Raw genomic sequence first — 115343 nt, forward strand, 5'->3', positions numbered from 1 at the left:
ATAGAATCAAGATTGTTATAAGCTACAATATCTTCAATAAGGATGACTAATAAACTTTTATCATTTGCAATTTTGTAATAATTTGGAACTCCATACCCTTGCCTCGAAGTAGTCATACCTCTTTGTCCTATGGGTGCGAATTTACCACCAGCAACCACATTTTCTGCTTCTTCCTTTGTGTTGACGTGAGGAACAACTATACCTTGGGCTCCTAGATCTAAAGTTCTATATATTTGGCCTTGTGAATTTTCATTTATTCTTACTACTGATGTGAGTCCCCAAATATCACATGCTCTTGTTAGATCACCAATATTATTTGGACCTACTAAGCCATGTTCTCCTTCTAACCATATACCATCTATACCTGCTTCAATTGCAGCATTGCCAAAAGCGTCAATATCACTTGCATGAGCATTTCCTGCAGCTACATATGCTCTTTCACCATTTTGTAGTTTTTCCTTAACTCTATTTGTTCTCATTTCCATTTCTCACCTTAAATTTACTAGTTTTCATTATCAAATGCATGCTTGCTATTTGTATATCCTGGGCCTTTTCCTTTTTGCCAAGCATGATTTCTTAATACCTTTGTATCAATATTAACACCCCAACCTGGTCCTTCAGGTATATCTACAACTCCATTTTTTATATTTAATGGACCACCTATCATTTCATCCTTCCATGGAACATCATCAATATCTATTTCCATTATTCTTACATTAGGAATATTTGCACATAGATTTAGAGATATCATTGTTGATAAATGCGAGTAATAGTTATGAGGCGCAACATTAATTTGATGGCTTGCAGCTAAAGCTGCTACCTCTTTAGAATTTATGAAACCTTGCCATGGAATATCTATCATAGCAACATCCATTGATCTTTTTTCAAAATATGGTCTGTAATCAGTTATTCCAAGAAGATTTTCCCCTGATGTTATTGGTACATCAGTAGAGTCAGTTATTTCTCTTAGTCCATCTGGATCATACATATCAATTTCAACCCACATCATATTATATTTTTCTAGAACTTTACAAATCTTTTTTACAGCTTGTGGCTTAAAGTTAAAATTCAAGTCTAACCCAATAGTAACTTTTCCTTCAGAGCCTTCTTGGAGAGCGCTAATATGATCTTCAATAACATCAAGAAGTTCATAATTTATAAATGTTTGTCCTTCGGAGGTATATTCTAATCCTTGATCAGTTGTACCAAAACCACCACCAAAACCACCAAAAAAAACATATGTACTTTCAGGGGTATTACTCAATGGAGAATCAGGCCTAACTATTATGTTTGTTTTTAGTGATGTATATCCTTTATTCATCACTTCTTTGCCTAAGTTTATAATATCTTTTCTCGAATTTAGAGGAGCTACGCCTAATTGTTCAAAACTTCTCGCTCTTGATGTTCCACAATGAGACCAATAAATTTTTTGTTTATTCCTTACCTTTCCTCCAAATAAATCATATACTGGAACACCATGATGTTTACCTTTTATATCCCAAAGTGCTAGCTCAATTCCAGCAATTGCTTTTAATGCAATTCCTCCCTTAGATTGAATTGCCATTCTTTGTAAATCCCAATAAATTGCCTGTATATTTAGCGGATCTCTTCCAATTAATAATGGCTTAAAATCTTCAACCGTTCCAACTATTCCCCATGGATTTCTTCCATCAGACATCTCTCCATAACCAGTTATGCCTGAATCCGTTATAATTTCGGTAAATTGCCAAGGTCGCCAACCAGCATCTACAACGTATGTGTTTATAGATTCAATTTTCATGTCTTTACTCCCTCTTAGTGATATATGTAATATAGACATAAATCAATTTAAAGTAAATAACAAAAAAGAAATAAATAACATGTCAGAAAAAAATTGCTGTTCGCCTAAAAGCGAGAGGCAAGAATTAATAAATATTAATGAATCTCTTGTCAAAAAAAATAATATAACGGATTTTTATAATATGAGATTTATTGAATCTGGTAAATTCTTGATGGGAACCAATTATGATTTAGGGTTTATATCTGATGGAGAAGGACCAATTAGAGAAATTGAACTAGATGAATTTTATATGGATAAATTTCCAGTAACAAATTTAGAGTTCGAAAAATTTTGCTCAACTACAAATTATAAAACTGAGGCTGAAAGCTATGGTTGGTCTTTTGTTTTTTATCAATTAGTTTCTGAAAAAATAAAAAAAGAAGTTAGAGAATCTGTATCTAATGCACCGTGGTGGTGGAAAATAGACGGTGCAAATTGGCGAAATCCTTATGGAAAAGATTCGAGTTTAGATGGGTTGGAAAATCATCCAGTTGTGCATGTTTCATGGAATGATGCAAATGCATATTCAAATTGGGTAGGTAAAGATTTGCCTACTGAAGCAGAATGGGAATACGCTGCAAGAGGAGGGTTGGAGCAAAAATTATATTCATGGGGTGATGATGCTTCAGAAATTTACAATAAATGTAATATTTGGGATGGTAATTTCCCTAATCAAAATACATTAGATGATGGATGGCTAGGCACTTCTCCTGTAGACTTTTTTAAACCAAATAATTTTGATATTTATGACACATCAGGTAATGTTTGGGAGTGGTGTAGTGATTGGTTTTCTTCTTCTTATCACTCTAATGATAGAAAAGAAACTAGGCTAAATCCTTCAGGACCAAAATTTGGAACGAGTAAGGTTATGAAAGGTGGATCATATTTGTGTAATGATTCATACTGTAATAGATATAGAGTTGCGGCTAGAACCGAAAATTCACCTGATTCCTCGACAGGTAATTTAGGATTTAGATTGATTTACAGGAAATAGTATAAAAGGAGAGAATAAGATGTTAGATAGATTTAAGGTTCCAGATGAAGATAAGATTTATGTTCCAGTTGAAAAAATAACTGAAGTTACTCAAAATATATTAAAAGCTTCTGGTGTTAGTGATGAAGGAGCTAAAAACTCTACTTCGGTTCTTATAGGTAATGACCTTAGAGGAGTTGAAACTCATGGAGTATCAAACGGGTTAAGGCTATATGTTGAAAATTATGCTTCTGGAAACTATAACTCAAAACCAAATATAAAAATTGTCAGAGAATCTGCAACTACTGCAAATATAGATGGAGATGGAGGATTAGGAGCTGAAATAGGTCCGATTGCTATGGAAATGGCAATAGAAAAAGCGGAAAAATATGGAATGGGAGCAGTTGTGGTTAGTAATACTGGTCATTTAGCTGGATGTGGATACTATCCACTTCAAGCTGTTGAAAAAGATATGATTGGGCAAGCGATGACCTCAGGCGGAGCAGGATTAACTGTACCTACATGGGGATCTGAACCAATATTAGGAACGAATCCTGTAGCATGGGCAGCTCCAACAAAAGAAATGCCTCCTTTTTTATTTGATATTGCAACAACTCAAATAGCATCAAATAAAATTGGCTTAGCAAGAAGAACTGGTGCCAAGCTTCTTCCTGGATGGATAACAGATAAAAATGGTGATCCAATTTTAGATGAAGTCGAAGCTCCTGAAAGACATGGAAGACACGGAGAATCAAATTACCATTTACTTCCATTTGGTGGTACTAGAGAAAATGGTTCTCACAAAGGTTTTGGCCTTGGAATGGTAGTTGAAATTATGACTAATGAACTATCTGGAATGGGACCAGCTCCTTTATTAAAACATGAAGGATCAGATTTTTTTGCAGCCTATTCAATCGATGCTTTTACTGATACCAATAAATTTAAAGAGGATATGGACGAACTCCTAAAAAGAATTATAGAATCCAAACCTGCTTCTGGTTATGAAAGAGTTGTTTATGCAGGATTTTTAGAAAATGAAGAATATCTAAAGAGATCTGAAGAGGGAATACCTTATCATAAGGAAGTAATAGAATGGTTTGAAAATCATTGTAATGAAATTGGTATTGATTGTGAGTTAAGATAATGCTAGAAAGATTCAAGGTTCCTGATAAAGATAAAATTTTTATTTCTGAATCTAAAATATATGATCTGACAAAAAGAGTCTTATTGGCTTCTGGAGTTTCAGAAAAGGGAGCAAATAATACAGCTTCAGTTCTTATAGGGAATGATATGAGAGGTATTGAAAGTCATGGCATTTCAAACGGGCTTAGACTTTACCTAAATAGATATAATTCAGGAGAAAATAATCCAACCCCTAAAATTAAAATTGTCAAAGAATCGCCCACTACTGCAAAAATTGATGGGGATGGAGCATTAGGTACAGAAATAGGACCTATGGCTATGGATATGGCAATAGAAAAGGCAAAAAAATATGGCATGGGATCTGTTTCTGTTATAAATACAGGTCACTTAGCTGGTTGTGGATATTATCCATTACAAGCTGTTAATGAAGATATGATTGGGCACTGTTTTACTGGTAGTCCTCCCAAACAAACTCTACCAACTTGGGGCTCCGAACCAATCTTAGGAACAAATCCTGTAGCTTGGGCTGCTCCTGCCAAAGAAATGCCTCCTTTTCTTTTTGATATTGCAACTTCTCAAGTTGCTGGGAATAAGATAGAACTTACTAGAAGAACAGGTGCAAAATTATTACCTTCATGGATTGCTGATCAAAATGGAGTGCCTATTATGGAAGAAATTGAAACCCCAGATAGGGGCCGATACCATTTGCTACCCTTCGGAGGAACAAGAGAAAATGGTTCACATAAAGGATTTGGATTAGGATTTGTAGGAGAAATGATGACTAATATATTATCCGGTGCAGGGCCAGGTATATTTAACGATCATCAAGGCTCTGATTTTTTTGTTGCATACTCTATTGATGCCTTTACTGATGTAGCAAAGTTTAAGGCTGATATGGATTCACTTTTAAAAAGGATTATTGAATCTAAACCAGCTACTGGATATGAAAGAGTTGTTTATGCTGGATATTTAGAAAATGAAGAATACGATAAAAGATCAAAAGATGGAATTCCATACCATTTTGAAGTTATAGAATGGTTTGAAAATTACTGTTTAAAAAATAAGATTGAATGTGATTTAAGGTAGACTTAAATTTCCATTTTTCTATTAGTGTAATTTCTACCAATTTTTGCTGCTTCTTCACTTTGACCAGCTATGACTCGTGCGCCTGAATCAATAACATCTTTTATATTTTCTGGAGTCCCCTCGCTTAGGAATTTTATATTATTTTTTTTACAGGCTTCTTTAACTCTTTCAGATGCATCAATAATTCTTTGATCGGGATTAGATCCTTTTACTCTATTTATTTTCATAGACATAGACATATCTCCAGGTCCCATTTCTGCAAAACCTATACCAGGTACGCTTAGTATTTGCTCACAATTATTTAATCCTTCCAATGTTTCAATCTTTAGGCCTAATAATAGCTCCCCATTAGGATTTAGTGGCCAAGGGTCAGCTTTTTCCATATATTCGTTATTATCTTCTAATCCCCACTTTAATTTAGCCATAAATTCTGATCCTACACCTCTTGTTCCATCCTTTAGTCCGAATCCTACGCCTCGATCATTTAGTTTATATCTACACGATTCTACAAAAGCTGATACTGCTTCAGGAGATGAAGCTTCACATAATAAAATACCATGAACTCCTCTAGCTAAAATTTGTCTAATTTGCCAAGCATTGTATCTGATAATTTCACCACTTTCACCCTGAACAGGTAATTCTATAATTACTGCTGGAGTAACATGACCGGAAGGAGTTGGCCCACCATCAACTAGACCTTGCATGTAGGATTCTAAACCTCCCATATCAAAAGGTCCATGCTCCATTCCAATATTTATATAATCTGCCCAAATTTTTGCATCTTTTTTCCCTTGTTCGTAAGTCAAGAAGTCTTTGGAAAATGAATGAAGACCGGTGTAGTATATGGGCTGATCATTTTCAAGCAATTCTATAGCTCTGTTAATTCTATTAGGCATAATTAAACTCCTCTGAAAAAGTTTTCGTTTTTTTGATATTTATGAAAATATAATACTATCTTTTAAAATAAAATAGTAAGTATGAACAAATATATTAATTTTTTCCTCTTGATAAGTCTTTTGACATTTATTAGTTGTCATATTCCTCCTTCACGTGAAATTCAAAATAAAGATTTTATAGAAATATCTTCTTTAATTGAATCTTCAGATAGAATATTAAATCTTTCTTTTGAAGGTGAAAAAATAGAATATCAAATTCAAGATGAAATGTATGTAAGTCTAGAGTTTATTGTTCAAGAAAAATTTATTGGATCTTCAAAAAAAGGTGAAAAAATATTTGTCACATTACATAAAAATTACTACGATAATCTTGTAAATAATAATGAAGATAAATTTGAATTCGAAATTAAGAATAATTATTTATTTTTTTTATTTGGAAGAGCAAAAAAGAATATTTTTCCAAAAGAATTAGGAGGAAGCCTTTGGTTTAATAATGGTAATCCTTCAATTTACGAAATAAAAGATGACAGAATAAAAATTATAAGTAAGAAAGAAGTGCTAAGTAGTCTTTCTGATGAATTTCAGGAAGTTGAATTAAATAGTTATTTTCTATTTAGAGATATGATTATAGAAGCTATAAACAAATGAAAAATATTTTTATATTACATGGTTCTGTAGGATATTTTGATGAGATTTTTTTTGGAATTTTGATTTTACTATTTTCTTTATTCATTGCTTATTCATATCTTAAAGCTAACAGAAGAAAAAAATTATTTTCAAAAAATAATAAAAAAACTAGGAAATAGCTCCTTTTTTTCTGAATTTTTCTATATCTTCTTTTGAGAAACCATTTTCAATCAATATTTTTTCTGTATGTTCTCCTAAAACAGGTGAAGGTGTTCTTAATGAACTTGGATTTTCAAGGAATTTAGCTACAAATCCAATGTTGTTATATTTACCTATTTTTGGATGTTCTAGTTCTACTTTCATATCTCTAAATTTAATTTGTTCATCGTTCCACACTTCTTTGATATTATAAATTGGTCCGCATGGAACACCTGCAACATCTAATATTTTGATCCATTCTTCTCTAGTTTTTAAAATAAATGTTTTTTCAAGCTCCTTTTCTAATTCCATCCTATTTTTTACTCTAGATACATTATCTACAAAAACTTCTTTACTCTTTATGTCTTGTCTTTGTATTGCATCACATAATCTCTCCCAATTACTTTGGTTTGGTGCAGCAACATTAAGGTATCCATCTTTTGTTTTTAGAGCTTGATAAGGGGCAGAAACTCTATGAGAGGATCCTAATGGTTCAGGTATCTCACCATCATAAAAGAAACCTGTAGATTCCCAAACTGTATATGCTAATGCTGATTCTAGCAGAGATACTTCTATATATTGCCCCTCCCCATTTTTTAATAAATTTATATATGCTGCTTGAATTGCAGACAAAGCAAACATTCCTGTATTTAGGTCTGCAATGGGTACACCTACTTTAGCAGGTGGATTATTAGGATGACCTGTTATGCCCATTAGCCCGCCCATTCCCTGTGCTACTAAATCAAATCCTGCTTTTTTTGAATATGGACCTGTTCTACCGAATCCAGATATTGAACAATAAATAATTTTTTTATTTATTTTTTTTAGCTCTTCATAACCAAGGCCTAATTTCTCCATCGTGCCAGTTCTATAGTTTTCTAAAACAACATCAGAATTTTCAACTAGTCTTTTCATTATTTTTATACCTTCTGGATTCTTAAAATCTATTACTATGGATTCTTTATTCCTGTTCAAATTCATAAATCCTACTGATTCTCCATTTATGAAAGGACCCCAAGTTCTTATATCGTCACCACCATTAGGTTTTTCTATCTTGATTACTTTAGCTCCCATATCACCCAGGATCATTGAGCAAAAAGGTCCAGCTAAAATTTGACTACAGTCTAAAACTTTTAATCCATCTAGTATTCCAGCATGATTTTTCATTTATTTTAACTTTCTATTTTTATTTTTTGTGGCGTTTTGAACAAATTGTATCTATTTATTATGATTTTGCATAATTAAGTTATAATGGTAAAAGAATTTTAAAAACTATAAAGAAATAAAAATTAGAATAACTGGAGGTCATTATGAATATGATCCTAACGGTTATCATTAGTATTTTAGTATCAGGTTTAATTTTTGGGATTTTAGGTTACTTTGTTAGATTTTTCACCGTAAGTGGTGAATTAAGAAGAACCAAAGATGTTGTTGAGGGACAATTAAGAAGAGCCGAGTCTCGAAGTAGAGAGATATTAGTTGAAGCAAAAGAAAATGCTTTACAAATAAAGAGCTCTGCTCAAGGAGAGATTAATAACAATAGAAGAGATCTGCAAAAATTAGAAACACAATTAGAAGCTAGAGAAGAAAATTTAAAAAAACAAAATGCTGAACTTAGAAGAAAAACAGATAATGTTGAAAAAAAAGATAAATCTCTTGATTTAGAACGAGAAAAGATTCAGAAAATCGAATCTGAACAACAAATCGAACTAGAAAAAATTTCTAATTACTCTGCTGATCAAGCAAGAGAAGTACTAATTGATAAAACCAATAAGAACATAGAATTTGAATTAGCAAAACTTTACAAAGATGCTGAAAATGAAATGCTTTCTACAGCAGATGAAAAAGCTAAAGAAATTTTAGCTGCTTCCATGCAAAGATTTGCATCTGAAGTAGTGGCTGAATCCTCTGTTTCTTCAATTGAACTCCCAAATGAAGAAATGAAAGGAAGAATTATAGGAAGAGAAGGGAGGAATATTAGAGCTCTAGAGAATTTTACAGGTGTAGATTTGATAGTAGATGAAGAGCCTAAGTCCATATCTGTTTCATGTTTTGATCCTATTAGAAAACAGACAGCAGTTTTAGCAATTAATTCCTTAATCAAAGATGGAAGAATACATCCTGCAAGAATTGAAGAATTAGTAGAAAAATCCAAAAATGAGGTTAATATAGAAGTAAGAAACGCAGGCCAAAAAGCAATTTTTGAAACTAATGTAAAAGGCTTGAATAATGAAATTGTAGAGCTTATGGGAAGGTTGAAGTATAGGTATTCATACGGAGAAAATGTTCTTCAACACTCTATTGAAGTTGGTAGATTTGCTGGAATACTTGCTGCTCAAATAGGTCTAGATGTTGAAATATGTAAGACTGCAGGTTTTTTGCATGATCTTGGTAAAGCATTAACTCATGAAATTGAGGGTCCTCATGCTGAAATTGGGGCTGATATAGCAGAAAGAAATAATCTTTCTCCGAAAATTGTGACAGCAATTAGAGAACACCACGATAGAGAAATGTCTTCTGCAGAAAGTTATGTAGTTGCAGCGGCAGATGCAATTAGTGCTGCTAGACCAGGTGCTAGAAACGACTCTTTGGAAAGATATATTGAAAGGCTTACTGCCCTAGAAGAAATTGCTCTAAGCTTTGATGGGGTAGAAAAATGTTTTGCCATTCAAGCTGGAAGAGAAATAAGAGTTATGGTTAACCCTGAATCTATTGATGATTCTAGAGCATCCACCTTAGCTAGAGATATTTCTAATGAAGTAAAGGAAAAATTAAATTTCCCTGGTCAAATAAAAATAATTGTAATAAGAGAAACTAGGGCTATAGAAACTACTGGAGATTATAGTTAGGAGAAAATTTGAAAACCTTAATGATTGGCGATATCGTTGGGAAAGGTGGTAGAAAAACTCTTAAGATTGTTTTACCTGAAATTATAAAAAAAGAAAAAATAGATTTTGTTATAGCACAAGGTGAGAATTCTGCAGGTGGGTTCGGTCTAACAAAAAAAATATCAAATGAATTCTTTGATTCAGGAGTTAATGTTATTACTTCGGGTAATCATATTTGGGATAAACCAGATATTTACGATGAACTAGACAAAATAAACTCTAGAGTCTTAAGACCTCATAATTATCCTTCGGATAAACCAGGGACAGGGATATATTTCAATAATAACTTGGCAGTTATAAATTTATTAGGGTCAGTTTGGATGGGAAAAGTTGATTCTCCTTTTAACTTAATTGGGTCTTTATTAGATGATTTACCAAATGTTCCTATTTTTTTAGATTTTCATGCTGAAGCTACTTCAGAGAAAGCCGCTATGGCATGGTATTTAGACGGTAAAATTTCTGCATTAGTAGGCACTCATACTCATGTAGCTACTAGTGATAATAAAATTTTACCATCAGGAACAGCATTTGTTTCAGACTTAGGTATGGTAGGTGCAAAAAATAGCATATTAGGTATGGATAAAGATGCTTCTATATCAAGATTTTTTAATGGTAAAAGAAATAGAATGACCCCTATAGAAAAAGGTGAAATGATATTTAATTCTGTGCTAATAGAAATTGATAATCTATCTAAAAAAGCAGTATCTATATCAAGATTAGATAAAGAAATAAGTATTTGATGTTTGCAGATTTACATATTCATACGGATTATTCTGATGGAATATATTCTCCTGAGTCTATAATAAAAAAATCTTTGAAAGCCAAATTAACTAAAATATCCATTACCGATCATGATATTTTTTTAGGGAACTTGGAAGCTAGAGAAATAGCAAAAAAAAAAAGATATAAACTAGAAATTATTCCTGGAGTAGAATTCTCAGCATTTACTCAGAATAAAGAAATTCATATTATTGGTCTTTTTATAGATTTTGAAAATTATAAAATTATAAATCTTGTTAATGATCTTCAAATAAGAAGAAAAAAAACAGTGCAAAATATAATTAATTACCTCAATCAAAAGGCAGTAAATATATCTTATGAAGAGGTCTTAAGTTTGGCAAAAGGGTCAATAGGTCGCCCTCATATAGCTCATGAATTGATAAATAAAGGATACGCCTTAAGTGTAAATGATGCTTTTGATAGATATTTATCAAATAATATACTTGGTGATGTTAGAGAACCTAGTTTATCTATTAAGAATGCTATTAAGGTAATTAAAGATGCAGGTGGTATTTCAGTTTATGCTCATCCTAATTTAACTGATAAAAACTTTTTTAATGATTTGAGAGAAATGAAAGAAATAGGACTAGATGGTATAGAGGTATCCTCCCCAAGATATGGATTATCAAGACAAAAAGAATTAATGGAAATTTGCAATAAGTTAAATCTTATAAAGTCTGGGGGTAGTGACTTTCATGGATTCCATAAAGGCATAGATATAGAACCTAAAAATGGAATAAATGAGATAGAGTTTAAAAATTTGATAAGATCTATAGAATAAAAATGCTTACAGATTTTTTATTAATAATTATTTTATACTTAATTGGATCATTTCCTACATCATATTTTTATGGAAATTTTTTTCTTAATAAAAATATACTATTAGAAGGAAGTAGCCATTCGGGTCTTTCTAATATTTACAGATACCTAAGCTTTTATAAAATATTAATGATTCTCTTTTTTGATGTAGTTATAAAAGGTGCTTTACCTTCATATATATTATCTTCGTATTTATCAGATTTAACTAATTATCTTATTGCTTTAGTTGTTGGGCATAATTTCTCAATATTTTTGAAATTCAAAGGAGGCAGGGGCTTGGCAATATCCCTAGGAATATTATTAGGAGCTAAAATAGAATTATTTTTTACTGTTCTTATAATATTTTTAATATTATGGGCAATTGTAAAGTTTAAGGATAGTTCATGGCCTTGGTTGGTTAGTCTAATAATAACTACTATCACTTATTTATATGATTATCATTTAGGAAATTTTTTCTTTGATAGTGAATATAAAAATATTAAGCTTCTCTTATTTTCAATCTTATTATTATTAATTTTTACCAGAATCTTAGGAAAAAGAAATTATAGTAGGATTAACTATAAGACTATAATTTATAGAATATTTTTCGATAGAGATAATTTCTAAATGCAATGTTATAATCATAAAAATATTGAGACACTTTTGAATTGCTCAAGATGTAATAAGCCTATATGTAATAGATGCACTACTGATTCCTATGTTGGTATTAAATGCAAAGACTGTGGATCTATAGGGAGGCCAGATATTTTAAATGTTTCTTTTATCGATTTTCTAAGAGTATTTTCTCTTTCCTTTTTATTTTCTGTAATAATTGGTTTTTTGTATTCTATGATTTTGATAACTTTACTTAATATCGATTTACTTGGGAATATTCAATCTACTGCACTTATGTTTATAAGAATTATAACCTTAATTTTTCTTGTTTTTTTTGGTGTTGTTAATGGCGAGTTAGTGAAAAAATTATCTAATAAAAAAATAAATAAAATATTTCCTATAATTGCTGCCTTAAGCACATTATTATTATGGTTAGTTATTTATTTCATCTTTTCATCACTTTTTAGTTCATACATTAATTGGTGGTATCAGTTTTTTTATCAACCTGTGTCTATGCTTGGCTTAGGAATAGGAATATACTTATCATACGCAAGATTAAAATGAGGATAAATGAAAAAAACTAAGATAGAAAAATTAGAAACTATACTTTGGGACAGGTGGCTACTACTCAAAATTTATTGTGAGGATGGTACAGTTGGAATTGGTGAAGCTGGAGTTCATGGATGGCAGAGACCAACTAAATCTATGATCGAAACTATGGAGCCTTATCTTATAGGAAAAGACCCTTCACTTATTGAGCATCATTATCAATGGTTATATCGGTCAAGTCATTTTATGGGATCTATTGTACAAGGAGCCTTATCAGCGATTGATATAGCTTTATGGGACATAAAAGCTAAAAGGCACGATGTGCCAATTTATGAATTGCTTTCAGGTAAAACTAGAGAAAAAGTTAGATGTTATATGCATGTTGGAATGTATAACTCTGAATTAAAATCTAAAAAAGGTACCACTGATGCATTAGTAGAGGATGCTAAAAAAGCAGTTGAAAGAGGTTTTACAGCAATAAGATTTTCTCCATATAATGAAAAATTTTATTTACATAAATCATTTAGCGAATGGGCAAATGAATCTGTAATTAATGTAGGGGCAGTAAAAGAGGCTGTTGGAGATTCTGTAGATATTTGTGTAGAAATTCATAGACAAATGAGTCCTGCAGAAGGTATCAGTCTAGGTAAATTATTAGAACAGTTTACCCCCTTTTTTTATGAAGATCCTATGTTACCAGATTCACCAAATCTAATGGCAGACATTCAAAATAATTGTAATATTCCAATAGCTACTGGAGAGAGATTTACTAGTATTTTCGAATTTCAACAACTACTTGAAGCTAAGGCTACTAGTTATATTAGACCTGATTTATGTTTGGCAGGTGGTATTACTGGATGTAAAAAAATTTCAGCAATGGCAGAATCTCATCACGTAAAAGTAATTCCTCATAATCCTCTTTCTCCTGTTTCTACAGCTGCCTGTGTACAATTAGATGCTTCAATACCTAATTTTGCCTTACAAGAATTTACTGGCGAAGATAAGCCTCCTAAAAGTGACCTTATTATTAATCCAATTAAGCTAGAAAATGGATATCTTATAGTCCCTGATAGCCCAGGATTAGGAATTACCTTAAATGAAAAAAGTTTAAGTTTAGGAGAGAATCCTAAGATTCTTGATACACCAATAGGATTTGATGGTTCAGTTCAGGACAGATAATCTATATATGCTATCTTTCCATATCTTTAATATCCTTAGGAATATTAGCTGATAAATTTTTTGGGCCACTAGCATCTATTAGTATATTATCTTCAATTCTTATTCCTATATTTGAATATTTTTTTGTTATTTTTTGAGCCATATCTCCAAAATATAATCCAGGCTCTATTGTCAAAATCATTCCTTCTTCAAATTTTGTATAATTTTCTTCAACATCTCTATAGCTACCTGCATCATGTACATCAAGTCCCAGCCAATGAGATGTTGAGTGCATATAAAAAGGGAAATATAATCTTTTTTCTATTATTTCATCTAAAGATTCTTTTAGTATACCCAAATGCTTCAAGCCTTGAATCAGAGTTTTCAATGCTTTTTTATGAGGATCATTTATTGAATTCCCTAATTTACATTCACTGATAGCATCTATATTTGCCTGAAGAACTATTTCATATATATCTTTTTGTTCAGAAGTAAATGTACCATTTACAGGCCAAGTTCTAGTAATATCTGCAGAATAATAATCCCACTCAGATCCTGCATCAATTAGTATTAGGTCGTTATCTTCTAGCTGCTTGTTATTACTAACGTAATGTAAAATGCATGCATTTCTACCAGAAGCAACAATGGAAGGATAACCATTTCTTTTTGCACCTGACATTCTAAATTCTTTTTCTAATATTTCTTGTACTTCATACTCAAAGAGACCTATAGATGTTTTTTTAATAGCTTCCCTAAACCCATTTGAAGTAATATCAATTGCTTTTTGAAGAACATTTATTTCTTCATTAGATTTTTTCAATCTCATGAGATCAATCAATACTGAAGGATCTATTATCATTGGATTCGGTATCCCAATCCTTGATTTGATTTTCTTAAATTGTTCTAAGCCTTCAATTATTAATTTATCAATCTTCTCAGATGATCCTAGGTTATAATAAATTTTTTCACATGAAAGTAAAATTTCAATAAATCTTTCTGTTTCATCATTTTTATATGAATCATTGGCTAAGTAAAATGATTTAGCTTTTTCATTACCAATTTTATAACCTGTCCAAACTTCCTCTTCAATCTTTTTTTCTTGAAGAAAAAGTATATATTTTTCTGAATCTTTTTTTAGCATCATCATTAATGCATCTGCTTCTTCTATTCCAGTTAAATACCAAAATATAGAATCTTGTCTAAAATCAAAATTAACATCATTGTTCCTAACTTTCTCAGTTTCTCCTCCGACTAACAAAACTGAATTTTCCTCCATATTTTGGAAAAGTATATTTCTTCTATTTTGATATTGTTTTTGATCTAAAATTTTCATTCTATAAAATATCTATTTTTATACCATTTAAGCTCTTCAATACTTTCTCTTATATCATCTAAGGCTAAATGAGCATTTTTTTTCCTTGGCTCAACTTTTGAAGGTTTATACCATCGCTTTATGACTTCCTTAAGAGAAGATACATCTACCATTCTATAATTTAAGTATGAATCTAAAAGAGGCATTTCTTTATGAATAAACCTTCTATCTATATGAATTGAATTTCCACAAAGTATACCCTTATTTTTATTTACCCATTTTGATATAAAATCTACATTTTTTTTGTCTGCATCTTCAATTGTTATTTCAGATACCTTAACAGCTTCTAATAAACCTGATTTTGTATGAATCTTAAGTGGCCAATCTTCTATGATCTCTAGTTCTTTCTCAGATCTGTTGATAACTAAGTTTGGTCCTTCTTCAAGTATTTCTAAATTTTTATCAGTAATTATGCATGCTGTTTCTATAATCACTTGATCATCAGATAATCCAGTAAATTCTAGATCCATCCAAATTAGATTATTATCATTGATCATATAGGTAATAATGTATTATTATTTATTAGTACTAATATTATCAAATGAAGAAAATCTACACTATTCCAATTAATGAGAAAAAGATATTTCAATTATATAAATTATGGTTAAATAATGGTTATGAGACAGAAAAAGATATAGATATCAAAAAAAATCATTTGTTAGGATCTGAAAAAGAAATAACAAATATCAAACTTTTTACTTATGAATTAGATGATCAAATTAAGAGTTCTTGCATAACTTTATATGACAAGAAACTAAGAACTTTGGCCGGATTAGGAGAAGTTTGTACAGAAAAAAAATCTAGAGGTAATGGTTATGCAAAAGACCTTTGTAATGATGCAAAAGAAGATTTTTTTTCAAATAAAGAATCAGAAGGAATTTTTTTAGGTACAGTTAATCCTGTAGCTCAAAAAATTTATGAAAATTTAGGATGGATACAGATACGTAATTCAAAAGTTATGTTTAATTCCAGACAAAATATAGATTTTGATGAATTCATTTATGATTTTTATAATAATAATCAGTCATTAACACTATCAAAAGGTTCTTCTGAACATAGGATTCCGATTATTGCATATTTTTTATCAGAGATTAATGAATTCAAGGTAGACTTAAATGCTGGTATTATTGGGAATAATTTTTCATCAATGTGCCTAAGTGCCTATAATAAGTTTGAAAGTATAAGAAATAATTTTGGAGATTGGTTTGTGATATCTGACAACAGAAATAAAATTTTTGCTATATCTACTATTAAGAACATAGATGAAAATAACATAAGAATCGATGGCAATTACAAAAAAAATTATAAAAACGAGTTTATAAACTTGATTAAGTCAAATATAGATAGCGTTAATAATCTAAACTTGAATTCACTTTATGTAAATATTCTAGAAAAAGATTTAGAAAAAAAAGAAATATTCAATCAATTAGGATTTATTGAAAAAAAAGAAAAAATATTAATAGAAGGAAAAATTTTTTCAACTTTAATTTTGAACTAGGATTTATCCATTTTTTGATTAAACTTTTCCTCTAAAATTGTTTTATAGAAAAATTTATTAGCACCTTCAGAGTCATTATATGATTTTAATAATTCCTCTTTCTCTTTATTGAGTGTTCTAGCAATACCTTCTCTATGATCTATTGCAATTTCTAGAATTTTAGGGTCAATCTTTGTTTTAGAATAAATAACAGGATATCTATTATTATGCATTTTAAATTCAATGCCAACTGAAATTAAATTTTTTATTATTTCTTTATACTTATCTTTTTTCATAAATTTCAATATCATATTACTCATAAATTATTCAAAATCTATATTAATTTTTATGAAAGATGAAAAAATATCTATAGACCTTCATGGTATGCGTGCTTCGGAAGCTATTATTGCTATTGAAGAACATATTTATAACTGTATTAATCTAAATTATTCACAAGTTAGAATAGTCCATGGACACGGAACAGGAGTCTTGAAAAGAATTACAGAAGAAGTTTTAGAAAAGTCTGAATTTATTAAGGATTTTTATGCTGATCATAATTACAGTTCTACTATAGGCAACTTAATTTACTAGAAATTTCTAATAATTACTGCAATTAATGCTCCTATCACAAACCATAATGTCCATCTAAACCACCATAATTTATATAATTCCTTAAATTTATCCATTATTTTTCCCTACTTTATGATTTAGTTTTTTAATTGCCTCTAACATTTCATATTCTAAATTTGAAACTACTTCTTCTACAGAGGTAATATCATCTATTCTGCCTATACCCTGTCCTGAACCCCAGATATCCTTCCAGGTTTTTGGTTTCTTTGTTGATTCGAAATTCATTTGACTTTTGTCTCCATCGGGAAGATTATTAGGATCCAATCCTGCATTACTTATTGATCCTTTTAAGTAGTTTCCTGGTATGCCTGAAAAATATGAAGTATAGAGTATATCTTCAGCAGTACTATCAAGAATCATTTTTTTATAAATTTCATTGGCATTAGATTCGTAAGTTGGAATAAATCTAGATCCAACATATGCTAAATCTGCCCCCAAAGTTAGTGCTGATGCAATCGAATATCCGTCACCTATAGAACCAGATAATAATATTGTTCCATCAAACCACTCTTTTACTTCTCTTAGTAAAGCAAAAGGTGATAAATTCCCCCCATGACCACCAGCTCCTGAACAAACTAAAATTAAACCATCTACTCCTAAACCAGCAGCTTTTTTTGCATGACGAATACTTATAACATCATGAAATACAATTCCTCCATAACTATGAGCAGCTTCAATAATTTCATCAGGTGGTCTCAAGCTAGTTATAATTATTGGGACTTTATGATCAACACATGTTTCCATATCAGAAATTAATCTTTTATTTGATTTATGACAAATTTGATTTACAGCAAAAGGAGCAGCTTTTTTTTCAGGATTCTTTATTTCGAACTCATTTATTCCATCTTTTATTTGATTTATCCATCCATTTAAAGTTTCAGGTTTTCTAGCATTTAATGCTGGGAATGAACCTACAACTCCTGAAATACATTGACTGATAACTAAATTAGGGTTTGAAATTGTAAACATAGGTGCCGCAACCACAGGGATTCTTAAATTAAAACTATTTATTTTATACATACTATTTTTTATTATGTTTATGATATTTTACTATCAAATTTCCATTACCTAATCTTAACAAAATTACGATAAAATTAGTATATATGTGATTTTAGGAGTTGATATTGCAAAATTCTAACGATATTGATCAGTTGATTAACCAAAATCAAAGGAAATTTGGTAAAAAGACAATTATTTATTTAGTACTTTTTATAATTATTTCACTTGCTCTCATATCATGGTATCTGATTAATGATTCTACAGAAAATTCTGTTACCATTTCTTATGAAGAATATTTGGTAAAAAAAGGAACAATAGCTGATTTGATGATTGCTTCTGGAAGTACTAATATTGAAAACAAAATTAATCTATCATTTAATACAAATGGAACAATAACTTCGATAGTAGTGAATGAGGGAGAAAATGTTTCAAAAGGTAATATTCTTGCTGAGCTAGATTCTAAAGATTTACTTAATAATTTAGAGAGACAAAAATTACAAATTAAGTCCGCTGAATATGCTGTAAGTCAGGCACAAAAAAATCTTGATGATTTATTAAATTATCCTTCTGATGAACAATTAAAATCCGCACAAGAATTAGTCAGTCAAGCCAAAGCAAATTTTATAACCGCCCAAGAAAATTATGATAATCTTTTGAACCCATTAGATTCTGAATTTGATTCAGTATCAAAACTTATTGAGCAGGCTAAATATAATACGGAAAATACTAAATTACTAATTTCTAATGCAGAAAATACTTTATCTTCAAATAAAATTTTACTTATAGAATCTGTAAATAATTACTGTGATGAAGTATGGGATGGTTTAGGGCTTCCAAATATAAATGATGCCTGTTCTGGTGAACAAAATCTCCCTCTTTCAAAGCAAATTACAGATAATATTTTGAAAGAAGTTTTTAAGTGTTGTGATGCAAATACAACTAAAATGAATTTATCTAAGTCTTTAATAAATACTAATTCAAACTATCAATCATCAATTAAACAAATAGAAGTTCTAAATGTCCAATTGGATAGTGCAAATGCAAGCTTGAAAGAAGCTCAAAATACTCTAGATAGCTTAAGGAATCCTACTCAAAATGATATTAACAGGCTAAAATATCTTGAGGAGCAAGCTGAAACAAACCTTCAAAAGACTATAAATACATTAGAGGAAATTTTGGGTGGCGCAAAGATTGAAGACATAGCTCTTGCTGAAGAAAATCTTGCCCAAGCAGAATCCAATTTATATATCCAAGAGCTTTTAGTTGATCAGGCAGAAGAAAATTTATCAAAAACAAAATTATATGCATCCTTTGATGGTCAAATATCATCAGTGAATTTTAAAGAAGGAGAATTTATAGCTTCAGGTCAAAATATTATGACTCTTACAGATGCAAAAACAACAGAAATGACGATTATTGCTTCAGAAGCAGAATTTGTTGAGATGGAAGAAGGAATGTATGGTATTGTGGCTCTTGATTCAAAACCCGAATCTCCTCTTATAATACAAGTAGTTTCGATATCTGATGTACCCAATGTTCAGCAAGGTGTAGTCACTTACCCAGTTAGGGCAAGGTTTATTAGAGGTTTTGAGGTTATTACAGTGATTGATAAATTTAGACCCCTCATACAATCATTAATAGGAACTATAGATCCAAGTTCTCTAACTAATATTCCCGGAGGTGGATTTCCTGGAAGTATTGGTCAAAGCCAAAACTCAAATAATGAATTTGACTTAAATAACTTAGATGTAAATAGCCCTTTATTAGATTTTTTATCTGGTGAATTACCTGCAGAGGGCATGAATGGAACGGTTACTCTGTTGCAAGAATCTGTTGAGAATGTGATCACTATACCATCTGAAGCAATAATTGTTGATAGGAATATCAAGAAAGTAATTTCATCATATAATCAAGATGATATTATCTATACACAAATAGAGACTGGATTAACAGATGGAAATATGACTGAAATAACTAAAGGTTTGAATGAAGGCAACAAAATATACATCAGAAGAGAATCAACTAATGGATCAAGTGAATCAACATCAAGGTCTTTTGAAGATGTTACAAATAATAGACCTGCCCCTATGGGTCCTCCTGGGCCAAGAGGAGATGGAATAGGAAGATGATTCGCTTAGAAAATGTAAGTAAGGTTTTTGATACAGGTTATAATCAAGTTAGAGCTTTAACAGATGTAAATATTAGTGTTAATCAAGGGGAATTTATATCTATAAAAGGACCATCAGGTTCGGGTAAAAGTACAATGATGAACATAATAGGATTGCTTGATAGACCAACAAATGGGAAATATATTCTAGCAAATAATGATGTTTCAAAATTAAATGATAATACTAGATCACATATAAGAGGAAGTATATTTGGATTTGTTTTTCAATCCTATAATTTGATACCTAGACTTGCAGCTGTAAATCAGGTAGAAATGCCATTAATCTACAGAAAAGAAAAAAATAGAAGGAAAAAATCTGTTTTAGCTCTAAATAGAATGGGGCTTTTAGAGAGAATAAATCATTCTCCAGTTGAACTATCAGGTGGAGAGCAGCAAAGAGTTTCTATAGCTAGGGCTTTAGTTGGGGAACCAAAAATAATACTTGCAGATGAACCGACTGGTGCATTAGATACAAAAACAGGAGATGAGATTATAGAAATTTTCAAAGAACTTTCAGAAAGTGGAATAACAGTAATCATAATAACCCATGATAATGCAGTTGCAAAAAAAACTTCTCGTATCATAGAAATGAAAGATGGTATGGTTCAGTGAATATTTTTGATGCAGTAAAATTTGCTTTTAGGTCGATAATTTCTACACCTTTGAGAAGTGGACTTACAGCATTAGGAGTAATTGTCGGAGTGACATCTGTAATAGTCTTAGTATCCTTAGGACAAGGAATAAGAAAGCAAGTTGAAGATGAGATTACAGCTTTGGGTACTAATTTGTTATTCATAACAGCCAGATCAGAAGATTCTTCTACCGGGGTTTCTGGAGGAAGAAACTCTGGGATAACATTAACTCTAAGTGATGCTGAAAAACTCTCATCTAGAAATATTAATGGGATAAGAAGCCTTGCACCTCAAATAGATTTTCCTGCACAACTAATCGCCGGAGATTATAATGTAGAGGCGAATGTATTTGGAACTACTCCAGAATATATGGATGTTATTTCTACTCAAACTAGCCTCGGCGAATTTATAACTCAAAAAGATGTTGATACCAAAGCTCTAAGGATGGTATTAGGATCAGAAATTAAGGAATCTCTTTTTCCTGATATCGATCCGGTTGGAAAAATTGTTAGATTAAGTCTATTTAACAGATTTGATTTTAGATTCTTAGTAACAGGAGTTATGAAAGCAAAAGGTGGTGATGGCGATGAAGATTTTTCTGTATATATTCCTGTTTCTACCATGCAAAATAGAATTGGTTTTCTAAGAAATCCTACTGGAGATGTGAATGTATTTTCTATAATTGTTAGATCTACCGAAGATGCAGATAAAACTGTTGTTTCAGACACAATTACTAAGGAGTTGCAAAATATCCATGAAGTTGATGAACCTGATTTTGAAATAACTAGTATGGACCAACTCCTAGAAGCAGCCAATCAAGTTACTCAAGCTCTTACTCTATTCTTAGGATCAATAGCAGGCATTTCGTTGTTAGTTGGAGCAATTGGAGTAGGAAATATTATGTTAGTAAGTGTGACTGAAAGAACTCGAGAAATTGGAACTTTAAGATCTATTGGTGCTACCAAGTTTGATATTAGGCTTCAATTTATAACTGAAGCATTGACTATTTGTTTGATAGGTGGAATATTAGGGATTTTAATAGGAATTATAATATCCTTAAATTTAGGCGGAATATCTTTTCAGGATGAGTTAGGAGATGAAACGAATTTACCTGCTGTTATAACCCCCATAAGTGTAATTATCGCTTTTCTAGTATCTCTTCTTGTAGGATTAATTAGTGGCGCTTATCCTGCATATAGAGCCTCAGAGTTAGACCCTATCGAAGCACTAAGAAGTGAATAAATCTACTGTTTATAGAATACATTTTCCAATCCAATTATATTATCCAATTTTTGTTCTAGAGATTTACTAGCATCAACATTAGCGAAAGGTAAGTTAAGCTTTACTTTTTCATTATTATTTTTCACAACAATTGATACAGGTATTTGACCTTCATTATCAAGTAAAATTCTTGTTATATCATCCATAAGATGTTTATTTTTTGAGTGCTTCTCATCATCTAGGGTAATAATAACTTCTTTTATATAATTAACTTCTTCTTTTGCAAACTCTTCAATAATAATTTTTTCCTCCTTCTTTTTATCTTCAATAGTTATAATAGGTTCAGATTTATTTAAATTTTCCTTAAAGATTTTTTTTGGTATTATTTCATCATCAAAAGAAAACATTTCACCATTGTCATACCAAATAGAAATATCTCCATTTCTATTATTAATTTTTCCAGAAATTTTTGCTATAGGGCTATGAATCCATTTATCAACCTCTTCTAGTTTATTTTGCCAAATCATAAGATCAATTATTCCATCAATTAGTTCAAGCTTAACTATCATAAACTCAGAACCTTTTCTTGATACTCTTTTTTCATAAGATCTTACTTCACCAATAATTATTTGAGCCTTTGATTTATCTGCATTGTTAATTTGATCTATTGAAACAATCATGTCTTCATTTATTTTGCTGATCCTTAACATTTCTTTATGATTTGGATTTTCTGTAAATGAAATACCTAATATTTCTTTTTCCCAATGCATTTTTTGAGTGTCATCAGTTGTGAAATTGTTTAGTTCGAGTTCTGTTGTTGGAGTTTCTACTTCATCTCCAAATAAATCAAACATTGTTGTTTGATTACTATTTCTTAATTTTGTTGCGTTATTAATTTGAAGTAAAATTCTTTCAGTAGATTCGAGCAGACTACCTCTATCACCTAGTTGATCTAAGCTACCAGACTTGATAAGACTTTCTAAAACTTTTTTGTTTACCCAAGCGGAATCCATTCTTTTGCAAAATTCTTCTAAGGAATTAAAAATACCATTTTGTTGTCTTTCATTAATTATTTTTTCCACAGAAGCTAAACCTACATTTTTTAATGAACTTAAGCCAAATCTAATACTCCTATTATCTGTATCTTCTTCTATAGAAAATTTTGAATTTGAATAGTTAATACTAGGATTCTTTATAGTTATATTTGTTTTTCTTATCTCAGTTATACAATCTGAAATCTTTTCAAAATTACTTATGTATGAATTCAATAAAGAAGTAAAGTATTCTATTTTATAATTTGCCTTAAAATAAGCAGTCCAATAGGCTATCATTGCATATGAAACACTGTGGGCTTTGTTGAATGCATAACCAGCAAATGGTTCGATAAGATCAAATATTTCATTAGCTATATCATTATCAAATCCTTTTTCTAATGATCCTTTTATAAAAGTATCCTTTTGAGCCTGCATAACTTCTTTGATCTTTTTCCCCATTGCTTTTCTTAGAATATCTGCCTCTCCTAAAGTGTAGCCTCCAAAAGCTTGGGCAATTTTTAGTACTTGGTCTTGATAAACAATAATTCCATATGTTTCTGTAAGGATTTCCTTTAATGCTTCATGAGGATATTTTATTTTTTCTTTGCCATATTTAGATCTTATAAATCTATCAATATGTTCCATTGGCCCAGGTCTATATAGAGCGATCATTGCTGCTATATCTGAAATGTTAGAAGGTTTTAAGTCTTTTATATATTTTCTCATACCTGCTGATTCAAGCTGAAAAACACCAAAAGTATCACCTTCTGATAGTAGGTCAAAAGTATTTTTATCTTCTTTAGAAATATTATAAATATCGAAATTTTCATCAATAGAATTTTGTATTAATTCTATTGTTTTACCAATAATAGTTAGATTAGTTAGTCCAAGAAAATCCATCTTTAGTAATCCAACATCTGCTATAGCTCCCATAGCATATTGAGTAGTCGGAGGAGAATCATCCTCACCTGATGTTGATCTTTGAAGAGGAACATCATTTGTTAGATTGTCCTGAGATATTATAACTCCTGCAGCATGTGTTGATGCATGCCTAATTGTTCCTTCTAATTTGGTAGCAAATTCAACTACTTTTTTATAATCACTATCTTTTTGAAGCGATCTGAATTCTTCAATTTCTTGAGCATCTTTGATTTTTGTTCCGACTTTAGTGGGAATTATACCTGCGAGTTTATCTCCTACTACTAAGGGTAAATCTAATACCCTAGTTACATCTCTTACTGCTGCTTTTGCTCCCATTGTGCCAAAAGTAATAATCTGAGCTATATGGTCTTTACCGTATCTATCTACGCAATATTTCATTACCTCGTTTCTTCTATCATCCTCAAAATCCATATCAATATCAGGCATTTCTCTTCTTTCAAGATTTAAGAATCTTTCAAATACTAAATTATGCTCCATTGGATTTATTCTTGTGACTTCTAAGCAATATAAAACTAAGCTTGCTGCAGCTGATCCTCTAACTGCAGATAAGATTTTTTTTGAATTTACAAACTTAAAGATATCCCAGCAGACTAAAAAATAATCAGGAAACTTAGTTTTTTCTATTACATCTAATTCATATTCTAATCTTTCAATTAATTTACTTTCGTTAGAATCAAATTTTTTTGTAAAGCCTTTATAACTAAGTTCTCTGAGGTATTCCATAGAAGACTTTCCCTCAGGACATTCATATTTTGGCAATAGGCTCTTAGATAAATCTAATTCGATATTACATTTTTCAGCTATTAGTAGAGTATTATTTAATCCTTGCTCTAACTCTCTCCATTGTTCATACATTTCTTCTGTAGATTTAATGTGATAATTATGGTCATCAAACTTAAATCTATTGGGATCATTAATATTAGAATTAGTTTGTAAACACATCAAAAGTTCGTGGGCTTTATGATCTTCCTGATTTACATAATGATTATCATTAGTGATGACATATGGAATATTGCTTGCCTTATTTATTCTAATTAGTTCTTCATTAATTTTTTGTTGATTAGGTACTCCAATATGTTCCATAATTTCTAAATAAAAATTATCCTTGAAGACTTCATGGAACCACCCATATGTATTTTTTGTTTTTTTATGATCGTCATTAATTATAGCTCTTGATAACTCCGATGAAGGACACCCTGAAAGAACTATGATTCCTTCGGAATTTTTTTCTAAAATATTTTTGTCTATCCTAGGCTTGTAATAAAACCCATTGAGATTAGAGTGCGTAACTAATTTCATAAGATTTTGATAACCAGTATGGTTTTCTGCAAGTAAAGTTAAGTGGTATGGACTTTTTTCATCTGGTGTCTTTTTGTAACTATCTTCTTTTGCTACATAAGCCTCTAAGCCTATAATTGGCTTAATCTCTTTTTCTTTAGCTAATTTATAAAAATCTATTGCTCCATACATGTTTCCATGATCTGTAATTGCAATAGCACTTTGAGAATTTTCCTTGACCTTAGTAACCATTTTTTTTAGGTTACTCATTCCATCTAATAGACTATATTCTGAGTGATTATGTAAATGAACAAATGAATTCAAAGTTTTATTTTTGGATAAAATATTTAAGTTATTTAGAGAATAGAACTCAAGCCAATATTATTCATTATTTTTAAAGGCTATTTTCTAAGAATTAATATTTTTTTTAAGAGAAATAACTAAAGGTATAGCTAATATCATGCCTACTGATAATATGTAATATGCATATTTATACTCTCCAGTAATATCTTTTGTTAGGCCTACTAATAGAGGTGATAATGTTCCAAAAACTGCTCCTACTGTGTTTAAGATTCCTATCATTGATCCATAATTTTTTCTTCCGAAATAATCTGCTGCTAAAGTTAATCTGAGAGGAACAGAAGATCCAAAGCCTAAACCAAAAAATAATATGAACATGACTATTCCGATATTTCTAGGTAATAATGAAGAATTTTCATACATACCCATTATTGCTATACCAGAAATACCTAAAGTTAAGAGTGAAAATGATATTGTAAGCAATATTTTTCTATCAAATTTATCTGTTATGAAGCCAACAGTTATTCTTCCAGCAATATCTCCCCACCATGATAATCCAATGATAGTAGCAGCTATTGCAGTAGTAAGTCCAAATTCTTTGAACGATGTAAGATGAAATAAGTTACTCGTGAAAACAGCTTGACTTAATCCTGTAGCTAGAGCCAATTTCCAAAAGTTTCCACTTTTTAGAGCATTAGAGACAGACATCCCTTTTTCTCTTGCATCAAGTATTTCATCATTTTCAATATTTGTTTCAGGTTTTATTCCATCGGGATATTGTCCATAGTTTTCGGGATCGCTTCTTAAGACTAATGCTGTAGGGAATCCTAATATCCAAAAACCTATTCCAACTGCAAAGAGTAAATTTCTCCAACCAAATTCATCGATCCCTAAAACTAACAGAGGTACAGTAATTCCTCCTAAACCAGCCCCGGACATTAAAATTGAAATAGCTTTTCCTCTATTTTTATTAAACCAATTTCCTACTACAGCTACAAAAATAATGAAAGTTCCAAAAGACATCCCTAGGGTTAGAATTGTAATAGCAAAATAAAATTCCCAAAGATCTTGCATTCTGCTCATCCAAATAAATGCTCCGCCAGTTAATAATATTCCAAATGCCATAACTCTTTTAGGACCAAATTTATTTATAACTGTACCAACAAAAGGTGAAATCAATCCACTTTCAGATCTTTGTATAGATAGTGCTGCTCCAGTAGCAGCGCTGCTCCATCCAAAAGTATTTAATATTGCATCAAAAAAAGGTGGAAAACCTCTCCAAAAAACAGCAGAAGAATACCATTGTACTATTCCAGCACTGAATACTATCCACCAACCATAAAAAATATTTGGTTTTTTTTTACTAAAGTGCAATAATTCCGTATCCTCCATCAACAGGAATTATACTTCCAGTTATTCCTGAAGATAAGTCACTTATTAAGAATAGGGCAGTATTAGCTACCTCTTCATGTGTGATGGGTCTTTTTATTGGCGATCTTTCTTCATGTGCTTTTCTCATTTCAGTGAAACCAGGAATACTTCTAGCTGATAATGACGGTAATGGTCCTGCAGATATAGAATTGAATCTTATTTTAGCTGGCCCAAATTGAGCTGATAATTGCCTATTGATATTTTCTAGAGCTGCTTTGGCAGTTCCCATAACATTATATCCAGGATAAACTCTACTTGAAGCATCAAAAGTCATAGAAATTACAGAAGCTCCTTCTTTAGAAAAGTATTCTGAAGCTTCTCTGGCAATTGTTACTAAAGAATATGAGCTTGTTTCAAGAGCCAAAGAGAATCCATCCTTTGAAAGATTTGAAAAATCTCCCCCTAAATCTTCTCTATTAGCAAATGCTATAGAATGTACTATGAAATCTATTTCTCCATATTTTTCATTAAAATCTTTCATAACCTTTTTTACTTCAGATTCATTATTAGCATCACATTTTATTAGTAGTGAGTTATATGGTTCTAAAAGTTTATCTATACTTTTTAACAATCTTTCATCAAGATATGTAAAAGCTAGTTCTGCCCCTGCTTCAAAAAGTTTTTCTGATATTGCCCAAGCTATAGATCTTTGATTAGCCAAACCAAAAATGATTCCTTTTTTACCCTTTAGATTTATGTTTACACTCATTTTATCCTCTTACTTTCTATAATTCTCAGCATTATCTATTGGATCATAAAATATTTTTTTTTGTGTATCTTCTATATCCCAAAATCTCCATTTGTTATTTGAAACTCCATAAAATATTTCAAATTCGACATTGTGGATTATACTTTTTTCTACCAATTGAGAAATATCTCTATGTGATAACCAGGTAGCAAAATGTCTTATTGATTTAGATGGATCATCTGTTCTTAATACAGTTCCTATTCTAAGATTAACAGATTTTATATTAAATGTTTCGTAGTAAAATCTCCCTATTGCCTCTCCATATGCTTTTGAAATACCATAATACGAATCAGGTCTTATAGGAACTTCTTTATTGATTTTTTTTATTTCTTTTGGATCTAAATCATTATATTCACCACTAACAATTTGTTTGTAAGGGCTATCATTTTCAAAAAGACCTACTGCATGATTTGAACTTGCAAAAATTACTTTCTTAACTTTATTTATTTTTGCTGATTCATAAATATTTCTAGTAGATTCTATATTATTTTTTAGAACTAAGTTCCAATCTGAATCTACATTTATTACAGCTCCAAGATGAATAATAGTTTGAACTGATTTAGATACATTTATTACATCATCTAAACTATTCATATCTCCGATAATTGTTTTTTCAGAATGCTCTTCTGGTTTTTTAATATCTAAATTTATTAACTCAAATTTATCCTTTAGATGTTTATTTAAAATAGTTCCAATTAACCCTGATCCCCCTGTTATTAGAATTTTATTCATGTATATTCCTCAATAAACTTTAATAAAAATAACAATTATTGTTACTGAACATATTATAACTAAGGTGAAGAAAGATTAATTAATCATGAGAACCAAATTTGCTCTAATAGGTTGTGGCGGAATGGGCTTCAGACATCTATTAGGTTACATAGAGTATTTGAAATATGATAAAAAACTTGATCTAGCAGCCTTTGTTGATTTTAATGAAGATTCTTCATCCTTTTTACAACAACAATATTTTAATCATTCAGGTAAAAAACTTCCATTATTTAAGACTTTTGAAGATTTATCTAATTCAAATTTATCTCTTGATTCTATTGATATTGCTACAACTAATGATACTCACCACATAATTGCAACAAAAAGTATGAATAATAATCTAAATGTTATGTGTGAAAAACCAATCGCATTATCAATAAAACTTGCTAATGAATTGTTAGCTATTCAAAAAAAAACGGGGAAGACATTTTCAGTATTTGAAAATTTCAGACGAGATCCAATAAATCGCTTTACAAAGTATGTAATTAGTTCTGAGAAATTTGGAGATATTTTGTTTGCTTATGACTTTGAAAGTTCTTATTCTGAGGGTAAAGTTATGCATGGAACAGGATGGAGGGCAAAGAAAAATAAAGGAGGAGGAATTGTTCTTGATGCAGGTATACATAATGCAGATCTCTTATTATATTTTTTGGGCCCAGTAGAATATGTGAATGGTTACTCAAAAATTATATTGCCCGAAAGAAATCTTATTCCAATGAAAGAAAGTAATCATGTCCTAAAAAATTTTTATGGTCATAGAATTGAAGAATATAAATCTGATAAATCTATATCCCAGGATGCAATTGATACCGTGATTTGTTCAATTATTTTTGAATCTGGTGCACTAGGTTCTATACTAATATCTGATGCAATACCAAACTTGAAATTCAATGAATCTTGGATACATGGGACAAAGATGAGCTTAAAGAGGTCAAGTTCTAGATCCGGAAAACCTATTACATTAGAAATAAATAAACAAAAATATCATGGAGATGACTTACGAAATTTTTTTCCTGATTTCGAACTTGATCCAATAACTAGGGAAGTTTTTGGTGATTTTGATTACTCAGGGTTTAATATTTGTTTTGAAGATTATGATAAAAAATTAATTGCACTAGAGTACTTAGACTTTGTTAACTCTCTAGAAAAAAAATCTGATCCAGAGGTTGGTGTTCTTGAAGGAATTTCTTCATTATCATTAGCTTATTCTTTTATAGAAACAGGTTATGTTGATGAAAAAATTAGTATAAAGGATTTTTCAATCAGTGGACATCAAGAATATCTTAATTTGGATTAATTTTATTAAACCATAGTTTTATTTATTGATCTTGATTACTTTAGCTCACTGAGCAGTAAGGCCTCCGTCAATTGCCAACTCTGCTCCAGTTATATAACTAGATTCGTTTGAAGCAAAGAAAAGAATTGCCATTGCAACTTCTTTTATAGTACCAATCCTTCCTAAAGGTATTTTTGATTCTGATGCTGATCTACTTTCTAAATTTGATAATTTATCTGCTAGCATTTCAGTTTCAATTGGTCCAGGGTGTAAAGAATTTACTCGAATATTATCCATAGCATGTTGCAAAGCAGTATATTTTGTTAAAGATCTAACTCCCCCTTTTGATGCACCATATGCACCGCTACCTGAATTACCCACTAAACCTGCTGTCGACGAAATATTTATGATGGATCCTCCATCAGAATTTCTCAATAAAGGTATAGAGTATTTAGTACCAAGAAAAACTCCTGTTAGGTTTACTGATATGATGCTGTTAAAGTCATCTAATTTAGTATTTTCAATTGGCACAGTGCTGTATATACCAGCATTATTAACGAGTATATCTAGTTTTTTATATTTTGAATTTATTTCTGAAATAGTTCCTTTCCAATCAGATTCTTTTGTGACATCTAAATTTACTGCTAGACAATCATGACCTTCTTTTTGTAATTTTTTTGCAGTCTTTTTACATTTAGAATAATCTATATCTCCAATAATCACAGAGGCGCCTTCATTTGCAAATAATTTAGCAGTGCACTCGCCTATCCCTCTAGCTGCACCAGATATTAATGCTACTTTATTAGAAAGTCTATTCATATTTCTCCATAAATTTACTCTAATTTGAAAAGTTGATATTAATTTACATTGTTTTCAAATAATATTCTATTTTGAAAGAATATAAAATTGATAAAATATATATATGAAGAAATTTTTTTTATTCTTAATTTTTGTTATATCTATTTTTATAAGCTGTGATCAAAATAGTGATCTCAACGATTTTGATTTAACATCACCCCTTACTATAAATCCATTACTAAATTTCAGTTTATTTTACAATGAATTGTCTCAATCAGAAAAAGATTGCTTGTCATCTAAGTTTAATAATAAGGATGAAATGGTTAATTTTGTTTCTTCAGATTCTCTTCCTAATGAAGAAATGTCAGGATGTTTATCTAAAAATACCAACTTCAGAATAATTCAAGGGCTTCTTCTTTCAAATAATGTTGTGTTAAGTATTGAAGAAAAACAATGTATCGAGGAAAAAATATCATCTTCTGAATTTGATTATTTAGGTGATAGTTTTGGTAAACCTATTTTTACCTATTCTTTATCCTCTTTATTTTGTTTGGGATCCTTGTCTCGTGAAAATTTTTCACTTAATTTTGAGAGTTTTATAGATAATGAACCTATCTTAAATGTTTTACCGAATGATTTAGATTCTTTAGAATGTATTGCTCTTAAGACAGATAATAATATAATAATGGATTCTTTAGACTCAATTTACTTAAATTCAGGAAACTTTCCTGTTCAAATTTTATCCTTAATGCCCTATTTGGTTGAATGTACAGATATTCCTCAAGAATTATCATCTTCCGGTTTAGATAAAAATTCTTCAATATGTTTATCAGATAAATTGGCAATAAATTTCTCAGGTTTAGGAGATAATTTTTTATTAGAAATTCCTCAAATTATTAATGATATAGAAGAATGTGGAATAAATTCAGAAAAATTATTAGCCTATTTCGAACTAGATTTTATTGATCCTGAACAGTCATTAGATATCCCTCAAGAATTAGAAGATCAAGTATTAGGAGATGAACGTTTTTCATGTTTATCTGAAACTTTGGAATTAAGCGATGTTCTAGAATTTCTTCTGACTGGAATTTTATCTGAAAAAATAATAAATTCTGCTTATCAATGTGGAATAAGTGAAGAAGAAATTCAGGAATTAGATATATCTGAGTTAATAAATTAATTGATAGTATAATAATTTTTATGAATATTGAGATTGATGAAAATTCTGACTTAGTTATTGGGGCTGATATTGGTGGTACAAATATCAGAGTAGCATTAATTGATTCTAATGGTAATTTATTAGAAAAAAAGAAAATAGAAAATGACCCCTCCTCTGAAATTGAGATAGCCGGTGAAAAAATTTCTCAGCTATGCCATGAAATTGCTAAAGGTATTCCAATAAAAGGAATAGCTTTTTCATCTGCTGGGCCTATTAATCAAATAACTGGAGAGTACTTAAATCCTCCTAATCTAAGTAATTGGAATAAAAAATCATTAATTCCTACCATTAAAAAATTTACAGGTATTACGTCTAAAGTTGGTCACGACGCTACACTAGCTGCTCTTGCAGAGACAAAATTTGGAAAAAAGAAAGGCACTAAAAATCTAATTTATATTACTGTTTCAACTGGTGTAGGAGCAGGTATTATTTCAAATGGTAATATGATTCAAGGAGAAAATTGGTTTGCTGGGGAAGTTGGGCATATAATTATAAACCCTGGTGGACCAGGATGTTCTTTAGGGTGTCTAGGATGTTTGGAAGGTAACATATCAGGAACTGCTATTGCTTCAATAGCTCAATCGATGATAACAGATGGTCATAAAACAGATATCTTAAATAATAATAAAATAGAAGATATAAATTCAAAGTTAGTAATAGATTTTTCCCAAAAAAATGATGTTTTCTCTAAAGTAATTGTCACTCAAGTTTTAGAGAATTTAGGGAGAGGCTTGGCTTCTATTTTAGCTACTCTTAATCCAGAGGTAATCATTTTAGGAGGTTCAGTAGCTGAAGCATTAAGTAAATTATATTGGGAAAAAATAATTTTCGAGACATCAAAGTACTGTATCCCATTTTACCAATCTAATCCCCCAATACAAATGACCAGTTTAGGAGAAGATGCATCATTGTTGGGAGCATCAATTATTGCTAGAAATTAGTCATCAATATCTGGTTGCTCTATGGGCTTTTCATAATCCGAAAGAGACTTTATAGGATCATTGATATCTTCATCAATAGCATCTGGAGCAATAAATGATGTTCCATCTTCATTTAGTGATCCCCACCCTTCTATTTTTGCAGCATCATATTCATCAAAATCATCATCATTATATTCTTTTTCAGAATCATCTTTATTGGTTTCATTAGGATCCGATTCAAGTTCTTCAAATTTATTTAATTCTGCAATTTTATTTTTACTTAATTCGATAATTTCAGGTTCTGGTGAAAATCTTAATTTTTCAAGTATGTCTTTAGAATAAGGTCCACCGATATTAAAAATAGCTTCTACCGCTGCTTTTTGGGTATCTAATTCTTCATCTTCCAAAAGATCCTTAATTTGGTCTAAATGTTCTTCATTACCTATGAGGCTTAAGGATATACAAGATTTTGATCTAATCTCATGATTATCATTTTCTAATAGATCTTCAATCAATGGTATCCATTTTATATTTCCATTATTACCCATAGAAATAATTGCAGTAATATTATCATCTAAGTTTTTGCTATTAAATTTATCAATTATTAGTTTATCTATTTCTTCGTTACTTAGGTGACTTATACTCATAAGCATATTATTTTGATCAGATTTAGATATTGAGTTTGAAATAAACTCAAGTCCAAATTTCATGAGCCTATTTGTTTCATTTTTTCTATTATTCTTTGAACTTAGAATTTCTATCCATTTTCCAAGTATCTTAATAGCTTGTAATTTTATATTACTGTCTTTTTCATCAGCTATGATTTTTCTTAATTTTCTAACAAGCGAAAAATCACTACTATTTTCTATATATTTAGTTACAAATAATCTTATTTTATTATTTTTATGATGTAGAAATCTTAATATTAATGTCTCAAAATCATAACCTTTATTTTTATTTTCAAAATCCTGAATATCTCCTAGAAAATCTAATATTTGATCGTCTGAGAGCTTTATAATTTCATCATAAGTTTTATCAAATATATCGAAATTTAGCTCTTTGTAATTTATTTTTTTCATCAGTAAGAAATTTCTACATTCTGTGTTTGTAAGTATGGAAGAGACATAGAACCATACACATCTTCTTTTTCTATACTAATTTCTTCAACATTTTTTAGTGCTTCAAAAGAATTGCCTGAAATCATTGTATTTTTAACTCTACCTACGATTTTACCTTTCTCAATTTTATAACCTAATGATATATTTGCACTAAAGTTACCTGATAATTCATTTCCTTGCCCAGCACCAAGCAAATTATCCACGAGAACTCCATCTTCAATCTCTGAAATCATTGAATTTATTTTCTTTTGACCCTTTTTCATTACAATATTTGATGTTGTTGGAGTGGGGCTTGAATGAATAGATCTACCTGCAGAACCTGTGGTATCTTTTGAAGATTCATTTCCAGTTTTTAGATCATATAATCCATTATTAAATACACCATTATTAATTAATATATTTTTTTTAGTTGCTACTCCTTCGTCATCATAATTTCTTGAAGCAGGTGAAAAATCAATATGAGGATTATCAGTAAGTGTGATTTTCTCGTCAAATAATTGAATACCTTCCTTGCCACAAAGAGAAGATAAATTTTTAGAAAGATTTGTTCCGCTAAAGGATACTAATAGTGGAGATAATAAAGTTTGATATAGTCCATGAGGTGTAAATATTACTGGACAACCTTTCTTAGGAGTACTCTTAATAACTTGAGCAATAGCTAATTCTTCGCACAATTTTGATACCATTAGATCTATTTCTTCTTTAGAAATATCCTTAACAGAGTTTTTATACTTATAGATATTTAGCATATCGTTCCCATTTATAATTTGTGAAGAAATATAAAAACTTATAAAACTTTCTTTTTTGCCAACGTCTAATTTTGAAGAATTAGTTATTTTACCTGTTCCTTCTGCAATTGAAAAACCTCCATCGCAAAGAGAGTTTGGGAAAAGTTTATTAATTTTTTTTATCTCGTTACTTAATACTTCTATAAGATATTCATTTTGATAAGAATTAACATTATCATCGTATAAAATTGTATTCCTGTATTCATCTTGTTCGGGGAATTTTATATTTATTGGGATTGGATATTCAGATAGTTCCTTAAAGTTAGAAATAAAACTTTCTGAGTCATAATTAGAAGAAGATGAAAAGGTTATGTTATTATTCTTTATTCCCCTTGCTGCAAAACCTTGAGATTGATTCGATGACACTTCTTTTAGATTATTTGATTCAAAGGATATACTTCTTAAGTTACTGCTTTCTTCGTATATTTCGTATTGATCAAAATTATTATTTAAATATTTCTTTATTTTTTCTAAATTATCCATTAGAAACCAAGCACTTATTAATTCTTATATGAGGAGAACCATTTGAAACAGGTAAAGGCATTTGCCCTCCTTTACCACATCCTCCACCTTGATTTATTTTTATATCATCTGCAATACCATTAATATTCTTAAGAGTAGTGAATAAATTACCTGATAACTTCACAGGCCTGTAGGTTTCTTTTACTTCTCCGTTTTCTATTTTATATGTTTCAGCAGATGAGAATGTAAACATTTCATGTTCAGTCATCCCTCCATACCAATTCTTTACATAAAGACCATCTTTAGTATCAGCAATAATATCTTCTTTTTTATCTTTTCCATTCTCTATTATTGTATTTGTCATTCTAACTATTGGAGGGAAAGCAAATGAAATAGCTCTAGCATTTCCAGTAGGATTTTCTGACATCTTGCTTGCAGTTTCATTGGAGTGAAGCCTACCAGTTAGTATTCCTTCTCTTATTAATGCAGTTTTAGTGGCAGGTGTTCCTTCATCATCATATTCATAAGACCCTCTAAGCTCAGGAATTTTTGCCCCATCAGTAATATTTAGATCTTTATTACCAAATTTAGTTCCCAGTTTTAATATTTCTTTTAATCTATCATTCTCATATACATTATCGGCTTCAGATAAATGTCCAAAAGCTTCATGTACAAAAACTCCTGCTAGAATTTGATCTAAAACAACAGTAGTTTCCTTTCCATCTACTTTGGGGGCACTGATTAGTTCCCTTGCTTTTTTAGTACACTCCAATATTTCAGAATCTAAATTTTCTACTATTTCAAAATCTCCTAGTGATCCAATTGAGAAACCAGACTGAAGCATTTCGTTACCATCTGAACTATAAGCAGCTATTCTCAGAATAACGTGAATAAAATTTTGTTCAATATTATTACCTTTACTATCTGCAAAGATAACCTTTCTATCTGTATCAGAATAAATTATGTCACAATTTTCGATATCTTTTTGGCTTAACATTAAATCTTTGTAATGATCTAGAATCCTAATTTTTTCATCTAGATTGATTTTTCTAGGATCTTTTTTTATTATTGGTTTGACTGTAGTTTCTATAGGCTTACCTTTTTCTATTGCAAAAGTTTCGTTAGAATTATATTTTGCCAAATTAATAGTTTCCTTCATTTTCAAGGGAGCTTGATAAATGTCATTGAAGCTACTGAACCCCCACCCACCATTAGCCATTGCACGAACTGAACCTCCTAATCTAGAATTTATTGAAATATTTTCTCTTTCTTTTCCGTTATAGGTTATTCTTGATGATATATTTTCCTCTAATCTGATTTCTTTGTAATCACCAAAATCTAATTTGATAGAGTCATTTATTAGGTTTCTATAATTCTTATCCATATGCTCATCCAACCTTTGTCATAAGATTAATTTCATTATTTTTTATCCATTCGATAGAACTTATTTTCTTTTCTTTTTCAGTTTTCATTCTTCCAATAATTAGTTTCTTATCATTAATTCCTATACTTACTTCTTTTTCAGAAAAAAATAACTCACGATTATTTATTTTCAGATTATTTTTTTGAAGTTTACAGTCATATAAAAATACTTTTTTTGAATTTATTAACGTCCACGCACCTGGTTGAGGATCACAACCTCTAATTAGATTATAAATATTTTCAGCACTTTCATCCCATTTTATTTCTTTTTGTGAACACCAAGTTTCATATGTGGAATCTGATTCATTTTGATTTATTTTTGGGGCTTTCTTTAGAATAATCAAATTTATTGACTCAATTATAGTTTCTACCCCAATTGGATATAATTTATTAAAATATAAGCTTCCAGTAGTATCATCATCATCTATAATTACTTCTTTTTGGATAAGAATAGGTCCTGTGTCTAATCCTTCATCTGGCCAAAATATAGTAATTCCTGTTTTCTTATCACCATTAATGATTGCCCAATTTATTGATGAAGGGCCTCTGTGTAAGGGCAATAAAGAAGGATGATATTGAATAGTCCCCAACTTGGGGTTATTTATAATTTCCAATGGTACAATATCTGTTACGTATGCCATAACAAGTAAATCTACTTGATATTTCTTAAAATTTTCTATTGATTCTTTATCTCTTAGTCGTGATGTATTATGGACATTCAAATTGTTTTCCATTGCAAACTTGTAGAGTTCATCTTTTTTATTATCAGGAGTAAAAATGGAAGCTATTTCTGCACCTTCCATTTTTTTTATTTCTTTAGTAACACTCTTTCCAAACCCAGATTGTCCAATAATAGAAATTCTAATCATGAAAGTAAACCATCCTATTATATTGTCTTATATTTTCAAAAGCTTCTACTATTGCGAACTCATTAACTTTTGATTTATTTTTTCTAGCATCTGCAAGATGCTCCATTAGAAAATAAGCTTCAGCTTCACTTAGTTTTTGATACTCACCATGTCTCTTAAGAGTTTCATAGGTTACTCCTAATTCTACTAATATTTTATAGGACATTATTAATTTGATTATTGACTTTGGATGAAATAAATTCTCCTCTATGTTTTCTGGTTCAGATATTAATTTTTGAGATATTAATTCCTCGTAGAAGAATTTTGTTATGTTAGTGATACTGAATATCTCTTCTACTGTGAATTTCTCTTTGATTTCGGTTGATATGGAATTAATTCTTTTTTTGATAAGTTTTAGAGGGAATCCTTCATTCTTTAAACTCTTAATTTCCTTTATTTTTTCTATATGATTTTCACTAAAAACTGATCTTGTTTTTGATATTTTTTTAGGAGATTCTAATATCTTAGATCTTACATAATAATTAATTGCGGAAGAAGAGACTCCGGTAATCTTAGATATTTCACCGATAGAATATTCTGAATTATTTTTTTTCATAAAATAAATTTTACAATATTATTTTTTTCTAGAAACTAAAACTAATAAGCTGGGAAGCACAAAAACTGAGGAAATTAGGGCTAAAAGAATCATAATTGCTGTTATTTGACCAAAGCTTGCAAAAAGAGGCATTGGAGCCATCCCCATAATTGCAAAGCCAGCCATACTTGAAAGAGCCGAACCTAGTAAAGCTATTCCTGTGCCATTTAATGTTTTTCTCAAGGCAACCTCTTTACTATTCTTTCTAATTTCTTCTCTAAATCTTTGAGTAATATGAATTGAAAAATCTATTCCCACACCAATTGAAATTGCTCCTATTGTTGCAGTTACAAAATTTAATGAGTACCCTCCAATATACATAATTCCATATAACCAACTCACTACTAATCCAATTGGTAAAGTTGTTATAAATGCGTACTTAATTGATCTAAAGGTTATAAATAAGACTATAAAAGAAGCTAAGGCCGCTAAAGGAATAGATCTAAACAATGCATTAGTTCCACTTGAAAGTTCAACATCTCTTACAAATGGAGATCCTGTAATTCCAAATTCAGAAAAATAATCTTTATCCTTCAAAATATCTAATTCTTTTTCTATTTCATTTCTGGCTAGGGTAGTTACTCCTTGGCTTGCAGAATCAGGAATTCCAACTCTCAATACAGTGGAAAAATCATTTTCTGATTTTATTAATGCAAACTTAATTCTGTTTGGTGAAAAAATTGTTTCTAGGCTATCTGTCAGTAAACCATTATCAATCAATTGATTAAAATACTCTTTTATTTTTGATTGATCGGTAGTGTCAATTCCTCCAAATTCTAGAAGGGATAAAATATTGGGTTCAATTAATAAAAGGTTTCCTTTAGTATCATGAGCCAAAAAATCTTTTTTATCTAAATTATTTACCAGTTTTTTAATGTCACTAATTGCCTCTGGTTTATCTAGAGAACCTTTTATATATATTAATCCTATTTCTCCTGTAGTATCTCCTAAATGATAATCCAATTTATCTAATCCTTTTACAAAATCAGATTGTGGGTTAAAAAAATCTGCCACTTCAAAGGAAGCTTCTAGCTTGAATGCTAAAAATGTTGTATAAATTGTAATCAAGGAAAAGAAGAGTACTGTAATTATCGGCTTTCCGCTGAAAAAAAGTATAATTGAACTAAAATAAGATTCAAATTTTTCAAAAAAACTTATTCTTAATTGTGGATTTTTATTTTTTGGCCTTTCTCCTCTTACGAAATATATAGGTGTAATCAAAAAGAATAATATATTTATCACTGCTAACAAAACACCTAATATTGGAGATAAAAGTAAAAATACAATCACTGACCCTCCTGCAGTTCCTGCTGAACCTAGAGATAAGAATAATCTAAACAATTTGTTACTAAAAATATTACTTTTATTGTCTAAAGATTCTATTCTAGACAGTAGAAATGGTGCATAAATTCCAAGTACTATATACGCGGCAAAAGTTGCTACTCCTGCTGCAAGTCCAAAATGAACTATTGATTCTATACCTGCTGTAATATTTGATAAAAAAGCAATTGCATCACTTATAAACGCCAGAGTTAGTGCTGCCCCAACCCCTGTGAATGCTATTATAAATTTTCTATCGAAAGATATATCATTATTTTTTTCTTCTTGATATCTTCTTATAGCGTGAACTCCGAAGTCAACTCCAAGTGAAATCATGGCGATTGGAACTATCATGTCAGCAACTAAGCCCCCTTTAAGACCTAGTAAATAAGAAAATCCTTTTAGCCATATCATTAATATGGAAAGACCTATGCCTATTAAAACTACTGCCCAGTAAGATCTGAGAGAAAAGCCAACTACTGCAATGGCAGCAATTACTGTTAGTGTTATGAATAAAGCAGATGAAAATCCTTGTCTTTCTCCTTCTAAATTGACATCAATTGCTACTCCCCAAACATTTAGTTGAGGTAGTTCTTTTTTTAGTAATTCAAGTACTTTTGTATTAAATTTTTCTTTATCAATAGTAGCTTTATCTCCAGATAGAGCTACTCTTTGAGATCCTCCTCCTAAAGATTCATTGTCAGCTAAAACAGCAATAGTTATTGCTGGAGAAGTCCACCAGTCTATTTCTTTTCCGTTTATGTTTCTTTTTGAGATGCTAGAGTGAACACTTATGTTTCTTCCTACTTCAGTGAAGTCATCATTACCTAAAATTACAGAAAGAACTTCTTTCACTTCTTCATTACTTGCTTCACTCAATGACTTATTGAAATTTGGATTATTGTTCAAAATTTCATTTACTATATCAGCAATAGTTAGTAATCCATTCACACTAGTACCAGTCTCAGAATCAATGTAAGAGAATAAATGTTCCTTTGGAGATATAGTTTCGGGAGAAAGTTTTTTATTAATATCTTCCTTTCTCAGTTTATTTTCTGCCAGATATATGTTTAATAAGTTATCTTTGGAAAGAATATCATCTCCATTTTTACTTTCTAAAATAAAAAAAGCAAAATGTGCCTCATCTGAAAATTCAAGTGAAATCTTTTTATCTAGATCTATAATTGGATCATTGGGAGATGTTGAAGCATCTCCTCTATAAGGTATAAACAAGTATGATAAAATTAGTCCAATTGTAGTAAAAATGAATAACAAAAATATTTTTGTCGGATTTTCTACAAAGAATTTAGATATGCTTTCATAAATATTCATAAGCCTATTCTAAGTATACTCTAGGAATAATTTAGATAAATTACTAAAATGTTAATTATATTGTCATGAAAAAATTACCAAAAATTTATTATGGGTGGTTAATAGTTATTGCCCTTTTTTTATCTATGGCACTTGGCATTGGCACTAGACAAGGATTTGGAATTTTTGTTGATTTATGGGAGTCAGAATGGGAAACTAATGTATCATCAATAAGCTTAGCGGCAAGTATTGGGTGGTTAGTTAATGGCTTGGCTGCTCCCATTATTGGTCAATTGTCCGATAAATATGGCCCTAAAATTATTCTTATATTTTCAGCCATAATAATATCTTTGTCTTCTATTTTAGTAGCAACATCATTTAATGTGATAACTTTATCTATTTATTATGGATTTCTTATTTCATTTGCAACAGCTACTGGAGGTCCAGTAGGAATCCTTTTATCAAAATGGTTTGCAAAAAAAAGAGGAGTTGCTATGGGTGCAGTAATGGCAGGAGGATCTATAGGAAGTTTATTTTTCATCCCATTATTAACTTTTATAACTCTAAACTATAGTTGGCAATTAGCATGGATCATAATGGGGCTATTTGGATTAATTTTTGTAGTTCCATTATTTATTATTGTTCTTAAGAATGATCCAAGAGAGTTAGATAATGAAATATTAATATCAGATAACTTAGATTCAGATATAGACGAAAATGGTCCACTATGGGTGGATAATTGGTCTGCAGCATATAATTCAAAACCAATGTGGCAACTTTCTATAGGATATTTTGTTTGTGGCATTACCACAGCATCTATTTCTGTTCATTTTATAAACTGGGCAATTTCTGAAAACATATCTGCTTCAGAAGCAGCATTCTCCTTTGGAGTTTTAAGCGCGGTTAATGGAATTTCTGTATTTTGTTCTGGATATTTTTCAGATATGTTTCAAAGAAGATATATTTTAGCGATGGTGTACTTTGTTAGAGGCTTAGCTTTCTTATGTTTATTGCTACTTTCTGGACAAATTGCATTGTGGGCTTTTGCCATCATAGGAGGAATGTCTTGGTTAGCTACTGTTCCATTAACTACTGCATTAACATCTGAAATTTATGGTTACAAAAAGTTAGGCTCATTAGTAGGACTAATAAATATGTCTCATCAAATAGGAGGAGCTGGATCTGTTATTTTATTTGGAATGGCTTATGATTATTACGGCGATTATGATTTAGGCCTTTGGGTGGGAGTAATTTCATTAATAATAGCAACGATTGCATCATTTACTATAAGAGAAAAGAAGTTTTCTTCTAGATTCTATAATAAAATTTCTGAGAACATCGTCTAATGTTTTTAGAAATTAAGGGGCAACAATCTATTAGGAATCATCATGGTGATTCTATTAATCCTGAATTTGCAGAGTGGGTAGTGGATTTTATTTCAAGCTTTTCAAATAACTTTTGGATATCAGTATTTACAATTGGATTCTTAATTATTTTTATTTTATTTATATCCATTTTGGTGATTTCAAAAAAAAATAGGCGGTAAAAATAGACTATGAATCTTTTTTACTTTTTGAAATTACTCTAATCAATCTTCTTAATGTTATAGTCCAACCAATTAATGCACTTAATGCTATAGAAAGCGGTTCTCCAGGTACCCCTTTTCTCCAGTCTTCAACCTCTTTTATTGAATCAAACAAAATAAATTTATATAGTTCTTCAATTGATCCAACAAGGGCAACGATAGTTATTAAGCCAAAAAATATTGTACCGGCAAATACAAGCATCTTGAAAATTATATCTGTAGATGGATCTTGTTTCATATTAGATTCATTTTTAGATTGCAATCTTGCATGAACTAGAAAAATTATTCCACTTATTATTGCAGTCGTTATTCCTGTAAATAAGCTAGCTTCAACACTTCCATTAAACATCTGAACCATTGTTTCACTATCGTTTGAGCTATACGATTCTATTTGAAAGCTAAAGCTATTTCCAAAAACTGTTGCAAATATTCCTTGGAGAATCCTAGAAATTCCTGCTAAGCAAAAAACCCCTCCTGAAATTAATCTCACAAAATAGAAATAGCCATTTAATGAGATATCGAAACTAATCTTAACTCCAGTGTTTTTAAAAGCATAACCAATTAAGAAAATTATTCCACTTACTATTAATATTGCAAAAAGAATCCCTATTGCAACTCCAATAAAATCAAACATTTATCCTCCATTTAATTGAGTTATGTTATCGAAAGTTTATACTAAGAGGTAATTAATTTGAATTGAGATATAATTGTTTTTATTATAGTTTAAGATGGCTAATGAAAAAAAATATTAAAGTTTTAGAAGATAAAAACAGGGTTATTGATCCTTGGGAAGACTACATAAATCATAATTATGAAAATTTGAGTACCTTTCAAAAAATTCTAAGACCCATAATAATATTTTCTATTGCAACTTTTGTATTAATTTTTATAATAGGTTTCCTTTTAGTTAAAACTGGTCAATGGTGAGCAAATCATAGATATCTTAACTCTGAATATAATAATTTTTCTTTTTAGTGCCTTAGCTACGGTAGTATTTGGATCATATTTAGCGAAATATGGTGATGTATTGGCTTCTATTACTGGATTAGGAAGATTATTCGTTGGAAGTATACTTGTAGCTTTGGCTACTTCTTTACCTGAACTTTCTGCTAATATTTCTGCTGTATTACTTGATCCACCAAATCCGGCACTTGCCTTAGGAGATATTTTAGGATCAAATATGGTAAATATGCTAATATTCGGTGCAGTAGCTCTATTTTTTGGTGGTAAAACTGTTATTGATCAAATTTCTAGCAGTCAAATTTACTTGGCATCTTTATCAATTTTTATGACTATAGTTGTTCTTATTGTTGCATTCATTAACTTTTCTTACTCATTTTTCAATATTGGATTATCCTCACTTATAATTATTGTCTTTTATGTAATAGGATTAAGGGTTACTTACAGTTTGAAACCGCAAGAAGAAGATGAAGAAGATGATTCTGGAATTTCTACTATGAAGGCTTGGACTTACTTTATTTTGATTTCAATAGGAGTTATATTTTCAGGATATTTCCTGGCTTATAGTGTAGATAACATATCTCATGAAACAGGAGTTGCCTCAAGTACACTTGGAATCATTGTTTCTTCACTAGTTACATCAATGCCTGAAGCATCATCTTTTATTGCCTCAGTTAGACTAAAGGCTGCGGATCTAGGCGTTGCTGGATTATTTGGCAGTTGTGTATTTAATGTAACTATAATTTTCTATACAGATATATTCTATTCAGGAAATATTGTGCAACAGTTTGAAAATTCTCACATCATAGCTACTATCACTGGATTGTTACTTATTTCTCTAGCAGGTCTTACAGTTTTCCTCAAATCAAGAGCTAAGGGCCTGATAATAAACTCTACACTTTTTTCTATAGTTTTGGTTTATGCAGTTGGAATAATGCTAATAACTACTTAGATAGTAAAATCAATAATTCCTCTTCCATCTTTTCCAGATTCTAAGTCTTCATAAGCTTCATTGATTTTTTCAAGGGGATATTTTCTTTCTATAACTGAATTTATGTCAATTTTTCCTGATCTGTAAAAATCAATTATTCTTTCAAAGGTAACATGAGGGGATACAGAGCCATAATATGATCCTAATAAAGTTTTATGATCCCTTACCAAGTCTACTAGATCAATATTTGCCTTCGCTCCAATAGGAGCTAATCCAATAAGAACTCCAGTTCCTCCTTTTTTTAATGATCCCATCATTTGTTCAGTTGTAATAGGGCTTCCAAATGCATCAAATCCAAAATCTACTCCTTGACCATTAGTTAGTTCTAAAATTTTATCAACAGCATTTTCATTTTTTGAATTTATAGTATGAGTAGCGCCAAATTTATAGCTAAACTCTAGTTTGCTATCCAAAATATCAACAGCTATAATTTTCGAGGAATTCATCAAACTTCCACCTAAGATACTATTAAGTCCTACTCCTCCTGTTCCAAAAACTGCAATAGTAGCTCCAGGGAAAATATCTTTTTGATTTATTACTCCACCAATACCTGTTGTTACAGAACAACCGATTAAGCATGCAACCTCTATTGGTACATCATCATCAATTTTATAACATGCATTTTCAGGAATAATTATTTCTTCTGCAAAGACACCTAATTTTGCCATTTGATGAATATCATTATTATCTTCATCAGTTAGTCTGAAGGTTCCATCATATTGTTTCGTACCAGTTAGTCTATTTGTGTCGCATAAATTACCTAAGCCTGTTCTGCATGACACACAAGAGCCACAACTAGCAACAAAAGATAAAATACATCTATCTCCTTTGGTTACAGATTGAACATTTTCTCCTATATCTTCAACTATTCCTGCTCCTTCGTGACCAACTACTATAGGCATAGGAAAAGCAGTTTCCCCTTTCATAATATGGTGATCAGATGCACAAACTCCTGCAGCCAACATCTTAACTTTTACTTCATTACTTTTAGGAGATTCTTGATTTAGATCTTTGATAAGCATAGGCTTATTTGCTTCGTATAAAACTGCAGCTTTTACCATTAATACTTCCTTATTTTTCTTTTATTTTCACGAAAATAAAACTTAAAATTGCAATAACTAAGAGTAATTCTACTATATTGAATGCAATATTATAAGATTGATATTTATCAAAAATAATTCCTGAAAAAATTGGTCCTATAATAATAGGTATTGCAATAGGAAAATTTAGAGCACCAAATATAGAGGAGTATCTCTTTAGACCAAATAATTCTGTTGTAACAGCAGGACCTAGTACTCCCATGGCACCTATTCCAAAACCCATAAATGAAGATCCAATCCACAATAAGATTTCATTATTAGAAAGAACAAATTGAATCCCTATCATTTGGAAAATTACAACAATTATAAAAATAAATCTAGAAGGTATATAGTCACTTAAATAACCACTTATAAGCTTACTTAGAACAGCAAAAATTCCAAAAGCAGACATCATAGATGATGCTAATGTTGTACTAATTCCTTGTGAAACAAAATGTGGCACTAATTGAATAACTACGGTTGTTCTAGCAAATTGTTGTAATGTTAATCCAATAGCTAAAAACCAAAAAGCATTTGTTTTCATAGCTTCTGATAATTCAAAATCAGATTTATTATTTACAGATTTATATTTACTCGAAGATTTATCAGAAAAATCTAAATTTTTATCATCTCTTATAAATATTATTACAAGAATTAAGACTATAAAGGTTGAAGCTCCTAGAACATAAAAGGCAGATCGCCATCCTGAAGAAAGAATTAGGAAAGTAGCTATTGGAACAGAAATAACCGCTGAAAAATTATTTCCAGCCATAGTAAATCCAATCATTCTACCTCGAATTTTAGGGAACCAAAGTCCCATTAGTTTTCCAAGCGGAAGTTGAGTTGCACCAGGTATCCCGACATAAAGCAAAATACTAGATAAATAAAGTTGCCATAATTCGTTCATTGAACCTCTTATAAAGAATCCAATGCTGATTATTAGTAGAGAATAAGCCATGATTTTCATAGATCCAAATCTATCCAAAAATCTACCTGCAAAAGGAGCAATAAAAGAACTAGCTATTCCTAGAGAAAGAGATAAATTTATTTCTGTTCTTGACCATCCAAATTCTTCTTCTAGAGGAATAACAAATGCTTGAAAAGCATATTGAATCAAACCTATTGAAGTACCTACTGATAGAAATGTTGTGGTTGCAATATACCATCTTCTATACTGTGGTTTGAGTATCGATAGACTCATTCTCTTAGGATTAGATCTTCTTTGATTGTCACACCTAATCCAGGCTTATCAGGGACCTCAATCTTTCCGTCTATAACGTCTAATTTTTCATTAAAAATATAAAATTTATTCTTGTAGCTACTAAGCGGAGGGTCGTTTAGCATTTCACAAAAGGGAGCATTCTCCCAACTTGATAGTAAGTGCATATGAGCGACAACTCCTATATCTCCGCCTCCATGATGTGGAACAATTTCTTTATTTGATGTTAGAGATAACTCTCCAATTTCTATTAATGGGGTTATGCCGCCTAGAACCATAGATTCTGGTTGTAATACATCATATGTGTTTTTTTCTACCATGTGATAAAAGTCAGCAACAACTGTATTATTTTCTCCTCCAGCAATTTTTGTTTTATTCATTGCAACTAATTCTGATAATTCTTCGTAGTTAAATCTAGGTCTAGGTTCTTCTAACCAGTAGCAACCTAAATCACTCATAGCTTCGTTCATTTTTTTTGCTCTATCAAAATCCCAAATAACACCTGGTTGCCAAGGGTAGCTCGATTGTGCCTGGTTAGCATCTACTAGAATTTCAATTTCACCTGAAGTCTTCTCAACTATTTTTTCAATTGTCTCTATATCTTTATCTGCTTCATAATGATGAAGCCTAACTTTTATAACCTTCCATCCCTCTTGTTGAATAGATTTTGCCATTTCAGCTCTTTCATTTGGTTCTGATAAAATAACAAAGCTTGAATAGGGAATAAGATAATCTTTTTTTCTTCCTAGAATATTTGAAATAGATTTATTCTCTATTTTGCCCTTTAAATCCCATAGGGCTATGTCTATACCTGCTAGTCCGTTATAAGGAATATTTCTACATTGATAGATTAGGTACTTAAAGTGGTCAATTACATCTACTGGATTTTTTCCCACTAAATATTCTTTTGCACTACTTAAAATACTTTTATCACATCCAGGTCCAATTCCAATGTCACCATTTTCTAATTCAATCTCAGTGAATTCGGTGCCACCAATTGTTGATTTAACAGTACTACCTGGACTCCAAGCGGGCTCTACATCGCCCAAATAATCTATTAATTTGGTTTTTGAAACTCTTAAGTCTTTAATTTTCATATTTTCCTCTGTACAAACCTTTTTTATATTGGATATGATAATTTTCAAATGTTATATAAATAACCAATAGTAAACTATACTCAAATGGGGCATAATCATGAAAATTAAATCAATTGAAGCCTTTGCCATAGACTTAAAGCCTAATATAAAAACTAAACCTCGAGTACCCAAGTCAAAAGACCCCTATGATACTAGAGGAATGGTAAGTCCAATGAACAGATATCCTGGTATTCCTAGATCTGAATGGAGTGCAGGATGGAAAAGGACAGCTTGTATTGTAAAAGGTGAAGATGGAACCTGGGGATTTGGTTTTACTCTTTATTCAGGAGTAACTGAATCAATAATCAATGATCACCTTGCAAAAATTCTTGTTGGAAAAGATTGTATGTCTACTGAAATGTTGTGGGACATAATGCAACAATCAACTATCCCCTATGGAACATCTGGGTTATCAAGTTTTGCTATTAGTGCAGTTGATAATGCAATTTGGGATCTTAAGGGAAAGGTTTTACAAAGGCCCGTTTATGAAATCATTGGAGGCCCACAAAAAGAAAAGATATTTTGTTATGCAAGTAATACGGAATTTAGTTATGGAACAAAAAATAGTATTGACTGGTTTTTAGAATTAGGATTTAAGGCAGTTAAGTTGTTCTTAAGGGAGGGACCAGAAAGTAATCTTGAGGGAATTAATAGGGCAGAAGCATTAGTTGCTTCTACAAGAGAACAAGTTGGAGACGATATTGAGATAGCAGTTGATGCATGGATGTCCTTAAATAATGAATATGCAGTTAGGCTTGCAGAGGCATTAAGGCCTTATAGAATTAAGTGGTTAGAGGACTATTTGAACCCTGAAAATCTTGATGGCTATCAAAACTTAAGAAATAGAATTCCTTGGCAAACTCTTGCTACTGGTGAACATTGGTATTCTATTTATCCTTTTGCAGTTGCTGCAAGCAAGGGAATAGTTGATATATTTCAGCCAGATCTTAATTGGGTTGGAGGAATAACAGCAGGAATAAAGATATGTCATATAGCAGAAGCTCATGGATTATCCGTTATTCCTCATGCAAGTACAAATTATCCTTATGGGCAACATCTTGCATTTTCTATGCCAGCTGTTCCATGGGCTGAAAGATCTGAAGGAGTTGCTCCTCCAGGGGTACCTTTAGAAGAGATGGTTTTGTTACCTGGAACACCTGTTATAAAAAATGGATATATAATTCCTTCTGATGCTCCTGGTTTTGGATTAGAAATAACAGAAGAGTGGTTAAGAGATAGAGCAGTATAAAAATAAATTTTAAAAAATTATGATATCTTTCTTAACTAACTTATTTATTTAAAAATAATTATGAAGGGTTAAAAATATGAATAAAATAAAAGAGAACTTAAGAGCTGGAAAAACAGTTGTTGGGACAGCTGGATCTCCATGGGTTGAGAATATGAGTATGTTGGCTGATACCGATTTAGACTTCATTCTTTTTGATACACAACATTCACCATATATGGTAAAAGAATTTATCCCAGCTATTGCATCTATGGCAGGTAAAAATGCTGCCCCAATGGTTAGAGTTAGTGCAAATCAACCAGACTTAATCTGTTTTGCATTAGACGCAGGGGCAAGAGGAATAGTTGTTCCTATGGTAAACACCAAAGAAGAAGCAGAAGCTATGGTAAGAGCATGCAAATATGCTCCTTTAGGGGATAGAAGTAACGCAGGAATTAGAGGAGATTGGGGTATAGATATTGCAGAGTATACAACAAAAGAAAGATATCGAGAATATCTTGATATGTATAACGATGAGGTTGTAATTGCTCCAATGATAGAAACTCAACAAGCTATTGATAATATTGATGAAATTTTATCAGTCGATGGTGTAGATGTTTTATTAATTGGACCTTCCGATCTTTCTATAGAACTTGGTGTTTCTTTAGATTTTGAAGGTAGTGTATATGAAGAAAAAGGATTAGATATTATTGCTGAAGCTTGTAAGAAACATGGTGTTGTTCCTGGTATGTATTTTATCCCTCCAACTATGGATCCTAATTTCTTCGTTGAAAAAGGCTATAAATTCTTTACAATGCCATGGGGAACTTGGGCAAATAAAGGAATAAATAACGGATTAAGTTCTATCAATCGAAAATAATCCTTAAGATTAAGAATACATAAATGTATAAACCTGTACTCTTATCAATCAGTCAATAGATCGATAAGAGTATAGAATTGATGTTGGTGATACTTTTTACCAACAATTTATGCAGTCTTTTTACGAATATAATTTATCTGATAATCTAAACAAATCATTAAAAGCTTTAGGTTTTAAAAATCCCACTGAGATTCAATCTAAAACTATTCCTATTGCCTTGAAGCGTCATGATATTCTTGCCAGTGCTGAGACTGGTTCAGGGAAAACAGCAGCGTATCTTATACCTTTAATTCATCATATTTCTACATTAGGAAATATTTCAGGATTAATATTAACTCCAACTAGAGAATTAGCTCAACAAGTTACTGATGTTTCGAAATCTCTTGTTGGCTATAAGAGTAAAATAGAAACGGCATTAATTGTTGGCGGAGCCAGTATGAATAATCAGCTTAGACAACTTAAGAAAAGGCCTAAAATTATAGTAGGAACTCCAGGAAGAATAAATGACCATCTAGAAAAAAGAACTCTAAACCTTAAGTATTTTAATTTCTTTGTTCTTGATGAAGCTGACAGAATGCTTGATATGGGCTTTGAAGATCAAGTAGAAAAGATCATTAGATTTTTGCCTTCCAAAAGACAAACATTATTATTTTCAGCGACTCTTCCAAAAGAAATAATTAAATTATCTTCAAAATATTTAAATAATCCTAAAAGAGCAGACGTAAAAGAAAATAACGTAATAAAAACTCAGATAAAACAAAAAATACTAAATACTAAAACTGAGCTCAAATATAATCAATTAGTTGATGAAATAGCACTTAGAAAAGGTTCAATACTTATATTTGTAAGAACAAAATATTCAACAGAAAAATTGAAAAAACGTCTTATGAAAGATACTGTTAAAAGCTCAGCACTTCATGGAGATCTTAGGCAAAATAAAAGAAGTAGAATATTGAAAGATTTTAGAGATGATAAATTTAGAATATTAATCGCTACAGATATTGCTTCAAGAGGCCTAGATGTACCTCATATAGAACATGTAATAAATTATGATTTACCACAAGTTCCTGAAGATTTCATACATAGAATTGGAAGAACAGCTAGAGCAGGCTCAGTGGGAGAAGCTGTAAGCTTTATTACTCCTAATGATAAAAGAATGTGGAAATCTATAGAAAATCTAATGGAAGAATTAAAGAATCCTGAGCAAGTTCCAGATAATAAAAAAGTAGGTCAAAAAGAATTTAAGAAAAGAAACAGGAACAGAAAAAGAAATTCTAAATCAAGAAAATATTATCAAAAATCCAGAAAATGATATTTTGGTACCCCGTACCGGATTTGAACCGGTGATCTCCTGCGTGAAAGGCAGGCGTGTTAGGCCACTACACCAACGGGGCATACGTTATGGGTAAACAGGTAAGGCACCTATTCCCAAAGTTTCTTCAAAACCTTGCATTAGATTCATGTTTTGAATTGCGGCTCCTGCTGAACCCTTAACCAAATTATCTAGAGCACTAATTACTACCAAAGTGTTAGTATCCTTTCTAACATAAGGATACAAATAAACAAAATTAGAACCCCAAGTATGCTTTGTTGCAGGAGGTTCACTTACTATTTTAATGAATGGTTCGTTTTTGTAAAATTCTTTATATAGCTCAACTACTTCATTTTCACCTAAATCTTTTTTCAAAGATCCATAATTAGTGCCTAAAATCCCTCTTGTCATAGATACTAAATGAGGTGTGAATAAAACTTTTACTTTATTTTCACCTAATAAATTAAGTTCTTGAGCTATTTCAGGTTGATGCCTGTGCCCCTTAGTTCCATAAGCGGCGCAATTATCATTTAGTTCTGAAAACCCAAAAGCTTCTTTAGCTGTTCTTCCTGCACCAGAAATTCCAGTTTTTGAATCTACTATAATTAATTCTTCCACTAAATCATTTTGTACTGCTGGAGCCATAGATAGTATTCCGCCTGTAGGAAAACATCCTGGATTGGCTACTAATTTACTATTTTTGATTTCGTTTCTATGTAGTTCCGGTAATCCATAGGTTGCTTGAGAAATTAATTCTGGCTTTGGATGCTTGATATCATACCACTCTTCATATGTATCGAGATCCTTTAGTCTAAAATCGGCTGATATATCAATTGAAGGAATACCACTATCAACATATTGAGATAGTTTTTCAGCGCTTGCTGCGTGGGGTAATGCTGAAAATACGAAGTCAACATTATCGCTAAGTTCTTCTTGTATTTTTATATTTATTTTTTCAAGATGAGGAAAAACTTCATCAAGATATTTCCCAGCCTTACTTCTTCCAGTTGCTGAAACTAGATTTAATTCTGGATGAGAATATACAAGCCTAGCAATTTCAGAACCTGCATATCCAGTTATATTTATGATGCCAACGTTTAACATTACTATTTTTTTTTTGTAAAACTTAATCTTATCTTAAATTCTCATAGTATTTTACATAAATAATTTCTCGAGAAAGAGTAAAAACACTCTGTGCTATGGTTTATTAGCCTTGAATGGTTTTTTTCTATTTGGATAACAAGTTCGACATATATTGCATTTTGTTCCATCACATCCTTTAGCAGTACAGTGAGATCTGCCATAGAATATAATCTGTAAATGAAGTTTATTCCAACTTTTTTTAGGGAAAATCTTTTTTAAGTCATTCTCAGTCTGTATGACATTTTTACCATTAGTAAGTCCCCATCTTTGCGCTAAACGATGTATATGGGTATCCACAGGAAAGGCTGGATGACCAAATCCTTGTGACATTACGACACTTGCCGTTTTATGACCAACTCCGGGTAATTTTTCTAGCTCTAAAAAACTTTCAGGAACTTTTTTATTATGTCTTTCTACAATTATTCTTGAAAGCTTAGAAATATTTTTTGATTTTTGTGGTGCTAAACCGCAAGATCGAATTATAGAAAAAATTTTTTCTGTTGGTAATTTCATCATTTGTTCAGGATTATTTGCTTTCGAAAAAAGATTTGGAGTTACCTTATTAACTCGTTCATCTGTACACTGAGCACTTAATAATACTGCGATTAGTAGCTCAAATTTATTTTCATGATTTAAGGGAATAGGTACTTCTGGATATATCTTATCTAGTTCAGTGGTTATAAAAAAAGCTCTATCTTTTTTTAGCATAATAATTTCTTCCTAGAGTTATTTTTCTCTATCCTTAGAACTTATAGCTAAATTAATTAAGGAATCTTTATAAATATTATTATTTTTCAAAGAGGATATATTTTCTATAGATCTGTCAATAAGTTTTGAAGCTTCTAATTTAGCTTCTTCAACATATCCTTCTTTAGTAATTTTTTTTACTAAAATATCAACTTCTTCATTCCTGTTTTCTTCCTTTAATTCAAACAGATTTATAACTTCTTTTTTTATTTTCTCATTTTTTTTACTTGCAATTATAGATGGTAATGTCATTACTCCGTTTTTTAGGTCATTTCCTACGGGTTTCCCCATTTTTTTCTCATCTCCTTCAAAATCTAAAGCATCATCATAGATTTGAAATCCTAATCCTAGGTTTTTTCCGAATTGATAAACATTATTTATATCTTCTTCTAGAGCTCCTCCTAGTAATGCTCCACTCATTGATGATGTAGCAAAAAGAGATCCTGTTTTCTTAAAAATAATATCTAAGTAGTTATTGATATCTAATTCAATATTAAATTTATTTTCAATTTCTTTTAATTGTCCCTTTGCAAGATCTGAAATAGTGGATGCAAATTGTTTTATTAGTCTTATAGATTGTGTATCACAAACATATTCAGCACTTGTTGCAAAAAGAAAATCACCAACTAAAACTGCTATGTGGGGTCCCCATATATTCGATGCAGTTTTTTCACCTCTTCGAGTATCAGCAAAGTCTACTGTATCATCATGAACGAGCGTAGCAATATGCAGAAGCTCAACTGCAGTAGACATTTTTATAACTTTTTCATCTACATCTTCTTGCCATAATTTTGAACAAACTATTGTTAGAGCAGGTCTTAGTTGTTTACCAGGAATACTAAGTACGTGATCAATAATGTTCTCATTTAAGTTTGATTGAGAAGTATGACTTTCAGAAATTTTATTTAATTCAAGCATTACCATTAGTAATTCATTATTTGATAACGAAACTAATTGATTACTACTCATCTAACATCATCCCATTTTCTTGTAGCACTTTTTCTTCCTCTAATTTTTCGAATAATGGAGTTGGTTTATCAAACTTATCTCCTGAAATTGGAAGTATTAAGTTCCAATTATTTTTTTTCTCATTAAATATTACTTTTTGAAGCCTTACGGCTGAGTTTGGAAGAAAAGGTTCAAGCATGGAGCTTAAAGCGCTTATTATAATCATTGATTGACCTAAAACTTCACCTGCAGATTTTTTATCTTCCTTTATTTTTTTCCAAGGCTCATTTTTGTCTAAATATTGATTCCCAAATCTAGCTAAATTCATTAATTTATTTAAGCTTTCTCTAAATTTTCTTTTTGAAATTGATTCACCGACTTCTTCTAAGGCTTTTTCTGACTTTTCAATTATTTCTTTTGTTTCTGATGAGTTTGTATCAAAATATGGAACTTCTCCATCAAAATTTCTATGAGACATTGTTAATACTCTATGTATAAAGTTTCCAAGAGTCGCAACAAGTTCATTATTATTTGAAGCTACATATCCTTCCCATGTAAAATCTGAGTCAGAGGTTTCAGGCATTATTGAAGTTAGATAATATCTTAATGAATCAGAGGAGTATTTTTCTAGAAAATCTGGCAACCAAACTGCCCAATTACTACTCTTAGAAAATTCCCTTCCTGCGAAATTAAGATATTCATTTGCTACAACATCTGTTGGCAAGTTTTTGTCTCCAATTCCCAGTAATATAGCCGGCAAAATTATAGTATGGAATGGAATATTATCTTTGCCTTGAAAATAATAAGATTCTGAATCTTCATTTTCCCAAAAATCCTTCCATTGATCAGGATTTTCAGTTTTACTAAAGAGCTCAACGGTAGCAGTTAGATAGCCTAATACAGCTTCAAACCAAACATATATTTTTTTATCATCCCATCCTTCAACGGGAATATCAATACCCCATGATAAATCTCTAGTTATTGCTCTATCTCTTAGCCCTTCATTTATAAATGATAGACTTTGGTTTTTGACATTTTGTCTCCATCCTTCTCTTGTATTTATCCATTTTTTTATTTTTGATTCCATTTGACTTAACTTAAGAAAATAATGAGAAGTTTTTCTAAATTCAGGTATTGATCCATCTCTTTTTGATCTAATATTTTTTAGATCACTTGGATCAAGAGTTTTGCCACATTTTTCGCATTGATCTCCTCGAGCCCTTTCATTATCTCCGCAAGGACATACACCTTCAACTAATCTATCGCTCAGAAATATATTTTCAGTAATTGAATAAGGCATTAGCTGTTCTCTAATTTCTAGTAATTCTTTAGCTAACAAATCAGAAAATATATTCTTTACAATTTCCATGTGATTATCGGTATGTGTATTTGTATATAAATCATACTGAAAATTCATATCTTTTAAGCTTCTAGACCATATGTCATGATATTTTGAAGAGATTTCTTCAGGTGAAACTCCTAAATCATTTGCTAAAAGCGTTACAGGTGTTCCATGCATATCAGAACCTGAAACCATAGCCACATTATTACCAATTAATCTGTTGTATCTTGCAAAAATATCTGCAGGAATACTCATCCCTGCTATATGCCCAAGATGAGGTGGACCATTTACATAAGGCCAAGCAACACAAACTAATATATTTTTTTGTTTATTTACCATTTTGATTTTTTATATCCAGCCATCTGTCATAAAAAAAGCTTTTTTTAGTTTTAGTTAATTCAGACAATAAGTCTAGTAATTTTTTACCTTTAATACCTTTTTCATACCCATCAATTAAAATTTTATCGTATTTCTTAGTAAATGAATTGCTAATTTTATTATTTTCATTCTTGAAAATAATTACGAACTCTCCTTTTTCATTACTGAATTTCTTGATTGCATCATCTACATGACCTTGAAATATAGTCTCATAAATTTTAGTCATTTCTTTTGCAACAAATATTTCACTAATATTCAACTTATCTCTAATGAATCTAAATGTATTTATAATTCTTCTTGGAGATTCAAATATAACAATAGGATTATTAGAATTCGAAAATTGTTCTAAGTAGCTCAACTTTTGTTTATCATTTTTGGGTAAAAAACCTAAAAATGAAAATCCAATTGATTCCAGTCCAGATACTGAAAAAGCTGATGTTACTGAAGATACACCAGGAATTGGAATAATTTCGTGATTATTCTCTCTTGCTATTTTTACAAATTCTCCAGCAGGATCAGAAACACCTGGTGATCCTGCATCTGTCAAGAAACCTATATCATTATTGGAGATTAGTTTTTCAAATTTATTTTTGTTTAGTTCTTTTTTTGAAGTGTATATTGGTATTAATAAGGTAGAAATATCAAACTTTTTCATCAGTTTGCTACTTATTCTTGTATCTTCAGAAAAAACATAATCTAAATTTTTCAATATACCTATAGCTCTAATAGTGATATCCTCTAAGTTACCTATAGGAGAACCAATTATGTATAGTTTAGACAAAATTTAGTTCTTGATTTGATTAATTAATTTTTCTACTGCTGCATTGTGTTGGTCATCTGCATGATAGGATGATCTAACTAAAGGCCCAGCTGCTACATGACTAAATCCCATTTCAAGTCCTATATTTTGAAATTCAGTAAACTCTCTGGGGTTATAGAATTTTATAATAGGGTGATGTTTTTTAGATGGTCTGAGATATTGCCCTATAGTCAATAAATCGCATTGATGATCTATTAAGTCTTTCATTGTTTCTATAACTTCATCTTTAGTCTCTCCAAGACCAACCATCATTCCAGACTTAGTTGGAAGATCAGGTTTGATTTGTTTTGAATTTAAAAGAAAATTTAAGGAAAGATCATAATTACCCTTTGGTCTAACTTTCTTAAAGACTCTTCTAACAGTTTCGATATTATGATTCATGACATGAGGTCCTGCATTAATAACATTCTTTATTAAGTTAACGGAACCATTGAAATCAGGTGTTAGCACCTCTACTTTTATATTTGGAGAAAGTTTTTTTATTTCACTAATTGTTTTTGCAAATATTTCTGATCCAGCATCTTCAAGATCGTCTCTGTCAACTGATGTTATAACAACGTAGTTAAGCTCCATTTGTTTTATAGTCATTGCTACCCTGAACGGTTCTGTTTTATCAACAAAGCCAGGCCATCCAGTTTTTACATTACAATATGAGCAAGCTCTAGTACATGTATCCCCTAGAATCATAAATGTTGCAGTTTTTCTATCCCAGCAATCAGCTATATTAGGACAAGCAGCCTCTTCACAAACTGTATTTAGCGATGCTTTTGAAAATTTCTCTTTTAGTTCATGGAAATTTTCCCCAGCAGGAAACTTTACCTTAAACCAATCTGGTAACTTTCGTTTTACTTTTACTTTCTGTTGCATAATGATGATTCTTTTTACAATTAAATATTATCAGCAATCTAAAATTGTTAGAATCTAATATATGGGCAAAAGAAGAAAAAAGAATATTTATTCTGGACCAAATATAACAGAAAAACATAATTTTCAGCTTGATCAGTCGCTAAAACTTTCCATAGTTGAGTATGATGAAATGGGTGTTGGTAAGGCATTTGTTAAGGATGCTCCAGTGATTGTATTTAATTCAATCATAGGAGAAGAAATTGAGGCATCAATTTTAAAAATATATCCAGAAAAAGTTATAGCAAAGTTAGTTAAAATAATTAAGAAATCTTCAGACAGAATTGATCCTGATTGTATTTTTTTTGGAGAATGTACAGGTTGTCAGTGGTTACACTTAAGATATGAAAAACAATTGAAATTGAAGCAAGATATTGTTGCTGATAACTTAATTCGCCAGAAAGTAGAAGTAAGTGATTTATCCGAAACAATCTCATCTAATAAAAAAATTTATTATAGAAATCATGGAAGATTTACCGTTAGAAAGAAAGAATTAAGAGAAGAAATTGGATTTGTAAATTTTCTAGAAAGAAAATGGGTAAAAATAGACCACTGTAGAATTATGAATGAAACAATTAATGAAAAAATTAAAATTTTATCAGGTAATTTATCTGATAAAACACAAGTTAGTATAAGAGCTTCAGATGAAACATCTTCTTATTTGATACAACCTAAATTTATAGATGTAGATTTTGAAACTGGTCAAAAATATTATACTGAAAAAATATTTGATAATGAATATCAGGTAGCTAGCCCAAGTTTTTTTCAAGTAAATATTTCTCAGGTGGAAAATATATTTTCAGAATTATTAGATCAAAATATATTTTCAAAACAACATACTGTTCTCGATGCATATTGTGGAGTAGGGACATTCACTTGTTTGATAGCTCCCTATGTAAAAAAAATAGTAGGAATAGAAGAATCTTTTTCAGCAGTACAAGATGCTAAGGAAAATTCTAAAAAATTCTCAAACATTGAATATTTACTTGGAAAAACTGAAGATATTTTAGAATCATATACTGAAAATATTGATGTTCTTATTTTAGATCCTCCTAGAATTGGTTGCGATGAAAAAGTGATTAAAATAATTAAAGATATTAAGCCAAAAAAAATTATACTAATATCTTGTTCTCCTGAAAATTTTGCAATTGATATTTCCAGATTGATTGATGATAATATTTTTAATTTATCAAGAGTAATTCCTTTCGATATGTTTCCTCAAACAAGGCATGTTGAAGTTATAGGGATTTTGGATTTAGTAAATGAATGATCTGATTTTTGCTAGCACCTCTCCTAGGAGGAAAGAATTATTATTACAAATATCTAAAAGATTTAAGTTTAGATCTCCTGATTTTCAAGAGAAAAAAATAAATGACATGTCTTCTTTAGAAATTTCAAAATTTAACTCTGAAAATAAAGCCATGAGTATTTCAAAGATTCTAAGAAGTGATTTTATATTTGGCGCTGATACTGTCATTAGTATAAATAATGAAACAATTGAGAAACCCATTAATGATGATGATGCTATGAATATTCTATTGAAACTTAGAAACTCTTTTCATGAGGTAATTACTAATATTTCAGTTGTTAAGAATGAAAAAATAATCTTTTCAGAAAAAAAAATTTCATTAGTCAAAACTACTAATATTTCAGCTGATAAAATAAAAGAATATATTGATACTGGTTATTATAAAGATAAAGCTGGTGGGTATGGCATACAAAATAAAAAATTTGATTTCATAAAATGTTTTTATGGTTGTTATGAAAACATTTTAGGTCTCCCGACTTGTTTGATAAAAAGTTTTTTAATGGAGCATGGATTTATAGATAAAATTACATTTTCTAAGTGCTTGAAAGTATAAAATGAATATTTTTGGAATAGGTGGATTTGAACTAGTGATGATTATGATCATTGCTTTATTTATTGTAGGGCCTACAAATTTATTAGTATTTATAAGAAAAACTAGATTAATTTATTCAGAATTTAAGAAACAAAGAGATGAACTTATTTCTGCTGTTGAGCAAACAATTGATGTAGATGATGATATTGAAGAACTCCAAAATCTAAAGGAAAGCTTAAATAACTTATCTGAAAAAACTTCAAAATCAGTTGGTGAGATAAAAAAAGACATAGGAAAAGAATAATTTGCTAACTGAAGATAAGCCTGTAAATATTTTAGATCATTTTAAAGAGATAAAAAAAAGATTAATAAGATACTTTATTTTTCTAACAATCTTTACTGTTAGTTCTTTAATTTTCTTTAAACAAATAATTCAAATATTTATAGAACCAGCAAATAAAATACTCTTAGAAGCAGGAGCCAATGGTCAAATAGTTTTTGGTAGAGTAACAGAAGCATGGGGAGCTGCCGCAAGAGTTTCAATAATTTTAGGCATATCTTTATCAATACCTTTTTTACTTGGAGAAGTAATTTTTTTTCTTAGACCAGGCCTGAGAGGTAAGGAAAAACTTTATATTTATTTACTAATTCCTTTATGTTTTATTTTTTTTATTTCTGGAGCTTTTTTTAGTTATTTTTTTGTGATTCCTAGCGCACTTAATTTTCTTATAACATTTGGTGATGATATAGCTCAACCTATGATAAATATTGGACCGTTAACTGCCTTAATGTTTTCTCTAATGTTTTGGATGGGTATAATTTTTCAAATTCCATTGATAATGTTTTTATTGGGAAGATTAGGAATTATCACTCATAAATCATTAAAGAGATTTAGAAGATGGGTAATTCTTTTAGCTTTTGTACTAGGAGCAATTATAACTCCAACAGTTGATCCTATTACTCAAATAACTGTAGCTTTACCTATGATTCTACTATATGAATTCGGACTTATTTTTATCAGAATAACTGAGCCTGAAAAGAAAACTTTTAGATTTTATATAGGTATTATTTTCTTAGTACTAATAGTCGTTGCATTAATATTATCAGCGATAATAGTGAGGTTCGATAAGTTCAAAATTTTATAAAATTCTTAAACTAATCTTCTTTATCTTCTTCTTTGTTTGATTTGTTTAAGGCTGCTTTAAACTCATTGATAGCTTGACCAACCCCTTTACCCACTTGAGGAAGCTTACCTACACCAAAAAGAACTAAAATTACTAGAACTATAAGAACTAGTTGTAATGGTCCTAAATTTTGAATAAATCCCATATTATTTTTTATTGAATGATATTAATTTAATAGTATCAAATTATTGTAATGACTATATCTAGTATTGCGTAACCGCTTTTATAATTATTATCTACAAGTACGATTTCTAAAATATTTTCTTACTTTTACTAATATATAATTACTTAATTTTTTTTTATTACTAAAACTTGTTCTTTTAAATACGAGATTTTTTTCTTTATCAAGTGATATAGTATCCAACATGTTACTAAGTATATTGGCAAAATTTCAGTTAACTAATAATCCAAAATTAGATTTCTTATCTGGACTAACCGTAGCCCTAGCTCTTGTTCCAGAGGCTATTGCTTTTTCTTTTGTTGCAGGAGTTGAGCCTCTAGTAGGTCTATATGCTGCATTCTTCGTAGGAATTATTACATCTATATTTGGTGGTAGAAGTGGAATGATATCAGGCGCAACTGGAGCTATGGCTGTAGTAATGGTTGCGTTAGTTGCTGTTTATGGAATTCAATATCTTTTTGCAGCTATAATCTTAACTGGAATTATACAAATTATTATTGGTATAGCAAGACTAGGTAAGCTTATAAATATTGTGCCTTCATCGGTAATGATAGGATTTGTAAATGGATTAGCTATAGTAATTTTTTTAAGTCAGATAGGTCAATTTAAGGATCCTAATTTTACATCTCATTCAGATAGTAATCATGCAGCCTATAATGTTTTATTTAACGGAGGCTGGCTTGAAAGTAATCAGCTATTTCTTATGATTATTTTGACATTATTTACCATGGGTATAATTTTTTTCGTTCCAAAATTGCCTAAAATTGGTAAATTGATTCCATCTCCTTTGATATCAATACTTATACTTTCTTTTTTAGTAATTACTCTTAAGATTGATACACCAACAGTTGGAGATTTAGCTTCTGTATCAGGAGGTTTACCAGAATTTAGCATACCTACCGTCCCATATAATCTTGAAACCTTATATATAGTTTTGCCTTTTTCTCTAACTCTTGCTGGAATTGGTCTTATCGAAAGCTTATTAACTTTAACTCTCATAGATGAAATGACTGATACCAAAGGTCGGCCAAATAAAGAATGTTTTGGGCAAGGGCTAAGTAATGTCACGTGTGGTTTTTTTGGAGCTATGGGGGGATGTGCAATGATAGGTCAATCAATGATAAATATCACTTCAGGTGGTAGGGGTAGATTATCTGGGATAGTTGCTGCAATTTCATTATTATGCTTTATACTATTTTTTTCTAGATGGATAGAAATGATTCCTATAGCAGCCCTGACTGGAATTATGATGATGGTTGTTATTGGAACCTTTGCATGGGCATCAATAAAAATAATAAATAAAGTTCCAGCAGGAGATGTGATAGTTATAATTCTAGTCACATCTGTAACTGTCTGGAAGGATCTAGCTATAGCTGTAATAGTTGGAGTTATAGTTTCAAGCTTGATTTATGCTTGGAAGTCATCAAGTTTTATTAATATAAATCAATCCCAAAAAATATCAGATGATGAAAAGATATATAAGCTTAGAGGAAGCTTATTTTTTGGATCAATAAATAAATTTAAGACTTTTATGAATCCAGTTAACTTTGAAGAAAAAGTTATTATTTTAGATTGTTCAGAAGCATGGATATGGGATCAATCATCTCTAGAAATATTAGATAATCTTACAAAAAAATATAAAGAAAATAATAAAGTACTTAGAATATATAACTTAGGTCCTAGCAGCAGTAAGCTTTTAAAAAAATCTGAAAAAACTTATGACATAAATATTTTCTAATGAATCTATTAATTTAACTAGGACTTTATTTCTATAAAAAATTATTTACTATTTGGTAAATATCTCCAAACTGCTATTACTTTTCCTAAAATACTTACATCCTTTGATGGGAAGTACATAGGCTCCATCAAAGGATTTTCTGGCTGAAGTCTAGTTTTATTCCCTTCCTTGAATATTCTTTTAAGAGTAGTTTCATTCTCAGAGTTTATTTTTGCTGCAACCATTTCACCATTTCTTGCATTATGAGATTTTTCAAGAATAATAGTATCTCCGTCACCTATTAGGGCATCAATCATTGAGTAACCATTTACCTTTAGAGCAAATATTTTTTCTTCGATGTGTGAAAAGTTTTCTGGAAGATCAATCATATCTTGATCATCTAGGTTCCATCTTGAATCGTCAATTAAAGGAAAAGGTTGTCCTGCAGTTATGGTGCCTAGAACTGGGACCTTAATGGTATTTGTTTTGTGTTCTGTTTTTAAGCTTATGCTTCTGGATACTTCTGAATCTCTATTCATTAATCCTTTTTCTTGAAGTCTATCTAAATTGTACTTAACCACAGATGTTGATGATATATCACAATTATTTTGAATATCTCTAATGGAGGGAGGATAACCATATTCATCAATATACCCTTCAATAAATTTTAGTATATCTTTTTGTTTATCTGATAAAGGTTTCATAATTGCCATATTATGAAATTAATTGATATTTTAATTATTGTCAAACTTTATGGCTTCTTTTCATGAGGAAGAGCTTCAAAGCTTATACCTTCTATGTTTATTGGTGCTGCTGCATCATCTTCACTAAATCCAAAACCCAAGAAATTAGGAGGAGGAACACTTAAAACTAGTCTTGCAGCCTTTATTTTAGATATTGCTTCTAGCCCACCTATTACTACAACTACTTGACCATCCTGAAGTTGAATATTGCCTGTTTCAAAAATACCTCTTGGCTCTCTGATTGTATTTTTACCATCCTCAATGACACCCCATTCAGTCAAGCCCTGATAATTTGCTGGTAAAATAAATCTCCACTTAGATAAAAGTCCTGTATGAGGTTTTACTGAAATAACAATTTTTGAATTTAAGTCATTGGGATCTCCATGATCGATTTCCCAATTATATACTGGCTGATTGTTCAATTATTTTTCTTATTAATTAACTTTTGAAGTCTTGATTTTTTTCTCGAAGCATTATTTTTATGTATAACTTTTTTCTTGGCCGCTCTATCTAAAACTTTTGAAGTTTCTTTAAAAAGTTTGTTTACTTCTTCAGAATTATCATCTTTTTGAATACTCTCTCTCAATTTTGTAATGGAGGATTTTATAGCAGTCTTAACTGATAGATTTACCTTGTATTTATTCAACTGATTTCTGTGTGTTTTTGTGCTTGGCATTATTTTCCTACTTATTTTATTCTACTAACTTTATACACTCCTGGTGTACTTTCCATTTTACCTAAAAGTCGAATTATTTGACCTAAGTCTCTAGTATAAACCGTTAATTGTATTTTGCATGTGCCATTTTTGTCTTCTTCTTGAGAATTTATTGAATGAATATTAGTTTTTTCACCCCAAACTACATCCGTTATATCTCTTATTAGACCAACTCTATCATATGCTTCAATAACTACAGTTGTAGGTGATAATTCTTTTGAATGACCCCACACAGCAGGTAAAAATCTATTAGTACGCTCGAAGTTTCTCAGTCTGGAGCAGATTATTCTATGAATAACTATCTCATTACTAGAATTTTTATATCCCACTATTTCGTCACCATAAACAACATTGCAACAATTTGCTAATTTTTTATCATTATTGCTTTCTCCTATAATTACAACTGAAGAAACTGAACTAGTTTCCTTAGGATTTTCAATTTGATCATCAGCCAAGTTCATCTTTCTTACAGTTTCTTCTAATTGCTGCTTGTTGATAAGGTCTATAATTTTTTGATTGCTTATGTCACCAGTTCCAACTTTATAAGCAAAGTTTTCGTAGGTATCATTTTCTAGCATATTGGTTAGGACTATTTCACTATCCTCTATGTTTGAAAGTCTAAGAGTTCTCAGGATTTGCTTTTCTCCTCTTTCAATATTTTCATTTCTTTCTCTTCTCTTGAACCATGATTTAACTTTATTTTTAGCATTTGCAGTACTCAAATAACCAAGGTTTTCATTTAACCAATCAAGCTTAGGACCATTTAAGACCTCTGTTTTTTGAATTTGAACAGTATCACCATTATTCAGTTTAGTATTTAGTGGCTTTAATATTCCGTTTATAAAAGATGCTTGGCACGAATGCCCAAGCTCAGTATGAAGGCTATATGCATAGTCTAGAGGAGTAGAGCCTATAGGTAATGTAAAAATATCATTTTTAGGGGAATAAACGATTACTTTGTCAGACAAAATATCATTATTTACAGATTCAAGATAATCACTATCTTCAATTATCTCCTTTTCAAAATCCATCATATCTTTTAGCCAATAAGTATCTTTGCTGAAATTTTCATGTTTACTTCCATCAAAAGAATCTTTATATTTCCAATGTGAAGCAACCCCTTCTTCAGCAAAATTATGCATTTTTTGAGATCTGATTTGGAACTCAATTTTTTGATTACTATCATTCATCACAACTGTATGAAGCGATTGATAGTAATTTTCTTTTGGGGATGCAATATAATCATCGAAAGAACCTGCAATAGGCCTCCATAAGTCATGAATTTTCCCTAAAACAACGTAGCAATCTTCTTTATGTTCGACTATGGCTCTAATAGCAATGAGGTCTTCAATATCAGAGAAATTTCTACCCAATTGTTTATATCTTTGAAGTTTGTTATAGACTGAGTATAAGTTTTTAGGCCTTCCGGTTACTTCAGCTTTAATATTTGAAATTTCCAAATGATGATTTATTTGATCAATCATTTTTTGAGTAGCTATTTCTCTTTCTTCTCTTTTTTGACTAATTAATCTTTTAGTTAATTTAAATTTATCCGGCATTAAGTGCTTGAAGCTTTCATCTTCAAGTCTCCATTTTAGGTCATTCATACCTATTTTTTGAGCTAAAGGAGCATGAATAGATAAAGTCTCTTTTGCTATTTTCTTTCTTTTTTCTAAATCTAAATATTCCAAAGTCTCTACGTTATGAAGTCTATCAGCAAGTTTGATTATGACTACTCTTATATCCTGTGCCATTGATACTAGGAATCTTCTCATATTCTTTTGATCTAAATTCTTTATAAGTTTATTTTCATCATTAGTTAATTTTGTTAGAGATAAAACAATTTCTGTAATCTCTTTTCCAAATTCATTTTGAATATCTTTTGAGTTAATTTTTGTATCTTCTATAACATCATGGAGTAATCCAGAAATTATTACTTTAGGGTCAAGTTCTAATCTTGCTAAATGAGTTGCTACTTCAACAGGATGCACAATAAAATCATGACCAGATTTTCTCTTCTGTCCTTTATGAGCATCTTTCGCAAATTCAAATGCATTTGTTATTTTTGATACTTCATCTTTGGGTAAGTATGATTCAATTTTATTAAATAGATTGTCTGTATACATTCCTAAAAATTTTAATGATTTCGTCCTGATCAAATCTTTCTAAGTTTTCTTTTTTTCCATCTTTTTTAATAATATTACGTTTTTTTGAATTTGTCGTTTTACCTATCTTTATGGCAGGAATATCAGAAGATCTTAATTTATTTATTATTTCAGAGGAATCTTTTTCTTTGCAAATCATCAATAAACAACCAGAACTTATTACACCTAGTGGATTTAGGTTCAAAATCTGGCAAGCTTCATTAAAATTATCTACAAACTTAATTTCATTCTCAATAATCTCACATCCAATGTCTGAAAATTCGCATAATTCATGTAATGCTGTTGAAATTCCACCTTCTGTTGGATCATGCATTTTAATTATTTTGCCAGTTGAAATTGCAATTTTTGCTATATTATTAACACTGATAGTAAGATTTTTTATGCTTTTTTTTAGATTTGTAATTATTTTATGATTGGATTCTGTATTTTCAACAATAATTTTGCTTCCTTCAATTCCTGCTTGTCCACCCAAAATTATTGATTGATTTCCTTTGACTATTTGATTTGGTACAAAATTTTTGTTGATTCTTCCTACAATGGTACCACTCAAAACTATTTTATTTACAGATTCGGTAACTTCAGTGTGACCTCCGATTATATCTACTTTAAGTGATTGTGCTCGACTATTAACTTTAGAGATAACTCTCTTGAGTTTATTATAAGAGGTCTTTGGAGGTATAAGAATAGTAATTAGAAACCACTTAGGCTCTCCTCCTGCTGCATATATATCATTTGCGCAGATATCTAATATGTACTCTCCAATATTTTCAGAATCGAATGTAATTGGATCTGATGAAAGTAATAAATTATTATCATTTCTTATATTGATTGTCGCAGAATCTTCCCCTATTTTAGGAGAGGCTCCATCATTTTTAATATCATTCAAAATTTTGATCAATAGTTTATTATTTAATTTTCCCAAAGGTAAAAAATTATTCATTTTTTGGCACACCTGGGAATTCTTGATTGGCAAGAATGGGTTCAATAATTTTTATAAAAAGATTTGTTGATTCTATGGGTGCATCAACATAAACATAGTTAAGATTATTTTCACAAACTAACCCAAAAGATATTTTCTCTGATTTTTTTTTAAAAATAAGATTATATTTATGAATACAAATTTTACTATTTGAGATAATTACATCTTGATTTAATTTTTTTATAGTTTCTTCTATATAATCCTTATCGTCTATTTGAGTTATAGTTTTTCCGGTAGCAGTTTCTAAAGTTATGATACTTGTCTCTTCAAGATTATATTGGTTCACGAAATTAAAATTTGACTCTTCATTTATCAGCTCAATCTCAGAACAATTAATATAATTTCCATGTATATCTGAATGGATTATATTATTACTATTCATTATTGAAAAATTAATTTTGTAGCCATCAATTATCTGTTGGGTATACATCATTCCTTCCACGGGACATCCTAATGCATTAGAGTTCCATATTTTTTCTTCTAATTCAATAAAATAGATCTCATCTGAGGTAATCTTTTTTTCACTAATAATTTTTGACATTACAATAGCTATAACCTCAGGTATTTCTGTATTTTCTAGGGTTTGAGGCAACTCAGGTTCCTTCTTTTCTTCTAGTGTGTTAGTCAAATCAGGTATTTCTGTATCTTCTAGGGTTTGAGGCAACTCAGGTTCCTTCTTTTCTTCTAGTGTATTAGTCACAATATCTTCTTCAAAGTGTAAATTTGTTTCTTCAGTATACAAATAGCCTATATGATCATCATTAATTACTAAAAAAATAAAACTTGAATTAAGTAGGAAAATAAAAATAACTATGAATGATAATGAAATCATAATAAATTTCAATAAAAAATTATATCTGTTAAGTGTTCTGTAGATAGTCATGATTCCATATTTGATTGTATACTGAAATAGTAATAAATAATAATTGTTTTGAATCTATCCAAACTTAATCCATTTTATAAAAATAAACTTAAATCAGTAAATTTTGCCTATATAGGTATCATATTATGGGCAATAATTTTTTCAATTATTTTATCTATACCTGTAATATATTTATTTCTTAAAATAACTTTTGGGTTCAATTTATTTGTTGATTTTATATTTAATTATAAAATCTTAAAAATTGCCTTAAATTCAATATTACTAGTTTTTCTAGTAGTCTTTTTAGCAACAGCCATTGCTCTTCCTTTAGCTTTCTTGAATGTTAGAACTAATTTACCTTTCGCTAAATACTTGTTATCTATAAGTGTATTGCCCATAGCTTTACCAAGTTATGTTATGGCTACTACTCAAATTGAGTTATGGGGGCCAAGAGGTATTGTATATGACATATTAAGTAATTTTTTTGAAATAGCCCCATTACCTTCCTTTTATGGGCTTTCGGGGTCAGTGATAGTTCTTGGCTTGATTACCTATCCTTATATTTATATAGGTCTATGTGCAACATTTAGGAGATTTGATTTTCAGATGATTGATGCTTCTAGAACATTAGGTGCTAGTGTTTCTAAAACTTTTAATAGAATAATAATTCCTCTTGTATTACCAACGATAGCTTCGGGCTCACTTTTAGTTTCCTTGTATGTACTTAGTGATTTTGGAGCAGTGGCATTACTAAGATTTAATACATTTACAATAGCAATTTTTAATAGAATGTATAGCAGTATTGGAAATTACGGTGTACTAGAATTATGTTCCTTAGTAATAGTATTTTGTTTCATTATCCTATTTATTGAATCTAGATCAAGGACCAACTCAAGGTATTTTTCTAATTCAACTTCAGTAAACTTAAAAATTTTAGACTTAGGATACTGGAAATGGGTTATTTTACCATTTGCATTACTTCCAACTGTATTAGGTTTTTTATTACCTGTTATGATTCTTTTATACTGGTTAATTTCAGGCATATTCTTTGAAACATCTTTTATTAACGTGTACGAAGACCTCTTCTCTGAAATTATAGGTAGTGTAACTATTTCACTGATATCATCAATAATAATTACATTTTTAGCAACTGTTGTAGTATTAATTATTAGAAAAAAGATAAGGATTATTTCATTTATTATTGAAAAAACTTCTTATATAGGCCTTTCATTACCAGGGATAGTTGTAGCTATGTCACTAGTATTCTTTACTATAAATTATTTAGATTTTATCTATCAAACATATATAGTCTTAATATTTGGATATTTGATTTCCTTTTTACCTGCAGCTTTAACTCCAGTTAAGTCATCCGTTAGCCAAATTGATCCTTCTTTAGAAGAAGCTTCATACTCATTAGGGAAGGGTAAAATTATGACCTTTTACAATGTAATAGTAAAATTATCAATTCCCGGTGTTAGCTATGGAGGTGTTTTAGTTTTTATTCTTTGTATTAAAGAACTCCCATTAACTCTTATACTTAGTCCACTTGGATTTTCTACTTTGGCTACTAGTATTTGGTCATCAGCTAGCGAGGCTTTTTTTATGGATACAGCAGCAGCCTCATTAGTATTAATTCTAGTTGCAGGAATCCCTACATATATATTTATGTCCAATAATCTATCAAAAAAAGTAGGATTATGACAAAAGATAGTAAAATATTACAGATCGAAGAAATATCATTTAATTATACTAAAAATGAACCAATCCTAGATAACTTTTCTATAGATGTTAATCATGGTGAGTTTGTTACAGTATTGGGTGATAGTGGAGCAGGTAAAACAACCTTATTCAGAGCTATAAATGGTTTAGAAAAAATTAGTAATGGATATATCAGAGTTGATGGGAATTTGATGTCTTCCTCTTTTTATCATGTTTCACCTGAAAAAAGACCAGTAGGTACAATTTTTCAAGATTATGCACTTTTCCCTCATTTTAATGTTGAGAAGAATATTTATTATGGCTTAGATAAGAAAAACTATGATAAAAAATTTGTTGATGAAATTATTGAGTTATTAAGAGTAGAAAATTTTTTGAAAAGATATGTAGATGAACTATCTGGGGGTCAAAGACAAAGAGTTTCACTTGCAAGGGCTCTTGTTAGAAAACCTAAGATTCTATTAATGGATGAACCTTATTCAAATCTTGATAAAAACCTAAGGCAAGAAATACGTAGAGATCTAAAAAAAATATTATCTAAAATTGGAAGTACTGTTCTTCTTATTACTCATGATTCCGAAGAAGCGTTAAGTTTATCTGATAAGATTGGATATCTTTATCAAGGAAAAATAATTCAATTTGATACACCTTATCAAATTTTTCATAATCCTTCGCACAAGATAATTGCCAAAAGTATTTCTAATTCGAATATTCTTGAAGGTATTTCTGATGGCGGAAAAATTAAAACTGATTTAGGTGAATTTGTCATTGAAGAAAAAATTAATTCAGGTAGGAAAGTAAACATAAATGTTAGGCCTAGTCAGTTGAGTTTAGTATCTTCAGAGGAAGAATATGAAATAGTTGAAGAAGAATTTTTAGAAGGAAATCAACTTTTTTTAGTAAAAAATATTAAAACTGATCAAATTATAAATGTAAGTATGAGTGGAGCAAATAACTTTTTTTTGGGACAAAAAGTTGGGATTCAAATTATAAACAATTATGCGAATATGACTAATATTTCTTGATTACAATGCAAGCATTTTGACCTCCAAAGCCAAAACTGTTTGAAAGAGCATAATTAACATCTTTTGAGATTTTTATGTTAGGGACATAGTTTAAGTCACAATCTGGATCACCATTTTCTTGATTAATAGTTGGATGAATAATATTTTCTAAAGTGGTTTTAATACACGCTATAATTTCTAATGCACCTGATGCACCTAGAGAATGTCCAATCATTGATTTAGTTGAAGAAATAGGTATTTTTTTAGCTAAGTCCTTAAATGTATTTTTTATAGCTAAGGTTTCTATTCGATCATTTGTTGGTGTTGATGTTCCATGGGCATTTATATAATCAATTTGATCGATATTTATGCCAGCATCTTCAATTGCTAAATTCATTGCCTTTGACGCTCCTAATCCATCTTTGTGGGGTTGAACAAGATGGAAGGCATCCGAAGTTACGCCAAATCCTGATATTTCTGCAATAGGTTTAGCTCCCCTATTCAATGCATGCTCTTCGGTTTCAAGAATTAGTATTCCTGCTCCCTCTGAAGGAGCAAAACCATCTCTTTTTGCATCAAAAGGCCTACTCGCTTTTGAGGGGTCACCATCCCAAGTAGTCAAGGCATGCATTGTACTAAAGCCACCCATTCCAATTTCGCAAATTCCTGATTCTGACCCTCCTGTTATTACAATATCAGCCTTATTATTCTTAATAATTTCTGCTGCTTCTCCAATAGCTTGAGTAGATGCTGCACATGCTGTTATGCATGTACTATTATATCCAGTAGCACCATAAATTCTTGATATGTTTGCTGAAGCCATATTGGCTAACATAGAAGGTATGTAGAATGGACTCATTCTCATGACGCCTCTATTTTCCTTAACACTGGCTTGTTTATCAGTTTCAGGAAGACCGCCTGATCCTGTTCCAATCAGAACACCGATTCTATCTGACTTAACTTTTCCAATGAAATTAGATTGTTCAACAGCTTCTTTTGCAGCAGCAACTGCTAATTGAGAAAATCTTCCCATTCTTTTTGATTCCTTAGTATCCATCCATTCGCTTGGCACAAAATTTTGCACTTCTCCGCTAACTTTGCATGGAAATGACTCAGGATCAACCTGAGAAATTCTTCTTATACCAGAAACACCATTTTTAAGGTTTTCCCAAAATTCATTGACACTATCTCCTAAACATGTCAATGAACCCATTCCTGTAACAACGATCTTTTTACTCATATGTATATTTTTCAGGTTTAATATTTTTTAATAGTTCTACGATCTCAGCAGCGATATACAAAGAACCAAAGGCTACAATGCAATCTTTTGTATTTACTAAACTTTTAGCCAACTTAAAGGCTTCAGAAGTATTACTTGTTAACTCTATTATATCTAAATTAAGATTTTTCAACTCTTTGACTATACTTGATGGACTTTTTGCTTTTGGTAATCTACTTTTAGTTAAAATAATTTTGGGGCTATATTTTTTTATAGCTCTAATAGTTTCGAAAGAACTATGTCCATCACTAGCTCCATATATCCATATTATTTTATTTATATCAAATCTTAATTTCTTAATGGTACTAATCAGTGCTTTTGAAGATTTGTTATTCTGTGCCCCATCTGCGATCCAAAAATGCTTTCCATACTTAATGACTTCACATCTTCCTGTCATAAACGCCTTAGATATATTATCCCCAACTAAATTCCAGTCAAGTTTATCTTTTTTTTTGTATTGATAAAAAACTTCAATAGCCTTAAGAGCTGTTTTTAGATTTTCTATTTGATGGTCTCCTAATAAATTTAGATTAAATTTATATTTGTTTTTCAATAAAATATTTTGTGAAAAATTATCATTAATATTTACTAATTTAGTAATAATTTTTATATCTGAAGAATGATATATTTCTGAGTTTTTTCTTTTAGCAATATTTTCTAAATTTTTTTCTACTCTTTCTAGTTGTTTCGAAATGATTAGTGGAGTTTTAGGCTTAATTATTCCTCCTTTTTCATTAGATATCTTAATCAATGTATCTCCTAATATATTAGTATGATCTTTACTAATTTGAGTTATAACTGAAAGATTAGAATCAATTACATTTGTCGAATCTAATCTTCCTCCTAAACCTACTTCTATTACAGATATATCTACTTTTTCATCTCTAAAGATTACTAATGCAAGAAGAGTCATAAATTCAAAGAAAGTTGGTTTTTGGTCTATTTCTTTTTCCATTATTTCAACAATTTTCCAGACCTTCTTAAAGTAAAAATTAAATAATTTTTCTGATATTGATTTGTTATTTATTTTTATCCTCTCTGTTAATTTATGCATATGAGGTGAAGTAAATAAACCAATTTTTTTATTTGATAAACCATATGAAACTAGATTAGATGTAGATCCTTTGCCTTTTGATCCAGCAATATGAATAAAGTCCTTATTTTTATTAGGATAATCAAATTTTTTCATCATAAAGTTAACCCTGTCTAGGTGAAAACCTGGGTCTCTTCTTTTTAATTTGTTATATTCAAAGTTTGTTAGTGACATTAAACTTTTTATATTATTTTTATAGATTAATTCTTGATTCATAATTAAAAAAATATATTCTTATTCATACATGAATAAATATATCGTTAGATTAATAATATAAAATTTTAGGTAAAATCATTATGGAATTTTTAAGTATCAAAGAAAGAAAGTATCATAACGACAATATTTTGGTCTCTACAGAATGGCTTGATATGAACTTAAATTCTCCTGAATTGGTTATTTTAGATCTTGATTCACAAGAACAATATAAAAGTGGTCATATTAGGGGGGCGGTTAATGTAGATGATAATTATTTCAAGACTTCTCTTGAAGACAGAACTCATATCCAGGGGCCAGATCAAATTTCTGAAACTTTTTCTAAATTAGGTATTTCGAGCTCTACAACTGTAATAGGATATGATAGATCTTCAAGTCTCTATTCTTTTAGGCTGGCTTGGGTATTAAATTTTTATGGGCACTTAAATGTAAAAGTTTTAGACGGAGGATTTCCAAAATGGAAATATGAGGGGAAGTATATTGATAAACAATCTAATGAAAGTCCAAAAAAGGGGAATTTTATTCCAAAGAATCCAAACTTAGATATATTTGCTAGTAAAGATAAAATTTTAGAAATAATAGATAATGACTTAGGATATCAAATATTAGATGTAAGATCAGATGACGAGCGTAATGGAATTAATTTAAGAGGAGGAGATAGGGGAGGCTACATCCCGAATTCTGCTCATAAAGAATGGATAAATTTTAATACTGGTGGAGATATACCTATATTAAAATCTTCGGAAGAAATTTTATCAATTGCAAAATCTATGAATTTAGATCCTCAGAAACCTACAATTACCTATTGCCAAGGAGGTATTAGGGCAGCTCATGTTTTTTGGGCTCTGAAACTTGCTGGTTTTAGTAAAGTATTAAATTATGATGCATCTTGGAGGGAATGGGGATCAGATCATTCTTGTCCAATAGTTGATATGACATAATTATGACAGTTAAAAATAAAATCTTAATTATCCTTGATGGTTCAGAAATTCTTGAAAATTCTATAAACTTTATATTAAATTCTAATTTTTTTGAATATTCAGAAATTAACCTTTTTTTTATTTTACACCCTCTAAATCCTATAACTGAAAGTCAAAGTAAACAAGTTATCTATAACGATTATGTTCATGACCATGGTAGAAAGTTGGCTAAACAGTATCTAGAAAAAATAACTAAGATAATTAAGGAATATAACTTAGATACAAAAATATCTGTAAATATAGTGAATTCAAAAAATAATATTATAGAAAGAATTTCACTTGGAGATATTTTCGCAACATTTATCTCATCTAATGCTTCAAATAGAATAAGTTATCTATTTGGCAACAGGGATCTAGGATATTTTGTAAAAAATATTAATCCTCTTTTAGTTATCCCTATTGATTCAAATATTGATATCAACAAACCTAATCATCTTTATATTTCTTATTTTTCTAATATTTCAAAAAATCCATTTATAAATTTATTCTTTGATGAAAAGACTAATTTGATAAATATTCAAAATATAAATCTTATTGCTAAAAATTCTACTGAGAAAGAGCAGCTTTCACTATTAAGTGAAAAAATTTCAAAAAATTATCATGTTAACATTATTGAGAATAAAGATAATATTCCAAAAATATTGAATAAACTAGAAAACCAAGAAAATATTATTGTTAATATTAGTTACCATCCAAAAAGTTTTATAATAAATAGTTTTTCTAAAAATTCAATTTCATATTTCTTAAAATGTAAAATACCTATATTAATAAATAGTAATTAATTAGCTCTAGATCTAGCTGTATATCCAATTAGTGCTCCAACTAAATTGCCAAACCAGGTATAAGGTATTAATGCTGTAGAAATTACTATTGTCCACCATGGGTTCATTCCTGCTACTTCAGATTCATTAATCATTTGGATTATTGAATAAATAATAATTATTAGACAAGGAATAAAAGTGATTCCAGTAGTTATAAAACTGAATATTATAATTTTTTCTTTTTCAGCTTTAGCTATTGCTCCTCCTATAAATCCTCCTATAAATGGACTAAGTGGAACTGCAAAAAAATGAACAATAGGAATTGGTATAAATACAAACATTAGAATTACTGAAGTTAATGCGCCTTTAATCATTTTGTAAACCTAAATCTTAATAGTATAACTATATTCTAAAATAAAATTTAAATATGGAATAATAATTTTGCCTAAAAATCTGCCCTTTGTTGACATAGTGATAGTTGGATCTGGAGCTTCAGGAGGAGCATGTGCTTGGAAGTTATCTGAGAGTGGAGCCAAAGTTGTTCTCTTAGAACAAGGTGATTGGTTTAATCAAGATGATTATCCTGGTGATACTGATGACTGGGAAGTAAATCTTAAGAACTCATTTCATTTCAATCCAAATATTAGGAAGCATGAAGATGATTATGAAATTTTAGACAAAGATTCTGAAATACACCCACTTATGTATAATGCTGTGGGAGGTTCTACTCACCATTGGACAGCGCATACACCTAGATTCCATCCTTCAGATTTTAAGGTTAAGTCTCTTGACGGAGTAGCAGATGATTGGCCCATTTCATACAAGGATTTAGAAAAATATTACGACCTAAACGATATAATGATGGGCTGTTCAGGAATAAATGGAGACCCTGCAAATCCACCAAGGTCTGAGAGACCTATGCCACCTATGCCTCTTGGGGATGATGGCGAGAGAATTGCAAAAGCCGCTGATAGATTAGGTTGGCATTGGTGGCCGTCAGATACTTATCAAGCATCAGAAGATTATAAGGGAAGAGTGGGATGGAATAATCATGGAACATTTGCCTCTAAAAAACAGTGGAAATCTGTAGCTTCTACTGATGTTACATATATTAATCCTGCTGTAAAAAATGGTCTAGAGGTTAGAACTAAATGTTCTGTTCAAAATATTTCTGTAGATAATTCCGGTAAGCTTATGGGATTAATTTATATCGATGGAAAAGGTAATCAATGTTTTCAAGAGGCAGGTAAGGTTATTCTCGCCTGTAATGGTATAGGAACTCCTAGGATTTTACTAAATAGTAAATCAAAGAACTTTCCTGATGGTCTAGCAAATTCTTCAGGTTTATTAGGTAAAAATTTAATGTTCCACCCATATGCCTCGGTAAATGGATATTTTGAGGAAGATGTAAATTACACCTTAGGTCCATTAGCAAATATCATAATTGTTCAAGAGTTTTATGAAACAGATCCCAAAAGAAACTTTGTCAGAGGTTATTCTTTTCAAATGAGTCGATCAAATGGTCCAGCCCATACAGCTTTAGGTACTGGAAATATAAAGAATGTTCAATGGGGGAAAGATCATCATAAAGAATTTAGCAGAAGATTTAAGAAATCTTTAGGTATGGCAATAATTAGTGAAGATTTACCAGAATTACATAACAGAGTAGAAATAGATGAATCAAGAAAAGATAAAAATGGTATGCCTTTACCTAAAATATTTTATAAGACATCTCAAAATACGAGGAATTTACTTGATCATGGAATGAAGTCAGCTGAAAAATTATTATTAGAAGCAGGTAGCTATGAAGTAAATCATAATCCCTTACTAGAAACTGCTGGTTGGCACTTGATGGGAACTGCAAAAATGGGAGACGATCCAAAAACTTCAGTAGTTAATTCTAATTGTGAGACTCATGATATTGATAATTTATTTATTATAGATGGATCTGTTTTTACAACTTCTGCAGCTGTAAACCCTACTCCTACGATTCAAGCTATAGCACTAAGAACAGCTGATATTATACTAGGAAATTGAATTATGAAAATTAATAGTAATGAAATTAAAATTTTATATTCTTTTTTTGATCAAATAATTCCATCTGATGAACTTATGCCTTCTGCTACTGCGGTAATTTCATTATTTGATTTTGAAAAACTAATATTAGAAAATAATAAATATAAAATTTCATTAGATCAAATAATTTATTTTATAAAGAAAGAACCTAATACAAGAGTTGGAGGGGGGCCATCCTCTTTATCTGAGCCACAAAAAGTAGAAATAATTGAATTAATGGAAGCCTTAATTCCTAATGAACTTTTAATGTTTATAGAGATTATTTATTTGCTCTATTATTCAAAAAAAGAAGTTCACGAAAAAATCGGGTGGAATCCCGATGAATTTGCAGAAGAAAATAAAATGCATCCTTTTGACTCATCTATACTGAAAAATATAAAAAAAAGAGATCCTTTTTGGAGGAAAGTCTAATTATTTATATTATTACCCTTTTGATCTAAGTTATTATTTTATTTTTTCATAATATTTACTCTTTATTCTGTTATAAAATTAAAGAGTTAAATATCATGCCCCTGTAGCTCAGAGGATAGAGCACCGGTTTCCTAAACCGGGTGTCGGATGTTCGAGTCATCTCAGGGGCGCCATTAATAACAAGTAAAAAATGGATAATTTTATAGTAAAAAAAATTAGATCTTATAAGGATTTTTTTGAATTAAATGTTATGGTCCTAAGTAGAGGTAACATAGCATGGGTTTTATTATCCATAGCAATAATCTATTTTTTTATTACACAAGTACTTATGTACGATTTATATGATTTACCTAAAAGTAATTCAAATTGTGAGGAGACTTCAGAAGGATTAGTTTGCGAGCTTTCAGATTATTCATTTGAAACGAAAGAATATAGATCAAGAGAATAAATTTTTAGAAAAAATATCATTTACTATATATTCTGCGTCTTCAGCTACTCCTATGAATTGAGCGGATTTTGATGAATGCATCCATTGCAACCCCATAAAATATAATCCTTTATATTTAGTGACACCTCTATATTGAATAGGGTGATTCTTCTCATCAGTTATATCCATATTAATCCAATCATAGTTATACCTAAATCCTGTTGACCATATAATGGTATTTATGTTTTCACTAAGTGAAATATTTTTAATATTAACTAGAATTTCTTTTTGTATTCTTTTATCAGCTTTTATTAATTCATCGGGTGCCTTAATATTATTTTTACTAATAAACTTATCAACATTCTCTTTCCAATTAATAGAATAAGTATCTGAAAACATAACATTTTCGTAAACATTATCATCAAAAAATATTTTTTTGTTAGAGCAATCTTTTATAGATCCGCATAATTTCAAACCCCTTTCTAACAAATCAATAAGATTTATATCATGACCACCTTTTGCACCAGATGTATGTGCACTACATTTCCATCTATCTTGAATTTTTACATCATGAATTGTTTTATCAAATGAACCCATTTGGTAGTTCCAAAATGAAGAATCCTTACCTCTGTATTTTCTTGGTCTTCGACCACACTTACTAACTGAAAGCCATACCTTTCTCCCTGAATCAAGTAGATCCTCCGCAATTTGTGCACCAGATTGACCTGAACCAACAACAAGTATTTCACCCTTTGGTAATTTCTGAGCATTTTTATATTTAGATGAGTGTATTTGATAAATATCACTATCAAGTTTTTTATGAAATTCAGGTATGAATGGATTACCAAAAGCTCCGGTAGCTAGTACTAATATCTTGGTAGAAATAATTCTCTTTGTAGTAAATATTTTATAAGAATTAATACTTCTTAAAACTTTAGTCACTTCTTCATTTATGTATATTTTAGAATTTAAGAAATTTGCGAATGATTTTATATAATCTGATATTTCTTTCTTGCTCAGAAAGCCGTCTGGATCTTCCGAAGGGAAATACTCAGAATTGAACCCAAACTCAGGAATATTCATTGCCCAATTGGGATTAACTAAGTAGAAATTATCCCATCTTTCATTTATCCAAGTATTTCCGACTATTCCTTTTTCTATAATAATATGCGGAATAGATCTTTTTTTTAGATAAAAACTTGTACATAAACCAGCTATTCCTGCTCCAATAATTACTACTGGAAAAATTTCATTAGATTTATTATTCATATTTCGCATAAAGATATTATAAACATAAAAATTATTATGTCCTTAAATGTAAAGAGCAGCTCTATTGATAAAACTGCTCTTTAAACTATCAATATAATAGAATTTATCTTGATATAAACTTATAAACCATACCTTCAGTATAATGACCCGGAGTATTACAAATAAAAGCATATGTCCCTGCTGGTAAATCAGAAATGACTATTTGACCACTTTCGCCAGGCTTTAACCCTTCAATCTTCCCAAGGATATCTAATTTGCTCTCATCGGCCATTGTTCCATCTTCAGTGAGTTCAAGATCCTCATGTTTATTATTATTTAACAATACTAGGTTATGCTCTAACATTCCTTCATTCGTAAGATTTAATGTGAGCTCACCTGGACTAATATGCTTGCCCATTTTGTAGTTAGGGTCAACATTTACATCCCACTCGGCCATAGTTACATTGACTGTACTTTTTACAACTTCAACCCCGTCCTCAACAACAACTTCTGATTCAGTAGATGAGCATGCAAATAAAGCTACCATCATTATAGTTAAGAATAAAACTATCTTTTTCAATTTATTGCTTCCTTTCATTATTACAACAATAATATTTTAATTTACTCTACTGTTGAGAATAAATTTTTTTCTTTTTTGTCTTATTAATTTAACTTATTTTAGATTGAATATTAATGTTAATAAACAATTTAAATCTGCATATTCTATACTTAAATAGTTTACAATCTTATATCTTTGTTGAAATATCAATGAAATCTTCAGCTAAAAAATCAAATGAATTAATATTATTAGGTTGCTTATATGTACTAAATTCATTCACTCTTTCTACATAAATAGTTCTTAGTCCAGCATCTTTAGCTGCTAAAAGATCATTTTCGTGTGCAGCTACTAGCGCAACTTCAGAACTACTTAGGTCTAGGTATTCACATGCCCTCTTATAAACATACGGATTGGGCTTATATTTCTTAAATATATCTCCCGAAAATATAAAATCCCAACTAAGGTCTGCATTCTTACTCATATTAAGAAGAAGAGAAAAATTTCCGTTGGAAAGCGTGCCAATTGAAAATTTTTTTTTAAGAAGCCTTAATCCTTCAACTGTATCAGGCCAAGGATCTAGCTTATGCCATAAGAAATTTATTTCAATAATTTCTTTTTCATTTAGATATTTTGAAAGATTTCTATTGTTGAGTATTTTGTTCAGTTTTTCTAAATGAACTTCATCTATTTTTTTCCAAACTTCTTTGCCTACATTAAAATTATTCAAGTATTCAGAGTACCCACTTCTCCATTCTACTGCAAAAGTTTCTAATTCATCCTCGCTAATATTTTTTGGTAGAAAATTTCTTAATCCTTTTTTTATACTACTTCTCCAGTCGACTACAGTACCAAAAACGTCAAATATTAAGGCTTTAATTTCTCGTTTATTCATGATTAAATAAATATTTCATCTACATTACCTATTGGATTATTTGATGGGGACAAATTACATAAGTATTCATACTCAGATTTAGATAATTTTTTATAATTTTTTCCTATTTCGATAGATTTTTTATAAAGGCCTTGATCACCTGGAGGAATTAAAGAGGTAACATTCTTAGAAAGAGTAAACTTTATTGATAGATCCATTAAAAAAGGATCATTTATTGGTTTGTACCAACAATTTTTATATAGTCTATTTTCATTTTCTTTCCATTTTCTTTCAGCCATAGATTTTAAAGCAAGAACAGTAATATTTTTTTCTTCGCATAACTTTAGTATTTCTTCACCAAAATTTTCCTTAATCATAAGATTCCAATTAACTGGGAATAATATAGAATCAAAAATTGAAAGATTGATTAGTAGTTTTGCAACCTTTATAGAGTGACATGAAAATCCTAAGTATCTTATTAATCCTTTTTCTTTTGCTTCTATAAGTGTTTTTAATGCCCCATTTTTTGAAGTAACTTTTTCAAAATCATCTAAAGTTTTCATCCCATGAAGCTGATATAGGTCAAAATAATTTGTCTTAAGTAGCTTAAGTGAATTCTCAAGGTCTGATTGAGAGTTTCTAAGATCTCTAAACTTAGTTTTGCAAGCTAAAAAGACATCTTTTCTGTATGGTAATAAGCCCACTCCCATTAGTTCCTGAGCATCTCCATAACCAGGGGCTACATCAAAATAATTAATTCCATTATCAATAGAAAAAGAAATTACCTCAGAAGCCTTAGTTTTACCAAGCCCTTTTATAGATATTCCACCTAAGCCAATTATAGATAGATTATCATTATTTTTATATTTTCTTCTTTGCATTGATTTATATTAATTGATTTTTTTTATACCTTCTATAAGACAGAGTAGTATTAAATACAATAATTATTATTCCTATTAGACTAGCTAAGAATATTTCATTTATTAATCCAATAATTACAAAAAAAGTAAGTATTGATGATGAGATAATTTGACTAATTATATTGATTTTATATTTAAAAAATGAAAATAAAATTATTAAAGGAATAGATAAAAAAAACCATCCCAAGAAATTATGAAATGGTATATCGTAATAAATACCTTCAGAATCCCATTTCCATATCTCTAATCCATGTACCGCAACAGGATCAATTAATAGATCAACAACAACCATAACTAATGCCCCAACAATAAAACTATAAGTTTTAGGCAAATCTTGTATCAGGCTAAGTGTGAAGGTTAGTACTATAATCCATGCACAAGTCATAACTATTGGAACTGAAAAAAGCTTAAGGCTAAATACATCAGTATAATTATAACTTCCAAAGAGAAACCCTAAATGTACGCCTGCAACTTCATAAAAAAATCCTACTATTCCACATAAAATTAAGATAAGGGCAAGTTTTTTTTTGGAAAAAATAATAATTAATAAACTTCCAAAAATCATAAATAAATTTGGCGCCCAGTCAGGAGGATTAGATACTAATCCAAGTTCAGAAAATACACCACCAAATAATAAAATTACAAATAATGATGCACTTGATAATAAAAATAATTTTTTAGCCTTTTGCATAATCTCTAATTATCCTATTCGCGGCTATCTCTCCAGACATAATTACCGTTGGAGTCCCTCCACCTGGGTGTACTCCTCCACCAACATAATAAAGTCCATTAATTTTACTATCTTTATTTGGTTGCCTAAAAACAGTTCCGCTTATTCCATGAGAAACCTTGCCATAAATAGATCCAAATGGAGCTGCAAACTTCTTTTCTAAATCATTAGGAGTAATAGTCTTTATAAAATTAGATTTGTCTATAATATCACTTAAGTTTTTAGATTTTAATTTAGCGTATACCTTGTTGAAAGCTTCTTTAATTTCACTTTCTCCCCAAATACGCTTATTAGCAGGAGCATTACACATTATAAATACGCTCTCACATTGTTCAGGTGCTAGAGATTTATCAGTTTTTGTTGGGCAATTTATATATATAGTTGGGTCACTTGGGAAAATATTTTTTTCAAAAATTTCTCTAAATTCATTCTCATAATCATCTGAAAATATTACATTATGGTGATGTAATTTATCTATTTTCTTTTCAACTCCCACAAGAAAAACTAATCCTGACATTGATAAATTTTTTTCAGATAATCTAAAATTTTTATCTAGCATTGTTTTTGTTATTATGGGATCAACATTGCTTACAACTATGTCAGCTGAAATATTTTCTTCTTGTTCTAAAACTACAGATTCGATTTTTTTATTTTTTATATTAATTGAAGAAACTTTTTTATTCAGAATTATCTTAACTCCATTGGATATTAAGATTTTCTCTAAAGATTCAATTATTTTATATAAGCCCCCCCTTGTATACCATCCTCCAAAAGAAAGCTCCATAAATGGAATAATCGATAAAATACTTTGTGATTTATAAGGAGATGCTCCAACATAAGTTGGATATCTTAGAAAGATTTTTCTGAGCCTATGATCCTTGAAAGTTTTATTTACTAAGTCGCTATATTTTTTGAAAAAAAGAGTAAAGGGAGATCGTAATAAAGTTTTTAGATCTTTAGTTGAAGGAGCTGAAAAGATTTCATTCTTGAAAAATGTATTCTCTGATAAATTATAAAGCTTTGATGCCTTAGTCATAAAATCGTAAAAATTATCAAGTTCTTTATAATTTTTATTATTAACATTTTTTTCTATAAGGCTGAAATTTGAATCGTATATTATGTCAGAATTTGAAAAGATATACTTAAATAATGGGTTAATCTTAATAAGATCTAAATGGTCACTCATTTTTTCACCTACTTTACTAAACATATTTTCAAAAATGTAAGGAATAGTTATTAATGAAGGGCCTGTGTCAAATGAATATCCGTTTTTTGTAAAAAAATTCATCTTTCCACCTATGTTTTCATTTTTTTCAATTATTGTGATTTTGAAATTTCTTTGAGAAAGAAAAATTGCAGTTGCTATTCCTCCTAAGCCACCTCCTATTATTACTACTTCTTTTTTATTTTTCATATATCCTATCTTTCCACTTTAGACCCTTACCATATTTGAAGCTCCACCATGAATTAAATCCTAATAGGATCATAGTTAAAATCGCAAAAGGATGGAATATTACTGACAATAAACTGTGTTTAAATTTAATACTTATAATGATTCTAGGCAAGAATATAAAAAATAATAAGAGTAAGTTTATAATTTCAAAGTTATTGATCATTTTAAAAATTAAATATATTGGTAATAGAAAATAAGAAAGAAAGAAGAATATTTGAAAAATGAAAAATGAAACTTCTTTTGAAAAACTAGGATAGTAATTCTTTAGAAATCCGTCCCAGATAGAAGAAAATGAACTATACATTTTTACAGATATAATATTTTTTCCATCAATGCAATAATTTTTTTCTTTTTTATCTCTCCAAATTCTAGCCAATCTAGTATCTTCAAAAAGATCATTCCTAACTAATTTATGCCCTCCAAGATCTGAATAAATTTTTTTATTAAATAGAATACAAGCTCCATGTGCGAGTCCTAAATTTCTTGAATTTAATTTTTTTGAGAAAGGAACTGGGCATAGTGAAAAAACTACAAAATTTAATATAGGCATAAAAATTTTCTCAGATATAGAATCCATTTTTATCATTGGCCAGGCGGAAAGCATTGAAACATTCTTTTCTTTGGCTAAGGAAACCATATCTTCTATCTTTCCTGAAAATTCAGTATCTGCATCTAAAAATAAAATCCAATCTCCTATTGATTGTTCTGCAAGTTGGTAACAAGCAAAAGATTTTCCAATCCAACCTTTTGATAATGACTTGGTATTAGCTTTTTTAATTCTTTTATCTAATTTTAATAATCTATCTATCTCAATTTGAGTATTATCTTCAGAGTGATCATTATAAATAAGTATTTCTGAAAAATAACTTTTACTCTTAAGTATAGATCTAACACATTTTGAAATATTATTTTCCTCATTTCTTGCAGGAATCAGTACTGAAATTCTATTATTTTCTAAATTATTTATTTTTTTTTCTTTCCAATAAATATTTACTAATGAAATAAACAGTGAGTAAGAAATGAATACAGAAATTATTATTAGTAATATATCAATCATTTGAGTAATGAGTTAGAATTTTTTCTGTTGTCATTTTAGAGCTTAATACACACATTGGAACACCTGTACCTGGAGTAGTTGAAGCTCCTACAAAGTATAGATTTTTATATTTTTTTGACATATTTTGATTTCTAAAGGGTCCAATTTGAAAGAAGTTGTGCGATGGTCCAAAAGCTGAACCATCAAATAATCCAAACTGACTCATCCATTTATTTGGATCCCAAACTTCTTCAAAAATAATATCATTTTCTGACAAATTGATTTCTTGATGACTTAATCTTTTAAAAATCCTTGATTTTATCTTTTTGATATCATCATCATTATAACCGGACTTATTTGTTGAAATAACAGGGCATGGAACTAACGCAAAAACACTAGAATTATCTTTTGGAGCTAATGTATTATCTGTCTTTGAAGGTATTGATATATAAAAAGGTAAATCTTCAGGGATTTCTTTCTTTCTAAATAATTCATTAAAAGTTTTTTTGAAATTATTAGGAAGGAAAATTGTATGATGAGTCATGGAATCAATTTTTTTATTTATTCCCCAATAAAAAGTATAAACAGAAGGAGTCATTTTATATTTCTTGAAATTTTTATCTTTATTAATTAATGTTTGAAAAGTTGTTGATGAATCAACATTTGAGACTACTATATTTGATTTAATATGAGTTTGATCAGAAAGTGTAACTCCTTTTACATAGTCATTTTCAATTTTTATTTCTGTAACCCTTTTTTCAGTATGAATTTTTACATTAAAATCTTCATTTAGTTTTTTTAATCCCATAATCAATCCGTACATGCCTCCTTTTGGCATCCATAGTCCGTATTGCAGTTCTCCGAAAGGTAGAATGCTAAAAAAGCCAGGAAGCTTAAAAGGTGAATCTCCCAAATACATACTGTATGAACTAAAAGCTTCAATAATTTTTTTTTCTTTGAAATATTTGCCTATCTCATCGTACATATTATTTAGTAAACCAAGTTTCAAAAGATTATTAATGCCAGTATTTTTTAACCAAGAAAAAATATTTGAAGAATTTCTAGTTACTAACTTTTCAAATGCTAAATCGTACTTATTGTTACTATTCTTGAAGAAATCAATCAGTCCATATCTATCTTGAGAATTAAATTTTGAGACTTCGTTAGATAGATTTGTAAAATCTGAGCTTAATTGAAAATTTGAATGATCTCTCCACATAAAATTTACAGCTGGATCAACAGATATTAGTTCGACATAGTCGTAAAAATTTTTATCTAACGAGTTGAAATAATCTTCATAAACCCAAGGATAATTTAGTAAAGAAGGGCCTGTATCAAAAGTGAAACCGTTCTTCTTTAGTATATTTGCTCTACCACCTATAGTTTTATTACTTTCATATATGTGAACATCAAAGCCATTTTTTGATAGCAAAGGTCCTAAAGACAGCCCCCCTACTCCTGCTCCAATAATTATTGCTTTTGGTTTCGTGTTTTTCATCAAAAATACAGTAGTATTAGTTTCCAAAATTTATTTAGCGGTAAAAAAGAAAACTTGTCTTTGGTTGATAAGCTATACCTGTGGTCTAATGGCATATCTTGAAGAAGTATTTTATTATTTAATTTTCTGAATAATTCTAAACAAGTTTTTATTGCTATTTGACTGTCAGATGCAAAATAGTTCATTCCACTTTCAGCCTTTGAATACCATTTTTCTGCTTCATTTGCCAAAATTTTCCTTGCATTTAGGACATAGTTTTCTAATTCATCCTTACTAGTTGGTTTCCTTAATAGTTCTGTTGGGGCATAAAATCTTCCTCTAAAATAATCCTCATATACATCTCTAGCAAAATTAGTAAGTTGTAATGCTATGCCTAAATCTTTTGAAGGAGTTAATAAATCTTCCACTGAATATCCTTCTTCAGGGCCATAAATATATGCTAAAAAATATCCAACTACTATTGCTGATCCATAAACATAACCATCTATTAAATCTTCCATTTTTTTATATTCTGAAACTTCTATATCCTTTCTCATTGCTTCAATGAAAGAAATATAATATTCATCTGGAATTGATTTTTCAACTGCAGCTTTTCTATAGCAAGAAAGAATAGTTGGAATACCTGAATCTACTGATTTTGTGATAGAAGAAAATGTTCTAGATGCCAAAAAATCCTCTTTCCAAGAATCTAGAAGTTGATTTTTTTTCTTATTACTCATACTGAAAGTATCAACAATCTCATCTGGATATCTTACAGAGGCGTATATTATTTCTACAAGATCTCTTTTTTCTTTTGGTAAAAATCTTGTTACAGTAAAAAAACTATTACTATAGTTTTTTAGGATCTTTTTACCCATTTTTTTGCCTATTTGAAATGCCTCTTTTTGATCTTTAGAATTTAATATTTTTCTTGAAACATTAGATTCTAAATCTTGCCACTCTTTATAGTCCCAAAGATTTTCGTCAGAAATAAAATTTCTATTTTCTATTTTATTTTTTACCATAATTCAATTTTATTCTATATTAGTTAATTATCATCAAGCTTTATCAAGAAATAATAAAATTTATAGTCTGAAATATCATACATTTTTTTGCTAACAAATAACTTTTATACATCTTATAATTTATTCATATAGTCTAGAAATGTAGACCCTTAAAAATAAACTCATGGATGGACTTTATAATGAAATTTAATTTTTTACTTCCACAATTAATTATCCTGATTCTGTTAGCTAACTTTATTTCGTGTGGTACCCAGGAATCAAATGTGTTGGATATCAATCCTTCACCTCCAGAAGTAGCAAAAACTCAATCAGAAATATCAGAAAATACACAATCTTATGATAAGGTGCAACCGGAAAAAAAAGCAATAAATAGTATTGATAATACTAAATTAGAAAAATCAGATGAAGAAATAGCTTCAGATTTAGAAAATTCTATGATTATATTAGAGTTTGGGAATGATTCTGATAATTCTATACGTGCTAATTATCGAGTAACTGAACAATTAGCAAGATTATCTTACCCTATAGATGCTGTTGGTTATACAGAAGATGTATTCGGAAGTATATATATCGATGCCACAGGTCAACCTACTCCCGAATCTTTGTTAACTATTGATCTTTCTAACCTGAAAAGCGATGAATCTCGTAGAGATAACTACTTGCGAGGTAATGCTTTAGAAACAGATAAATTCCCTCAAGCTTTTTTTCTAGTAAATGAACTCAAGAATCTAGATATGAGTGATCTGACTAACTTAAATTCTAATGATATAGAATTTCAAATGGCTGGAGATTTGACAATACATGGGGTCACTAAATCTAAAACTTGGAATGTTGTAGCAAAATCAGAATTAGGTTCAATTAAGGGCAATGCGTCTATTTCATTTCCTTTTAGTGATTTTGATATAGATATCCCAAAACTTTTTTTCATAATTAGTGTAGAAGATAAGATAACATTAGAACTAGATTTTGATGTAAAAGTTATCTTGAATCCATCTTTAGATATTGACACATTTGCTCCCACAATCACCCCAGAATTTCCTACTCAGTCGTACGAAGGATATTGATTATATCCTGTAATTAATATGCTTGACTTAATTAGAACAATTGTTCTAAAATGAACATATGTTCTAATTAAGGAGTTGTTATGACTACAAGATTTTCAAATAGTATTTTACATAAAACAGAAGAGGTTGGGTTAGTAAATAATAATCTAATTCGATCTATAGCTACAAATATAATAAATCATGATAAGTGTGAATATAACATAGGGGTTGAATGTTTCTATTGTTGGCATGAAGTTATGAATGACTTAAGGATATGGGCTATTGTTAGGAATAAAAATGAAAAATCTGTATCAGCTGTTTTTAGTGACTCTATAATTGAATGTCTTTATCCTGGCGTTCTAAAAATGATAAACAAGATTAATGAATTTAAGAATTTTGATTTTCTTTTCTCAAAAAATCATAATGAGGTTTATTACAATGATTCAAAATATTTATTTTCTAATATTGAAACAGTAAATTCAAATTTTTTGATTCTAGAGGCTATAAATTTTGAAGATTATAAATTAAAAGAAGTAGATGCATTAGTAAAGCTTAATATTAAGAAAAATAAGTATTCTCAAGACTATTTTTATATTTCAGAGAACTGTAACCATATATAAGGAGTAATAAATGACAATGATTGAAGATAAAAGCTTTTCTTCAAATGAATTATTTTTTGATGAAGGATGTGAATATGCAAATAGTTGCTTGAATTGTTCTTTGCCTCTTTGTAAATATGACGATCCAATACTTGATAATTCTAAATCTAAAATAAATAGAAATTCACTTATTTTTAGTATGAAAAGATCTGATGTAAGTAATAAGGAAATAGCTAAAAGATTAAAAATATCTACTAGGACTGTTCATAGGGTTCTTGCTCAAGAAAATAGTTCTAATCAAAAATTTGTTCTAGACCTGAGAAAGCAAAATTTGATAAAAAAATCTCAGCTAGTATCCATGAAAAACTAAAATTTATATACTACCTCCCAACATAAAGTGTCTTAAATTTAATTAAGGCATTTTATGATTAAGGGAAAAGCTAATTTCCTACTAAAAACATTGATCTTTCAGCAATGTTAACGCCTCTATCAGCAATTCTTTCAAGGTTATGGGCTACCCAAAGTAAATAAGTTGATCTTTCTATTTCAAGAGGTTTTTTTTTCATAAGTTCAATTAATCTTAATCTTACTTCAGAATTTAAATTATCTATGACATCATCTTGAGCCTTTATTTCATCAAATCTTTTTTTTACTTCTTCAGAATCTTTTATTAAGAATGTATCTGTAGACATTCTTAACATTTCAACAGTATATTTACTCATTTGAGGGATAATTACTAAATCTGTTGGAAGAGGTCGAACTCCCATTTTTATTGTTAGGACAGCTATACCTTCAGCATAGTCTCCTATTCTTTCTAATTCTTCTATTACGTACATACAGGAAACAATTTCTCTTAGGTCTGATGCAAGAGGGGCTTGCCTTCTAAGTATTACCATACATAACTCTTCTAGATCGTTACACATCTTATCGATTAAATCATCTCCCTTGATAACATCTTTTGCTAACTCTATATCTTGTTCAAGTAAAGATTTTATTGATTTTTCAATTGATGATTCAACTGTAGAAGCCATAATTTTGATTTTAGTTTCTAATCTTTCTAATTCTTGATCAAATTCTAACCTAGCCATTACCCAATTCTCCCTGTTACATAATCTTCAGTTCTTTTATCTTTAGGGTTACCAAAAACTGAATCATTTGTACCATATTCTATAAGCTTACCAATTCTTTCTTCTCCAGCCATCATAACTGCAGCGAAATCACATATTCTAGTAGCTTGTTGCATGTTATGTGTAACTATTACTATTGTTACATTTTGAGATAATTCCTGAATTAAATCTTCTAATTTTGAAGTAGAAACTGGATCTAAAGCAGATGCTGGTTCATCCATTAAGATAATATCTGGATTAATAGCTAAAGCTCTTGCAATACAGAGCCTTTGTTGTTGCCCCCCAGAAAGATCTAATCCATTGTCTTGAAGCCTATCTTTAACTTCATCCCATAAAGCAGCTTTTTTTAAGGATGATTCAACAATTCCTTCTATATCACTTTGAGGGAAACTATTAATTTTCGGTCCAAATGCAACATTTTCAAAAATTGTTTTGGGGAATGGATTAGGTTTTTGAAAAACCATACCAATCTTAAACCTAATTTGAGTAGCATCAGTTTTTTCTGAGTATAGAGAAGTATCATTATAATATACAGATCCCTCAACTTTAGCAGAAGGGATTAAGTCATTCATTCTATTAAAGCATCTAATTAGGGTACTTTTCCCACAACCAGATGGACCTATAAGACCTATTATTTTCTTTTTTGGAATACTAAAACTGACCTTGTCTACTGCTTGTGTTTTACCATAAAAGACACTAAGATTTTCAGTCTTCAGAACAGCTTCAGAATCATCAAATTGATGTATAAAATTATTTTTCATAACCCCAAATTACTTTTATTTATTTATATTAATATTTCTAAGATTTACCATGGTTTAGCTAAGTTCTTCTAGTATATCCTAGCATAAGATAAACTAGTATTGTTAGACTAATATTAAATATAAAAAATTTTATTAAGCTCAAACTTATAATGAATGATATTTATAGTTTTTCAAAGTCAGAATTAGACGTAATGATTGAAGATTTTGGGTTCCCAAAGTTTAGATCTGATCAGATTTGGAGGTATCTTTATAAAAATAATGTAATTTCGTTTAATGATATGACTAATATTTCCAAGAAATTAATCGACTTTCTAATAGAAAATTTTTATATTGGGACTTTAGAAGAAGTAAATAGAATAATTTCAAAAGATAGGTCAACATATAAGAGCTTATTGAGACTAAAAGATGGTAATTTAGTTGAGGCTGTACTAATGAATTATCCTTCTGATAATCATCGAAAGCCAAGAAAAACTATTTGCATATCAAGTCAGGTAGGATGTGCTCTTGGGTGTACTTTTTGTGCAACAGGCCAACAAGGCTTTAAGAGAAATCTAACTTCAGGGGAAATAATTTCTCAAATAGTACATTTTACTAAATTAGAAAGTGAAAATTTTTTTGATTCTATATTACTCAAACCTAATAAATCATATAAAGGAATTAAGAATATTGTTTTCATGGGAATGGGAGAACCTTTAGCAAATTATGAAAATACTATTGAGGCAATAAAAAAAATTAATAGTAATATAGGCTTAAATTTTGGTGCAAGAAATATAACTGTATCAACTGTTGGCTTGGTACCTCAAATATTAAGACTTGCACGAGAAGAAATCCAAATAAATTTAGCTGTATCTATTCATGCTCCAGACAATAAAACAAGGTCTGAAACAGTTCCTATAAATAAAAGATATCCAATAGAAGACTTAATTAATTCTTGTAAAGAATACATCAGAATAACTAATAGAAAGATTTTTTTTGAATATGTTATGCTCGAAGGCCAAAATGATTCACCTGAGCATGCAAAAAAATTAGGAGAACTATTAAAAGAGATGCTTTGCCATGTAAATCTCATACCTGTAAACCCTACTAATAATTCAGAATACAAAAGATCAAGAAAAAATATAATTAGAGCATTTCAATCTGTATTAATCGATTATAATGTCCCTTCAACAGTAAGAATGGAAAAAGGAATTGAAGTAAGTGCTGGATGTGGTCAGTTAGCAGAGTCTAACTCTTATTAGTCTAAAATAGCTTCTGCTAAAACTTCTACTAAATATTTTGGATTTTTAGTAGATAAGTCCTTAATTTGATCGTGACAAGAAATTCCCGTTACAATAATTTCTTCTTTTTCATTTGAATTTTCTATGGTTGGTAGGAGTCTATCATTAGCCATAGTTTTTGATATTTCATAATGTTCTTTTTCCATTCCAAAAGATCCTGCCATCCCACAACATCCTGCATCAATAAGTTTGGCATTAAATTTTTCTGGTAAGTTAAGAGAACTTAAGGAATTAGTTGTGCCATTAAGAGCTCTTTCGTGACAATGAACAAAAAGCAATAAATCTTTATCAACTTTATTCCACTTGATTTGTTGCTTACCATCATCTTGAATTTGCATTATAAGATCTTGTATTGTGAAGGTGTTATCTGAAATTTTTTGAGCTTTATCTCTCATGTCAGCTAAATCAGGAAGCTCATCTTGCAGAGCTGAAACACAACTTGCTTCAATTCCTACAATTTTTATATTTTTCTCAACATAACTGGATAATAAATTAGTATTAAAATCAGCATATTTTTTTGCTTCATCTAAAAGTCCTTTAGATATTAGTGTTCGCCCACAACATTTTCTGTTTGTAATTTCTACTTCATATCCTGCAGATTCTAAAACCTTAACTGCTGCTTTTCCAACATGAGGATGNATAAAATTTATATGTGTGTCGTGAAAGAACAGAATTTTACCCCTTGATCCAGTCGTATTTTGTTTTCTTTTTTTGAACCATGACTCAAAAGTATATGAACTTATTTTAGGCATGTTTCTTTTTCTATCAATTCCAATAATTTTTTCTGTAATTATTTTAGAAAAAGGCATTTTATTTGCAAAATTATATAAAAAAGCTTGAGGNCCTGATATCAATTTATATAACTTAGGGACTCCTCCAACCAATTTTGATCTTAGTGGAACTTTATTTTTTTTATAGTAATTATTAAGAAATTCATATTTAATTTTTGCCATATCAACATTAGCAGGACACTCTGATTTACAAGATTTACATTCTATACATAAATCTAATACTTCTAACATTTTTTTATCTGTTAAGAAGTCTTCTTGTAGGGAACCAGAAAGTACTCCCCTTAATGCATTAGCTCTTCCTCTAGTAGAATGAACTTCCTCTCTAGTTGCCATGTAAGAAGGGCACATAGCCCCAGCATTAAGTTTTCTGCAAGCACCAACTCCTATGCATTTTTCTATGGCTCCCTCGAAACCTCCTTCAACTGAAAAATCTAGAAGCGTATCTATTTTTTTTAATTTATAAGCTGTACCATACCTAAGATTATCTCCCATCTTAGGTGTATCAAATATTTTGCCTGGATTCATAATTTTAGTTGGATCAAAAGCGCCTTTAAGCTCTCTGAATGAATCTATTATTTTTGGACCATACATTTTTTCAGACCAAACTCCTCTTACAATTCCGTCTCCATGCTCTCCGCTCAAAGATCCGTCAAACTCCTTAACTAAATCAGAAATTTCATCTGAAATCTTAATCATTCTTTCTATTCCGTCCTTAGTTTTTAGGTTGATTGTTGGTCTTATATGCAAACATCCTTCAGATGCATGACCATAATAACCAGCTTCGGTTCCATTATTTCTTACAATCTCATCAAATCTTTTAACATATTCTGGTAACTTTTCTGGAGAAACGGCTGTATCTTCTACAAAGGGAATTGGCTTCTTATCTCCTGGGATATTCATCATAAGTCCTAAGCCAGCTTGTCTCATAGCCCAAACCTGTGATATTTTTGCAGAATCAAAAAGAGTGGTTATCGCGTATGAGAGATTTAGTCGTCTCATTTTATCAGATAGCTTCTTAATTTTACTTCTAACCTCTGTTTCAGTTTCTCCGTTCATTTCAACTACTAAAATATCGGTAGGTTCTCCTTGTAAGAAATCTAAATTTCTTGAAAAACCTAAAGATTGTTTTGCCTGAGTAATTATCATTTTTCCAATATGTTCAACAGCTGCAGGTCCTTCTTCAAGGGTAGCAACAGTTGCTTCCATTGATTCAATTAAATCTTTGAAATGTAAAATTGCTAATCCTACATATTTAGGTAATGGTTCTAGATTTAGCTTCGCTTTTGTTACTGCAGCTAAAGTCCCTTCTGATCCAACCATTATATTAACTAGGTTTAATTTATTAGAATTTGGATGTACCATATCTAGGTTATACCCACCTACTCTTCTATTAACCTTAGAGTATCTAGCATTTATTTCGTTATAATATTTAGATGACATACTCATTACGTCTCTATAGATCTTTCCTTCTAAATTTTCTAATGAGATTTTATCCTCTAATCTCTTACCGGACAATTCCTCAAAATAAGCTTTAGAACTATCTGATAAGATTACTTCCATTTCTCTGACCTGATCAACAGTTTTACCATAAATAACTGAATGTGATCCACATGAATTATTTCCCATTGCACCTCCAACATTTGCTCGAGATTTAGTGGACGGATCAGGTGTGAAATGCAAATTTGTATACTTTAGCTTTTGATTTAAGTTATCAATAGTTATACCTGGTTCTGTGATAACATAATTTTCTTCAGGATTTATTTCTAATACATTGTGCATGTATTTTGAAAAATCTATTACGACGGCTGAATTTACAGTTTGCCCAGATAGACTTGTACCTCCACCTCTTGGCAATATAGCTGTATTATTTCTATTACATATATCAATGATTGCAGAGACATCATCAGCGTTTTTAGGAAGAGTGACTCCAATTGGAGTCATGCTGTAAATAGAGCCATCAGTGGAATACATTTGTTTGTATACTTCGTCAAATTTAACTTCACCCTGTATACTTTTACTGATCTCATTTTCTAAATGAGCATTAATCTCTTTACTAGATTTTTTATTAGCTAGTGTCATTAAAATTAATTAATTAATGGAATCAATGGTATATATTTGTTCTCCACCAGGTGTAGAAACAGTAACTTCATCACCCATCCTTCTGCCAAGTATGGCAGAACCAACTGGTGAAACACTTGATATTTTACCTAGAAGTGGGTTTGCTTCATTTGCTTCTACTAATTGATAATCGTAATTGTTATTATTACTATGATTCTTAACAGAAACTTTAGATCCTATTACGATTCTATCTCCACCTGAAGTACTATCAATTATATTTGCTATCTTAAGAATTGATTCAATCTCAAAAATTTTAGAGTTGACCATTTCAATCTTTTCCCTTGCTGCATCTAGAGGTGCATTTTCTCTAATATCACCATCTGCAGCAGCTCTTCTAACTTCTTCAGCTAATTGAGGTCTCTCGGACTTAAAATCTTTTAGTTGTTTTTCATAGTCCTTATAGCCAGCTTCTGTTAGATTTATTTGTTGCACCTTGCTATCTTCAAGCCTTTTTGTTATTTTGCCTACATTAGATTTTTTCATTCTAAGATGAGAGGCTAAGTTAGAGTTAGTCAATTCAGATGATCTTAGAAAAGTTAGAAATTTTTTGATATGAGCTACTTTTTGGGGGCTAGTATCTGTACTAGATCTTTTAGCAAACTCATCTGAGTAAACTCCAATTTCTGAGGGAGTGATAGTTTCAACAGTCCTATCAGGACCCAGCCACCTAACCATTCTTCCAATTTCTTGCTGTGCTGTATTATTTAATTTTCTTGAGGATGTTTTCACATAGAACTGAAAAGCATCAGACAGGCTATTTACTTCAGAAATGTTTTCAGTTTCCTCTATAATTGACTTAACTTCAGCTTTCTTAGACAATTCAAAACTCCCCAGTAAAATTTCGTATCCTATCATTTTAAATGAATTTTTGATAAAAAGCTTTCTTAAATGAATGTTTTTATGAAGAAACAATTTTTTTATTCAATATTTTTGATAATATTAAATAATTGAAAAATAAAAGATATTATCGAAGAATAAGAAATTTAAGAAAAAATGCCAAAAAGAACTTATCAACCGAAAAATAGAAGAAGAGCTAGGGTGCATGGGTTTAGATCTAGAATGAGATCAGCTAGCGGAAGAAGAGTTTTGGCAAGAAGACGAAATAAGGGTCGAGAAAGACTTACTGTTTAATTAGATTTGGAATTTATCAGTCTAAAAAAAAAATCAGAATTTATTGAATTAAAAAAATTCGGTAAAAAAATTAATTATAGATTTGTTTCAATTACATTTCTTGAAAACCAAGATGATTTTAGATTGGGATTTCAAATAACAAAAAAATCTGGTAATGCAGTTTTTAGAAATAAAATCAAAAGACAGATAAAAAATCTGATAAATGAAATATTTTCTAACCAATTGGAAATTCCAATGAATAAAGGTTTTTGGTTGCTAATTTACGTAAATCCAAAGATAGATAAATTCCAATATTCTGAATATAAATCTTTTTTTAGAAAGAAATTTGATTTATAGGAAAAAAAATTGAATGAAATAAAATTATTTTCACTCAAAATTGATATGATTATGAAAAAATCATCTAATGCTTTTTTATCATTTTATAAATATGCAATATCCCCATACCTCATGAGTCAATGCTGCTACGCTATATCTTGCTCCGAATACTCAAAATTTATAATTAATGAAAAAGGATTTATTTTAGGGCTAATTTACTCTTTTATTAGATTATCTAAGTGTACCTTATTACCTTTTAGAAAATTTATATTCATTAATAAAAAAATTAAGCTTTTATTATTCGTTTTTACTTTCTTTACTTTTGTCTCTTGTACGAATTTTGAACATCAAGGTGGTTGGTCTGATGTAATACTAGATCCTGACAATAAAAGTTTTTTTGTTACATCTAATAAAGGTAAGGTATTTAACATAGTTTCGAATGATGGTATTCCGAGAATAAACTGGTCTTACCCTGAAGAAGAAAAAGGAACTTCATACTCAAATCCTATTTTATATAAAAATTCTATATTAAGTGCAAAATTTGATTGCAGGGGTAAAAATTGTGAGGGGGAAGTTTTCGAAATAAGAAAATCAGATGGCCAGGTTATTTGGAATAAAAATATACCATCCAAAATAAACCCAAAGCTTCAAATATTTAATGATATTTTGATTTTCTCAACCCTTGAAAAGCAAAATAGTGTAGAGGATCCAAAATCAAGTAATATTTACCTTATTTCTCTTAGAGATGACGATACAAAAGGAGAAGTTGTAGGCAAAATACCTGTTATTGGTGAAATTTGGAATGGAGTCTACCTAAATAATGAAAAAATTTTTGCTGCAACATTAGAAGGATCCCTACATATTTTTGATGCTAATAAGTTCGGAGATTTTTCAAATAACTCTTTAGATGAAATTTCAATAGATAAGGTTAATTTCCCCTATGCAATAAACTCTCCATTATTCTTTTTAGAAAATCGAATAATGTTTTCTGATACATCAGGTATGTTTTATTCTGCAGATATAAATAACCTTCAAAATTTTAATCAAATAGATTTAGAAAACTGGATGATTTCTAAGCCCTTATTTAATGATTCCAAAATTTATGTGTTTACTCTCAATGGAGATATAATTACAATTCATCCTGATAAATTTGAAATTATAGAAACATTTAATACGGATAAAGTTATTGTAGGAGATCCTAAAATCCTAAAACTCGATACTGATGAATATATACTTTTACCCACTGAAAAAGAAGGTATTGAGATTATTAATATTAATGAATTTGATAAAGGTAATAGCGTAGGTAGGTATTCTACTGAAGAAAAATTGTATAGCTCTCCATTAATCTTTGAAAATAATTTGATAATTCATACCCAAGAAAGTAAATTATTATTTTTTAAGGTTAAAACAAGAGATATGTACTATTGCCTTAATTTAAATGAAGAAAAGATATGTAACTAATTATGAATATTTTTAGTTTATTTTGGACAAACATAATAATGAAGCCTATGATAAATAGTCTTTCTATTCTCTATGATTTATTAGGCAATAATTTAGGTCTTTCTATTATAAGCTTTACTGTTATTGTAAGATTTATTCTTATTCCACTTACTATCAGGCAAACAAAACAGATGAAAAGGATGCAGGATCTTCAACCACAGCTTCAGGCTATTCAAAAGAAGTATAAAAATAAAACTCCACAAACTAGACAAAAGCTACAGCAGGAAACTATGGCTCTATATAAAGAGGCAGGAGTAAATCCTATTGGTTGCTTAGGTCCACTAGTAATACAAATGCCTATTTGGATTGGTCTCTATAGAGCAATTCTCAAGAGTGCTCCTTCATCTCCTGAAGGATTTGTAGATCTTTCTAAATATTTTTATTCTTGGAACTCATCAATTTCTAAGATACCTTTTAACAGTAATTTTATTGGAATTGATCTTGTAGATTTTGTTCAATTTGCACCCACTCCATGGCAGTTTGCACTTCCTTTGATTGTTGGATTATCAATGTTCATACAGCAAAAATTTACTACAGCACCCACAACTGATCCCAGGCAACATCAGACCCAACAAATGATGCTTTGGATGATGCCTATCATGTTCGCAGTATTTACATGGCAATTTCCTGCTGGTTTAGCAGTATATATATTTTTTTCTAATTTAGTTGGTATAGCGATACAGTACTTTGTAGGAGGTAAACAACCATTAATGCTTTTTGGTAGGCTTTATTTCGGTACTACAGAATCTAGAGAAATATATTTAGAAAAATTAAGTGCACAAAAAGAAAGTAAAAATACAGAAGTTAATAATTTAAATAAGGAGGAAACTAATGAATCCACGAATATTCAAAGGGAAGACAGTAGAAGAAGCAACAGAAGAAGCTCTAAAAACTCTAAAAAAAGATCTAGAAGATCTAGAAATTAAAATAATAGATACTGGAAGAAATGGTATTCTTGGGCTTGGAGGGCAACCAGCTGAAATCGAAGTATATATTATTGGTGAACCAATTGATAACTTGGGTGAAGAGATCGAGACAAATAAGAAAAAATCTCCTATCAAGCCACTTAAAAAGAAAAAAACAACAAGAAAAAATAAATCTAGCTCAAGTTCTACTACTATTACAAAGCCTAGCCCTAAGATTAAAAATGAAAATAAGAATTATCCAACTGAAAAAGATCCAGAACTAGAAAAAGCTGTTGGAAAAATACTAAGCAACTTAATCAAGTCTGCTAACTTAGAAGCAGATGTTTATGTTAGAGATGAAATGGAAGAAGGCTCTATCGTTTTCGAACTAGAAGGTAAAGACTCTGGCCTAATTATAGGAAGAAGAGGAGAAACTCTTTCATCAATTGAATATCTTGTAAGACTCATTGCTAGTAAAAATCTTGATAAAAGAGCAAATGTAATGATTGATGTTGAGGACTATAAATTAAGAAGAAAAGAAAAATTAGTAGGTATAGCAAAAAGAACTGCTGAAAAAGTTCTAAAAACTGGAAAAAGAATTAGCTTAGAACCTATGTCAGCCTCTGACAGAAGAATAATCCACGTTACTTTAGCTGATAATTCTAATGTTAGTACTCAAAGTAGAGGAGAAGGCTTGCAAAGAAAAGTTGTAATTAATCCATCAGAAAACTAAAAGGTGATCAGCTCATTAGTTATAGGGAATACCTCTATTGATATACTCAACGATTCAACGGAACAACTTGGCGGATCAGTTGCTTATATTTCAAATCTACTAGTGAAAGCTGATCAAAATGTTACTGTTATATCATCTTTTGGTAGAGATTATCCGACAGAAATTTTTGATCCAAGTATAAAATCTATTTTTTCTTTATCTAAGGTAACCACAAAGTTTAAGGTTAGTTATAAAGATTTACTAAGAGAAATGAGTCTAGTAAGTAGAGCTGATCATTTAGACTTAAGGTTTTTAAAAAGAAAAAAAATTCATGATGACGTTATCTTTTTTGTTCCAATTCTAGATGAAATAAATATTTTAGATACCAAAGATATTTTAAGAAATAATAAAGATGTGTTTTCCGCATCTATCCCTCAAGGATGGATTAGAAATTTCAATCAAAGAAAAATAAAAATTGATTTTTCCTTATTATCAGAATTTCCATTTTTTGACCTAATCTTTTTTTCTCATGAAGAAATCACTTCAGCTAAGATTGACCTATCCATATTATTAAAATTATCAAAAATATTGGTTATAACCCATGGTGATAAGGGTTCTACAATTTTTTCATCCAATAAAACTATAAATATTCCTGCACATAAAGCTAAAGTAATTGATTCTATAGGAGCAGGAGATGTATACGCAGGAATATTTATAGATGTTTATCTCAAGACTAAAAATTTAGAAAAAGCAGGAAAAGCTGCATCTAAAATTTCTTCTAAAAGTACTGAAATTTCGGGTTTAGAAGGTCTTAAAAATTATTTAAAAATTTAATTCAGACGCTGCTGTCATAGTTGTTAGATAAAAAATTACTGAAGCTATAATGTGCTTATCTTTTATGATTACCTCTTCAGGAGACTCTCCCAAATTACCTTGAGATGTAACTTTATAATATCTATAAATTCCATATGAAAAAAAGATGGAAGTTATTAGAAATAAAAAGTTTCTTTGATTACTTAAGATTTCTGAAAAGCAATATATTGCATAAACTAAAATATTTAGTATTAAAACTAAATAAATTACTCTAGGGACATATTTCTTTGAATAAAAAACTCGAATATCACTATACCTAACATTTTTATAATGCTTTGATTCAGAAAATCTTTTTATTAAAATTATTAATAAAGATGCTAAAAAAGTTAATATATATAGCCAAATAGATATGTCAAAATTAATTGATAATGTTCCTACTATCATTCTAGTAATATAAAAAATACTGATGCAAAGTATGTCTAAAGCAGGAATACTCTTAATTAATCTTGAGTAAGAAAAACTTAAGATTATGTAAAAAAATATCATATAAATTATTTTAGAATCTACAAGATATGCACAAGCAATACTTATCAAGAAAAGAATTATTATGAAAATAACTATTTCTAGAATACTAATTAATCCTAAAGAGATCGGCCTATTTTTTTTAATGGGATGATTTTTGTCATATTCTCTATCCATCAAATCATTTACTTGATATCCAATAATTGATGCGCAACAAAAAGATATGAATGCTAGAAAATTATTAGTAATAAGTGTAATATTTTCATCAAAACTTAGAATTCTCCATTTTTCTAATGTAAAGAAAAAAGGTACAAAAATTATAAAATTCTTAAGTACTTGTTTTGGTCTAGAAGATTTAATAAATTTTTTCATAGTTAGTTAATTATTTATATTTTTTATATAAATCAAATATAATTCAACGATTATATTAAAAAGCTTAAAAACCTATTAGATATCTACTTTATAAATAAGTTCTATGATGCAAACATTAAGTTACTTGCATTATAAACAGCAAAGAAAATCAATGGCCATTGAATCTCTAAACGAAGAGTGTGGGGTTTTTGGGATAATAAGTCCTAAAGAACAAGTTGCAGAATCTATTTACCTAGGTCTTTTTGCTCTACAACATAGAGGTCAAGAAAGTGCAGGAATTGCTACTTCAGACGGATCTAAATTATTCAAAAAAACAGATACAGGTCTTATAGCAAATGTATTTAAAAATATTCATGCATCAAACCTAAAGGGTAGTTTAGGTATTGGGCACACTAGATATTCAACTACAGGTAGTGATTCAAAAAAAAATGCTCAACCCTTAATTGTTAGGGGTATTAATGGAGAAATTGCACTCGGGCATAATGGTAATTTAGTCAATACAGAAGAACTAAAAGAAAAGTTTTTATCAGAATTTCAAATTGATTATAAGACAACTGCTGACTCAGAAGTTATTGCACATATGTATGCTAATTCATTAGGAAAAGATTGGTTTGATAGATCAAATTATTGTATGAGATATATTAAGGGTGCCTTTTCTATACTTATTATGACAAAAGATGAATTAATCGGAGCAAGAGATCCATTGGGTATCAGGCCATTGTGCCTAGGTAAAAAAGAAGGTTCATGGATCCTTTCATCTGAATCATCAGCCTTGTCTCATATAGGAGCAGATTTTGTAAGAGAAATTGATAATGGAGAAACAGTAGTAATAAATAAAGATGGTATCCAGTCTTCTAAGTATAATTCTAGGTCAAATGATCATAAGATGTGTATTTTTGAACAAATTTATTTTTCAAGACCTGACTCCATAATTGATGGGCAATTAGCTTATGAATCTAGAGTTAAGATGGGAGAAAGCTTAGCAAAAGAACATTCAGTTGATGCTGATATAGTAGTTGGAGTTCCCGATTCAGCAATTCCTGCAGCCATAGGGTATTCAAATGAAAGTAAAATCCCTTACACAGAAGGATTAATTAGAAATAGATATGTCGGTAGAACTTTCATATCACCTAATCAAAAATTGAGAGAGCTTGGGGTTAAGACAAAATTTAATGTTCTAGATCAAGTAGTTTAGGATAAAAAAATAATCCTAATTGATGACTCTATTGTCAGAGGTACAACTACTACTAGGGTTATAGAAATGATAAGAGATGCTGGAGCCAAAGAAGTTCATATGAGAGTTTCTTCTCCCCCTATAACTTCTCCGTGTTATTTTGGAGTTGACATGGCTACAACATCTGAATTATTAGCTAACCAATTTAGTATAGATGATATAAGAAAAATAATTGGTGCAGACTCTTTAGGATTTCTAAGTTTAGAAGCCTTGATAACATCTGTCAATTCAAATAAAAATAGCTATTGTAAAGCTTGCTTTACAGGTGACTACCCAATGCCTGTTCAGTTAGATTTTGATAAATTTCATTTAGAGAAAATAAAAGAAAAAAATTAGAAATGAATTCAAATTTTAGTTATAAAAAAGCTGGTGTAGATTTAGATAAATCAGATTTGATAAAAGATAAATTAGTTAATAATGTTAGCTCTACTCATAATAAAAATGTTATAAAGAATAATGATGGATTTGGAGGATTATTCTTAACAGATAATTTGCCAAAAGATTCTATATTAGTATCAACAACAGATTCAGTGGGAACAAAAGTCAAGATTTCTGGGAAAATGGGCCTACATAAAAATTTAGGAGTTGATATCGTAAATCATTGTATAAATGATTTGATCCCTCAGGGAGCAATACCTTTATATTTTCTTGATTATTTAGCTTTTGGTAAGTTAGATGAAAAAGTAGTATTAGAAATTGTTGAGGGTATATCAGAAGCATGTTCGAAAATTAATTGTGCAGTAATAGGTGGAGAAACAGCAACTTTGCCTGGTGTATACACTGAATATGACTATGATGTAGTTGGCTTTATGGTAGGTTCGGTTACAAAAAATAATCTTAAGTCTAAAGAAAGAGTAAAAGAAGGATTCAAGCTTATAGGAATGCCTTCAAGTGGCCTTCATACAAATGGATTCTCTTTAGTTAGATCAATTTTTGATACTGACTCAAGTATAAAAAACTTATCTCAAAAAGTTCCTAATGAAGAAAGAAATTTAGGAGAATTATTAGCTGAACCTCATAGAGAATATTTGTCAGATATTTTTACATTTATTAATGATATTGAAGCTATTTCTCATATAACAGGAGGGGGCCTTTATAAAAATCTTCCTAGAGTTTTTCCTAATAATCTACAAGCTAAAATTTCTAAGAATTCATGGAATATTCCTAATCTTTTCAAGTATATTCAACAAAAAGGGAACCTAAATGAGAAAGAAATGTTTGAAGTTTTTAATATGGGTGTAGGATTAGTTCTAATAGTAGATCCTAATAATTCTCAGAATATAATAGATCAGTGCAAGGATTCTTGGTTATTAGGTGAATTAGTTCCAAAAAATATAAATGAAGAAAGTGTAGTCATAGAATAATTCAGGTATGAAATGAGAGCATTAATTAGTGTTTATGACAAAACTGGTTTAGATAAAATATGCAAGGTATTGACTTCCTTAAATTATGAAATTTTTTCAACTGGTGGTACGTTAAATCATATTAAAAATTTGCATATAAAAGCTCAATCTATATCAGAAATAACTGAATTTGATGAAATCTTAGACGGCAGAGTTAAGACTCTTCACCCAAAGATATACGGTGGAATTCTAGCAAATATATCTAATTCAAAACATCTTGAAGAATTAAGGAAATATAAAATTGAACCTTTTGATGTAATAATAAATAACTTATATCCTTTTGAAAGAGTTATTGAGGATCCAAATTCTTCAGAAGATGAAATAATAGAAAATATCGATATAGGAGGGCCTTCTATGCTTAGGGCTGCAGCAAAAAATTTTCATAGAGTATCTGTTCTTGTAGATCCTAATGACTATAAATGGTTTGCAGAGAAGTTGGTTTCTAAAACATTATCATTGCAAGATAGAAAAAAACTTGCATTCAAAGTATTCGATAGAACTTCTAAGTATGATGCAAATATTTCTCGATATCTAAACTCTAATTTTGATGAGAAAGATATTCCGGAAATATTAAAAATTTCTCAAAATAAATTATTTAATTTAAGATATGGAGAAAATCCTCATCAAAAATCAGGAATTTACTCTAATACTAATGAAGGAGTTGCTAATTCAAAACTATTACACGGTAAAGCAATGTCCTACTTGAATTTTCTAGATGCAGATGCAGCATTTTCTTCAGCTAATTTTTTTTCTGATCATACTGTAAGCATAATAAAACATACTAATGCTTGTGGTTTATCGTCAAATAATGATCAGTTAACTGCTTATCAAAATGCGCTAAAAGGTGATCCTATATCAGCATTTGGAGGAATAATAGGATTTAATACGGAAGTTCAACCAGATACTGCTAAAGAGATATCTAAAACTTTTTATGATGTTGTAATTGCTCCATCATATTCTGATCAAGCTTTTTTGATTTTGAGTAAGAAAAAAAATATTAGATTACTTTTGTCTAAATTTTCTAAAGAAAAATATGAATATAGAACTATTAATGGTGGTATCTTATTTCAAGAAAAAGATAACCAAATAGAAAAAGTAAGCGATTGGGATTTTGTAACAAAATCAAAGCCCAATATAGATTTATATGACGATCTTCTTTTTGCTTGGAATGCTACAAAATTTGTTAAGTCTAATGCAATTGTAATTGCTGAAGGAAAATCTATTTTAGGTATTGGGTCTGGTCAACCTAATAGAATCAATAGTGTTAACCTTGCGCTATCAAGAGCTAAGCAATTGTTGACTGAAAAATCAATTTTAGCTTCAGATGCATTCTTCCCTTTTCCTGACAGTATTGATATAGCATATGAACATAATATTAAGACGATTTTGCAACCAGGAGGTTCGTTGAAGGATAATGAAGTTATTCAAAGGGCAAATCAGTATGGAATTTCTATGATATTTACTAATAAAAGGCATTTTTCCCATTAATGATGAATGTTGAACTCATTTTCCCAGTTTTAAACGAGGCCAATTCCTTAAGAGCCCAATTAGAAAAAGTTAGAGGTTTCGTTTCAAAAAATCTTCAATATTCATTCAATATAACTGTAGTTGACAATGGATCTACTGATGAAACAAAATTGGTTATAAAAAAAATGATTAAAGAAAAAATTGTAGATAAATATATACATTTATCTGAAAGAGGTAGAGGAAGAGCTATTAAGACTGCAATAGATAAATCAAAAAGTGACATAGTCGCATACATGGATATAGATTTATCTACGGATCTAAAGTTTTTGATCCCACTTATAGACTCTATATACAAGTATGGATATGATATATCTATTGGATCCAGATTATCAAAAGGTTCAAAAGTTATTGGTAGAAAAATGATTAGAGAAATTACTTCTAGATCATATAACTTTATTATTAAGTTATTCTTTCCTTTTAGTGGGATAGATGATATGCAATGTGGATTTAAGGCCTTTAAGAGGACTAGAATAAATCAGATAATTAATAATGTTTCTAATAATAAATGGTTTTTTGATACTGAATTGATTATTATGGCGAGGAGTGAAAATCTAAAAATTGATCAAATACCAGTAGTTTGGGTGGATGATCCAAATACTAGTGTAAATATACTTACAACTGCTATTGAAGATTTAATTGGATTGATAAAGCTTAGATTAAAATTATTCAAAAAAATAGTATAATTATAAACCTATGACAAATAATGAAAAGATACCAATAAATAGATCTCTTATAGTTGGAGATACTTCTGAAGTTTATCATCACCGAACACTAAATATTTTGAGAAATGAAGGTTTAAACCCATTCGTGACTTATGAAATTGAAGCAATGTCAGAAGGAGTAGTTTGTGGTATAAATCAAATTATTGATTTGCTAGAGAATGTACTTCCTGAAGCTGATAGAGAACTATGGGCATTACAAGAAGGCAATGAAGTCTCTAAAGGCGAAGTTGTAATAAGAATTAGATCGAGATTTGCTAATTTTGGTCTTTATGAAACTTCAATGTTAGGTACATTAACTTCGTGTAGCTCTTGGGCTACTGCCGCTCATAATTGTGTTGTTGCGGCATCAGGTATACCTGTTGTAAGTTTTGCTTCAAGATCTGTTCATCCATCAGTTGCAGGCCAAGTTGATTATTCTGCATATATTGGAGGATGTTCTGCAGTGAGCTCAATTATTGGTGGTAAATTAACTAATACTACTCCCTCAGGAACTATGTCTCATTCACTAGTCCTTATAATGGGAGAAACAGTCAGAGCTGCACTAGCATTCGACAGACACATGGAGAAAAATGTACCGAGAGTTGTGTTAATTGATACCTTCAAAGATGAGGTAGAAGAGGCTATTCAAGTAGGTAAGGCCTTAAAAGAATCTCTGAGAGGTATTCGTATAGAAACTCCTCCTGAAAGAGGAGGTATTACTCCAAGTTTAGTTGAAGAAATATCTCTAAAACTTAAGGGTGAAAATATTGATAGAGCAGAAATTTATGTAAGTGGAGACTTATCTCCTGAAGATATATCTAAATATGTTGAAGAAAAATCGCCTGTCTCAGGTTTTGCGATAGATAATTACATAGCTAGAGGTTCTAATATTAAATTTAGAGCTGATATTAAGAATATTGATGGAAATGACATAGCTAGGCGAGGGAGAAAACCAGGAATAAATGTTTCTTCAAGGTTAAATAGAATTTTTTAGTAAAGATAACTCTAATACTTTTTTATCTTTCTTTTGGACATATGAATCAATTGATTGTCTAACTCCAATAATCCATAAAATCTGTTTTTCGGTGCAAAGTAAAAGCACATTTTCTTTCTTTTTTTTATTATTTGAAATGATTTTTTTTACTCTACTTGAAAATGCCATGTCTTTAGATTGATGCAACCTGTCTCCGTCTCTTTTTGATCTGATATATAAATTTTTATTAATAAATTTTTCACTTATAAATATTTTATTTTCATTATTTATAATCAGATTTGATGGAGTATTTATTATTTTAGAAACTAATGTTATTTGTTCATTAATTCTTGCTTTACCAGGCATTTTTATTTTTAACTTGAAATCCTCTTGTTTCCTCTTATTCTTAAGGTTTTCAAGAATAAAATAACCATCTTTTTCATTTAAAATAATATCACCAGGTAAATTCTCAGATTTTGATTTTCCTAATAGCACATCTTCAATCATTTGATGGTGATCATAAGAAAAAAAATATCCTTTTTCAGAATTTTTTAAATTATTTAATCTATCTAAAATAATTGCTTTTGCTTGGGCTAAGTTCATTCCTTCAAATTCATTATTATAAAGAATTTTATTACTTGATTCTTTATCAATTATTTTAGATAAATTATTAATCGACTTTCTTATGTTAGGATTAATTTTTTCCAGTTCTGGAATAATCTTGTTTCTAATTAAGTTTCTTGAATAAAAATTTGATTTATTCGACCTATCCAATCTAAACTTAATTTTTTTTTCTTTACATAATTTTTCTATTTCTTTTTTTTGAATATCAATCAAAGGCCGAAAAAGAGTAATTCTTTTTTTATTTCTTTGAATTATTTTTTTGCTTCTTATTCCTTTTAATCCATTAATATTTGTTCCTCTAGTAATATTCAAAAGAATAGTTTCAATGTGGTCATCTTGATTATGACCTAAGAAAATATAACTAGTATCTAATTTCCTAGATAGATCAAAAAACTTTTGAATTCTATAATTTCTTGCCTTTTCTTGAATTCCTGACTTATGAGAACTCAAGTCAAATTCAAATTTAAGTAGTCTTAAGTTTAATTTTTTACAACTTTCAATTACCATTAGTTCATCATTATCAGAATCTGTTCCTCTTAATTTGAAATTTATATGGCAAACAATTATATTTTCTTTAGCATTCTTGATTTTTTGGTAAAGTATATTTAATAATAATGTTGAATCGGGTCCACCTGAACATCCAACTATTATTTTCTTTTTCCCTGCAAGAACATTATTAGGAATTCTTTTATATATAAGATAATCTGAACTATGTTTTAACATTTTTCTTAATAAAGTTTGAAGGAACTCTAATTTGAACCTTGATTATTTTATTTTTATCAATTTCTGAAATTGTAAATCTTGATCCATTAAAATTTGTCCTAGCATCCTTTTCTGGAATTGTTTGTAATCTATCTATTATAAATCCACCTAAAGTTTCATATCTTCCTTCAGGAATATCTAATTTAATTTCATCATTTATTTCGTCAATAGATATTCCTCCGTCAGCAAGAAATGTATCATTTCCTACTTTTACTATTTTTTTTACTGGTGATTCACCTTCTTCTCCAATTTCTCCTACTATTTTCTCAATACATCTAGATAATGTTAATAATCCTGAAATATCTCCGAATTCATCTATTGCTAGTGTCATCTTATTTCCGCTATTTTGAAATTCTTCTAATAGATCATCTAAGATTTTCATTTCTGGAGAAAACATTACTTCTCTCATAATCAAATTTACGGGTTTAGATTTGTCAGATTTTTCATCTGATAGATATACCATCACATCTTTCACACTTATTATTCCAACAACCTCATCTAATGACTTATTACAAACAGGAAATCTTGTATGAGGGCTTTTTTTATATATTTTTAGAAACGAACTTAGACTTAAGTTTTGATCAATCCAAATAATTTCTGGCCTAGGTGTCATTATATCTTTTATTTCTGTTTCACTAAATCTAAATATATTTTCTAACATTTCGCCTTGTGAGGATTCTACTGTTCCTTCTTCTTCTCCAATATCAATCAATTTTCTTAATTCTCCTGTTGTAACAGCAGGATTATCATTTATAGATTCCTTTAGTAAAGTTTTAGTTATAACTTTAGGTATAAGTGTAAATGTCCACACAGCAGGTCCTGAAATTTTCATTAATCCTCTAATGATTCTGATAACAAATAAAGACCATTGATCAGCTACTCTTGTAGATAAAGATTTAGGAGTTAGTTCTCCAAAACTCACAACTATTATTGTTGAAATAATCGTAGCTATAATCACTCCATTTACTGATCCAGATCCAAAAATGTTCAGGACTAAGGCTCCTACTAATGTTGCTATAAGAACATTTAGTAAATTTCCGAAAAGTAGTAAAGTACCAAAAAACTTTTCATTTTCTTCCAAAGTTTTTTCTATAGCCATTGCTTTTTTATTACCCTGATCAGATAGATGTTTTATTCTGACTTTATTAACTGCTATGATAGAAGCTTCAGATGCACTGATAAATGCACTTCCCATTAATGCAAAAATTATAATTATTATTAAAACTAACACATTAAGATTCTACATCATAATTTAAATTTTAATAAAATTTGTTTCTATGCCTCTAGGATATCAAGAGACTCATCTTCAATTTCTATTGAAGGATTCATTATCAGACCTTCAATTTCATTTGATATTTCTTGGTTATTCTTAAGAAATTTTCTTACAGACTCTCTTCCTTGTCCAAGTCTTTCTCCCTTAAACGAGTAAAACGAACCATTTTTTTCAACGATATTTCTTGATACACCTATGTCTAAAAGTTCCCCTTCTTTTGAAATACCTTCGTTATACAATATCTCTATTTCTGATTTTTTAAACGGTGGAGCTACTTTATTCTTAACAACTCTTACTCTGACCTTATTTCCAACAAGCTCCTCTCCAATTTTTAGAGATTCTGATCTTCTTAAATCTATCCTCACTGAACTATAAAATTTAAGAGCCCTACCTCCTGGTGTTACTTCAGGAGAACCAAATATTACTCCTACCTTTTCTCTTAATTGATTAATGAAAACGCAAGTAGTATTTGTTTTATGAATTGTTGAGGTTAGTTTTCTTAATGCTTGTGACATTAATCTTGCTTGTGCACCAATGTGGTAGTCTCCCATTTCACCTTCTAATTCTGCATTAGGCACTAGCGCTGCAACAGAGTCTACTACGATAATATCTAGTGCACCTGATCTCACAAGGTGATCTGTAATCTCTAGGGCTTCTTCAGCTGAGTTAGGTTGGGATATTAGAAGCTCCTGATTATTAACACCTATTTTGCTAGCATAGCTGGGATCCATTGCATGTTCTACATCTATATATGCCGCTTGCCCTCCATTTTTTTGTGCTTGGGCAATACATGATAACGCTAATGTACTTTTTCCTGCACTTTCTGCTCCAAATATTTCAACAATTCTTCCTCTTGGCAGGCCGCCTATTCCAAGCGCGATATCTAGCCCAATTGATCCAGTTGATATAGACTGAATTGATTCATCAATTTCAGAGCTTTCACTCATTCGCATTACTGCACCTTTTCCAAAGCTTTTTTCTATTTGTTCAATTGTAAGCTCAATAGTTCCGTTTTCTTTTTTTTGAGTTTTTTTTCTTGCCACTTTTTATCTCCAAATTTTATATATATCATTAATATAGCACAAATGTTCTAAATCATTCAAGACAGCTGTCAATAAACGTACAAGCATTTTTCTTTAGTCAGGTCTAGCCTCTAAATTAACCTCTAAATTTAGGTATTTATAATCTCTAACTACTTCTATTTTTACTATATCCCCAGGTTCAGTGTTAAGTGCTAAATAGGATATTAAGTCTTCAAATGTATTTATTTTAAAGTTATCAATTTTTGTTATTATGTCACCATCATAATTTATGCTTGACATTGAAGAAGATGAATCACCTAAAATACCTGATTTATCTGCAGGCCCATTAGATAAAACATTGAGTATCAGTATTCCCTTGAAGTTTTCTTCTATATCAGCTCTTATCCTTGTTCCGAAATCTAAATTTAAGGCAGTTATTCCTAGATATGAATATTTGTGATCTTTCCCATTAATAATACTTTTTACCACTCTTTTGGCTAAATTTATTGGTACAGCAAATCCAACGCCTGAATTTTGCCTTGAACTACTTTTTATTTGAGTATTTATTCCAATCACCTTACCATCCTTATTGAGCAGAGGGCCACCAGAATTTCCTGGATTTATTGCAGCATCTGTTTGGATTACACTTGGAATCTTATATGGAGTAAATGTTGAATCTAAAGATCTACCAATGGCACTAACGATACCGGTAGTCATGGTAAATTCTTGATCAAAGGGGCTGCCAATTGCTATAGTCAAGTCGCCTGGAGATATAAGATCAGAGTCATATAACTCAAGAGGAGATAATGCATTTATTTTTTCATCATTATTAGGATTATAAATTTTTATGATTGCCAAATCAGCAGAAGAATCTAATCCAACTATATTTGCTAAGTATTCATCGTTATTAATTGTTCTTACCACAATTATAGGGTTATTATTAGATACGGCTGGTTGAATAACATGATAATTAGTTAGTATATTCCCATTATTATCCCAAAGAAAACCTGAACCTGTTCCAATTTTATTGTCTGGGATCCCTGATAGATCTCTAGAATACAAATCTATTTGAACAACTGATTTAGTTGATTTAATGTAAATATCTTTATATTTATTTTCTGAATCTTCTAATGGTTTATTTTCTTGAATAACTAAATCTGACTCTTCTGGTGTATCCCATTGATCATTATCACATGAAACAAAAAATAAAGATAAGATTGTTATGAATGTGTAGAGTTTCATAATCATACTTTTAACCTTATATCATAATGTTGAAAATTTTAGGAATCAGTAAAGTTTTTATAAGAAAATTCATAATCTGAAGAGATTGGATATCTTCTATCTCTTCCAAAGGCCAAAGGAGTTATCTTTACTCCTGGTGGTGACTGTCTTCTTTTGTATTCATTTCTATCAATCATTCTCAAAATTTCAATTATTCTTTCTTCTGACATTATTGATGTTACATCTGAAGAGTTTAATATTTCTTCTATACTTTGTTTTTGTTCAATATATTTTTCAATAATCTTATCTAAAATTCCATAGTCAGGTAAAGTATCCTTATCAAACTGATTTGGTCGCAACTCAGCTGATGGAGGTTTAATTAATATATTCTTTGGTATTATTTCTAAATCGGAGGTCTCATTTATATGATTAGCTAGTTTGTATACTAATGTTTTAGGTACATCTTTTAGAACAGAAAAACCACCAGCCATGTCTCCATATAGAGTGGCATATCCAGTTGCCATTTCAGATTTATTCCCTGTGGAAAGGACAAGCCAAGAAAATTTATTTGATATTGCCATTATTAAATTACCTCTTATCCGAGATTGTAAATTTTCCTCTGCATTATTTTCTTTGGTTCCTTGAAAAATATTTTTTAATGTTCCTAATATAGAATTATGAGAATCTTTTATTGGAATATTGATAAGTTCAATGCCTAGGTTATTACAAAGCCCTTCGGAGTCTATTATTGAATGACTTGAGGAATATTTAGAAGGCAATGTTACTACTTTTACATTTTCTTTACCAACAGCCATAACTGCAATATAAGTAACTAAAGCAGAATCAATTCCACCAGATAAACTTACTAAACATTTTTCGAATCCATTTTTCCAAGCATAGTCTTTAGTTCCTAATATAAGAGCATTCAATATATCGTCTAGTTCATTTGATTCTTTTATTTCTCCTAAAGACTTAATTTCATTATGGTTATTAATTTTAATATCTTTTTCTATAATCGTGTAAATATGATTTTCTGATTTTTCTTTATAATTTATTTTTTTTGAAATTTCTAAATCAATTATTTCGTCTTTTTCTTCAAAGCTAGGTAAATAGGATATAATTTTGCCCTTATTATTTATAACCATTGAACTACCGTCGAAGATCAACTCATCTTGGCCCCCAACACTATTTATATATACCAAGTGTGAATTACATTCTTTAGCAACTTTACTAAGGTGTGTTTTTCTTAATTCTTTTTTATTTAAGTCATAAGGAGATCCATTTATGTTTAGTAGAAGATTACAATTTAGCTTTGACTGTAATTTACAAATTTCAAAATCATCCCATATATCCTCGCAAATACTTATTCCTATTTTTATATCTTTATTATTTAAAACAACTAATTCTTTTCCTCTAGTAAAATATCTTTTTTCATCAAATACTCCATAATTTGGTAATTTATTTTTTCTATATATAGCTAATAGTTTTTTGCGTGAGATAATAGCTGCTGCATTATAAGTTCCGAATTTATCTTTATCAATGAAACCAACTATCGCTGTTATATTTTTAGAATGATTAATTATTTGGTTTATAGCTTTTTTATTATTTTCTATAAACTTATCACTTAGAACTAGATCTTCTGGGGGATACCCAGTAACTGAGAGCTCTGGAAAGCATATAATATCACATTCTTTACTTTCAGCTTCAGATATTTTTTTAATTATTTTTTCAGAATTAATATCTAAAGATCCCACTTTAGTATTAATTTGATTCATTGATATCCTGATACTAGACATCTGTATATCTCAGTCCTAATTCACTTTTCTAAAGTATCCTTTTACATCGGGTAAGTTTGAATTCCCCTGAAGAAAAGTATCTATTTTTTTTGCACAAGATCTTCCACTAGCAATAGCATGAACTACTAGAGACTGACCTCTTTGCATATCACCACAAGAAAATATTTTATTAATATTTGTCATAAGATTTTCATCTGTTTTGACATTACCTCTGTCATCAAAATTTACTCCAAGATCATCTAATAAACCTTCTTGTAAGGGATGGACAAATCCCATAGCTAAAAGAACGAGTTCCGATTTGATTTCAAAATTACTATTTTCTATTTTTTCCATAGTATATTTACCTGAACTATCTTTTTTCCATTCAACTTTTTCACATATCATTTTTTCTAATTTTTCTGTTCCTTTAAACTCTTTAGTTAATATGCTATATTCCCTGTTGCCACCCTCTTCATGAGCTGAAGAAGTGCGTAATATCATGGGCCACTCCGGCCAAGGATTATCTGCTGCTCTACCTTCAGGGGGCTCAGGCATGATTTCAATTTGAGTTATTTTTTTTGCTCCTTGTCGAATTGAAGTACCTAAACAATCCGCTCCAGTATCCCCACCACCGATAATAACTACATTTTTATCTTTTGCAGTAATATCCCTGTCTTTTGGATTATCATTCCATCTATTTTGTTCGGAAAGAAAGTCCATAGCAAAATGTACACCATCTAATTCCCTTCCTTTTATAGGAAGGTCTCTAGGAACTGTAGAACCTCCTGCAAGACAGATTGAGTCAAAAGTCTCTAGAAGTTCTTTAGCTTTTATGTCTATGCCAACATCAACTGAACATTTAAAAATTATTCCTTCTTGTGAAAGAAGCTTAATTCTTCTTTCAACTACTGATTTTTCAAGCTTAAATTCAGGTATCCCAAATCTTAATAATCCTCCAGGTTTTTCACTTTTTTCAAAAACTGTAATTTCATGCCCAGCCCTATTCAACTGTTGTGCTGCGGCAAGACCGGCAGGTCCTGAACCAATTATAGCTATTTTTTTACCTGTTCTAATTTTTGGAGGCTCAGGTTTTACTAGGCCAGACTCCCAAGCTTTCTCAATTATATTTTTTTCTATCATTTCTATGGAAACGGGGTCATTATTTATAGAAAGAGTACAAGAAGCTTCGCAAGGTGCTGGACATATTCTTCCGGTAAATTCAGGAAAATTATTAGTCGCAGATAATCTCAAGTATGCAGATTCCCAGTCCTCTTTATAAACTAGATCATTAAATTCAGGTATAAGATTTCCTAAGGGACATCCATTATTACAAAAAGGAACTCCACAGTCCATACACCTAGATGCTTGAGCTTTAGTCTCCTCTTTTGTCCAAGGAATGTAAATTTCTTTCCAGTTCTTAACTCTTTCTGCTACTGGCTTTCTTTTTTCTGTATTTCTTTTTTGGTTTTTAAATCCTGAGATGCTACCCATTTACTTTCTCTCTGTTTATGTCTTTTGATTTATATAATATCTTAGCGTAATCTCTTGGTATTATTTTCTTAAATTGTCTTAATTCATCTTTCCAATTATTTAGAATTCTTTCTGCTATTTTTGATGATGTATATTTTCTATGATCACTTACCATTTTATATAGTTTTTTATCGTCATCAGATTGTTCGATAACATATTCTATATCTGATAATTCAGAATTAAAGTTTTCAATAAATTGATCATTTGGATCATAAACAAAGGAAATACCTCCACTCATACCTGCTCCAAAATTTCTTCCAACTTCACCAAGAACCACTATTGTTCCTCCTGTCATATATTCACAGCCAT

Annotated in this window: 112 protein-coding genes, 2 tRNA genes and 1 pseudogene (2 of these 115 cut by a window edge); 54 read left to right on the forward strand and 61 right to left on the reverse strand. The window is 30.0% G+C overall.

The features are described from left to right. Positions 1–479, reverse strand: the 5' portion of a protein-coding gene (locus tag MK083_02175; protein MCH2673263.1) for an aldolase/citrate lyase family protein. It extends 274 nt beyond the left edge of the window; 479 of the gene's 753 nt are visible here — the first part of the coding sequence; the start codon lies at positions 477–479; its stop codon lies beyond the left edge, outside the window. Positions 480–502: 23 nt separating this feature from the next. Next, on the reverse strand, positions 503–1780 hold the full coding sequence (locus tag MK083_02180; GenBank protein ID MCH2673264.1) for a mandelate racemase/muconate lactonizing enzyme family protein: 1278 nt from the start codon (positions 1778–1780) through the stop codon (positions 503–505). Between the two features lie 79 nt (positions 1781–1859). Here MK083_02180 and MK083_02185 point away from each other — a divergent pair, with 79 nt between their 5' ends. From MK083_02185 to MK083_02195, 3 genes are read left to right on the forward strand one after another with little or no spacing between them, the layout of a single operon-like run. Continuing rightward, positions 1860–2813: a formylglycine-generating enzyme family protein gene (locus MK083_02185; GenBank protein ID MCH2673265.1), complete on the forward strand. Its 954-nt coding sequence runs from the start codon at positions 1860–1862 to the stop codon at positions 2811–2813. Between the two features lie 19 nt (positions 2814–2832). Then, positions 2833–3936 carry an Ldh family oxidoreductase gene (locus MK083_02190; GenBank protein MCH2673266.1) on the forward strand — a complete coding sequence of 368 codons (1104 nt, stop codon included), beginning with the start codon at positions 2833–2835 and terminating at the stop codon, positions 3934–3936. Next, positions 3936–5021, forward strand: a complete 1086-nt coding sequence (locus MK083_02195) for an Ldh family oxidoreductase (protein MCH2673267.1) — start codon at positions 3936–3938, stop codon at positions 5019–5021. The genes MK083_02190 and MK083_02195 overlap by 1 nt, the downstream gene beginning before the upstream one ends. A 2-nt stretch (positions 5022–5023) precedes the next feature. Here the strand turns inward: MK083_02195 and MK083_02200 are convergent, their stop codons facing one another. Beyond that, positions 5024–5917, reverse strand: coding sequence for an aldolase/citrate lyase family protein (locus tag MK083_02200; protein ID MCH2673268.1), 894 nt, complete (start codon positions 5915–5917; stop codon positions 5024–5026). Between the two features lie 81 nt (positions 5918–5998). On the opposite strand from MK083_02200, the gene MK083_02205 reads away from it, so the two are divergent. Then, positions 5999–6565 carry a hypothetical protein gene (locus tag MK083_02205; protein MCH2673269.1) on the forward strand — a complete coding sequence of 189 codons (567 nt, stop codon included), beginning with the start codon at positions 5999–6001 and terminating at the stop codon, positions 6563–6565. After that, positions 6562–6723, forward strand: coding sequence for a hypothetical protein (locus tag MK083_02210; protein ID MCH2673270.1), 162 nt, complete (start codon positions 6562–6564; stop codon positions 6721–6723). Before MK083_02205 ends, MK083_02210 begins: the two co-directional genes overlap by 4 nt. Here MK083_02210 and MK083_02215 read toward each other — a convergent pair. Next, entirely contained in the window at positions 6713–7909 is a 1197-nt protein-coding gene (locus MK083_02215) for a CoA transferase (protein ID MCH2673271.1), read from the reverse strand. The genes MK083_02210 and MK083_02215 overlap by 11 nt on opposite strands. 143 nt (positions 7910–8052) lie before the next feature. Here MK083_02215 and rny point away from each other — a divergent pair, with 143 nt between their 5' ends. From rny to MK083_02245, 6 genes are read left to right on the forward strand one after another with little or no spacing between them, the layout of a single operon-like run. Further along, on the forward strand, positions 8053–9591 hold the full coding sequence (gene rny / locus MK083_02220) for a ribonuclease Y (protein ID MCH2673272.1): 1539 nt from the start codon (positions 8053–8055) through the stop codon (positions 9589–9591). 20 nt (positions 9592–9611) lie between these two features. After that, positions 9612–10370: a YmdB family metallophosphoesterase gene (locus tag MK083_02225; GenBank protein ID MCH2673273.1), complete on the forward strand. Its 759-nt coding sequence runs from the start codon at positions 9612–9614 to the stop codon at positions 10368–10370. After that, positions 10370–11191, forward strand: a complete 822-nt coding sequence (locus tag MK083_02230) for a PHP domain-containing protein (protein ID MCH2673274.1) — start codon at positions 10370–10372, stop codon at positions 11189–11191. The genes MK083_02225 and MK083_02230 overlap by 1 nt, the downstream gene beginning before the upstream one ends. Before the next feature lie 2 nt (positions 11192–11193). Then, on the forward strand, positions 11194–11835 hold the full coding sequence (locus MK083_02235; protein MCH2673275.1) for a glycerol-3-phosphate acyltransferase: 642 nt from the start codon (positions 11194–11196) through the stop codon (positions 11833–11835). Between the two features lie 36 nt (positions 11836–11871). Then, positions 11872–12387: a hypothetical protein gene (locus MK083_02240; GenBank protein ID MCH2673276.1), complete on the forward strand. Its 516-nt coding sequence runs from the start codon at positions 11872–11874 to the stop codon at positions 12385–12387. Positions 12388–12393: 6 nt separating this feature from the next. Further along, positions 12394–13551, forward strand: coding sequence for a mandelate racemase/muconate lactonizing enzyme family protein (locus MK083_02245; GenBank protein ID MCH2673277.1), 1158 nt, complete (start codon positions 12394–12396; stop codon positions 13549–13551). 10 nt (positions 13552–13561) lie between these two features. On the opposite strand, the gene MK083_02250 is transcribed toward MK083_02245, so the two are convergent. After that, on the reverse strand, positions 13562–14863 hold the full coding sequence (locus tag MK083_02250) for an aminopeptidase P family protein (GenBank protein ID MCH2673278.1): 1302 nt from the start codon (positions 14861–14863) through the stop codon (positions 13562–13564). Beyond that, positions 14860–15399 (reverse strand): oligoribonuclease, encoded by a 540-nt coding sequence (gene orn / locus MK083_02255; protein ID MCH2673279.1) that lies wholly within the window; start codon positions 15397–15399, stop codon positions 14860–14862. Before orn ends, MK083_02250 begins: the two co-directional genes overlap by 4 nt. 44 nt (positions 15400–15443) lie before the next feature. Between orn and MK083_02260 the strand changes: the two genes are divergently transcribed. After that, the gene (locus MK083_02260; GenBank protein ID MCH2673280.1) at positions 15444–16400 is read left to right on the forward strand and encodes a hypothetical protein; all 957 of its coding nucleotides are present in this window, start codon (positions 15444–15446) and stop codon (positions 16398–16400) included. On the opposite strand, the gene MK083_02265 is transcribed toward MK083_02260, so the two are convergent. Further along, entirely contained in the window at positions 16397–16675 is a 279-nt protein-coding gene (locus tag MK083_02265) for a hypothetical protein (GenBank protein MCH2673281.1), read from the reverse strand. The genes MK083_02260 and MK083_02265 overlap by 4 nt on opposite strands. A gap of 52 nt (positions 16676–16727) precedes the next feature. Here MK083_02265 and MK083_02270 point away from each other — a divergent pair, with 52 nt between their 5' ends. Further along, positions 16728–16970 carry a Smr/MutS family protein gene (locus MK083_02270; protein MCH2673282.1) on the forward strand — a complete coding sequence of 81 codons (243 nt, stop codon included), beginning with the start codon at positions 16728–16730 and terminating at the stop codon, positions 16968–16970. A gap of 87 nt (positions 16971–17057) precedes the next feature. Here the strand turns inward: MK083_02270 and MK083_02275 are convergent, their stop codons facing one another. Further along, positions 17058–18029, reverse strand: a complete 972-nt coding sequence (locus MK083_02275; protein MCH2673283.1) for a nitronate monooxygenase family protein — start codon at positions 18027–18029, stop codon at positions 17058–17060. Positions 18030–18133: 104 nt separating this feature from the next. Here MK083_02275 and MK083_02280 point away from each other — a divergent pair, with 104 nt between their 5' ends. Genes MK083_02280 through MK083_02290 form a run of 3 tightly spaced genes read left to right on the forward strand, consistent with a single transcriptional unit; the run spans position 18134 to position 22049 of the window. After that, positions 18134–20137, forward strand: a complete 2004-nt coding sequence (locus tag MK083_02280) for a biotin/lipoyl-binding protein (GenBank protein ID MCH2673284.1) — start codon at positions 18134–18136, stop codon at positions 20135–20137. Further along, positions 20134–20787, forward strand: coding sequence for an ABC transporter ATP-binding protein (locus MK083_02285; GenBank protein MCH2673285.1), 654 nt, complete (start codon positions 20134–20136; stop codon positions 20785–20787). Before MK083_02280 ends, MK083_02285 begins: the two co-directional genes overlap by 4 nt. Beyond that, the gene (locus MK083_02290; GenBank protein MCH2673286.1) at positions 20784–22049 is read left to right on the forward strand and encodes an ABC transporter permease; all 1266 of its coding nucleotides are present in this window, start codon (positions 20784–20786) and stop codon (positions 22047–22049) included. The genes MK083_02285 and MK083_02290 overlap by 4 nt, the downstream gene beginning before the upstream one ends. A gap of 2 nt (positions 22050–22051) precedes the next feature. Here MK083_02290 and dnaE read toward each other — a convergent pair whose 3' ends face one another. From dnaE to MK083_02310, 4 genes are all read right to left on the reverse strand, one after another. Further along, positions 22052–25606, reverse strand: a complete 3555-nt coding sequence (dnaE, locus tag MK083_02295) for a DNA polymerase III subunit alpha (protein ID MCH2673287.1) — start codon at positions 25604–25606, stop codon at positions 22052–22054. An 84-nt stretch (positions 25607–25690) separates the two neighbouring features. Then, positions 25691–26956 carry an MFS transporter gene (locus MK083_02300; GenBank protein MCH2673288.1) on the reverse strand — a complete coding sequence of 422 codons (1266 nt, stop codon included), beginning with the start codon at positions 26954–26956 and terminating at the stop codon, positions 25691–25693. Next, entirely contained in the window at positions 26946–27722 is a 777-nt protein-coding gene (locus tag MK083_02305; GenBank protein MCH2673289.1) for an enoyl-ACP reductase, read from the reverse strand. The genes MK083_02300 and MK083_02305 overlap by 11 nt, the downstream gene beginning before the upstream one ends. A gap of 9 nt (positions 27723–27731) precedes the next feature. Then, complete coding sequence (locus tag MK083_02310) at positions 27732–28493, reverse strand: NAD(P)-dependent oxidoreductase (GenBank protein ID MCH2673290.1); 762 nt, start codon at positions 28491–28493, stop codon at positions 27732–27734. An 85-nt stretch (positions 28494–28578) separates the two neighbouring features. Between MK083_02310 and MK083_02315 the strand changes: the two genes are divergently transcribed. Further along, on the forward strand, positions 28579–29829 hold the full coding sequence (locus tag MK083_02315) for a Gfo/Idh/MocA family oxidoreductase (protein MCH2673291.1): 1251 nt from the start codon (positions 28579–28581) through the stop codon (positions 29827–29829). 45 nt (positions 29830–29874) lie between these two features. Here the strand turns inward: MK083_02315 and MK083_02320 are convergent, their stop codons facing one another. After that, the gene (locus tag MK083_02320; protein ID MCH2673292.1) at positions 29875–30627 is read right to left on the reverse strand and encodes an SDR family oxidoreductase; all 753 of its coding nucleotides are present in this window, start codon (positions 30625–30627) and stop codon (positions 29875–29877) included. Between the two features lie 268 nt (positions 30628–30895). Between MK083_02320 and MK083_02325 the strand changes: the two genes are divergently transcribed. Further along, positions 30896–31786: a hypothetical protein gene (locus MK083_02325; protein ID MCH2673293.1), complete on the forward strand. Its 891-nt coding sequence runs from the start codon at positions 30896–30898 to the stop codon at positions 31784–31786. A gap of 20 nt (positions 31787–31806) precedes the next feature. Further along, a complete protein-coding gene (locus MK083_02330) occupies positions 31807–32766 on the forward strand; it encodes an ROK family protein (protein ID MCH2673294.1) in 960 nt (319 codons plus the stop codon). Here the strand turns inward: MK083_02330 and MK083_02335 are convergent. From MK083_02335 to MK083_02360, 6 genes are read right to left on the reverse strand one after another with little or no spacing between them, the layout of a single operon-like run. Beyond that, the gene (locus tag MK083_02335) at positions 32763–33824 is read right to left on the reverse strand and encodes a HEAT repeat domain-containing protein (GenBank protein ID MCH2673295.1); all 1062 of its coding nucleotides are present in this window, start codon (positions 33822–33824) and stop codon (positions 32763–32765) included. The genes MK083_02330 and MK083_02335 overlap by 4 nt on opposite strands. Beyond that, the gene (locus MK083_02340) at positions 33824–35134 is read right to left on the reverse strand and encodes a TldD/PmbA family protein (protein ID MCH2673296.1); all 1311 of its coding nucleotides are present in this window, start codon (positions 35132–35134) and stop codon (positions 33824–33826) included. The genes MK083_02335 and MK083_02340 overlap by 1 nt, the downstream gene beginning before the upstream one ends. Continuing rightward, positions 35127–36497, reverse strand: a complete 1371-nt coding sequence (locus MK083_02345; GenBank protein ID MCH2673297.1) for a TldD/PmbA family protein — start codon at positions 36495–36497, stop codon at positions 35127–35129. Before MK083_02345 ends, MK083_02340 begins: the two co-directional genes overlap by 8 nt. A gap of 4 nt (positions 36498–36501) precedes the next feature. After that, positions 36502–37404 (reverse strand): methionyl-tRNA formyltransferase, encoded by a 903-nt coding sequence (locus MK083_02350; protein ID MCH2673298.1) that lies wholly within the window; start codon positions 37402–37404, stop codon positions 36502–36504. Beyond that, positions 37397–37999, reverse strand: a complete 603-nt coding sequence (locus tag MK083_02355; protein MCH2673299.1) for a helix-turn-helix domain-containing protein — start codon at positions 37997–37999, stop codon at positions 37397–37399. Before MK083_02355 ends, MK083_02350 begins: the two co-directional genes overlap by 8 nt. 18 nt (positions 38000–38017) lie before the next feature. Next, entirely contained in the window at positions 38018–40690 is a 2673-nt protein-coding gene (locus MK083_02360) for an MMPL family transporter (protein MCH2673300.1), read from the reverse strand. A 65-nt stretch (positions 40691–40755) separates the two neighbouring features. Here MK083_02360 and MK083_02365 point away from each other — a divergent pair, with 65 nt between their 5' ends. After that, positions 40756–42015, forward strand: a complete 1260-nt coding sequence (locus MK083_02365; GenBank protein ID MCH2673301.1) for an MFS transporter — start codon at positions 40756–40758, stop codon at positions 42013–42015. Continuing rightward, the gene (locus tag MK083_02370; GenBank protein MCH2673302.1) at positions 42015–42215 is read left to right on the forward strand and encodes a hypothetical protein; all 201 of its coding nucleotides are present in this window, start codon (positions 42015–42017) and stop codon (positions 42213–42215) included. The genes MK083_02365 and MK083_02370 overlap by 1 nt, the downstream gene beginning before the upstream one ends. A 7-nt stretch (positions 42216–42222) precedes the next feature. Here the strand turns inward: MK083_02370 and MK083_02375 are convergent, their stop codons facing one another. Beyond that, positions 42223–42888: a hypothetical protein gene (locus tag MK083_02375; protein MCH2673303.1), complete on the reverse strand. Its 666-nt coding sequence runs from the start codon at positions 42886–42888 to the stop codon at positions 42223–42225. Between the two features lie 101 nt (positions 42889–42989). Between MK083_02375 and MK083_02380 the strand changes: the two genes are divergently transcribed. After that, positions 42990–43181, forward strand: coding sequence for a hypothetical protein (locus MK083_02380; GenBank protein MCH2673304.1), 192 nt, complete (start codon positions 42990–42992; stop codon positions 43179–43181). 34 nt (positions 43182–43215) lie between these two features. After that, positions 43216–44166 carry a hypothetical protein gene (locus MK083_02385; GenBank protein MCH2673305.1) on the forward strand — a complete coding sequence of 317 codons (951 nt, stop codon included), beginning with the start codon at positions 43216–43218 and terminating at the stop codon, positions 44164–44166. Here MK083_02385 and MK083_02390 read toward each other — a convergent pair. The 3 genes from MK083_02390 to MK083_02400 are packed head-to-tail and all read right to left on the reverse strand — an operon-like array spanning position 44163 to position 47600. Continuing rightward, complete coding sequence (locus MK083_02390) at positions 44163–45266, reverse strand: Zn-dependent alcohol dehydrogenase (protein MCH2673306.1); 1104 nt, start codon at positions 45264–45266, stop codon at positions 44163–44165. The genes MK083_02385 and MK083_02390 overlap by 4 nt on opposite strands. Positions 45267–45276: 10 nt before the next feature. After that, the gene (locus MK083_02395; GenBank protein ID MCH2673307.1) at positions 45277–46485 is read right to left on the reverse strand and encodes an MFS transporter; all 1209 of its coding nucleotides are present in this window, start codon (positions 46483–46485) and stop codon (positions 45277–45279) included. Then, complete coding sequence (locus MK083_02400) at positions 46482–47600, reverse strand: mandelate racemase/muconate lactonizing enzyme family protein (protein MCH2673308.1); 1119 nt, start codon at positions 47598–47600, stop codon at positions 46482–46484. The genes MK083_02395 and MK083_02400 overlap by 4 nt, the downstream gene beginning before the upstream one ends. Before the next feature lie 97 nt (positions 47601–47697). Between MK083_02400 and MK083_02405 the strand changes: the two genes are divergently transcribed. From MK083_02405 to MK083_02415, 3 genes are all read left to right on the forward strand, one after another. After that, entirely contained in the window at positions 47698–48888 is a 1191-nt protein-coding gene (locus MK083_02405; GenBank protein MCH2673309.1) for a hypothetical protein, read from the forward strand. A 76-nt stretch (positions 48889–48964) separates the two neighbouring features. Continuing rightward, positions 48965–49744 (forward strand): aldolase/citrate lyase family protein, encoded by a 780-nt coding sequence (locus MK083_02410; GenBank protein ID MCH2673310.1) that lies wholly within the window; start codon positions 48965–48967, stop codon positions 49742–49744. Between the two features lie 109 nt (positions 49745–49853). Next, positions 49854–51056 (forward strand): DEAD/DEAH box helicase, encoded by a 1203-nt coding sequence (locus tag MK083_02415; protein ID MCH2673311.1) that lies wholly within the window; start codon positions 49854–49856, stop codon positions 51054–51056. 5 nt (positions 51057–51061) lie between these two features. On the opposite strand, the gene MK083_02420 is transcribed toward MK083_02415, so the two are convergent. The 7 genes from MK083_02420 to lipA all read right to left on the reverse strand — a co-directional run bounded on the left by MK083_02420 (position 51062) and on the right by lipA (position 57301). Further along, positions 51062–51138 (reverse strand) — tRNA-Glu (locus MK083_02420). Positions 51139–51143: 5 nt separating this feature from the next. Continuing rightward, a complete protein-coding gene (gene argC, locus MK083_02425) occupies positions 51144–52160 on the reverse strand; it encodes an N-acetyl-gamma-glutamyl-phosphate reductase (GenBank protein ID MCH2673312.1) in 1017 nt (338 codons plus the stop codon). 93 nt (positions 52161–52253) lie between these two features. After that, entirely contained in the window at positions 52254–52907 is a 654-nt protein-coding gene (gene nth / locus MK083_02430; GenBank protein ID MCH2673313.1) for an endonuclease III, read from the reverse strand. Positions 52908–52925: 18 nt separating this feature from the next. Next, positions 52926–53915: a polyprenyl synthetase family protein gene (locus MK083_02435; GenBank protein MCH2673314.1), complete on the reverse strand. Its 990-nt coding sequence runs from the start codon at positions 53913–53915 to the stop codon at positions 52926–52928. Continuing rightward, positions 53908–55575 (reverse strand): methionine--tRNA ligase, encoded by a 1668-nt coding sequence (gene metG / locus MK083_02440; protein ID MCH2673315.1) that lies wholly within the window; start codon positions 55573–55575, stop codon positions 53908–53910. The genes MK083_02435 and metG overlap by 8 nt, the downstream gene beginning before the upstream one ends. Beyond that, positions 55565–56395, reverse strand: coding sequence for a 16S rRNA (cytidine(1402)-2'-O)-methyltransferase (gene rsmI / locus MK083_02445; GenBank protein ID MCH2673316.1), 831 nt, complete (start codon positions 56393–56395; stop codon positions 55565–55567). The genes metG and rsmI overlap by 11 nt, the downstream gene beginning before the upstream one ends. 3 nt (positions 56396–56398) lie before the next feature. After that, entirely contained in the window at positions 56399–57301 is a 903-nt protein-coding gene (lipA, locus tag MK083_02450) for a lipoyl synthase (protein ID MCH2673317.1), read from the reverse strand. A gap of 61 nt (positions 57302–57362) precedes the next feature. Here lipA and MK083_02455 point away from each other — a divergent pair, with 61 nt between their 5' ends. The 4 genes from MK083_02455 to tatC are packed head-to-tail and all read left to right on the forward strand — an operon-like array spanning position 57363 to position 60323. Continuing rightward, positions 57363–58607: a methyltransferase domain-containing protein gene (locus MK083_02455; GenBank protein ID MCH2673318.1), complete on the forward strand. Its 1245-nt coding sequence runs from the start codon at positions 57363–57365 to the stop codon at positions 58605–58607. Next, a complete protein-coding gene (locus tag MK083_02460) occupies positions 58600–59199 on the forward strand; it encodes a Maf family nucleotide pyrophosphatase (GenBank protein MCH2673319.1) in 600 nt (199 codons plus the stop codon). The genes MK083_02455 and MK083_02460 overlap by 8 nt, the downstream gene beginning before the upstream one ends. A gap of 1 nt (position 59200) precedes the next feature. Next, a complete protein-coding gene (locus MK083_02465) occupies positions 59201–59482 on the forward strand; it encodes a hypothetical protein (GenBank protein ID MCH2673320.1) in 282 nt (93 codons plus the stop codon). A 1-nt stretch (position 59483) separates the two neighbouring features. Then, positions 59484–60323, forward strand: coding sequence for a twin-arginine translocase subunit TatC (gene tatC, locus MK083_02470; protein MCH2673321.1), 840 nt, complete (start codon positions 59484–59486; stop codon positions 60321–60323). A 10-nt stretch (positions 60324–60333) separates the two neighbouring features. Here tatC and tatA read toward each other — a convergent pair whose 3' ends face one another. Further along, the gene (gene tatA, locus MK083_02475) at positions 60334–60507 is read right to left on the reverse strand and encodes a twin-arginine translocase TatA/TatE family subunit (GenBank protein MCH2673322.1); all 174 of its coding nucleotides are present in this window, start codon (positions 60505–60507) and stop codon (positions 60334–60336) included. Between the two features lie 235 nt (positions 60508–60742). On the opposite strand from tatA, the gene MK083_02480 reads away from it, so the two are divergent. Next, entirely contained in the window at positions 60743–62281 is a 1539-nt protein-coding gene (locus tag MK083_02480; protein MCH2673323.1) for a SulP family inorganic anion transporter, read from the forward strand. A 41-nt stretch (positions 62282–62322) separates the two neighbouring features. On the opposite strand, the gene lexA is transcribed toward MK083_02480, so the two are convergent. The 6 genes from lexA to MK083_02510 are packed head-to-tail and all read right to left on the reverse strand — an operon-like array spanning position 62323 to position 67694. Continuing rightward, a complete protein-coding gene (gene lexA / locus MK083_02485; protein ID MCH2673324.1) occupies positions 62323–62973 on the reverse strand; it encodes a transcriptional repressor LexA in 651 nt (216 codons plus the stop codon). Between the two features lie 38 nt (positions 62974–63011). Further along, positions 63012–63425 carry a hypothetical protein gene (locus MK083_02490; protein MCH2673325.1) on the reverse strand — a complete coding sequence of 138 codons (414 nt, stop codon included), beginning with the start codon at positions 63423–63425 and terminating at the stop codon, positions 63012–63014. Then, the gene (rpsT, locus tag MK083_02495) at positions 63422–63679 is read right to left on the reverse strand and encodes a 30S ribosomal protein S20 (GenBank protein MCH2673326.1); all 258 of its coding nucleotides are present in this window, start codon (positions 63677–63679) and stop codon (positions 63422–63424) included. Before rpsT ends, MK083_02490 begins: the two co-directional genes overlap by 4 nt. 11 nt (positions 63680–63690) lie before the next feature. Beyond that, complete coding sequence (locus MK083_02500; protein MCH2673327.1) at positions 63691–65844, reverse strand: RelA/SpoT family protein; 2154 nt, start codon at positions 65842–65844, stop codon at positions 63691–63693. Further along, positions 65822–66769 carry an AIR synthase-related protein gene (locus MK083_02505; protein MCH2673328.1) on the reverse strand — a complete coding sequence of 316 codons (948 nt, stop codon included), beginning with the start codon at positions 66767–66769 and terminating at the stop codon, positions 65822–65824. The genes MK083_02500 and MK083_02505 overlap by 23 nt, the downstream gene beginning before the upstream one ends. A gap of 46 nt (positions 66770–66815) precedes the next feature. Continuing rightward, positions 66816–67694 (reverse strand): hypothetical protein, encoded by an 879-nt coding sequence (locus tag MK083_02510; protein ID MCH2673329.1) that lies wholly within the window; start codon positions 67692–67694, stop codon positions 66816–66818. 99 nt (positions 67695–67793) lie between these two features. On the opposite strand from MK083_02510, the gene MK083_02515 reads away from it, so the two are divergent. After that, positions 67794–69425 carry an iron ABC transporter permease gene (locus tag MK083_02515; protein MCH2673330.1) on the forward strand — a complete coding sequence of 544 codons (1632 nt, stop codon included), beginning with the start codon at positions 67794–67796 and terminating at the stop codon, positions 69423–69425. Next, entirely contained in the window at positions 69422–70465 is a 1044-nt protein-coding gene (locus MK083_02520; protein MCH2673331.1) for an ABC transporter ATP-binding protein, read from the forward strand. Before MK083_02515 ends, MK083_02520 begins: the two co-directional genes overlap by 4 nt. Here MK083_02520 and fabF read toward each other — a convergent pair. Together fabF and MK083_02530 are read right to left on the reverse strand one after the other, a co-directional pair. Continuing rightward, positions 70452–71684 carry a beta-ketoacyl-ACP synthase II gene (fabF, locus tag MK083_02525; GenBank protein ID MCH2673332.1) on the reverse strand — a complete coding sequence of 411 codons (1233 nt, stop codon included), beginning with the start codon at positions 71682–71684 and terminating at the stop codon, positions 70452–70454. The genes MK083_02520 and fabF overlap by 14 nt on opposite strands. After that, the gene (locus tag MK083_02530; protein ID MCH2673333.1) at positions 71677–73032 is read right to left on the reverse strand and encodes a hypothetical protein; all 1356 of its coding nucleotides are present in this window, start codon (positions 73030–73032) and stop codon (positions 71677–71679) included. Before MK083_02530 ends, fabF begins: the two co-directional genes overlap by 8 nt. Positions 73033–73112: 80 nt before the next feature. On the opposite strand from MK083_02530, the gene MK083_02535 reads away from it, so the two are divergent. Then, entirely contained in the window at positions 73113–73970 is an 858-nt protein-coding gene (locus MK083_02535) for a sulfurtransferase (GenBank protein MCH2673334.1), read from the forward strand. A gap of 2 nt (positions 73971–73972) precedes the next feature. Next, positions 73973–74791, forward strand: a complete 819-nt coding sequence (locus tag MK083_02540; protein MCH2673335.1) for a hypothetical protein — start codon at positions 73973–73975, stop codon at positions 74789–74791. Here the strand turns inward: MK083_02540 and MK083_02545 are convergent. Further along, positions 74788–75144 carry a hypothetical protein gene (locus MK083_02545; GenBank protein ID MCH2673336.1) on the reverse strand — a complete coding sequence of 119 codons (357 nt, stop codon included), beginning with the start codon at positions 75142–75144 and terminating at the stop codon, positions 74788–74790. The genes MK083_02540 and MK083_02545 overlap by 4 nt on opposite strands. A gap of 67 nt (positions 75145–75211) precedes the next feature. On the opposite strand from MK083_02545, the gene MK083_02550 reads away from it, so the two are divergent. The 4 genes from MK083_02550 to MK083_02565 all read left to right on the forward strand — a co-directional run bounded on the left by MK083_02550 (position 75212) and on the right by MK083_02565 (position 77705). Beyond that, positions 75212–76807, forward strand: coding sequence for a GMC family oxidoreductase (locus tag MK083_02550; GenBank protein MCH2673337.1), 1596 nt, complete (start codon positions 75212–75214; stop codon positions 76805–76807). A 3-nt stretch (positions 76808–76810) separates the two neighbouring features. Next, positions 76811–77257 carry a hypothetical protein gene (locus MK083_02555; protein ID MCH2673338.1) on the forward strand — a complete coding sequence of 149 codons (447 nt, stop codon included), beginning with the start codon at positions 76811–76813 and terminating at the stop codon, positions 77255–77257. 97 nt (positions 77258–77354) lie between these two features. Next, positions 77355–77430 (forward strand) — tRNA-Arg (locus MK083_02560). 17 nt (positions 77431–77447) lie between these two features. Beyond that, on the forward strand, positions 77448–77705 hold the full coding sequence (locus tag MK083_02565) for a hypothetical protein (GenBank protein MCH2673339.1): 258 nt from the start codon (positions 77448–77450) through the stop codon (positions 77703–77705). On the opposite strand, the gene MK083_02570 is transcribed toward MK083_02565, so the two are convergent. From MK083_02570 to MK083_02610, 9 genes are all read right to left on the reverse strand, one after another. Further along, on the reverse strand, positions 77694–78953 hold the full coding sequence (locus MK083_02570) for an NAD(P)-binding domain-containing protein (GenBank protein MCH2673340.1): 1260 nt from the start codon (positions 78951–78953) through the stop codon (positions 77694–77696). The two genes, MK083_02565 and MK083_02570, sit on opposite strands and share 12 nt — an antisense overlap. A 103-nt stretch (positions 78954–79056) precedes the next feature. Further along, positions 79057–79512: a plastocyanin/azurin family copper-binding protein gene (locus MK083_02575; protein MCH2673341.1), complete on the reverse strand. Its 456-nt coding sequence runs from the start codon at positions 79510–79512 to the stop codon at positions 79057–79059. A gap of 166 nt (positions 79513–79678) precedes the next feature. After that, positions 79679–80383 carry a haloacid dehalogenase type II gene (locus MK083_02580; GenBank protein MCH2673342.1) on the reverse strand — a complete coding sequence of 235 codons (705 nt, stop codon included), beginning with the start codon at positions 80381–80383 and terminating at the stop codon, positions 79679–79681. Between the two features lie 2 nt (positions 80384–80385). Beyond that, a complete protein-coding gene (locus MK083_02585) occupies positions 80386–81243 on the reverse strand; it encodes an aldo/keto reductase (protein ID MCH2673343.1) in 858 nt (285 codons plus the stop codon). A 4-nt stretch (positions 81244–81247) separates the two neighbouring features. Beyond that, positions 81248–81973 carry a carotenoid biosynthesis protein gene (locus tag MK083_02590; protein MCH2673344.1) on the reverse strand — a complete coding sequence of 242 codons (726 nt, stop codon included), beginning with the start codon at positions 81971–81973 and terminating at the stop codon, positions 81248–81250. Continuing rightward, on the reverse strand, positions 81960–83426 hold the full coding sequence (gene crtI, locus MK083_02595; protein ID MCH2673345.1) for a phytoene desaturase family protein: 1467 nt from the start codon (positions 83424–83426) through the stop codon (positions 81960–81962). The genes MK083_02590 and crtI (MK083_02595) overlap by 14 nt, the downstream gene beginning before the upstream one ends. Next, the gene (locus tag MK083_02600) at positions 83416–84522 is read right to left on the reverse strand and encodes a glycosyltransferase (GenBank protein ID MCH2673346.1); all 1107 of its coding nucleotides are present in this window, start codon (positions 84520–84522) and stop codon (positions 83416–83418) included. The genes crtI (MK083_02595) and MK083_02600 overlap by 11 nt, the downstream gene beginning before the upstream one ends. Continuing rightward, positions 84515–85999: a phytoene desaturase family protein gene (crtI, locus tag MK083_02605; GenBank protein MCH2673347.1), complete on the reverse strand. Its 1485-nt coding sequence runs from the start codon at positions 85997–85999 to the stop codon at positions 84515–84517. The genes MK083_02600 and crtI (MK083_02605) overlap by 8 nt, the downstream gene beginning before the upstream one ends. Further along, the gene (locus MK083_02610) at positions 85999–87003 is read right to left on the reverse strand and encodes a phytoene/squalene synthase family protein (GenBank protein MCH2673348.1); all 1005 of its coding nucleotides are present in this window, start codon (positions 87001–87003) and stop codon (positions 85999–86001) included. The genes crtI (MK083_02605) and MK083_02610 overlap by 1 nt, the downstream gene beginning before the upstream one ends. Positions 87004–87182: 179 nt before the next feature. Between MK083_02610 and MK083_02615 the strand changes: the two genes are divergently transcribed. From MK083_02615 to MK083_02625, 3 genes are all read left to right on the forward strand, one after another. Further along, positions 87183–88067 (forward strand): YceI family protein, encoded by an 885-nt coding sequence (locus MK083_02615; GenBank protein MCH2673349.1) that lies wholly within the window; start codon positions 87183–87185, stop codon positions 88065–88067. An 80-nt stretch (positions 88068–88147) separates the two neighbouring features. Continuing rightward, on the forward strand, positions 88148–88666 hold the full coding sequence (locus tag MK083_02620; GenBank protein MCH2673350.1) for a hypothetical protein: 519 nt from the start codon (positions 88148–88150) through the stop codon (positions 88664–88666). Between the two features lie 10 nt (positions 88667–88676). Next, entirely contained in the window at positions 88677–89015 is a 339-nt protein-coding gene (locus MK083_02625; protein ID MCH2673351.1) for a helix-turn-helix domain-containing protein, read from the forward strand. Positions 89016–89085: 70 nt separating this feature from the next. On the opposite strand, the gene phoU is transcribed toward MK083_02625, so the two are convergent. Continuing rightward, positions 89086–89733: a phosphate signaling complex protein PhoU gene (phoU, locus tag MK083_02630; GenBank protein MCH2673352.1), complete on the reverse strand. Its 648-nt coding sequence runs from the start codon at positions 89731–89733 to the stop codon at positions 89086–89088. Beyond that, the gene (gene pstB / locus MK083_02635; protein MCH2673353.1) at positions 89733–90533 is read right to left on the reverse strand and encodes a phosphate ABC transporter ATP-binding protein PstB; all 801 of its coding nucleotides are present in this window, start codon (positions 90531–90533) and stop codon (positions 89733–89735) included. The genes phoU and pstB overlap by 1 nt, the downstream gene beginning before the upstream one ends. A gap of 149 nt (positions 90534–90682) precedes the next feature. On the opposite strand from pstB, the gene rlmN reads away from it, so the two are divergent. Continuing rightward, positions 90683–91771, forward strand: coding sequence for a 23S rRNA (adenine(2503)-C(2))-methyltransferase RlmN (gene rlmN / locus MK083_02640; GenBank protein MCH2673354.1), 1089 nt, complete (start codon positions 90683–90685; stop codon positions 91769–91771). On the opposite strand, the gene MK083_02645 is transcribed toward rlmN, so the two are convergent. Further along, positions 91768–94680 carry an FAD-binding protein gene (locus MK083_02645; GenBank protein ID MCH2673355.1) on the reverse strand — a complete coding sequence of 971 codons (2913 nt, stop codon included), beginning with the start codon at positions 94678–94680 and terminating at the stop codon, positions 91768–91770. The two genes, rlmN and MK083_02645, sit on opposite strands and share 4 nt — an antisense overlap. A gap of 9 nt (positions 94681–94689) precedes the next feature. Then, positions 94690–95538, reverse strand: coding sequence for a transcription elongation factor GreA (locus MK083_02650; protein ID MCH2673356.1), 849 nt, complete (start codon positions 95536–95538; stop codon positions 94690–94692). A gap of 174 nt (positions 95539–95712) precedes the next feature. Here MK083_02650 and rpmH point away from each other — a divergent pair, with 174 nt between their 5' ends. The 6 genes from rpmH to MK083_02680 are packed head-to-tail and all read left to right on the forward strand — an operon-like array spanning position 95713 to position 100116. Continuing rightward, complete coding sequence (gene rpmH, locus MK083_02655; GenBank protein MCH2673357.1) at positions 95713–95850, forward strand: 50S ribosomal protein L34; 138 nt, start codon at positions 95713–95715, stop codon at positions 95848–95850. A 6-nt stretch (positions 95851–95856) separates the two neighbouring features. Then, complete coding sequence (gene rnpA, locus MK083_02660) at positions 95857–96186, forward strand: ribonuclease P protein component (protein ID MCH2673358.1); 330 nt, start codon at positions 95857–95859, stop codon at positions 96184–96186. Positions 96187–96195: 9 nt separating this feature from the next. After that, positions 96196–97626: a membrane protein insertion efficiency factor YidD gene (gene yidD / locus MK083_02665; GenBank protein MCH2673359.1), complete on the forward strand. Its 1431-nt coding sequence runs from the start codon at positions 96196–96198 to the stop codon at positions 97624–97626. Between the two features lie 2 nt (positions 97627–97628). Next, entirely contained in the window at positions 97629–98591 is a 963-nt protein-coding gene (locus MK083_02670; GenBank protein ID MCH2673360.1) for a YidC/Oxa1 family membrane protein insertase, read from the forward strand. After that, positions 98497–99303: a Jag N-terminal domain-containing protein gene (locus tag MK083_02675; GenBank protein MCH2673361.1), complete on the forward strand. Its 807-nt coding sequence runs from the start codon at positions 98497–98499 to the stop codon at positions 99301–99303. Before MK083_02670 ends, MK083_02675 begins: the two co-directional genes overlap by 95 nt. 3 nt (positions 99304–99306) lie before the next feature. After that, positions 99307–100116 (forward strand): PfkB family carbohydrate kinase, encoded by an 810-nt coding sequence (locus tag MK083_02680; GenBank protein MCH2673362.1) that lies wholly within the window; start codon positions 99307–99309, stop codon positions 100114–100116. On the opposite strand, the gene MK083_02685 is transcribed toward MK083_02680, so the two are convergent. Continuing rightward, a complete protein-coding gene (locus tag MK083_02685; GenBank protein ID MCH2673363.1) occupies positions 100105–100989 on the reverse strand; it encodes a UbiA family prenyltransferase in 885 nt (294 codons plus the stop codon). The two genes, MK083_02680 and MK083_02685, sit on opposite strands and share 12 nt — an antisense overlap. Before the next feature lie 151 nt (positions 100990–101140). Between MK083_02685 and purF the strand changes: the two are divergent. The 5 genes and pseudogenes from purF to MK083_02710 all read left to right on the forward strand — a co-directional run bounded on the left by purF (position 101141) and on the right by MK083_02710 (position 106848). After that, positions 101141–102559 (forward strand): annotated as a pseudogene (purF, locus tag MK083_02690) (amidophosphoribosyltransferase). A 2-nt stretch (positions 102560–102561) separates the two neighbouring features. Then, positions 102562–103587, forward strand: a complete 1026-nt coding sequence (purM, locus tag MK083_02695; protein ID MCH2673364.1) for a phosphoribosylformylglycinamidine cyclo-ligase — start codon at positions 102562–102564, stop codon at positions 103585–103587. Between the two features lie 12 nt (positions 103588–103599). Then, on the forward strand, positions 103600–105114 hold the full coding sequence (gene purH, locus MK083_02700; protein MCH2673365.1) for a bifunctional phosphoribosylaminoimidazolecarboxamide formyltransferase/IMP cyclohydrolase: 1515 nt from the start codon (positions 103600–103602) through the stop codon (positions 105112–105114). Continuing rightward, complete coding sequence (locus MK083_02705; GenBank protein MCH2673366.1) at positions 105114–105836, forward strand: glycosyltransferase; 723 nt, start codon at positions 105114–105116, stop codon at positions 105834–105836. The genes purH and MK083_02705 overlap by 1 nt, the downstream gene beginning before the upstream one ends. 10 nt (positions 105837–105846) lie before the next feature. Then, positions 105847–106848, forward strand: coding sequence for a nicotinate phosphoribosyltransferase (locus MK083_02710; GenBank protein MCH2673367.1), 1002 nt, complete (start codon positions 105847–105849; stop codon positions 106846–106848). Here MK083_02710 and tilS read toward each other — a convergent pair. The 7 genes from tilS to gltB all read right to left on the reverse strand — a co-directional run. Continuing rightward, positions 106831–108174 carry a tRNA lysidine(34) synthetase TilS gene (gene tilS, locus MK083_02715; GenBank protein MCH2673368.1) on the reverse strand — a complete coding sequence of 448 codons (1344 nt, stop codon included), beginning with the start codon at positions 108172–108174 and terminating at the stop codon, positions 106831–106833. The genes MK083_02710 and tilS overlap by 18 nt on opposite strands. After that, entirely contained in the window at positions 108161–109444 is a 1284-nt protein-coding gene (locus MK083_02720) for a hemolysin family protein (GenBank protein ID MCH2673369.1), read from the reverse strand. Before MK083_02720 ends, tilS begins: the two co-directional genes overlap by 14 nt. A 44-nt stretch (positions 109445–109488) precedes the next feature. Beyond that, positions 109489–110490, reverse strand: a complete 1002-nt coding sequence (gene recA, locus MK083_02725; GenBank protein MCH2673370.1) for a recombinase RecA — start codon at positions 110488–110490, stop codon at positions 109489–109491. Positions 110491–110622: 132 nt separating this feature from the next. Continuing rightward, positions 110623–111750 carry a trypsin-like peptidase domain-containing protein gene (locus MK083_02730; GenBank protein ID MCH2673371.1) on the reverse strand — a complete coding sequence of 376 codons (1128 nt, stop codon included), beginning with the start codon at positions 111748–111750 and terminating at the stop codon, positions 110623–110625. Positions 111751–111788: 38 nt separating this feature from the next. Continuing rightward, positions 111789–113504, reverse strand: a complete 1716-nt coding sequence (locus tag MK083_02735; GenBank protein MCH2673372.1) for an NAD+ synthase — start codon at positions 113502–113504, stop codon at positions 111789–111791. Positions 113505–113540: 36 nt separating this feature from the next. Further along, the gene (locus MK083_02740) at positions 113541–114995 is read right to left on the reverse strand and encodes a glutamate synthase subunit beta (protein MCH2673373.1); all 1455 of its coding nucleotides are present in this window, start codon (positions 114993–114995) and stop codon (positions 113541–113543) included. Next, positions 114988–115343, reverse strand: partial view of a glutamate synthase large subunit gene (gltB, locus tag MK083_02745; protein ID MCH2673374.1) — the final stretch only. It continues 4186 nt past the right edge of the window; only the last 356 of its 4542 coding nucleotides appear in the window; the start codon falls outside the window, past its right edge; the stop codon is at positions 114988–114990. The genes MK083_02740 and gltB overlap by 8 nt, the downstream gene beginning before the upstream one ends.

This window comes from Dehalococcoidia bacterium (assembly GCA_022451965.1).
In the GTDB taxonomy this organism is placed as follows: Bacteria; Chloroflexota; Dehalococcoidia; order Lucifugimonadales; family Lucifugimonadaceae; genus TMED-70.

What these genes read in the sequence shown, in the direction of transcription:
- MK083_02180 (MCH2673264.1), bottom strand. Translation starts at nt 1,780, where the DNA reads ATGAAAATTGAATCTATAAACACATACGTTGTAGATGCTGGTTGGCGA.
- MK083_02185 (MCH2673265.1), top strand. Translation starts at nt 1,860, where the DNA reads ATGTCAGAAAAAAATTGCTGTTCGCCTAAAAGCGAGAGGCAAGAATTA.
- MK083_02190 (MCH2673266.1), top strand. Translation starts at nt 2,833, where the DNA reads ATGTTAGATAGATTTAAGGTTCCAGATGAAGATAAGATTTATGTTCCA.
- MK083_02195 (MCH2673267.1), top strand. Translation starts at nt 3,936, where the DNA reads ATGCTAGAAAGATTCAAGGTTCCTGATAAAGATAAAATTTTTATTTCT.
- MK083_02200 (MCH2673268.1), bottom strand. Translation starts at nt 5,917, where the DNA reads ATGCCTAATAGAATTAACAGAGCTATAGAATTGCTTGAAAATGATCAG.
- MK083_02205 (MCH2673269.1), top strand. Translation starts at nt 5,999, where the DNA reads ATGAACAAATATATTAATTTTTTCCTCTTGATAAGTCTTTTGACATTT.
- MK083_02210 (MCH2673270.1), top strand. Translation starts at nt 6,562, where the DNA reads ATGAAAAATATTTTTATATTACATGGTTCTGTAGGATATTTTGATGAG.
- MK083_02215 (MCH2673271.1), bottom strand. Translation starts at nt 7,909, where the DNA reads ATGAAAAATCATGCTGGAATACTAGATGGATTAAAAGTTTTAGACTGT.
- rny (MCH2673272.1), top strand. Translation starts at nt 8,053, where the DNA reads ATGAATATGATCCTAACGGTTATCATTAGTATTTTAGTATCAGGTTTA.
- MK083_02225 (MCH2673273.1), top strand. Translation starts at nt 9,612, where the DNA reads ATGATTGGCGATATCGTTGGGAAAGGTGGTAGAAAAACTCTTAAGATT.
- MK083_02230 (MCH2673274.1), top strand. Translation starts at nt 10,370, where the DNA reads ATGTTTGCAGATTTACATATTCATACGGATTATTCTGATGGAATATAT.
- MK083_02235 (MCH2673275.1), top strand. Translation starts at nt 11,194, where the DNA reads ATGCTTACAGATTTTTTATTAATAATTATTTTATACTTAATTGGATCA.
- MK083_02245 (MCH2673277.1), top strand. Translation starts at nt 12,394, where the DNA reads ATGAAAAAAACTAAGATAGAAAAATTAGAAACTATACTTTGGGACAGG.
- MK083_02250 (MCH2673278.1), bottom strand. Translation starts at nt 14,863, where the DNA reads ATGAAAATTTTAGATCAAAAACAATATCAAAATAGAAGAAATATACTT.
- orn (MCH2673279.1), bottom strand. Translation starts at nt 15,399, where the DNA reads ATGATCAATGATAATAATCTAATTTGGATGGATCTAGAATTTACTGGA.
- MK083_02260 (MCH2673280.1), top strand. Translation starts at nt 15,444, where the DNA reads ATGAAGAAAATCTACACTATTCCAATTAATGAGAAAAAGATATTTCAA.
- MK083_02265 (MCH2673281.1), bottom strand. Translation starts at nt 16,675, where the DNA reads ATGAAAAAAGATAAGTATAAAGAAATAATAAAAAATTTAATTTCAGTT.
- MK083_02270 (MCH2673282.1), top strand. Translation starts at nt 16,728, where the DNA reads ATGAAAGATGAAAAAATATCTATAGACCTTCATGGTATGCGTGCTTCG.
- MK083_02275 (MCH2673283.1), bottom strand. Translation starts at nt 18,029, where the DNA reads ATGTATAAAATAAATAGTTTTAATTTAAGAATCCCTGTGGTTGCGGCA.
- MK083_02285 (MCH2673285.1), top strand. Translation starts at nt 20,134, where the DNA reads ATGATTCGCTTAGAAAATGTAAGTAAGGTTTTTGATACAGGTTATAAT.
- MK083_02305 (MCH2673289.1), bottom strand. Translation starts at nt 27,722, where the DNA reads ATGAGTGTAAACATAAATCTAAAGGGTAAAAAAGGAATCATTTTTGGT.
- MK083_02310 (MCH2673290.1), bottom strand. Translation starts at nt 28,493, where the DNA reads ATGAATAAAATTCTAATAACAGGGGGATCAGGGTTAATTGGAACTATT.
- MK083_02315 (MCH2673291.1), top strand. Translation starts at nt 28,579, where the DNA reads ATGAGAACCAAATTTGCTCTAATAGGTTGTGGCGGAATGGGCTTCAGA.
- MK083_02320 (MCH2673292.1), bottom strand. Translation starts at nt 30,627, where the DNA reads ATGAATAGACTTTCTAATAAAGTAGCATTAATATCTGGTGCAGCTAGA.
- MK083_02330 (MCH2673294.1), top strand. Translation starts at nt 31,807, where the DNA reads ATGAATATTGAGATTGATGAAAATTCTGACTTAGTTATTGGGGCTGAT.
- MK083_02335 (MCH2673295.1), bottom strand. Translation starts at nt 33,824, where the DNA reads ATGAAAAAAATAAATTACAAAGAGCTAAATTTCGATATATTTGATAAA.
- MK083_02340 (MCH2673296.1), bottom strand. Translation starts at nt 35,134, where the DNA reads ATGGATAATTTAGAAAAAATAAAGAAATATTTAAATAATAATTTTGAT.
- MK083_02345 (MCH2673297.1), bottom strand. Translation starts at nt 36,497, where the DNA reads ATGGATAAGAATTATAGAAACCTAATAAATGACTCTATCAAATTAGAT.
- MK083_02350 (MCH2673298.1), bottom strand. Translation starts at nt 37,404, where the DNA reads ATGATTAGAATTTCTATTATTGGACAATCTGGGTTTGGAAAGAGTGTT.
- MK083_02355 (MCH2673299.1), bottom strand. Translation starts at nt 37,999, where the DNA reads ATGAAAAAAAATAATTCAGAATATTCTATCGGTGAAATATCTAAGATT.
- MK083_02360 (MCH2673300.1), bottom strand. Translation starts at nt 40,690, where the DNA reads ATGAATATTTATGAAAGCATATCTAAATTCTTTGTAGAAAATCCGACA.
- MK083_02365 (MCH2673301.1), top strand. Translation starts at nt 40,756, where the DNA reads ATGAAAAAATTACCAAAAATTTATTATGGGTGGTTAATAGTTATTGCC.
- MK083_02370 (MCH2673302.1), top strand. Translation starts at nt 42,015, where the DNA reads ATGTTTTTAGAAATTAAGGGGCAACAATCTATTAGGAATCATCATGGT.
- MK083_02375 (MCH2673303.1), bottom strand. Translation starts at nt 42,888, where the DNA reads ATGTTTGATTTTATTGGAGTTGCAATAGGGATTCTTTTTGCAATATTA.
- MK083_02380 (MCH2673304.1), top strand. Translation starts at nt 42,990, where the DNA reads ATGAAAAAAAATATTAAAGTTTTAGAAGATAAAAACAGGGTTATTGAT.
- MK083_02390 (MCH2673306.1), bottom strand. Translation starts at nt 45,266, where the DNA reads ATGGTAAAAGCTGCAGTTTTATACGAAGCAAATAAGCCTATGCTTATC.
- MK083_02395 (MCH2673307.1), bottom strand. Translation starts at nt 46,485, where the DNA reads ATGAGTCTATCGATACTCAAACCACAGTATAGAAGATGGTATATTGCA.
- MK083_02400 (MCH2673308.1), bottom strand. Translation starts at nt 47,600, where the DNA reads ATGAAAATTAAAGACTTAAGAGTTTCAAAAACCAAATTAATAGATTAT.
- MK083_02405 (MCH2673309.1), top strand. Translation starts at nt 47,698, where the DNA reads ATGAAAATTAAATCAATTGAAGCCTTTGCCATAGACTTAAAGCCTAAT.
- MK083_02410 (MCH2673310.1), top strand. Translation starts at nt 48,965, where the DNA reads ATGAATAAAATAAAAGAGAACTTAAGAGCTGGAAAAACAGTTGTTGGG.
- MK083_02415 (MCH2673311.1), top strand. Translation starts at nt 49,854, where the DNA reads ATGCAGTCTTTTTACGAATATAATTTATCTGATAATCTAAACAAATCA.
- argC (MCH2673312.1), bottom strand. Translation starts at nt 52,160, where the DNA reads ATGTTAAACGTTGGCATCATAAATATAACTGGATATGCAGGTTCTGAA.
- nth (MCH2673313.1), bottom strand. Translation starts at nt 52,907, where the DNA reads ATGCTAAAAAAAGATAGAGCTTTTTTTATAACCACTGAACTAGATAAG.
- MK083_02435 (MCH2673314.1), bottom strand. Translation starts at nt 53,915, where the DNA reads ATGAGTAGTAATCAATTAGTTTCGTTATCAAATAATGAATTACTAATG.
- metG (MCH2673315.1), bottom strand. Translation starts at nt 55,575, where the DNA reads ATGGTAAATAAACAAAAAAATATATTAGTTTGTGTTGCTTGGCCTTAT.
- lipA (MCH2673317.1), bottom strand. Translation starts at nt 57,301, where the DNA reads ATGCAACAGAAAGTAAAAGTAAAACGAAAGTTACCAGATTGGTTTAAG.
- MK083_02455 (MCH2673318.1), top strand. Translation starts at nt 57,363, where the DNA reads ATGGGCAAAAGAAGAAAAAAGAATATTTATTCTGGACCAAATATAACA.
- MK083_02460 (MCH2673319.1), top strand. Translation starts at nt 58,600, where the DNA reads ATGAATGATCTGATTTTTGCTAGCACCTCTCCTAGGAGGAAAGAATTA.
- MK083_02465 (MCH2673320.1), top strand. Translation starts at nt 59,201, where the DNA reads ATGAATATTTTTGGAATAGGTGGATTTGAACTAGTGATGATTATGATC.
- tatA (MCH2673322.1), bottom strand. Translation starts at nt 60,507, where the DNA reads ATGGGATTTATTCAAAATTTAGGACCATTACAACTAGTTCTTATAGTT.
- lexA (MCH2673324.1), bottom strand. Translation starts at nt 62,973, where the DNA reads ATGGCAATTATGAAACCTTTATCAGATAAACAAAAAGATATACTAAAA.
- rpsT (MCH2673326.1), bottom strand. Translation starts at nt 63,679, where the DNA reads ATGCCAAGCACAAAAACACACAGAAATCAGTTGAATAAATACAAGGTA.
- MK083_02500 (MCH2673327.1), bottom strand. Translation starts at nt 65,844, where the DNA reads ATGTATACAGACAATCTATTTAATAAAATTGAATCATACTTACCCAAA.
- MK083_02510 (MCH2673329.1), bottom strand. Translation starts at nt 67,694, where the DNA reads ATGATTTCATTATCATTCATAGTTATTTTTATTTTCCTACTTAATTCA.
- MK083_02520 (MCH2673331.1), top strand. Translation starts at nt 69,422, where the DNA reads ATGACAAAAGATAGTAAAATATTACAGATCGAAGAAATATCATTTAAT.
- fabF (MCH2673332.1), bottom strand. Translation starts at nt 71,684, where the DNA reads ATGAGTAAAAAGATCGTTGTTACAGGAATGGGTTCATTGACATGTTTA.
- MK083_02530 (MCH2673333.1), bottom strand. Translation starts at nt 73,032, where the DNA reads ATGAATCAAGAATTAATCTATAAAAATAATATAAAAAGTTTAATGTCA.
- MK083_02535 (MCH2673334.1), top strand. Translation starts at nt 73,113, where the DNA reads ATGGAATTTTTAAGTATCAAAGAAAGAAAGTATCATAACGACAATATT.
- MK083_02540 (MCH2673335.1), top strand. Translation starts at nt 73,973, where the DNA reads ATGACAGTTAAAAATAAAATCTTAATTATCCTTGATGGTTCAGAAATT.
- MK083_02545 (MCH2673336.1), bottom strand. Translation starts at nt 75,144, where the DNA reads ATGATTAAAGGCGCATTAACTTCAGTAATTCTAATGTTTGTATTTATA.
- MK083_02555 (MCH2673338.1), top strand. Translation starts at nt 76,811, where the DNA reads ATGAAAATTAATAGTAATGAAATTAAAATTTTATATTCTTTTTTTGAT.
- MK083_02565 (MCH2673339.1), top strand. Translation starts at nt 77,448, where the DNA reads ATGGATAATTTTATAGTAAAAAAAATTAGATCTTATAAGGATTTTTTT.
- MK083_02570 (MCH2673340.1), bottom strand. Translation starts at nt 78,953, where the DNA reads ATGAATAATAAATCTAATGAAATTTTTCCAGTAGTAATTATTGGAGCA.
- MK083_02580 (MCH2673342.1), bottom strand. Translation starts at nt 80,383, where the DNA reads ATGAATAAACGAGAAATTAAAGCCTTAATATTTGACGTTTTTGGTACT.
- MK083_02585 (MCH2673343.1), bottom strand. Translation starts at nt 81,243, where the DNA reads ATGCAAAGAAGAAAATATAAAAATAATGATAATCTATCTATAATTGGC.
- MK083_02590 (MCH2673344.1), bottom strand. Translation starts at nt 81,973, where the DNA reads ATGCAAAAGGCTAAAAAATTATTTTTATTATCAAGTGCATCATTATTT.
- crtI (MCH2673345.1), bottom strand. Translation starts at nt 83,426, where the DNA reads ATGAAAAATAAAAAAGAAGTAGTAATAATAGGAGGTGGCTTAGGAGGA.
- MK083_02600 (MCH2673346.1), bottom strand. Translation starts at nt 84,522, where the DNA reads ATGATTGATATATTACTAATAATAATTTCTGTATTCATTTCTTACTCA.
- crtI (MCH2673347.1), bottom strand. Translation starts at nt 85,999, where the DNA reads ATGAAAAACACGAAACCAAAAGCAATAATTATTGGAGCAGGAGTAGGG.
- MK083_02610 (MCH2673348.1), bottom strand. Translation starts at nt 87,003, where the DNA reads ATGGTAAAAAATAAAATAGAAAATAGAAATTTTATTTCTGACGAAAAT.
- MK083_02615 (MCH2673349.1), top strand. Translation starts at nt 87,183, where the DNA reads ATGAAATTTAATTTTTTACTTCCACAATTAATTATCCTGATTCTGTTA.
- MK083_02620 (MCH2673350.1), top strand. Translation starts at nt 88,148, where the DNA reads ATGACTACAAGATTTTCAAATAGTATTTTACATAAAACAGAAGAGGTT.
- MK083_02625 (MCH2673351.1), top strand. Translation starts at nt 88,677, where the DNA reads ATGACAATGATTGAAGATAAAAGCTTTTCTTCAAATGAATTATTTTTT.
- phoU (MCH2673352.1), bottom strand. Translation starts at nt 89,733, where the DNA reads ATGGCTAGGTTAGAATTTGATCAAGAATTAGAAAGATTAGAAACTAAA.
- pstB (MCH2673353.1), bottom strand. Translation starts at nt 90,533, where the DNA reads ATGAAAAATAATTTTATACATCAATTTGATGATTCTGAAGCTGTTCTG.
- rlmN (MCH2673354.1), top strand. Translation starts at nt 90,683, where the DNA reads ATGAATGATATTTATAGTTTTTCAAAGTCAGAATTAGACGTAATGATT.
- rpmH (MCH2673357.1), top strand. Translation starts at nt 95,713, where the DNA reads ATGCCAAAAAGAACTTATCAACCGAAAAATAGAAGAAGAGCTAGGGTG.
- MK083_02670 (MCH2673360.1), top strand. Translation starts at nt 97,629, where the DNA reads ATGAATATTTTTAGTTTATTTTGGACAAACATAATAATGAAGCCTATG.
- MK083_02675 (MCH2673361.1), top strand. Translation starts at nt 98,497, where the DNA reads ATGAATCCACGAATATTCAAAGGGAAGACAGTAGAAGAAGCAACAGAA.
- MK083_02685 (MCH2673363.1), bottom strand. Translation starts at nt 100,989, where the DNA reads ATGAAAAAATTTATTAAATCTTCTAGACCAAAACAAGTACTTAAGAAT.
- purM (MCH2673364.1), top strand. Translation starts at nt 102,562, where the DNA reads ATGAATTCAAATTTTAGTTATAAAAAAGCTGGTGTAGATTTAGATAAA.
- purH (MCH2673365.1), top strand. Translation starts at nt 103,600, where the DNA reads ATGAGAGCATTAATTAGTGTTTATGACAAAACTGGTTTAGATAAAATA.
- MK083_02705 (MCH2673366.1), top strand. Translation starts at nt 105,114, where the DNA reads ATGATGAATGTTGAACTCATTTTCCCAGTTTTAAACGAGGCCAATTCC.
- MK083_02710 (MCH2673367.1), top strand. Translation starts at nt 105,847, where the DNA reads ATGACAAATAATGAAAAGATACCAATAAATAGATCTCTTATAGTTGGA.
- tilS (MCH2673368.1), bottom strand. Translation starts at nt 108,174, where the DNA reads ATGTTAAAACATAGTTCAGATTATCTTATATATAAAAGAATTCCTAAT.
- MK083_02730 (MCH2673371.1), bottom strand. Translation starts at nt 111,750, where the DNA reads ATGAAACTCTACACATTCATAACAATCTTATCTTTATTTTTTGTTTCA.
- MK083_02735 (MCH2673372.1), bottom strand. Translation starts at nt 113,504, where the DNA reads ATGAATCAAATTAATACTAAAGTGGGATCTTTAGATATTAATTCTGAA.
- MK083_02740 (MCH2673373.1), bottom strand. Translation starts at nt 114,995, where the DNA reads ATGGGTAGCATCTCAGGATTTAAAAACCAAAAAAGAAATACAGAAAAA.